Origin of the sequence: Vibrio sp. THAF64, assembly GCF_009363455.1 — a bacterium.
GTDB classification, from domain to species: domain Bacteria; phylum Pseudomonadota; class Gammaproteobacteria; order Enterobacterales; family Vibrionaceae; genus Vibrio; species Vibrio coralliilyticus.
In genome coordinates this window covers 1,550,649-1,665,991 of record NZ_CP045355.1, presented here as the reverse complement: position 1 = coordinate 1,665,991, position 115,343 = coordinate 1,550,649, and the positions used below count along the sequence as shown (strand labels likewise).

Here is a 115,343-nt window from a genome sequence, read left to right as displayed (position 1 = left end):
TTCAGCTGGCTGAGTAACACCATCCAGTTGGTAGCTGACACTGATCGGATTCGTTGTAAAGTCTGCTAACTCCGCAGATTGTCCTTCTATATTAAGTGCAAAGTTATAAGTCACATAACCATCGACAACATTCGACAGCGCAACATTAAACACAGCGGTGCTGCCTTCAACAACAGCTTCAGAGCTCACTGACAAGGATGGAGTATCCGCGTTGCCTCCTCCCTGTTGTTCATCACTGATCGTGCCTGACCCGGACTCACTCAGGTTAAAGCTTTCACCACCCACTGTGGCACTCGCATTAGCATCCAAAGTGAAGCTTTCACTTCCTTCGAAGATCTCATCATTTGCGGTTTCAACCGAGACTTGGATGTTGGTCGCGTTGCCAGGAATGGTATAACTGCCATCTTGGTTTGCGGTAGCAGTTTGAGTAACACCCGTTATCTGATAAGTGACACTGAAAGGGTTTTCGGCAAAGTCAGCAATCTCAGCAGTTTCACCATCAAGATTTATTGAAAAATTATAGGTAACATCACCATCGACATTGTTTGACAAAGCAATATCGAAGACGGCGGTGTTGTTTTCAAACACGGATTCATTGCTGACCGTTAGTTGCGGAAGATCGGACTCGTTGCCAGTGTTGTCCAAAATTGCCGTGCTTGCACTGTTGCTGCCAGCACCATCTCCCACAAGACCGAATACAGGCTCGACGTTGAGCTGGTATTCTTCTGAGCCTTCAAATGTTGTGTCCTGAGCAGTGTTGACGGTCACACGGAGTGATGTAACACCTGCTGGCACCTCAACCGTTCCATCATTTCCCACAACAAGAATGACGCGTTGCGATGAATCAGAATCACCAGAAGAACTTAATGCTTCTACACTCATCCCCGACAAATCTTCTCCTTCAGCAGAGCTCAAAGACAAAGTCAGTTTTAAATTAGTGGTTTGGTTTGACGCTTTGTCAAAGTTGATGGTGTAGCTCGCATTACTACCTTCATCTACCTGAGCATCTCCTGAAACAGATATAGCCGGAATCGGGGTCACATCAACATTAACGACTACAGTATCCGTTCCTCCATTTCCATCATCCACCGTTACTTCAAACGAATCAGAGCCATCATAATTTTCATTAGGCGTGTACTCCCACAGCCCAGTAACAGGATTGATCGTGACTACCCCGTTTTCCGGGGATGAGGAGATAGAAAAAGTAAGGGAGTCATCGGGGTTTGGATCAGTAGCACTAACCTGTCCGCTAATCGACGTATCTTCATTCGTTGTTACAGATACATCATCGGCAAGAGGGCTATTATTCAAAGTAGTAAAGGCTGGGGCTTGTTGAATGGCTTGATATTGGTCTAAAAGCGTTAGGCTCTGAGTTCGAGAAATACCCAAATTTTCAAAACCTTGAGTATTAAATTCAGTATTAGCAATGGTCTCATCACCTGTCCTGACGATGGAACCAATTGTGGTCAGACTAGAGCTTATTTGACCACCAGCAGCAGTCGAAAATTCATCACCTAGTTGAGTTGGATCTTGGCCTTCTTCCAGTGCTGCAATAATGTCATCTATTTCGCTTGTTATGTCTTGAAGTTCAGCGCTTTCATTAACAATACCAATGTTCACATCAGCGAAATCTGGATTGAGCTCTTCCAAGGACATAACAACATCGCCTGCTTTAGCAACTTCGTTATCATTCAATACACGAATACTTCCATTTTCATCTATTGCAATTGTTTGTCCTGCTGCTAGGTTACCAATTACTACGTATGTACCAAAACCCATGATAAGCCCCTAATCCTTTACAACGTTTTGTCTGTCAAAGTTGTGACAGGTGAAGTTAATTTACACATTCACTTAGTGCATAAATTAACACCGGCAACTTTCAAAACAAAAACATTTTTGTTTGGAGTGTTAACAATCTCTACTAAACAAATTACATAGTCGATCGCACATTCTTTGGATAAAGATCCTATTTTATTAGCCTTTATCTGCAATTTTCATTTTTCATCTCAATTTGAGTATTCATACTAGCCAAACAACATTTTATTAACGAACTATCATCCCAGTTTCTTAAATGATGTTAGTCTTCATATGCAGATAGTGTTATTTTATTGACGTCGCAGATTGATAATTCTCAAAAGTGAGACCTAATATTTGAGTAATATCTCTCGTTCAGGAGTACCCAAGGAGCCCCATCGTGAATTGGAATAGGATTAAGTTGTTGAGCATTGCTACCATGCTCTCTTTTCCAGCACAGAGCCAAACACTAGAACAAGCAGTAGCTTATACAATAACAAACAACCCTGATATTAAAGCTTCATACAACGAATATATGAGTAAGCTTTATGATGCAAAAGCATCATCAGGTGCCTACTTGCCTTCCATAGACCTTGATGCTGGTATTGGTTATGAGCAGGTTGATTTAGCTTCTGGGACAGAAGACGAGCTAACCAGAAAAGAAGCGACGCTGAGCCTAACTCAGTTAATTTGGGATGGCTCTGCTACTCTCAATGATATGGATAGAACGGCAGCCGATGCCGAGTCAGTTAGGCTTCAATTACTTGCGGACTCGCAAGATATTGCACTTGAAGTTACTGACATTTACCTCAACGCAACCAAAGCCTACGAAGTGTTAGCACTGTCGGAGAGCAACTTGGCTGTGCATAAAGAAATTTATAACGACATCAAGAAGCGAGTGGACTCGGGTATCGGTTCGACTGCTGATTTATCGCAAGTTGAAGCACGTCTTGCCAAGGCGCACAGTAATCTACTCGCAGCACAGAACAATCTTTATGATGTTCACACGCAGTTCAAACGAATCGTCGGTCAATCGCCACAAGCTTTGATTTTCCCACGAGCAGATGAAAATGCAGTCCCGTTTTCTGTAGATGAAGCGCTGGACTTTGCTTTTAAAAATCACCCAGTGATCAAAGTCGCTCAAGCGGATGTCGACTCGGCCCGATTCCAGTATGATCAAACTAAAGGCGTAAACTACCCAACACTATCTATCGAAGCCAACCAGATTTGGCGCGATGATGCAGGTGGTATACGTGGTAGCAGCAATGAGTCTTCGGCCATGCTGCGTATGCGCTACAACTTGTACAACGGTGGCTCTGATTCTGATCGAACTGAAAGTGCGGCTTATCAGCTAAATAAAGCGAAAGATTTTCGTGATCGCACATTCCGTAGTCTCGAAGAAGGCCTACGCCTATCATGGAGCGCATTGGATCTCACTTTGCAACAGAAGGAATTTTTAGCAGACCACGTAGACTCGGCATCTGAAACGGTTATCGCCTATGAAAAGCAATACAAGCTTGGAAAACGAACTTTACTTGATCTATTAAACACTGAGAACGAGTTGTTCGAAGCGCGTAAAGATTACCTAGATGCTAAATACGCTGAACAATACGCAAAATATCGAGTCATGAATGCGACAGGTGGTTTGCTGGCAGCGTTGCGCGTTGACACCCCAGAAGATTGGAATAAGGCGGTTGAGTACTAATATGAAGAAAGCATTTTTCACCCTCACTGCTGTCGCCTGCCTATTATCTTCTGCAACTCACGCTGAAGACGTGTATGACTATCGACAAACGCCTGTACCGAATCAGATAGCTGACTTACTTGATGATGACAAAGACGGTGTTATCAACGCACGCGATTTGTGCCCAGATACCCCACTAGGTGCCGACATTGATAACGATGGATGTGGGACATACGTTAAGTCGGAAGAAGAAATGGATCTTCACATTTTATTCGAGAATGACTCCAGCGACATCCAGCCTGTATTCCTGACTCAAATTCGCGAGATGGCCGATTTTCTTAAAATCTACCCTTCAACATCGATTGAGCTACAAGGCTACGCCAGTAAGGTCGGTAATCATGGCCATAACATGGCTTTGTCACAACGTCGTGCTGAAGAAGTCGAAAGTGCTCTGATTAATAACGGAGTCAGCCACACTAGGATCCGAATTGTGGGTTTTGGTGATACGAATCTCGCTGATACAGGCGATGATGAAATCACACATGCGAAAAACCGCAAAGTCGTGGCAACCGTCGTAGGCCACAAAGGCAGCATCAAGAAAGAGTGGACCATCTTCACTAAAAAAGCGAAGTAAGCGACCTTCTCTCCATTTAAATGGGCACTCAATGTGCCCATTTTTATTTAGCTTTCATAGCAACAGTGGTACCCTATCCGCGATTCTACTTATGAGATAAATCCTATGAGCAAATTAACTGCTGATATTCAGGCTAACCTAGAGCTATTCGTATCTGAAACCAAAGCAAATAGCTTGATTTGGGGTCTTCGCAATGAAGAAGGTTGGCTGTCTTGTGACTCAACGGAATTTGAAAACAGCGAAGTCATGCCATTCTGGTCTTCTAAAGAAGACGCACAAGCACACAACGTGGAAGAGTGGTCAGATTTTGAAGTTTTGGAGATTCCACTAGATATCTTCGTTGAAGACTGGCTACTAACACTAGCAGAAGATGGCGTTCTAGTTGGTACAAACTGGAATGCGCAGCTAGAAGGCAAAGAGCTTGAGCCATCTGAGCTTGCCAAAATGTATCTGGATTAATAACTCCTGATTAGAAAAACGCCCTCATTTGAGGGCGTTTTTGTATTAGCTATCTTAGAGAAACTTTACGCTTCACTACTTTGCTTACTGACTAACGATGCCATAACCGCTTCTCGATTGTCGATGTAATCATTCAAGCCCGCTTTTCTTAAGTCGCATGCTGGGCAATCACCACAGCCATCACCAATAATGCCGTTATAACACGTCAGTGTTTTTTCTCTCACCAATTGCAGTGCATCGTATTGGTCAGCCAAAGCCCAAGTTTCCGCCTTGTTTAGCCACATCAGCGGCGTAACAATGTCTAGATTACGGTCCATACCTTGAACTAAGGCACTGTTCATCGCTTTCACAAAGTCATTACGGCAATCAGGATAGCCTGAGAAGTCCGTCTCACACACGCCAGTAATCACAGCCTGAGCACCAATTTGATACGCGTAAATGCCCGCTAGGGTAAGAAAAAGAATGTTACGGCCAGGGACGAAAGAGTTAGGTAAGCCATTTTCCTGCAGCTCATGTGAAACCGGAATGTCATCACGAGTCAATGAGCTAATGGCGAGTTCGTTCAGCAAGCCAACATCCATCACTTTATGTGCTTTAACGCCTAGCTCTTTTGCGAGGTCTTGAGCCACTTCAATTTCCAGTTTATGGCGCTGACCATAATCGAAAGTGATTGCATGCACTTCATCATAATTCTTAAGTGCCTGAACGAGACATGTCGTGGAATCTTGACCACCACTAAATACTACAACTGCTTTTTTCATTTCGTTTCCCTTACGCAATACTTAGATACTTGTGTGTCTGGATAGAGAGTCTCCAGTTACGCGCAATACAAGTATCAATACATAGCTGAGTGGCGCGTGGTTTCTGACTGATCGGCTGTAAGGCAATAGTCGTGCTTTCAGGCACGCCAGCGCGCTCAATCAAAGCATCGAGCTGCTCAATGTCTTTATCGGTCGCCACTGGATGTTTAATCTCATTTGCTCGGAGTAAAGCACAGTCCAGAACGGGCAGTTTACCTTTCATTGCTACTTTTGGTGACACTGTCACCCAGGTATTTTCACTCGCAAGAATTGGTGATGTACCACTGGTTTCAATTTGGCAACGACATCCTATCGCTTCGAATGCTTCTGTCAGCGGACGCAAGTCATAGATGCATGGTTCGCCGCCAGTAATAACAATATGCTTAGCCTGATAACCTTGTTGACGATACTGCTCGATAATGTCACCTCCAGACACACTACACCATGTTGGTGAGTCTTCCGTTTTCGCGAGCACTTCCGCTAACGGGCGTTCGTCTTGAGGTGTCGCATCCCAGGTTTGTTTCGTATCGCACCAAGCACACCCTACCGGACATATCTGCAGACGAACAAACACCGAAGGAACGCCAGTAAAGACGCCTTCACCCTGAATGGTTTCGAACATTTCGTTTAATTTGTACAACTTTGTCTCAGCCTAACTCATCATCAATATTTAGCAGGAACGAGACCATAAATGACTGTACTGCGAAGGTCAACTAAATCAGAAATTGATCATTCCGATTCACTCATTTAATCTGCTTCTTTCTTTAGTGATAACTTTAAAACTTTTAGGTAAGTATATGTACAAGCTGATTGCTTTGGATATGGATGGCACTTTGCTAACCAGCGACAAGTCCATTTCAGAAAGAACAAAAACCGCCATAGAAAAAGCGCGAGCTCAGGGAGTCAAAATCGTTCTTGCTTCAGGCCGCCCTCTCGCAGGTATGCAAGAGAAACTGACAGAACTAGGCATAGACGGACACAATGAATTTGTGGTGTTCTACAACGGAAGTACAGTGAAAGAAATTGGCTCTGGAAAAGTCATTCATCAAGCCTACATTGATGGTCGACGTGCGAAACAAGTGGCGAAACTCGCTAAAGAGCTAGGATTGTACTGTCATGCATTCAGTACTGAGCACGGCTTAATTACGCCCGAGAATAACGAGTTTACTACCTTGGAATCGGACATTAACCAAGTGCCGATTACGGAAATGGCGTTCGATTCATTGGAGGACGACCACCCTATCATCAAAGCCATGATCGTCGGTGAACCATCAAAACTGACGCAAGCAGCGAAAGCTATTCCAGATGTACTTCATCAGGAATTCACCATTGTACAAAGCGCCCCGTTCTTTCTAGAATTTCTCAACCTTGAGAGTAATAAGGGCGTGGGGGTCAAAGCGATTGCAGACTACCTTGGTATCCACACTGACGAAGTTATTTGTATGGGAGACGCGGAAAACGATCACCATATGATTCGCTATGCGGGGCTTGGAGTCGCAATGGAAAATGCGATGGAACAAACCAAAGCGATTGCTGATTACATTACCACCAGCAATAATGATGACGGCGTTGCATTGGTCATCGAGCAGTATGTACTGAATCAATGATACTTATGCGTTAGCAATAAAAGCTGCCATTAGGCAGCTTTTGCAAATTTCCTAACGCTGACTACGAACAGAATCATAAGCACTGGGTAACGAACGGCGTCTAATCCGAATGACAAAACGCTACTTCTAGAAACAAACACTTCACTGTACTCAAACAACCAATATATCGCGACCATAGAGATGGTAATTGGAATAATCAGTTCTGCTGTAATTCTCTTTTCATTTTCGTCAGCTGTGTAAATCACGCCTAACGCCGTGCCGATTATCCCTAACCAAATACCAAATACCGGAATTGGCCACACAGAGACCATCACCAAGCCAGCAGCAATCAACACAAACCAAAGTGCTTTCGACTGTATCAATGTCATTAGCTCTACATCACGTTTGTTATCCAAACGGATCAGATGCCAGGCACACAGACCACCAATCAACAAACCACTTAGCATATCGACGATAAAGTGCGTCCCAGTGTAAAAACTAGAAATAGCTAGCCAAGTCATCAATCCCACGCTGGTACCTGCAAGATAGTCTACCCCATTTTCCCTCATTTTATTGATTAGTAAGGTGATCACGCACATCCATAATGCAAATGGTAAACTCGGTAAGCTGTAACCTGAGAATTGTGGCAAAGCCTTGTTCGCAAGATAGACCTGTGGTGGGGGGAGTTGAAATCCTTGTTTCGCAAGCAAAACAATCAATGACGTAATTGTTACGGCGAAAAACACTTTATAGCTAAAATCTCGCCCAAACCGCCAATAAAGATAAGGGAAGAGAACCAACAGAATAATGGGATGATTAAGTTGAAGGCTTAACTTAAACAGCTCTTCAATAATGGCTTCGGCATGAGTTGGTAGCTTATCTAGCAACAAACGGAACTCATTTAACCAAGCCAACTCCATTTGATTAAATGTAGGCGCAGATTCAACCAAGTTATCCACATATCGAACAGGTTGAGGAGTTGCTTGCTCAAAATACCCTGCAATCCGTTTGAGTTGTTCTGGGAATCGATATTCCTGAGCATTGATCATCTCTGGCGAAATTAACATTGCCGATGCAATTTCAACGCCATAATGCGGTGCAAACCATATTGGTAACTGGTGTGCATCAAATGAATCATCAATGTGAAACGCCACAATTTCAGAATCAGAGATACAATCGTAATAAATCGTGTTGTTTCTCTGACCCAGAACTTTATTGATTGAGACTACCAGCCCAGTTTCTTCCCAAGTTTCGCGCTGTGCGGCTGATTCTGGCTTTTCACCTCGTTTCACATTGCCTGCAGGCAACCATGACTTGCCAGTCAAAATTTCATTAACAAGCACCAGCTTATCATCCGCTCTGATAACACAGGCGGCGCCTTCTATTTCTGGCTGCTTTTGCTCAGCGAAAAGCAAAGATGAGAAAAATGTGAGTGTAAAAAATAGAAACACTCGATCCAACTGCTTAAAAATGGTCATTTATTACTTCTTGTTTAACCCACTGGTTTGCGGAGCCAATGGATGTGATGTTCGAAACCCAGTTCTTTATAAAAATCCAGCGCATTGCTGTTGAAATTCCACACTTCAACAAATATCTGCTTTACGCCATAGTCATCAAAACGCTGTTCAATCGACTTGCATAATTGTTTTGCAATGCCCGACTTACGACACTCTGGAAGGACATAAAGTTCATCAATACTTCCCATTTGCACAGGCTTACTCACACTGGAAATCAGTTCGCAAAAATGGCCAGATACAAAACCAACAATCCGTTGTTCTTCAAAAGCAATTAGTACAATACATTCTGGGTCATCTAAGTATCGGGCGATGCTCTTTTCCTGCTCTATATCTTCAGCCGTTTTAAAGTGCTCAGAGCATTGCTGATGATGTTCATCGTGCAGCCTGAACATCATGTCATTGAGCGATTCTAAGTCCTGCGCTTGAGCGACTCTAATTTCTAATCTGTGCATATTTATTTTGATGTCGCAAATAAACCACAGTGTGAGTCGAACATAAAAATTTATCAACAAAAAAGCCCCTTAAAAAAGGGGCTAATTAGTGATTATGGAACGCCGTCTCAACTATGATTCGAGGGCTTTCTGAATTTCTTCCAGACTCGTCGGATCATCGATGGTTGAAGGAACAGTATACTTTTCACCATCAGCTATTTGTCGAATGGTCTTGCGAAGGATTTTACCTGAACGCGTTTTCGGTAGACGCTCAACGACCAGCGCGTGCTTAAAGCAGGCAACTGCGCCTATTTCATCGCGTACCTTACCCACAAGCTCACCTTCAAGCTGCAAGTCATCAACTTTGACGCCGTCTTTTAGTACCACAAACCCTAATGGTAGCTGACCTTTTAAGTCATCATGCACACCAACAACCGCACATTCCGCGATAGCCGGATGGCCACCAACAATTTCTTCCATTTCGCCGGTCGACAATCGATGTCCGGCGACATTAATCACATCATCGATACGGCCCATAATAAACAGGTAGCCGTCTTCGTCTAGGTAACCACCATCACCTGACACATAGTAGCCTGGGAACTGGCTCAGATATCCCGATTCGAATCGGTCGTGGTTGCGCCACACGGTAGGTAAACAGCTGGGTGGTAATGGGCGTTTCAACGCAACAAAACCTTGCTTATTCGGTGCCACTGGCTCACCCAACTCATCCAATATTTCAACCTCATAACCGGGAATGGGTTTAGTCGCTGAGCCTGCTTTAACAGGCATCAACTCAATCCCTGTAGGGTTACCCGCAATTGCCCAGCCAGTTTCCGTTTGCCACCAATGGTCTACAACCGGTTTGTCGGTTTTACTTTCTACCCACTCCAAGGTTGGAGGGTCTAAACGTTCCCCCGCCATAAAGATGGTTTTTAGATTCGACAGGTCATATTGCTTGAGGTACTCACCTTCTGGGTCTTCTTTCTTGATGGCACGGAAAGCAGTTGGCGCGGAGAACAATACATCGACCTTGTACTCTTCACACACGCGCCAAAAGGCGCCTGGGTTTGGCGTTCTAACAGGCTTGCCTTCAAACAAAATCGTTGTGCAGCCATGAATAAGCGGCGCATAGACGATATAAGAATGCCCGACTACCCAGCCCACATCAGAAGCAGCCCAATAAACACCATCCTGAGGAACATCATAAATAGCACTCATTGAGTACTTCATCGCGACAGCGTGACCTCCGTTGTCACGCACGACTCCTTTCGGTTTTCCGGTTGTTCCTGAGGTGTAAAGAATATAGAGAGGGTCAGTGGCCAGAACCGGTACGCACGCGTGAGGTAAAGCATTGTTATACGCTTGCATCCAATCCACGTCTCGCGCCTGACTTAATTCAGCCTCACACTGTAGGCGTTGTAATACCAAAACCTTTTCTGGTTTCCAACGGCTATCCATCACTGCTTTATCAACCATAGGTTTATAAGGGATGACTTTATTGATCTCGATACCACAAGACGCTGTCATGATAACTTTTGGCTCAGCATCTTCTATCCGTACCGCAAGCTCGTTTGGGGCAAAGCCCCCAAATACCACAGAATGAATGGCCCCTAATCGTGCACATGCCAACATCGCCATTGCGGCTTCTGGAATCATTGGCATGTAGATAACAACTCGATCGCCTTTCTCCACCCCTTGCTCTGCTAACATCCCTGCGATCTTAGCGACCTGGTCTCTGAGCTCTTTGTATGTGTACTTTTGCTTGCTACCGGTGACAGGAGAGTCATAGATCAAAGCTGTTGTCTCCCCTCTTCCTTGTTCACAGTGGTAATCGAGTGCAAGCCAACAAGTGTTAAGCACACCATCAGGGAACCAACGTTCAATACCGTTTTCATCCTTTTGCAAAATGGTCTTAGGTTGCTCAAACCAGTCCAATCGCTCGGCTTGCGCTTTCCAAAATTGCTGTGGGTTTTCCTGTGCCCAAAGGTATTCTTTCTGATATGCAGACATAATGCTTCCTCCAGTATGTCCTGACATTACTTACATCGGGTTTGTTACCGACGAGATTTATTCTTCAAAGACATTGGAGGGAACACGCACAAAGCCCTCCATCAAAATACGAGCGCTTCGGCTCATTGCGGCTTTTTCTACTACCCAGCCTTGGTTTGAATGAGTGGCCCTAGCGCCTACTTTTAGCATTCCGGACGGATGCCCAAAAGTCACTGAATGCTTCTCACCACCTCCAGCGGCCAAATTGACTAGTGTCCCCGGCACACAAGAAGCTGAAGCAATGGCAACTGCGGCTGTTCCCATCATTGCGTGATGTAACTGGCCCATAGATAAAGCTCTCACCAGCAGATCTACGTCATTTTCATCAACCTGTTTTCCACTTGAGGCTTGATAACTCTTCGCTTTGCTGACAAAAGCCACCTTAGGGGTATGTTGGCGAGATTCAGCTTCTTCGACCTTATCGATAAGCCCCATTTTTAGTGCGCCGTAAGCTCGTATTTTTTCAAATCGTGCTAATGCCAACTCATCACTATTGATATCTTGTTGAAGCTCAGTACCAGAGTAACCAAGGGCATCGGCATCAATAAAAATTGTTGGGATACCAGCATTAATCAAAGTAGCGTTAAATGTACCAACCTCAGGTACTTCAAGATCATCGACTAAATTTCCCGTTGGGAACATACTTCCATCACCCGCAGCAGGGTGCATGAAGTCCACTTGAATTTCAGCCGCAGGAAAAGTCACCCCGTCTAGCTCAAAGTCTCCAGTTTCTTGAACAAGTCCATTGCGGATAGGTACGTGGATGACAATCGTTTTTCCGATATTGGCCTGCCACACTTTCACAGCAACCACACCATTTTCCGGTATACGCTCTGCAGGGATTAGCCCGGCATGAATCGCAAACGGGCCAACCGCCGCCGATAGGTTTCCACAATTTCCGCTCCAATCAACAAAAGGCTTATCAATAGAAACTTGTCCAAATAGGTAATCCACATCGTGCTCTGGCTGACTGCTTGGTGAAACAATGACGGTTTTGCTTGTACTCGAAGTTGCCCCTCCCATACCGTCGATTTGCTTGGCATAGGGATCTGGGCTACCAATGACTCTTAGCAGCAACGCATCGCGGGCCTTTCCCGGTTTTTGCGCCATCTCGGGTAAATCAGATAGATTAAAGAACACACCTTTACTCGTACCGCCTCGCATATAGGTCGCGGCGACTTTTATCTGGCTCGGTCTAATTTCACTCATAATCACTCCTTACTGAGCCAGAAAGTCTTGGGCGAAACGTTGCAATACACCACCCGCGTTGTAAACAGAGACTTCGTCGGCGGTATCAAGTCGACACGTGACTGGCACGTCCAGCTTTTCGCCGTTCTGACGCGTCACAACTAAGGCAAGGTCAGTCCCCGGTTTAATCTCACCAATCACGTCATAAAGTTCTGTGCCATCAAGCATCAGCGACTGACGATTAACTCCTTCTTTAAATTGCAAAGGAAGCACGCCCATCCCCACAAGATTGGTTCTGTGGATACGCTCAAAACCTTCGGCAACAATAGCTTCAACGCCTGCTAAGCGAACGCCTTTTGCCGCCCAATCACGAGATGAACCCTGACCATAATCGGCTCCTGCAACAACAATGAGGGGTTGTTTTCGGTTCATGTAGGTTTCGATAGCTTCCCACATACGCGTGACTTTTCCTTCAGGCTCAATACGAGCCAGAGAACCCTGTACAACTTCACCTTCGTCTCTAACCATTTCGTTAAACAACTTAGGATTCGCAAAGGTCGCACGCTGCGCGGTAAGGTGGTCTCCACGGTGAGTCGCGTAGGAGTTAAAGTCCTCTTCAGGAACTCCCATCTTCGCTAGATACTCCCCTGCTGCGCTGGATGCAAGAATGGCGTTAGAGGGAGACAAATGGTCGGTTGTAATGTTGTCACCGAGTATTGCTAGAGGCCTCATTGAAGACAGCGTTCTTTCACCCGCCAAAGCGCCTTCCCAATAAGGAGGTCTGCGAATGTATGTACTTTGCGGCCGCCAATCGTATAAAGGATTACTGTTGCTTTGTTCATCATCAAGTTTAAACATTTGAATATAAACTTGATTAAACTGCTCAGGTCTAACGTATTTGCCCACTACCGCGTCAATTTCTTCGTCAGTTGGCCAGAGGTCATTGAGGTAGATAGGCTTGCCGTCAGCGTCTGTACCCAACGCATCTCGCTCGATATCGAAGCGAATCGTTCCTGCCAACGCATAAGCTACAACCAAAGGCGGTGACGCCAAAAATGCTTGTTTCGCATAAGGATGGATACGCCCGTCGAAGTTGCGATTACCAGAAAGTACCGCAGTCGAATACAAATCTCGGTCGATGATTTCTTGTTGAATCTCAGGGTCTAACGCACCACTCATCCCGTTACATGTCGTACACGCATACGCGACGATACCAAAGCCTAGTTTTTCCATCTCTTCAAGCAAACCTGCTTCTTCAAGATACAACTTCGCGACTTTTGAACCCGGAGCGAAAGACGACTTCACCCATGGCTTGCGTACAAGGCTCAATTGATTGGCTTTCTTGGCAACCAAGCCTGCGGCGACAACGTTTCTTGGGTTACTGGTGTTCGTACAAGAGGTGATCGCTGCAATAATTACCGCACCATCTGGCAATTGACCTTCACTCTCTTGCCACTGGCCTGCAATACCTTGTGAAGCTAGCTCTGACGTTGGTAAGCGGCGATGTGGATTCGAAGGGCCGGCCATATTGCGTGTCACTGCAGACAAATCAAACTCAAGCACTCGTTCGTATTGCGCCGTATCTAAATCATCTGCCCAAAGGCCTGTTTGCTTGGCGTAGTTCTCAACCAGTTCAACTTGTTGGTCGTCTCGACCCGTCAATTTAAGGTAGGTAAGCGTTTGTTCATCAATGTAGAACATGCCTGCTGTCGCACCGTATTCAGGCGTCATATTGGAAATGGTTGCACGATCACCAATCGTTAGGTCACTGGCACCTTCACCGAAGAACTCAAGGTACGATGAGACAACACGCTCATTGCGTAAGAACTCAGTGATTGCCAAAACGATATCCGTTGCCGTAATACCGGGCTGGCGTTTACCAGTGAGCTTGACACCCACAATATCTGGTAGGCGCATCATTGATGGTCGGCCTAACATTACCGTTTCAGCTTCAAGCCCACCAACACCAATGGCAATAACACCTAATGCGTCCACATGTGGGGTGTGACTGTCAGTTCCGACACAGGTGTCTGGGTAAGCAATACCTTGCTTCGCTTGCACTACAGGTGACATTTTTTCCAGATTAATCTGATGCATAATGCCGTTACCTGCAGGAATAACGCTGACGTTTTCGAACGCCGTTTTACACCACTCGATAAAGTGAAAACGGTCTTCATTACGACGCTCTTCGATCGCGCGGTTTTTCTCAAACGCATCGGATTCAAATCCCGCATGCTCCACCGCCAGAGAGTGGTCAACGATCAGCTGTGTTTCCACTACAGGGTTCACTTTAGCCGGGTCACCTCCTTGGTCTGCAATTGCATCACGTAAACCGGCTAAATCAACTAAAGCGGTTTGCCCCAAAATATCGTGACAAACCACGCGTGCTGGGTACCACGGAAAGTCTAAATCGCGTTTGCGATCAATCAGTTGTTTAAGAGAGGCTGTTAGAGACTCAGGATCACATCGTCGCACTAATTGTTCAGCAAGAACTCGCGACGTGTAAGGGAGAGTCTCATAAGCTCCTGGCGTAATATCATTGACTGCTTCTCGGGCATCGAAAAAATCAAGATGAGATCCCGGAAGCGACTTACGATATTTTGAATTCACTGTACTACTCATATCATTGCTTCCATTCAGATAATATTCGGGTATCCGAGCCTCCCTACAAGCTGGCAAGGAGGCTCTTGGGTAACTGGGTGTTACCTCTTTTCGATAGGAACCCAATCCTGATGCTCAGGACCTGTGTAATCCGCACTTGGGCGAATAATACGGTTGTTGGCACGTTGCTCATAAACGTGCGCAGCCCAGCCAGTCAGACGGCTCATGACGAAGATAGGTGTAAACAACTTGGTTGGAATGTCCATGAAGTGGTACGCCGAAGCGTGGAAGAAATCTGCATTACAGAACAGCCCCTTTTCACGTTTCATCACCGATTCGACTCGCTCAGAGACTGCATAAAGGTGTGTATCGCCCACTTTATCTGAGAGCTCTTTCGACCAACGTTTGATTAATGCATTTCGAGGGTCACTTTCACGATAGATAGCATGGCCAAAGCCCATAATTTTGTCTTTATTGGCTAGCATCTGCATGATGTTGGTTTCTGCCTCATCAGGCGTCTGCCAGTTTTCGATCATTTCCATCGCAGCTTCGTTTGCCCCACCATGGAGTGGACCACGCAAAGTACCAATGGCAGCCGTAATACAAGAATGGATATCCGACAACGTCGAGGCACACACACGAGCCGCAAACGTTGAAGCGTTAAACTCATGCTCAGCATAGAGAATCAGCGAGCAATGCATGACCTGCTTATGCAGTTCACTCGGGTCTTTGTCCGTGAGCATTTTAAGAAAATAGCCACCAATACAATCTTGAGACTGATCTTCGGTATCAATTCGAACGCCATCATGACTGAAGCGGTACCAGTAACAAATGATTGCTGGGAATAGCGCCAACATTCGTTCCGTCGCACCTTGTTGCTCAGAAAAATCCATTTCCTGTTCAAGGTTGCCAAGAACCGAGCAACCTGTTCGCATCACATCCATAGGGTGAGCGCTTGCTGGAACCAGTTCCAAAGCTTGCTTTAGCTCAGCAGGTAAACCGCGTAAGCCAATCAGACGCGTTTTGTATGCATCCAGCTCCTGCTGCGTCGGTAAGTGACCACGTAACAGTAGATGGGCTACTTCTTCAAACTGCGCGTTATTAGCTAGATCAGTGATATCGTAACCTCGATACGTCAGACCTGTACCTGTTTTACCGACGGTGCATAATGCAGTGCTTCCGGCGCTTTGACCTCGTAGGCCTGCACCACCTATCTCTTTAGTAGGCATGTTGAACTCCTTTTCTGTCCGCTCTGCCCTCTGAATGGAGCATTTTCTGTTCGGACAAGTTTCACGTTATTGAATTAAAAGTTTTCCGATACTTTTCTTAGGCTTCCGTTTGTTTCTGTTGGCTATTTTCCTTCTGAAAACAGCTGATCTAATTTGTCTTCGTAATCGTGGTACTTGAGGTGCGCATAGAGCTCTTTACGCGTCTGCATCGAATCAAGCAGTGCTTCTTGATTTCCCTCTTTCAACAGGTGGGCGTACACCATCTCTGCGGCTTTATTCATCGCTCTGAAAGCACTCAATGGATACAGCACTATATCTACATTTGAGTTGGCTAACTCTTCACCACCGTACAATGGCGTTTGGCCAAATTCGGTAATGTTCGCCAATATAGGCACGTGTTTTCCGGTCGCTTGCTTTAGCGCTTCAGAGAACTGTGAATACTGCTCTAATTTGTTCATCGCCTCTGGGAAGATCATGTCCGCGCCAGCTTCGACACAAGCAATCGCTCGCTCAATGGCGCTATCCATTCCTTCAACTGCAAGCGCATCAGTCCGAGCCATGATGACGAAACTCTCGTCATTACGCGCATCTACCGCGGCTTTAACTCGATCAACCATTTCCTGTTGACTGACAATGGCTTTGTTTGGTCTGTGGCCACAACGTTTCTGAGCGACTTGATCTTCCATATGAACAGCGGCAGCACCGGCTTTTTCCATCGCTTTAATCGTGCGACCAATATTGAATGCGCCACCAAAACCAGTGTCGATATCCACCAATAAAGGCAGATCACATGCGTTAGTAATGCGGTCAACATCGACCAAGACGTCATTGAGGGTCGTAATTCCCAAATCAGGGAGACCGTAAGATGCGTTGGCAATGCCGCCACCTGATAAATAGATCGCTTGGTGGCCTATGTTTTTCGCCATCATGGCGCAGTATGGGTTAATCGTACCGACAATCTGCAAAGGATCATTTTGCTCTACGGCGGCTCTGAATTTCGCCCCTGGAGATAAACTCATGACAGTTTCCTTCTAGTCATTTTCAGCAAGTAAAATTTGTTGCTCTATTAACCGTCTGCTGCCTGAGATATGCCTTCTCATCAACATTTCGGCCAATTCCTCATCACGATTACGAATCGCCTGAAGGATAAATTTGTGTTCGTTCAGCGCTTCTTTTGGTCTGGATTGAGCCCGCGGCGATTGGTATCGATACATACGCAGCAAGTGATACAGCTCATCACATAAGAGCGCGATCAACTTACTATTGCGGCTCGCCTGAATAATGCGATAGTGAAAATCAAAGTCGCCTTCCTGATGAAAGTAAGAAGCGCCTGCAACTTCATCGATGTGCTTTGAGTGCTTGGCAAGCAATAGCTCCAAACTCAACAGCTCTTCCTGAGAGATATAACGTGCTGCCAAGCGCGCAGCCATACCTTCTAATGCCTCTCTAACTGCGTAGATTTCAACCAGCTTTTCAGGGGAAAAGGTAATCACTCGTGCTCCGACATGAGGAATGCGCTCAATCAACCCCAGCCCTTCAAGTCGCATAATGGCTTCTCGCAGTGGGCCTCGGCTTACCTCAAATCGTTTCGCCAACTCAGGCTCAGAGATCTTACTTCCGGGTTCTAAACTACCTTCTACAATTGCTTCAATCAGAATTTCGGTCAGGCTTTCTGATTTGGTGTTTTCTTTCTCTGTTGCTCTACTTTTCATACGAGTCGTGAGTTCATCATTCATACGTTTGCTCGCTTACCTGCTCAACCCAATGTGTCAACAGTTCTTATGCCATGCCTATAAAATAGCCGATCAAATTGTCGACAATCAAGATAATTGTCGACAATTTAGACTAAGGTATAAGTTAATTCGGTAAGGGTATCTGACTTTTAACGAAATACAGTACTCGTTTCTCATCTCTGTTTGTGAGCTCTATCGGCAAGAACAACACAAGAACAATGACTTAACTCTCATATGTAATTAGTATCGTTAGTATAGAAGTAACAATGGATATCTATGACAAGGATGCAGACTCCAATTGGTAAGACATCAATCGCTGTTGCTCTAGGTTTGAGCCTAACAGCGTGCTCAATGTTCTCAGAACCTAAGAGAGAACCCTATTACCCTGCACTTAGAGACACCGTTTATTCTGACGAAGACATTACTGTGATCGAATCAAACAATGTTCTCAAAACCGCTATTAAGTCCAATCAATATGTCAACGTTGCAGACCTCGATGAGGTTAATAACAACGCCGCCAAAATATTTGCTGAAGTGCTGAATAGCTCCTCTGTGACAGTCAAGGACATTCAGAATAAGCAATTCCATGAAGGCTTGAAAACCATCATTAAGCAGTTCACTTGCGAGCTGTATGCCAGCAAACAACCCGCTGATTCTGTGCAACTATGCCCACTAGATTCTAAGATTGTCGACAATAACCTAGATTACCTACCCTTCGAGGATGGGCTACGGTTTACTCAGAGGCTGAGCACTACACTGAATGACGATGAGGATAAATTACAGCTAGAGTTGTTTCTAAAAAGTACTCACGAGCGCTCACTCGATTCTCTTTGGGGAGCAGTACATGAATTGGGACGTTTTAAGAACAGCCAGCTCTCTGAGGACAGCTTAGTTCTTACTATCAATATGAAAGTGTATAAGAAGTCTGACTCAAACCTACGGTGGACGTACCTTCACCCAGAACCATTGGTCTTTTTTGTCGTGCTTCCTTCAGTCGATTTGATAATCAATCGTCCAAATGAAGTAGAAAGCATGGATTTCGCGTATAGAAGTGCAAAATTGTTAGTTGTTGATAGCCGTTAAGAGAATCCTGGATTCTGAGAGAGGCTCACACATTCAGCGATTCAACACACAATCAGCCTTTTATAATAAGTGGTAGGATTTATTTACGATCAGTTTACTGCTACTTTTTATAAATCCAACAAATTATATCTTACGTATCAGTATAATTTTTAAGGTCTTTTTTGTAACAGACTCATTATTTCAAGGATATTATATGGCTGATAAGTATTCAGCGTCGGCTAGCTTAATTTCGGCAAAGGACTATAAAAATCAAGAGCATACGGTAAGTGAATTTACCGTAACTCAAGCTTTGTCTACTCCTTTTGAGATTACCGCCATACTCGTTTCTTCTAGTTTCAGTGTTAAAGATCAATTAGGTCAGTTACTGACGATTAATCGTTATTCCAACGAGTCCGGCAGCAATAAGCTACAACGTTCTTTCAATGGCGTAATTGCTCGTATTGAACAAATGGGCCTAGACGCTAACCTGCAATTTATGCAGTACCGAATTACTCTCAAGCCTTGGTTTTGGCTACTAACGCATACTCACTCATTTCGCGTCTATCAAACTCAGTCAACTAAAGATATCGTCAGTGACATCTTCGACAACGCAGGCTTCAAAGGGAAGTACAAGCTCTCTAGTTTGCCTTCCACAAAAAGAGAATACTGCCTCCAGTACAATGAGTCTGACTTTGACTTTGTTACTCGGTTGCTTGCCGAAGAGGGCCTTCATTACTACTTCGAGCACGAATCCGGCGACCATACAATGGTCATTCAGGATGCTCAATCCCCCTTCGACAAAGCCGACGTCGCCAAATTCGATATGCAGGAAACCCCTTCTGGAAGCCTCCCACTGATAAAGTCTTGGGCACCTGTTATGTCTTTCCATGGCGCTAGCGTTGAATTAACCGCGTATGACTACTCACAATCTAAACTAGTAACAAGCAAAGCCAAAACAAGCAGCAATACGATTGCAAACAATACGAAACTGGCATCCGTCCACTATCCTGATTTGGGTATAAGTGGGGATATGACTGACTTATCTAGCAATCTGGCTAAAAGACGCATTGAGCAAATAGAACAAGATTATCAATCTGTTATTGCACAGGCTGAACACGATATGTTCGAGATTGCGACGTGGTTTTCCTTGTCCAGCCATTTAGACAAATCTCAGCTTGGTGATTTCTCGGTTGTCAAAACATCCACACACTACGCGGATGATGTTCGATGCGCTACTGAAGTAAAACTGATCCCGAAAGCCACACCGACTTACCCTAAGCCACGTTCCAAGCAAGTCGTCAATGGTTTGCAAAGTGCTACAGTTGCAGGCTCAACAGCAGGTGAAATCAACCAAGATGACCAAGGCAGAGTCCGTATTCAATTTCATTGGGACACTGAAGCCAGCGGAGACAAAACCAGTTGTTACGTGCGTGTCGCGCAAATGATGGCAGGTAGCGGCTATGGGACGCAGTTTATTCCACGAGTAGGTCAAGAAGTACTGGTTTCCTTTATTGACGGCGACCCTGATCAGCCAATCATTACAGGCAGTGTTTACAACAGTAAAAACGCGCCTCCTTATAAAGAAGCAAACGCGACCAAAACAGGTATAAAGACGAAGTTAACAGGTCAGACAAATGAGCTTTACTTCGACGACAAGAAAGATAACGAGCTAGTTTATCTTCATGCTGCCAAAGACATTACTCAGGAGGTTGAAAACAATCATACTGAAACCGTTAAAGGCGAATTGAGCCAGTCGGTGACGAAAGCGATGACAATTGCGACAGAAGACAATTACACCCTGAACGTCACAAAAGCAATGAGTGGTTCAGCGAAGTCCATCACGCTCGAAGCTGATGACTCCATCGACCTCAAAGTCGGCTCTAGCAAAATTTCGATATCTTCGTCATCTATTTCTATTGAAGCTACGAACATCGATATCAAAGCAAGCAGTGCGCTCAATCTAGAAGGAACCAATGTCACCAGCAAAGCGACATCTGCGAACAAAGTTTCCGGCACCACAACTGCACTTGAAGCAACCAGTTCAAACAGCATCAAGGGATTAAGTATTGCGATTAAAGCCAGCACAACATTAAGTGCCGAGGGTTCACTAAGTGCTGAATTCAAATCTGGCCTGAAAGGCACATTCGATGGTGGCGTACTAGGCGAACTGAAAGGCGCCATTGTGAAGGTAAACTAAAATTATGTATAAAAAGATTCCCTATCAGAGCAGCGCCCAGATCTTACCGAGATTTCAAGCCTCTGATGAAGCAAAAGAAGTCATTGGCGAAGAGCAACCCATCGACCAAGTTATTAAAAAGCTCCAAGAAGCAAAGCTCTATAACGATCTCATTCAGTTTCTCGCGCATGCACTGCCCGTCCGAGAAAGCATTTGGTGGGCTTTATGCTGCGTTTCGACTCGAAACGACGTATGGACAGATACACAGAAGATGTCACTTGATACAGTCAAGCAATGGGCTCAATCACCATCAGAGGAGCTTAGAAGACGTGCCGAACTGCTTGCCAATCGCTTGGAGTTGAATTGTGGCCCTTCTTGGTTAACTCAAGCTGTATTTTGGAATGGTTCAGGAAGCATCGTAGCACCAGACTTGCCAGCTGTGTTGCCTGATCCATTTTTATACGCGAAAGCAGTTGGTGGTGCGATCAATCATGCTGCATCACTTCCAGAATGGGATAAATCAGAACAGTATTACGAAAGTGCTATTCAAGCGGCACTAGACATCGCTTCCGGCGGTAATGGAGGTCTCAAATGACATTACCCGCAGCTCGGCTGACAGACATGCACGTCTGCCCTATGCAGACACCAGCGGTTCCACCTATCCCGCATGTGGGAGGCCCAATTACTGGCCCTGGTGCACCCACTGTTTTAGTTGGAAACATGCCTGCCGCTACACTTGGAGACATGTGTGTATGTGTCGGTCCACCAGATTCCATTATTAAGGGAAGTGCCACCGTGCTTATCAATAGCAAACCAGCAGCCAGAATGGGGGATACAACGGCACATGGTGGAACTATCGTTTTGGGGATGCCTACAGTACTCATAGGCGGATAAAAAGTAATATCTACGAATTGACGTAAATTTAGGCCAAAAGACACATTAGTGATAATTAACGTCCAAGAAAAGTAAAATATTCACCTATAAAACTGGCTTATTAAGTTGCAACACAATACCCGATAAATGGATGCGCTGAACAAAAAATGTCATTTTCTGGTCATAAAATAATCTAATTTATTTTTTGTAAACCACAGCAAAAACAAGGTATTGATAAAAAATATACGTCATCCGTCCAGTTTTCTAGAGACAGATCACTTTTCAAAGCAAATAATAAAAATGAACGAGCCTTTTCGAAAAATAAGCCTAGACTATGAAAGGTAAGTTTTTAGTTATTAATACGAATTAACAAAACAATTTATAAACCTTTTGGTGAAACACTAGCAACGGAAAATGTATGGTTGATATTGAAGCACTATTGGCACCTATCTCAGAAGAACACCCATCAGGTACATACCTGAAGTTAGATCGTAGTGCCTATCGTACTTTGAGAAACAACTACAACACGGCACAATCATCTTTCCGTCAACTTATCGAAACACCAGATGCGTCTAGCGATGAAGCGCTAATCGAAGCCAACCAAAGTAATTGGGATTTACTGCGCACCTCAACGTTTGAGGCGCTAACATCTCAGACCAAAGATATCGAGTTTTTAGGTTGGTACATTGCCAGCCAACCTTTCACAGCTTCACCGTATGAAAACCTAGCAAGTGCAACAAAAGTTCTAGCGGGTTTCATCGAATCGTTTTGGGGAACTCTAAACCCCCACCCTCCAGTCGAAAAGTTAAAAAGTAGCGATGAAGCTGGTCAGACAAAAGAACTAATCGAATTTCGTTTAAAGCCTCTGCTGCAACTTGTTGGTGAAAGCCAAGATTCCACTGCGCTTTATATGCCACTACAAATGATCTCTCTTATTGACGACGTGTCTTTTGGCGATTTTCTGCGTGCAGAGAGAAACGGCACAATGGCGGAGTTAAAAGATAGAGCGCAATCACTGTTTTCTCGCGATGTAGAAGAGACGCTCACAAAACTTTCTGAAAGTTATCAAAACTTTGATGCTGCTGAAAAACTGATTGCTAAAGAATGTCAGGCTGCTGGTGTAGCTCCTGCCAGCTTTAAATTCGTAAAAGCAAACTTAGCCGATTTGATCAATGCTATTCAATATCTTGTGGGAGACAAGTTTGCTCGATGGCCGTTAGATAGTGAGTTCAAACCTGTCACAGATGAACCTCAGCCAGAAGCGGCAGTAGCACCTCAAGCAACTGCACCTCTCGAAGCATCAAATGCTGAGCCAGCCTCTGCTGAAGCCACCAATGCAGATCCTGTCGCCCAAAACCAAGTTCAGCAAGCGCCTCAAGCTCCCGTCGTGCAGCAAGTTCCAGTAGCTGGTGTAATCACCAGCCGTGATCAAGCGTTTCATGAATTACGTAAGATTTCAGATTTTTTTCAGCAAACAGAACCACATAGCCCTATTCCATTTTTGCTAGAACGAGCAATTCGATGGGGTTACATGAGCCTACCTGAACTGCTAAATGAAATGACAGGTGGCAACTCAGGAGTAATTGCTCATATCAATCAAGTATCCGGTATGGACAACCTATCTCAAGCTGACCTTAGTAATAAACCATCAGCGTCAGCACAAACTTTATCCTCCGCATCTGGGCTCACTCAGCCAGATGTTCACGTTCCGCCTCCGCCGGCTTCAGCTCCTTCAGAGCCAGTCACAACGAGCGAACAACATACTCAAACTGAAGCGAACACTACTCAACCTGAAAGTGGTATTAGTAACTTCGAGTGGTAAAAACACTAAATGCTAATTAGCGAAGGAGATCAACATGGCTTCTATTTTCATGAGAATTGATGGCACTACACCTAAAGGTGCAGCAACTGTAGAAAAGATCGGTGGTAAAGATGGCTTCTTTGCTATTGACACCGTGACTTGGAATGCTGTTCGTGGCGTGGGTATTGATGTGGGTAACGCAAACAACGCTGACCAAGGTATGGTTGCGCTTGGCGAAATCAACGTAACTCGTGGTTGTGACGGTGCAACTCCGCATCTAACAACTTTCCTTTACGCACCAGGCGGTGAAGGTAAAACAGTTGAAATCGTAATGACTAAGCCAAACCGTGAAGGTTCTGGTGCAGATCCATACCTAATCGTAACTCTAAAAGCAGCTCGTATGTCTAGCTACAACATGGCTGGTTCTGACGGTACTCTGCCAAACGAATCTTTCTCTCTAACCTACACTGAAATTTCGAAAGCTTACTACATCGAAGGTGAAGGCGGTAAGATCGAGAAAGGTCCTGAAGTTGGCTTCGATGCAACAACTGCGAAAGTTACTTCGACTGCTGCTTAATTAGTTAAGGAGAACCATTGTGGCACTTAATTCCCAACACAAACGTGTAAGTAAAAACCGCGTAAGTATTACTTACGATGTGGAAACTAATGGCGCTGTAGAAACCAAAGAACTCCCATTTGTGGTTGGGGTAATTGGTGACTACTCTGGTCATAAACAAGACAAGGAAGACGTTGAAGATCGTACGTTCTACAACGTTGACAAAGACAACTTTGACACCGTGATGAAACGCGTTGGCCCAGAGTTGTCTTTGAAAGTCGACAATGTACTTGCAGACGATGATAGCCAGTTTGAAGCTGCTTTGAAGTTCAACTCAATGAAAGACTTTGAACCTGAAGCTATCGTCGAGCAAGTAGAACCTCTTAAAAAGCTTGTTGAAACCCGTAACCAGCTAAAAGTACTACTTTCAAAAGCAGATCGCTCTCGCGATCTCGAGAAGCTGCTGAAAGAAGTGCTCCAAAGTGCAGATACTATCAATGCATTATCGGAAGAGCTTGGTGTCAATAAGGAAGGAGGCGAAGAATGAGTACAGAAGCTGAAAATCAAACGCAAACTGAAGCAGCAGAAGGTTCGCTGAGTTTTCTAGACAGAGCGATTGAGGCCACCACTCAAACGCCTGCTGATACAACAAAAGAGCTGTTCTCAGTTCTAGCTGAACAAGCACTTTCCGGTACAGTAACGTGGGATAAAAACGTTACTAAAACCATCGAAAATGCAATTTCAGAAATTGACAAAAAACTGTCAAAGCAGCTTTCTGAAGTCATGCAACAAAAAGACCTTCAGAAACTTGAAGGCTCATGGCGCGGCTTGCAGAAGTTGGTGAAAGAAAGTGAATTAGGTCGTGATCTTAAAATCAAAATGGTTGATTTCTCTCAAGAAGAGCTTTTAGACCAATTTGAAGATGCACCAGCCATTGACCGTAGCCCACTATTCAACGCAGTTTACCAAGGCGAATTTGGTACTGCAGGTGGTGAGCCTTACGGTACATTCATTGGCGACTACGAATTCAGTGCAAAAGACGAAGATGTTGCCCTACTTCGCTATATGGGTGAAGTGGCTGCAGCGTGTCACGCACCATTTGTTGCCGCAGCGAACGCTCAAATGTTCGAATTCAACGACTTCACCACTTTTGATGAAGGCAAACCTGTTGCCGCTGGTTTTGATTCGCCGGCATACGCAGCTTGGAATGCATTCCGTGAAAGTGATGACGCGCGTTATGTAACTCTAACTCTACCAAGAACGCTTGCACGCCTACCATATGGTGCTAAGGGTCTTGGAACTGAGCTATTCGATTATGAAGAGCTTGGTACGGATATGGATGGTAATCCAAATCCAGAAAATAACGACCAACTTGTCTGGTCAAACGCAGCTTACGATCTTGGTCTGAAAATGACTCAAGCTTACACTGCGTCAGGCTGGTGTACTTCTATTCGTGGTCTGGACAACGGCGGTAAAGTTGAAAACCTCCCTAACCTGACTTACAAAACGGAAGCTGGCGATCTTGTTCAACAGTGTCCAACAGAAGTTAACCTAACGGATGAGCGTGAAAAAGAGCTAAGTGATTTAGGTTTCTTGCCTCTTGTTCACTACAAGAATTCAAACTACGGTGTATTCATTGGTGGTCAAACGACCCAAAAACCAAAGACATACACAGACCCAGACGCAACAGCTAATGCTGCTATCTCTGCTCGTCTTCCATACATCATGGCGAGTAGCCGTATTGCTCATTACCTGAAAGTAATGGGACGTGACAAACTAGGTTCAAACCTTGAAGCTCCGGATATTCAACGTGAACTTCAACTTTGGATTGATCAATACACCAACGCTGGTGCGATTGGCAACGAGCAACGTGCTAAAACGCCACTTTGCGAGTCTAGAATTGAAGTAGTCGAGCAGCCAGGTCGCCCTGGTTCTTATTCGGCGGTTGCACACCTACGACCGTGGCTACAACTGGAAGAGCTAACAACCTCTGTACGTATGGTTGCTAAAATTCCAGGTTAATCAAATTTAAGGCCGGAGCAATCCGGCCTTCCTTTCTTCTCGTTTACAATCTAAGGACAATATGAAATTGAATTTCGACGCAGATTGGCAGCAGAAGTTTGCCGCTTTAGACAGCAAAAAAAGCGACTTTCTAAGAGACGCGCTCTTTTTACTGTCTGAAGTTAACTCAGATGCGTTATCAAACAAACCATCGCTAGTTAACTTCGTATCTCGCCTTGTTGCGAGGTTAGATGACATCCTATCGAAACAACTAGATCAAATTATTCACGACAAAGCATTCGAACAGCTGCATAGCAGTTGGTTGGGGCTACAAGGCCTTGCCACCCTTCCAGTAAACAAGCAACGAACCAAACTCAAGCTTCTCGATATGGATTGGGAAGAAGTCTCAGCAGACGTTAATCAAGCATACAATATCAAAGCATCAAACTTGTTCAACAAGATTGGCAACCAAGAACTCAATACCCTTGGCGGTCACCCATTTGGATGTATTGTTTACACTCACCCAATAGCTATTGATATGGATTTTGATGCCGACTACGACGACCTGTTTACAGTTGAAATGTTAAGCAAATTGGGCGAGTCCACATTGTGCCCGATGATATTTACTCCCGATAAAAGTTTCTTTGTTGACCCGGGAGCAGATTGGCTGTCTGATATAAATAGGATAGAAAAAATCATCACAGGTCCAGATTATCAAGCATGGCAGTCGTTACGTGGCAAACCCAGTGCTCGATTTATCGGCTTTGTTATGCCTTCTGTTCGTATGCGTCATTGTTATAAGAACACCAAAGCAGGGTTCATCTACAACGAAGTCGGTACTGGTCTATGGGGTAACGCGGGTTTTGCATTTGCGGCAACGATTATGCGTGAATACCACCGCGTAAACTGGTTTGGTTTTCTTAAATCTCGCTGGAATGATAAATCCCAAGGCGCGATCGTCAATATTGACCAACATAGCAGCCTGTTTTTGAGAGAGCCACAAACAAACGTAGTGCTATTTGGCCAGATATCCACGTTTTACGCACAAAATGGGTTCGTACCACTTACCAAGAGCCCACTCAGTGACAAGTATTTTTTTAACGGTAACAATTCCATCTGGCAAAGTGGAACATCCGATAACGAAAAGATCCTGACACAAATTCAAACCAGTTTAATGTCTTGTCGTATCGCTCATTATTTGAAAGTTCAGGTTCGCGAGATGCTGGGTAGCTTCAACACAGCGGCCGAGTGTGAACTCTTTTTAACTCAGTGGGTAGAGAAGTTCGCTAGTAACGTAACATATGCGAATGAAGAAACGCTCGCTAAGTACCCTCTAAGCTTTGCCAAAATTAGTGTTTCAGAGTCTGAGAATCAGCCTGGTAGCTTTGTATGCACACTGAGAATTGTCCCTCAGTATCAATACGATCACTTCACTGGTGAAGTCGTTCTCACCACAGAACTGGATGAGGCTGCGTAATGGGATTCTGGAAAACGTTTATAGATCCTCGAAGCTCGATGCAGAGCGAAGAGATTGATGATATTAAATATCATCTCACCAAACTCTTAGAATCGGAGTCTTCTCTCGTTGATATCGACGACCGATTTACAGAACTTCAACGCTCTAACCTTCGCTTTGGCATTGAAGATGTGCAACTGCTCAGTGCCAGCTTAGACCAAACTCAGTTGGCTCTTAGGCTAGAAAGCTATATTCGAAACTTCGAGCCTCGTTTAACACAAGTCATGGTTGAATTACTTGAGCGAAAAGACAACGAAAATGCTTTGGTATTCAACATTATCGCGAAAGCGAAGACCTCGAAAGGAGAGCAAGAGCTGATTTTCGATTCAAAGATCTCTCTCAATGATTTAACAACAGTAATGACGGAGGATAGTTATGACTGATCCTTTAATGCGTTACTTCGAGCAAGAGCTTACTTTCGTAAGACGTGCACTAGGTCAATTTGGCCAACAACACTCAGAACATGCAGAGCGATTAAATATTCATCAGGGTCAGATTGAAGACCCAAGCCTCGCTCGATTACTGGATGGCGTTGCCCTCCTCAATGCGACGGTAGAAAAACAGTTATCGGAACAATTACCAGAAGTAGTCGAAGGCCTATTAGGTGTGCTCTACCCGAGCTATATTCAAACTATTCCGAGTGTCGCATACCTACAGTTGGCGCAAGAAGAAGATGTGCCGGAGTCAGTTTTAATACCTAAAGGCTCACACTTTACTTCAGAAGCTAAGGGCCGATTGTGTCAGTTTACGACTGTAGACGATCTCAAAACTGCGCCTTTTACATTGACCGATACAACAGCTTCCAGCGCACCGTTTAAATTCAATCGTCCCGCTGGTACCGAGCAGTCTACCGCAGTAATACAGCTGTCGTTTTCCACTGGGGATCCAGATACTCATTTTTCTCAGCTCGGTCACCAAGACCTAGATCTATTTGTTCAGGGTTTCGAGAATAATGCCGACTCTCTGGTGGAGCTCTTGTTGGGGCAAACCAAAGCGATTTCGATATCGGATGCCGGTTGCGAAAAACACGTTGTCTTGCTAGCTGAAAAACTTAAAAGTCGGATAAGTGACCTGAATTTCCTGTTCCTTCCTCAAAAAGGAAACCAATTTTCGGGCTTTCAACTTATTAGCGAATTTTTCTTCTTCAAAGAAAAGCGCCAGTTTTTCCGTCTAAAAGATTTCGGACAAGCAATAAAGCAGTTTGATTGCTCCGAAATCAAACTGAACCTATTTATGAATTCAATTCCTACAGAATTCATGCGCTTATTCGATAATCAAGTGTTTAAGCTAGATATCATTCCAGCGGTCAACTTGTTTGAGCAAACGGGAGAGCCTACAAATTATGACCAACGCTCTCTCACTATTCCTGTCAATGCTGATGCTCACAGCGAAAGTGACATCGAAGTTGTCGAAGTAAAAGAAGTCTTTGAGATCACCCCTCAAGGTGAAAAACCTCTGGTTCCACTATTCAGGGATAGCTATAAATCCAACCCAAATGCCGATTATTGGCAGAGTTCAAGGGATATTAATGGCCAATTCCAACTTGCCATCAGCCTAAAACCAAACCATGACTTAGAGTTCAACAAGCTCTATGGAACACACTTGCTTTGTACCAATGGAAAACAAGCATGTGGTATTAATGGAGAAATGGAGTGCCTTGAAAGCATTGACCTTCCTGGAGTATTTCGTGCTATTTACCCACCTACGGCTCCGATTGAACGAGAACAGAACCTCAATCTTCACTGGCAGTTTGTTGGCTTGTTGAATGGTAACTTTTCTTCACTGTTGCATGCGGATAACCCGACAGAGAAGCTAAAGCAAATGCTGCAGCTATGCAGCCGAGAGCAAGTATCCGCGGAAGAAATACAAACGATTCACAATGTATCCATCAAATCTCAGGTGTCTGCAATTCGAATCATGGGTAAAAACGTCTTTTCTCCAGGTACAGAGATTGAACTCACACTCGATACTCAAGGGGGCTTTCTGGTCTTTAGCGATGTTCTTAATCGTTTCTTCCAACAGTTTTGCAGTTTTGATCGCTATATCCAGCTGTCTATTAAGATATACGGGCGAGATGGCATCGCAAAACGCTACCCTAAAATCCATGGGAGCCAGCTAGCAATGTAGTTGCTGGCAGGAAAGCGATTATGTCATTCATTAACGACCTAACTCAGCACCCGCAGCAATACGACTTCGCTCAAGCGATGAGATTGTTGACGCATTGGATTAATCAGACTCCGAACCGAGTTAAGCTTGTGCTGAAAGCAGAAGCAATGCCAACAGGTGATGCCAGCGAAATTCAGTACTTCTCTCTGAAGAATAATCGACTCAAGTTGAGATTGGCAAAACAAGCTTTATCAGGTGTAAAAGGGGTTATACCTAACTACATATACGAAGAGCTGTTAGCGGCTTTGCACAACGATGACCATGCTTTAAAAGACTTTCTTGATGTCTTCAATCAGCGATATTTCGAAATTGTCAGCCAACTGGAAACGGGCTCCTGGCTTGTCGTACAAAATGAGCTCTACCCTGCAAAGACCGCGTTGTTGAACCATATCGCGACATTAAAAAAGAATCATGGCAAGTATTTCCAATATTCGATGTTGTTAAGCCAAGGGCAGCGCAGTTTAAGTACATTGAGCCAAATGCTAAATGACTATTTCCCTTTCGCTATTCAAGTTTCCACCAAAACACATGAAAGGCGCCAATTGCCTTCTGACTCTCTAACTCGCCTGGGGCAAAAAGAGCATTTTAATAGCCGAGTGGGTCAAGGCTTTTTAATCGGCAAAACATGTCTGACACATTTTAGTCACCTAATTGTCTCCATCACTCCAAAAACAGAAAACGAGTTGATAGCGATTCAATCAGATCCATTGTTGGCGAGCAATATGAAAGAACTCATCCAACATTACTTGAAGGACAACACCCCGACTTCCGTTTATCTAAATGTGAAACGGGAGTACCTAAATCGACCACGACTATCAAGCAATAAATATAACGCGGCGAAATTGGGCGAAGTCGATTGCCTTGCGCCGGAAAGGAAACCTCAACAAATCGTAAGTATTCTTCTGAAGTAATCTAACTTCAGGACCAAACAAAGAGTTAGGTATTAAAGACGTATTGATGCCTCTTGAGATACAAGGAAAACGGTATGACGCAAGTTACACTAACAAATTTAGTCGCTAAGCTGTCACCAGAGCTGAAACAAGCACTTGAAGTTTCAGCTGGTGCCGCAATGAATCAAAATGTGCCTTCTATAGAGACAGAACACTGGTTGCTTCAGCTTCTTTCTCAGCAAGACAAACATTTAAATAGCCTGATTCAATCACAGAACTTATCCCAAGATAACTTGGTCAACGAGCTGTCTTCAAAAATCGCACGTTTTCCTAAAGGTAATGAAGGCCAGCCAACATTAAGCCAAGCGCTTACCGAAATCGTCAAAGATGCTTGGATGATTGCCTCTGTGAACTATGGCCATGGCGAAGTGATCAGTCTCCACCTGATTCAAGCTATGTTGCAACAAAACGTGCTGGGTATGAATACTCTGCAGCTAGAAAGCTTACAAAGTGTTTCACTGGAATCTCTTCAAGGACTAATCAATAAAACAGCCGTTGCTAGAGCAAAAACTGGCGCAGTTGCCGCAGATGGCACTGGCGGTGCCCCTGTCGGCAATGACGCATTAAGTAAATACACAACGAATCTGACACAGCAGGCATTGGACGGCAATATTGATCCTATCTCTGGTCGGAATTCAGAAGTGCGTAAAGCCATCGATATTCTGTGTAGAAAACGCCAAAACAACCCGATCATGGTCGGTGAGCCTGGTGTAGGTAAAACAGCCGTTGTCGAGGGTCTAGCATTACGTATCGCGGCCAACGAAGTTCCTGGTGCCCTGCAAGGTGTACAGATCCATTCACTTGATCTTGGCTTACTTCAAGCAGGTGCAAGCGTCAAAGGTGAGTTTGAAAATCGTCTAAAAGACGTTATCAATGAAGTGAAAAACAGCGAAAAGCCTATTATTGTCTTCATTGATGAAGCCCATACCTTGATTGGCGCGGGCGGTGCAGCAGGTCAAAATGATGCAGCTAACCTTCTTAAGCCAGCTTTAGCACGCGGAGAGTTTAAAACCATCGCAGCGACTACTTGGGCTGAATACAAAAAATACTTCGAAAAAGATCCTGCTCTTACACGACGCTTCCAAGTTGTATCAATAGAAGAGCCAAACGCTGAAGATGCCAAGCAAATGTTGCGTGGTATCGCAGCATCGCTACAAAAACACCATGGTGCCTTCATTGCAGAATCAGCGATTGATGCCGCTGTTCATTTATCTATTCGTTACCTTCCAAGTCGCCAACTACCTGATAAAGCGATCAGCTTGCTTGATACTGCCAGTGCTCGTATTGCATTAACACAAGGCGCTAAGCCAGAAGTGATTGAGGCGCTTGAGCAAACCATTCGCTATCAACAAAACGAAAAATCAGCACTGGAAAAAGAGAACGCTCTGTTTGGTATTGCGGAAGATGAAATTGCGGAACTAACCACCGAAATTGCAGAAAACGAGAAGAAGCTGACAGACTATCAAGCTCGTTGGAAGCAAGAAGTTGATTTGGTTGACGAGATAAAAACACTCCAGCAAGAAATCAGCGATGGGCAGGCTGAAGAATCGGTAGATAAAGCCAAGCAAGACAAACTCAATGAGCTTATCGACCAACTTGGTGAATTGCAGGGTGAAGAGCCTCTAGTTAATGCAATGGTTGATGACAACACCATTGCTCAGGTCATTGCTAACTGGACTGGTATTCCTGTCGGCAACATGATGAGCGACGAAATTGCTCGCCTTCTTTCATTAGAAGAAGAATTGGATAAGCGTGTCATTGGTCAAAATGTTGCAAAGCAAGAGCTTGCCAAAGCGATTCGTATTTCGCGTGCAGGCTTAACTGACAGCCGTAAGCCGATTGGCGTGTTCCTAATGTGTGGTCCAAGTGGTGTTGGTAAAACTGAAACTGCGATGGCCCTTGCAGAGCAGCTGTACGGAGGTAGCAATGATCTGACGGTTATCAACATGACTGAGTTCAAAGAGGAGCATAAAATTTCTATGTTACTTGGCTCTCCTGCTGGTTACGTTGGTTTCGGTGAAGGTGGCGTATTAACAGAAGCAATCCGTCGCAACCCATACTCTGTGCTACTTTTGGATGAGATGGAAAAAGCGCATCCAGGTGTTCACGACTTGTTCTATCAGATTTTCGATAAGGGCCACATTAAAGACAGTGAAGGTAGAACGGTAGATTTCAAAAACACCATCATCATTATGACTTCAAATGCGGCGGATCAAGCCATCTGTGATGTCTGTGCGGACAACAGCGAACGATTGAGCAATGAAGAGTTACTTGAAGCCATTCGTCCTGATCTCCAACATTACTTTAAGCCAGCGTTTTTGGGTCGTACAACCATCGTACCTTACTACCCACTAAATGATGAAGAGTTAGCTAAAATCACGGAGATATCTCTCAACCGCATTAAGAAAAAACTGGCAGAGCAGTATCAAGCGTCGTTTACATGGGATGAAGGTTTTGTTGACTACGTGGTGGGCAAAAACACTGACCCGACTACAGGTGGTCGTGCTGTTGAGCAGATCATCAACCGTTCATTAATGCCAAAATTGGCAGAGGAATGTATCAGTAGATTGAGCTTGCAACAGCCAATCACCCAAGTATCTGTTACAGCCGCAAACAGTGAGGAAGGATTCGAGCTTACTATTCAGTAAGTTCGGATAAAACAGCAGGATGGATACCGCATATATGGATAAAACTAAGCGATTTATATCTTTGCGAGCCAAGCTTATCTTGGCTATCGTAGCTGTCCTGCTGTTCTCAAATGGCCTGAACACAACGCTTAACTATCTCAACTTCGACAAGCGCCTGACACAAACTAGCGATTCAACATATCAGGTCGTTTTGGATGAAACCGACAACGACATTCGCCAAGCGATGAGCTTGGGTTTACCTTTGTCATCAATTTCCAATATTCAATCACTCATTGAGAGACGCTCTGAGTTGGTTGATGGCATCAGCAAAATTCAAGTTGTAAACAGCGCAGATGAAGTCCTGTTTACGACTGGGGTAGCTAAGTTTGACACCGATCGGCTGCTCACCACCGATATCGTCAATACTTTTGATGTAAAAGAGGGTGAGCTGAGGCTCTATTACTCCCCACTCTATCTAGACCAAATTAAACAAGACCTACTGTCGCAGCAAATAATGGACACCTTCCTATGGGTGATGGTTGCTGCAGTCATTGGTTATTTGGCATTAAACTCTCTGATCGACTTTCTGCTTAAGAAAGTCAAATCCGCGACAAATGCAATCGATACTCAAGGGCTACCTGACAGTGAACTTCTGGCCGCAGCAAAAACACACATTATTGCAGACCGAAGTGGATCAAAGTGGGATAAGATTCGAGCGCGATATTTCCCGCTTTTGATCATTCTATTAGCGATCGTTCTGACCGTAACATCAAATTTAGGTAGCTCTTATCAGTCGTTAAGCAAATTCTCTGTCGTTTATGAAAATCAACTTGAGCAAAAGTCGAATCTGATTGGCGATACTCTTTCGCACATGATTGGCCGCTTAATTGACGAAGGAGTACCGCTAGATCGTCTCGCTGGCTTAGAAGAAGAGTTTTCAGCTTACATTGAGCATCATCCCGAATTATTGTCGATACGCCTCGAACGCGATACCGCTGCTATTTATCAGCATCCCAAGTTCTTTCCGGATTATGTTGAAGCTAGTGAGCTTTCTATCCCAATCGACGATACAGGTATTATCAAGCTACAGATGATGGCGGATACCAATATTATTCCGCAGATGATCAAAGACAGCATTATGGACATGATAACTGTCTTAGTCGCCTCTGGATTGTTTGTTATTGAGATAATTTTGTTTATTTGCAACTTCATGATCATCAAACCGTGGAAGCAAATAAAACAACTGATCGCCATGGGCGACCACAAACAAGTGCCCTACTTAGTCAATGTTCAATCCAATGACGAGTTCGGTACATTAATTGGGAAACTCAATAAGTTGGTGAAAAGCTCATTTGCCCATAAGGATTTGCCAACTCGAAATATTCAGGACTATCGCTTTGTTCGACTCCCTCTATTTATCCTGATCTTTTCAGAAGCAGCATCCCTTGCCTTTTTCCCGAATTTTGTGGCTAGCCTGCCAAGCACTCACAACTTAATTCCGGCAGACCTTGTCACCAGTTTGCCAATTTCTCTATTCATGCTGTGCTGGGCAATTTCTCTTCCGTTTGCTGGCTACTGGTCAGATAAAGTCGGGCGTAGAAAATCGCTGATAGCTGGGGGGCTGCTAACTTCTGTAGGCTTGGTTGCAACCGCGTTAAGCCCTAATTTAGAACTCCTACTCATTGCTCGAGCCGTTACCGCTGTTGGTTATGGTATCGTGTTTATCTCAGCTCAGGGTTATGTCACAGACACTACGAACTCTCATAACAGAACCAAAGGTATGTCGACATTCTTGTCTGCATTTTTCTCTGGTTCCTTATGTGGTGCAGCAATCGGAGGTGTTTTAGCAGATAAGCTGGGCTATTCTGTGACATTCTTGCTAGCCGCCGCATTTGCCATCGTGGGAGTCATGCTCGTTATTAGTTTCTTTGACCGGGGCGAAGCCAACAGTGAAAGTAAGCCAGTAAGACTCTCCGACTTTAAGGTTCTACTGAGCAACAAATATTTCGCGCTCATCACTTTCTTCAGTGCCATTCCTGCGAAAATCGTACTAACGGGCTTTCTGTACTACATCTGCCCTGTTTATTTGCAATCTCTTGGCGAAAGCAGTGCCGTTTCCGGCAGAGTAATGATGACCTATGGCCTAGCAATCATTGTCATTTCGCCGCTTGCAGCCATATTAATTGATAAATGGAACAACAAAATCGCCTTTATATTTATCGGCGGTATCTTGTCTGCAGGTGCATTGATTAATATCATGATGCTTCCTGGCACATTTGGGTTGCTATTAATAGTAATACTTGTTGGTATTGCACATGGTATTTGCGTTTCACCTCAGGTCCCTCTTATTATCGACCTCTTGTCAGATTCTGGCTTAGATAAAGGGAAAACTATAGGCATATTCAGACTGACTGAGAGAATTGGTAATATCGCCGGTCCTTTAGTCGCAGGTCTTGCTCTCAGTGTTTTAGGGTTCCAAGACACCATTATGTTATTCGGTGTAGCTCTTCTTATTAGTTCGATCGTGTTACTAAGCTTCTATAGCTTATTTACTCGTCGTGATAAAAACCAAATGGAGGTGGTTAAATGAGAGTTCTACTTTTATGTCTCCTGACTATCCTGCCGTTTGTGTCTTTGGCTGATACATCGGAATCAGAGAAACATGTTGTCATGGTATTGTGGCGAGGTGTGACTGATGCAGAACGCGGATTTATGGATTACTTATCCAACAAAATGAAGGTGCGTTATACCGTACTTGATGCAAAGCGTGATAAAGAAGCCCTAAAACAACACTTAGCGAGTGTCGAAGAAAGAAATCCCGACTTGATCTACACATTTGGCACAACCATCACTTTGAACCTACTCGGTACAGAACACAATCCAAGTCGCTTTAGAGAAAACAGTGATACACCCGTTGTGTTTAGTATTGTTACTGACCCTGTCGGCTCTAAAATCGTAGACTCTCTTGATGAAAAGGGTCGCAACTTCACAGGCGTAAGCCACATTGTTCCACACAATGTTCAGTTTAACGCGATTAGTCAATTGAGCGGAATAAAGACAATTGGGATCATTTTCAATCCACTAGAAAACAATGCGGTAGTAACAGCTCGCAGTATACAAACACTTTCGGCCAAGTATCAAAAGGATGTTTATCTTTATCCACTAAGAACATTGAATGACAAACCAGACTCTAGCTCTGTTGGAAAGGTTGTTGACCTAATGATTGAAGATGGTGTTCAGTTAGCTTATCTTCCACCGGATTCCTATATCATCAGTCAAGGGAAAGATATTGTTGATAACTTACACCAACAAGGCATCGCAACGTTTTCAGCAACTGAGTCGCCTATACGCAAACATGATGCTCTATTTGGTATTGTGAGCCGCTACTACAACGTGGGTCAATTTGCTGGTCATAAAGCAGAGCAAATATTAAGTGGTAAGTATCAGCCGAGTGACGTTCCAATCGAACCTTTAACCCAATATTCATATATAGTCAACGTCGGCGCTGCAAGAACACTAGACTATTATCCACCTGTTTCTATTTTAAAAATTTCCGAGCTTATTGGAGGAAATGAATGGTCAGAATGATGCCGTATTTTACTTTCTGCCTAACTATTTTGATTGGCTTATTCACCGTAGCCAACGCATCAGCACAATCAACATTTGGGCCTGCTCGTCTGCATTTGACGACTCAAGACTGGCCGCCCTATCAAGACTATAAGCATGGGCAGATGCAAGGTCTTGCTTTAGACAAAGTAAAATGCGCACTTAGCCATATGGGTCAACCTTACCAAATAACCATGACGGTCTGGTCAGATGCTCAGCTCAGAGTTCAAAGTGGTACTCAACACGGCTTCTTTGTAGCCACACAAACGGCAGAGCGAGACGAATACGCAACGCTGTCAGAACCTATCGCTCAGCAAGAGCTTCGTTGGTACTTTGGTCCGGGTGTAGAGCCTAAGATGGACGAGCTAACCAAAGTTAACCTCAAATTTTCTGCAAAATTTGGGTCCAACAAGTGGTTTTGGCTAAAGCGCAACGGATTCAACGTAGTCAAACAGCCGCGAGATGCTAAAGTATTACTAAAGCTTTTAAAACAAAGGGAAATTGACGTAGCACTGGAAGATGAAAAAGTGTTCAGCGGAGAGTTAAAAGAGGCATCTTTACCACATGACTTTTTCCAGTCTCAGTTAATGGACACCAAACCGATGGGCGTCTATTTCTCAAAACGTTTCCTTAAGAAGTACTCTGGTTTTTTATCTGCATTCAATGCAGCGATTTTAAAGTGTGAGGGATAACAAGTGACAATTAGTATTCATTTGATTTCTGTACCCTCTGATGAAGTCGTTACTTCTAGGGTTGTGTACTTACCTAAAACAGGTGGTGAATTTGGGCGGGCAACTTCTTGTGACATCTCTTTACCCGACCAAAGTAAACGTATATCAAGGGTACACGGCAGTATTCGCCTGACTGATAGCGGTTACTGTGTAAAGAGCACAGGCCAAAATAGCGCAGTGCTTAACGATAAAACGATGGCAAAGGGAAAAGAATACCCGCTCAATGACGGTGATATTCTCAAGGTCGAAAACTACACCATGTTGGTATCAACATTGATCACATCAGAACAGGCATCTGCTGAGGAAAAAGACGACGATTTGTTTTCTGAACCTTTTTCACTCCAACTTGAGAATGACGAAATCGACTTTTTGGAGGAAGATAAAGCTCCCGTGGAAAGTAAAAAAAGCAACCATTTCTCCCAAGACAACATTCTAAGTGATGACCCGTTTGCTGCGGATCCATTTGAAGATTTAGATGCGGATACAATTGCGAAACACGTTGAAGTGGATGATATCAACGCAAATGCAAAAGTGGTCCAAGATCCGGAAGATTCGGAGTTTCTACCTGTGCAATCAAAAGCGGATACCCCGATTGAGTCATCTCTGGAAAAACTGCTTTCGATGACAGAGAAAAACCAAAAGTACTTGAGAAACCCAACGTTACATCACGAAGCATTGTTTGATGCCCTTGAGAAAACCGTTGATCAGTTTCTTAACGAGTTCGCACCCTCTCAGCTAGAGAGACAGTTTAGCGACTATATTTCCGGTGGCATGTTCAGTAGTAAAGAAAAGAAATACTGGAGAATCTACCGTAAGCACTTTCAGCACCGACAAGAAAATGGAGATTTCCGACGCCAGTTTAAAGCTCTCTTTATGGAAAACATGCAAAAGCAAAGAGAGGAAAATTGATGGCTAAGTGGTGTTTTGTTTTGGCTCTGTTTCTGGTGGGTTGTTCATCCGATCCAGCGCCTGTTGTTACACAATACTCATTAGCAATTAAGTCAGACAAATCGGCCAACCCTTCGGAGTCTAACGATTCCAACCCTGTGGTTGTACGCCTTTACCAGCTGACTGATGCACAAATGTTTAAACAGCAGCCTTTTATCGACCTGTACAGCAATGACGTACAGTTACTTAGCGCTAACTTGATTTCCAAGCAAATTTTGCCTGTGGTCATTCCTGGGAGCGAGGAGAAAATAACTTTAGATATCAATAACCAAACACAATACGTCGGTGTTTTGGTGGAGTTTATTGACTATCAACAAAGTGAGCCAAAGTCGGTGTCAATGTTACCTAAAAATTCAGACGAGTATTTGCAACTTAGCATTTCAGGTGACAAAGCCAAGCTCGAAGTTATTACGCCAGATTCTCCCTGGTGGAAATTATTTTAATCATAAAATAGGGAAAGTACGTGGACGCATTCAAAAAAGTAGTATGGCAAGAAGGTATGTTCATTGCCCCACAACATTTTCAGCAGCAGGATCGATATGTCCAAAATTACGTTCGTCAAAATATCGAGACCTTGGCAGGATTTGCTCCCTTTTATGGTGTGACTGAATTAACCATCAATCACGATCTACTTAAAATTGGTAAACTCTCGGTAGCTTCATCAGCGGGTGTCTTCCCTGATGGAACTCAATTTGAGCTGAAAGAAGAGGTCGCCAGAGATATTCCTCAAGGAACAATAGAAACCATTGCTTATCTCGCCCTACCAATATCTTTGCAAGGCAACAATGACTATGGCAGTGATGAGTCAGAGCAGAGTCGCTATGTCACACAGTCCATCAGTGTTTTCGACACATCAACGTCAGAAAATGCAAGTGTCGAAATAGATGTTGCCCAGCTGAACATTTCTATCAAGCTTGAGGGTGAAGATACTTCCGGTTTTACCTTGATTCCTATTTCTAAAATTCTGGAAAGCAGCGAATCAGGAGATGTGGTACTGGATCGAGCATTTATTCCTGCCTGTCTTCACTACGGCGCTTCGACATTATTGGTTGAGCGCATGAAAGAGATCCACGCTCTTTCTTCCAACAGAGCAACAAATCTGCTCAAGCGAATCCAAGCTGGACAGGGACAGAAGAGCCCTCAGTCTATGATGCAAGATTACCTTTGGTTGCAGACTTTAAATACATGGCTGCCGTGGTTTGATCTCACCATCAATAACCCTAAGTTCCAGACGCATGATTTGTACCTCGAACTGCGAAAGTTTGAAGCCCAGGTAATGGCTCTGACGCCGGCAATCCCTGAGCCATGTAGCAATCTTCAGTATCACAGGCTGTATGATAGCTTTAATCCTCTGTTCTCTAGTTTGCGTAATATGCTTACTCTGGTCCAACAGGACTCTGTTATCGAGTTCAATTGGGACTCCTCTTTGTTCGAACGTCGTCGCTTGTTACGTACACTGATTAAGGATACGGCAAGCGTCTCTAATCGCCGATTCGTGCTTGCCGTTAAGTCAAATATAAGTAGTGCTGAACTTAATGAGCTGTTCCCCGTTTCTGCCAAGCTGGGTAACAACGCGCGCATTGTTGAGCTAGTGAGAAACAGTTTATCAGGTATAGCGCTCTCCCCGCTGCCTGTTGCGCCAAGTGAATTAAAGCCGATGCAAGGGGTTTCTTACTTCGAAGTGGATACCTCCGATAGGATGTGGCTTGAGATGCTTGAAAACCGTGATGCTATTGCAATGCATGTAGATACACGCATTAGTGAATTAGAAGTCATGTTGTACGCGTTGAGATAATGCCTATGGACTACTTAGACGAAGAAACACTGGTTTGGGACACAAACAAGTCTGACTTTACCGACAAGAACAACGATGAAAACACATCTCGCTGGGTGTCGGTTAATGCCAGTAAAAACCATCATGAGTTTCTGAATTACTTTGATAAAGCAGAAAACCAGTTAATTAATATCAGCAGTGAGTTACTGTCAACGACATTAAAAGTATCAACGCTGCCAGAACCAGAAGATGTCACAACACTTCGCCACCAGCTTGTAAGTAATATCAATGAAATCAAAGCCAAAGGTGCAGAGTTAACTTACCCTGTAGCGGTTATTGATAAACTCTGCTTCCTATATGCCGTTGTTTTAGATGAGCTAATTATCTACAGCGAATGGGGAGAAAAACGCGGCTGGGAAAATAAAACCCTGCTCAGCGAATTATTCGGTATGAGAAATGGCGGTGAATTGTTTTTCACCGTTGCGGAAAAAGCAACGAGACAGCCTCATAAATTGATCGATCTGCTTGAAGTCATATACATATTCCTCAACATCGGCTTCAAAGGTCAATATAGGGAATCAGGCAGTGAACAGTTAAAGAGCTTCATTCATCAGCTAGAGCAAGTCATCAGCCAATACCGCCAAAGCAACAGCATTCACTGCCGGACTCGAGTAAAGCAGCCTAAAGCACGTAAGCCAACACGCAGAAAACGCTATCTGCTAACGACACTATTTTTCAGTACTTTGATTGCGCTGAGTATAGGCTTAACTCACTTCTGGTATGAAAAAACAATGCCACAGCGCGCACGAGACTTTAACTTCTTACCGGACTTTAGCGAACGTTACGTCTTATCAGGTGAAGTTAACGATATCGTCTTCATCAGCAACGATGATGATTTGGTAAATACTCCGCAACGAGCTAGCAAAGTAGAGATGGTCGATGCAACTCCACCGCCTTCAATGCTGACCAGCAAGTCAGAATGGTTGGTACAATTGGCAACGTTCTCGTCACAAAAAAATGCAGACGCATTTATAAGCACACTGTCCCCATCCGCTTACACGCCTATCGTAGAACAGTTTCACTCCTTTTATCGGGTCATTGTTCGCAGCGAATCCTCTCAACAAGCCAGAGAGATTAAAGCTTGGTATTTAGAAAAAGACGCAATCAAAGCCATCATTGTGCAAAACAAAAAAACAATAAAAGAAACTAAGAAAACTTCAGAGGCTCCTTAGGAATGGCAGAATCAACTTCATCTAAATCTACAAACAACAGACGAAGCAGCATACTTTGGACTCTTCTGTTTGTGGTCATTACCTTTGCTGTTGGAGGTGTTCTGACCTGGAAGTATGCTTACCCAACACACACTTTAGTTGGTGTACTATCGACACTACTGGTCGCCATCCTTTTAGGCTCGCTATGTTATTGGTTACTTTCTCGTCGAAAGAACAAGCCACAAACATCTAATCAAGAAAAAGCGCTAATCAACAAGCGCTGTAAACTACTTGCACAACACTTTAAGTTGATGCTTTACGTGCAAAAGAGAAAGAAACGCCTCAGTAGCCGTTACGATCAACCAACTTATATTCTACTCAGCGACGATCCTCGTAAAGATAAGAGCATCATTACTCAAATGGGTTATGAAGCTTACAAAGTGGATGATTTTGGCAACGATATCGAGTTCCCTATTTTATTTTGGCTAAGTGAACACTCAATACTTATTTCGGTGAGCTTGGGAGAGGACCAAAACCCTGCTTACATCAAAACGCTCTGCCAGAGTTTAAACAAATGGCGTCCGCGTCAGGCAATTAATGGCTTGTTATTGACGACAGATGTGAAAGAGCTACTCAATTCCACGGAGACCCTAACGCAAAAAGCAGATCAGATAAAATCTGAGATTCAGGGGTTCAACCGAGCATTTGGCCTTAATCTACCAGTTTACAACGTCATTACTCAGATGGGGCAAATTAACGATTTTTGTCAGTTCTTCTCTGCTTTTGATGAAACAAAACGGAACGAGGTATTTGGTGCTACATCTCCGATTCAAAAGCATGGCGGAATTGATGGGGACTGGTTCAATGAAGAGTATGACAGCCTCATTAGCCAGTTAATCGCTAATATGAGTACCGCTCTAGCATCGCAACTAAATCAAGATTACCGCAATGCAATCTGTGCAGCCCCATACCAATTCGGTTTACTAAAACAAAGTCTGTGGCAGTTCCTTCATCGCTTATATCGCGGCGATCAGCTACAAGATGGGCTTAACTTCCGAGGCTTTTATTTCACACATAGTGGCACGAACCAAGCGCAACACGATGTTTTAGCTAACGTCGTAAACCAGTCTCTTGGACACGAGCAATTTCAGCAGCATCAACAAATCCCAGTGCAGCAAACCTTATTTGCTCAGCACCTGATGACTCACGCTGTACTTAACGAGCACGATCTTGTTGGAGTCAATCGTCGCAAAGAAAACTTACTGCTGACTATGCAAACAGCCTATACCCTATTCTGGCTAGGATTGTTTGCAAGTGTACTACTTGTCATAAAATTGGACTTCGACTATCAAAGCCAACGTGAAGCGCGTGCCGATAGCATGCTCGAACGCTACAAGGAGTCTATCGCAGCGCAGCCTTATGACATTGAAAACATGTCAGATAACATTCCAAATCTGTATTCTCTAAACCGGATTTATTCTCTGTATCTTGAGCCTAAGCCTTGGTACACGCTGTCAATCATGCCGAGCTCAAGTATCATGAAAGATGTTCAGGCAGCCTATTTCAGTGAACTACAGCGCGTATTGATCCCTTCTATGGAAAATACGTTAGAGAAAGATCTGTTTGTTTACGTCAACCTGGAAGACCAAGCAAAAACTTTGTCTTTGCTCAACAACTATCGCTTGCTGTTCAATCCTGAACGAACCAACATTACTGAACTCAAGAATTACTTTGTCACTACGCTAGAGGAGCAAGGCGAAGCAGACAGCGTCAATGTTGCACAACTTAGGGTCTTGCTTGATGACGTTTTTGCGCAGGATTTAGTTCCTATCAAGCCTAATTTTGATTTAGAAAGCCTAGCCAAAAAGGTCATTAACCAAACTGGTATAGAGACTCTTTTGTATGAGCATATCCTGAACTCGCCAACCTATTCGAAGCGCATTGATGTTCGTCAGGAGCTTGGGACCAACTTTAATCAGTTGCTGTCTTTCTCTCCAGACTACGTGGGTTACTTGGTTCCTTACCTATTTACACCATCAGGCTTCAACGAGTTGGACTTATCCGTCGACTCTCCAGTACTTAAAGACGCTCTGAAAGCGTACGAGGGAGTTGCTGGCACTTCACCAAGTGCGCTAGAAATGTATCGTATCAGCCGAGATCTCAAGCAAATGTATCAGGGCGATTACATTAATTACTGGCGAGACTTTGCTACTCATATCCAAGTTAAAAGCATTTCAAATGCTGATGAGCTAAAACAGACGCTTGCTGTACTAACAACCGCATCTAACAACCCTTTGGCTCAGCTGTATACGACTATCAGCAAATACACGTCTGTTGAGTTAATTCAGCCAGAAGCTAAGAAGGAAGGTGAACAACCACCCGAGCAGGATATCGATAAGAAAGAGTCTGCACGACAAATCTATATCGCGTTCAGCCAATACCACAAACAGGTTACCGCAGATGACCAAGGTAATAAGCCAATTGATGCGTTACTAGGGCAATTTACAGAAGCAGAAACCTGGCTAGGCAAATTCTACGAGGCGGAAGATCCGCAAAAAGTGGCCTATCAAGCACTGACAGCTGAAATAAAAACCAGTAACCCGATTTCACTTTTGGCACAGCAAGAGGCCTCTCAGCCTAGCATTTCAAAACAGATACTAGCTCAGATTACTAAGCAAACTAACGATCTTGTTATGAGCTTGGCACATGCCTATCTGAACAGCACATGGAAAACAGAGGTTTATCAGCCTTACGAAACAACCATTGCTGCTTACTATCCGTTTAACAAGACTGCAAGCCTAGATGCAAGCACGGCTGACGTTGCAGCCTTCTTTAAAGTTAACGGAATCTTAGACCAGTTCTACCAAACAAAACTGAAGAGTTTCTCCACCGAAGAACGCTCTCCATACTTGTATGGTTTGTTACCGAATACAGGGTTAGCGTTAGATCCAGCAGTGTGGCAAATGATAGACAAAGCTCGTGATATTCGAAATGCCCTATTCTTGGCGGATCCGCAAAATATGTCATTGCAATTCCAACTTAAAGCCAAAGAGATGAGTTCAGATGTCACCGAGTTTATTATCCGAGGTGAAAAGCCATTGTTTACTTATCAACACGGCCCGCGCCTATGGAGTAAACAAAGTTGGAACGCAACAGCAATTGAGCAAGATGCATTAGGCTTCCAGATAAAAGCACAAGCCAGCTCTATTGCTAACGAGAAATTCGAAGGTAACTGGGCTTGGTTTAAGCTGATTGAACCAAGAGTTGCATCTACGACCTCTCAGCAAACTGAAGTAGCCATTAAGTATGGAGAAAGTCAGGTTGAGTTGAGTATCAAGACGCAGGGACAAAACAATCCATTTGTGCCGAATTTCTTCTCTGCCTTCTCATTACCATCGAGTATCTAAATGTGAAGATAAACCGCGAAGCAGCTAGCAAAATAGAAACATGCTTTAGAGTACTGAAGGTTACTCAGTACTCGCTGCTTCGCAACGGTACTTATCTCGCGACTCACCCACATTTTGGACCCACGATTGTAAAGTTTGCTCATAGTGTAGCTGCAAAACAGCAACTCAAAACAGAAGCTGAATTCCTGCATCATCATTCCTCTCCTTACTGGCCCAAGTATCTGGACTATGGATCCGATATGGGGATGGATTGGCTGATGCTGGAGTTTTTTGAATCTCTGTCCATCGATTATTCTCAACTAGATCATTCTCTAAAAAAAGAAATTACCAGTAACGCTGAGCAGGCCCTCATTGCCTTACACGGCACTGGATACATTCATGGCGATATCAAGCCTTCCAACCTGATAGTAACGCCATGCTACCGAACCATATTGATCGATATGGGAAGCATACTCCCCATAGGGTCCAGTTACGAACAACAAACAAGCCCTTCTCTCTCTCCTCTGTTTTCTGCTCTAAACCCGAACCTACGCACTGGTGAAATTTCCCCTCAGAATGATTTCTTTTCACTCGCTATTTCGCTGCAAACTATGTGGGAACATCACCCTTTTTCAGAACAGTCGTTGATCAAGTTTATAAAGACAGAAAAGCTCCCAATATTAGGGAGCCTTTCAAGTTGTTATCAAATACTAGTAGCACAGCAAGTTAAACGTGCTAGGCAACTTGCTCTCGCGTCAGATACTGGGTGATATCAACTTTATCGTTCTGGCTTTCGGGCAAAAACTTATTGGCATATTCTAGATAAGCCCCACTTTGTAAAAACAATAAGAACAGCTCCATATCGACATGCTTATCCAACGCCATTTTATGGAGGATATCTACCGCGACACTCACTGGTTTGGCTTTTTTATACGGCCTGTCTGCTGCAGTAAGCGCTTCAAAAATATCCGCTATGACCAAAATTCGTTCTGGTACCGATAAGTCTTCCGCCTTTAATTTACGTGGATAACCCGTACCTTTTAAGGTTTCATGGTGCGTTGAAGCATAACGTGGTACTCGACTAAGTTCGGGCGGAAACGGTAAAGCTTCCAACATTTTGATGCCACTAATCATATGTTCATTAATTTTGAATCTGTCCTCTGCCGTTAATGTACCTCTTGATATAGATAAGTTATACAATTCCCCTAGATTGTACTGGTATTTCGGCACATCCATTTTGATGCCAAACTTAGGATCAAACTCCAACGGTCTAATTCGGTGCTGTATATGTTCTGGTTTGTCATCAAGTAACTTCTCTGTTGCCGGCAAAGTGCGTTGAGTGGCTGGCTTATTCAATTCTTCAAAAGGCGATAAACCCAATCGATCATCAAAATTTCGCTGCCATGTAATTTGGCTTATGGAATTAATTCGCTCAACCTGCTCTTTCCCCATAAACTCACCGCCGACATTCGATGTCGCGACAAACTCGAAATCCTCTTGTAGCTGGGCTTTCTTTGCACGCAATATCTGTAAGGCTTGCTCTTTGTCTACGTCTTCCGCTAACTGAGATTGTAGAAATTCGATTTCAGCATCTCTCCACAGTACTTCAAATCGCATTCTTACTTCATGAATACGGTTATAGTTAGCTTCGAGCTTAGTGCCTTTATCAACGATATGTTCAGGTGTGGTTATCTTACCGCAGTCGTGTAGCCAAGCTGCGATACGGAACTCCCTACGTTCCTGATTGTTGGCAAACGAAAAATCTTTCAGTGAGCCTGAGTCACATTTCTCAGCCGCTTCCGCAAGCAACATTCCAAGCTCAGGAACGCGATTACAGTGACCAGCCGTATAAGGAGATTTGTCATCGATGGCTTGAGCAATCAACTTAATAAATGACTCAACAAACACCTCTTGTTGCTTTTCATGTCGTTTTATTTCTCGTGCCATATCATGAATGGAATGTGATAACGCCCAGACTTCCTTAATATTGGAATTCACTATCTGTACATCATCAAACTTGCGACATTTAATTTTCTTCGTTTCTTCCTGAAGCTGGCGAATAGGTTTTACAATCGGATTACCAAATACCCAAGCTACAGGTAGCAACAAGCATAAGACTACCACCGTGCCACCAATCGAGGTATACAACCTGTCATATACCTGCGCCATCACCACATCTTCCGGCACGATAACAGCAAGGAACTCTTCGTTGTCTTGAGCATTTTTTCCTAATGCCTCTACATAAAAGAATTTGCTGCTACCGTTCACCTCACGTTTGTGGATTGTCCCTGTGCCCGCCAAAGAGTCTAATCCTTCATAAGGCACTCGATGCTCTTTGACTTGGCTAAACCACGCATCACTCAACGTTGTCAGCTCATCGGGTGTGATGCTGTCAATGGCACGAGTTAATAGTGACTCGAGCGCATGATGCTTTTCACTTAGTGTCAGGTAAAAAGGTGCAGATGCCTGAATCGGCAGGAATTGGAATTTAACATTGTTGTTTTGACCTAAATGTTCCAAAGTCCTCCTCGTGTCGCGTAAAAGCTGGATATCACCTTTCAGTAACGCCTGATACGCATCTTCGCCGTCACTGAATACTGTCGGGCTAACTTCTCCCATAACAGAACTAGCGTTAAAGCGATGCCCATCAATAACTCCAACCTTACTTGAGTACCAATCAGGTGCTGTCTCCCCCAAAAAAGCCATGGCTAAAGGTTCTTTAAACAGAAGTATCCGAGCGTGCTCAGCATCCACATCCATTTCTGGAAGCGAATGTGCAATATCCAGCTGGCTTTGTTTTAACTTACGAATTAGCTCATCACTCGAAAACCCATTAATAAACTCAAAATGGAGCCCCGTTTTCTTTGCCAATAAATTCAGTAACGCGATAGAGTAACCCTGCGGTTCACCGGCACGGGCGTAGTCATATGGCCTCCAGTTCAGTTGATTCGATACCAACAAAGATGGCGCCCTATCCACTAGTGCTTGTTCACTCGGGCTTAAAGTTAGCGGCTTGGTCACAGACTGAATCTCATCCGCTCCCTGTTGATTGGAAGCAATGATTTCACCAGTGCGATGAAAAACAAACGATTCTATGCCTGCGTCGGTTGGCAAGCCCATTGCGGCAGCGGTGATTCTTGAACTGATCGAAGACAGAACTATATCAATACCCAATACCGCTTCCCGTGTCTTCAGAGAATAAGTCTGCCCAGTAATTTTCAAGTGCTTAAAGAGATATGGTTCTGTCTTGTACACATCATCTGCTGAAGCAGCTTGGTACCAAGGACGCTGTGTGGGGAAATAATTACTTTGTTTGGTACGAACACCAGTTTGTTCAAAATCGGAGGTGTAATAAATCGTCTGGCGTATTCGATTATGTTCCGGACCATTAATTTTGATCACCACCCAACGGTCATCCGCACGGGCTTCAATGCGCTGCCGAACAATTGGCGAAGACTCTAGGTTGATAATCTGGTAGAAGTCCTCTTGGCCATTACCAAAATAAATACTGTAAAACAATGGATTATCTTTCAATACTTGAATCAGTATGGTACGGATTTCTTCTTCACTGAAATCATGATCGATCGTTCTTGAAATACTGCTCAGAATCCGCGCACTGCTTTTCGCGTTCAGATCGACCTCTTGGATATACTCACTGACGTCGGTTGTCGCCTTGGTCAGTTTGCTTACTACGTGCTCTTCAGACATCTGACGAGTAAAAATATACTGCAGGCTAATTGCGAACATCGATGTAACGATCGTTGCAATAATGAACATCGTTCCCACTGTAAAGCGTATCGAGTATGTGTGCTTATGCTTCTTCAATTCGTCCAACTACACGCCCTCCATGGCCATAACTTCTAGACTTTGAGATGAACTAAAGTACCAATTAAATAGTGTAGTAATTGCATAGAAAGCAGAGACATATCTGGAAGGAAAATTTCGATTATTCGCAGCGCGTCAACAATTTAGCTGCAGAACAATGCCGATTAGGGTAATTGTTCAGGTCAAAAATTTTACCGTGAACTTTATGAACAAAATCCTCACAATGCTCAATATTGTTTTTATCAACGTATTAACGACAATTATTTAACACACCATTAACCTTAAACGCATCTATTGACGAGTTTCCCTCCCTTGTTAATGGAAAACTGATAACGATAAGTGCAATCTCAATGAAGATGCACCTGAACATAAGGAACGTGAATCATGTTTAAGGTACTCAAGCCAACACTGGCAGCTTCAATCATCGCTGCGTCTTTTTCTTTCAACACTTTTGCAGCCGATCTTGAAAAAATACACTTCTTAATCCCTGGCGGTGCTGGTGGTGGCTGGGATATGACGGCTCGTGGAACGGGTGATGTCCTCGTTAAGTCAGATATCGTCGACAACGTCTCATTCCAAAACCTATCCGGCGGTGGCGGCGGTAAAGCCATTGCTCACCTGATCGAAACCGCTCAGCGCCAAGAAGATACGCTGATGGTGAACTCTACTCCAATCGTCGTGCGCTCACTGACAGGCATTTTCCCTCAGTCATTCCGTGACCTGACACCGGTCGCAGCCACCATTGCAGACTATGGCGCAATCGTGACTTCTGTCGATTCCAAGTACAACACTTGGGAAGACGTAGTTAAAGACTTTGAATCTAACCCTCGCAAAGTCAAAATTGCTGGCGGCTCAGCTCGTGGCAGTATGGACCACCTAGTTGTAGCGGCAGCGTTCAAGGGTGAAGGTTTCGATGCACGTAAAGTGCGCTACATCGCTTACGATGCAGGCGGTAAAGCCATGGCTGCTCTACTCTCTGGCGAAACACAACTGCTTTCCACCGGCCTAGGTGAAGTACTTGAGATGTCAAAATCTGGACAAGTTAAGATCCTAGCGGTCACAGCACCTAAACGCCTAGATGCAGCACCGGAAATTCCAACTCTAACGGAATACGGAAACGAAACTGTCTTTGCTAACTGGCGTGGATTCTTCGCCGCTCCAGGTACCAGCCAAGAAAAGCTGGATGAGTGGAACACCGCGCTGCAGAAAATGTATAACACCGACGAGTGGCAGGTCGTTCGAGATCGCAATGGCTGGATCGATAACTATAAGGCAGATAAAGATTTTTACGCTTTCCTTGAAGATCAAGAAAAGCAAATGGGCGACCTAATGCGCGAGCTGGGTTTCCTTAAGTAATCCTGTCGAGGGCAAACTTGCACTTGCCCTCTTTCCTTTTTGCCGTACCTGAGATAACGACACAATCTCCTCTGTTTAGAAATAAACAGCTAAGCCTCTTTGACTAGCAGCAAATGGCTTATTGGTTAGTGATACATGCTCATTAATCCCTCTTGTACGGCTTTTTTCTTCCCTCAATGTGAATGCAAATGGAGTTGGATATGTCGGACTTGCCAACGAATTCTTTCAACAAAGGTCAGTTTTTCTCAAAAGAGAATTTGCTTTGTCGCGATCGCGTCGGTGCCATGATCTTTCTTATCGTATGCCTTTGTTACGGCTATCAAACATCACAAATTCCTCTTTTTCCCGGTGACGAATATGAACCCTTCACGGCTCGCACCTTACCCACACTTCTGACCTTTATCGGTATCGGTCTTTCTCTGATACTGCTTGTGACAGGCCAAGCGGATAAGCAAAGTGGCGCGGTAATGGATTTTAACTGGAAACTGCTGATCGCTTTTTTAGCGTTGATGGCATTTTATGGTTTAGGGCTGACTTACATTGGATTTGTGCTCGCAACGGGACTATTCCTGCTCGCAGGTTTCTACCTACTGGGTGAACGACGGAAAAAGGTCCTGTTCGGAGCCTCTTTCCCTTTTGTCATCGCATTTTATCTGCTGCTCACTCAGGGACTGGATATTTACCTGGAACCGGGCGTCATCTTCACCATGTGGTCGTAAACAGTAAGGAATAACAAATGTTAGATGGAATCTTACAAGGTCTTTCGACCGCAGTTATGCCGATGAACATCATGATGGTGATCGTCGGATGTTTCGTTGGTACCTTCATCGGTATGCTTCCAGGCCTTGGCCCTATTTCAGCTATCGCTCTGATGATCCCCATTACGTATGGATTAGATCCTTCATCAGGCCTAATCTTAATGGCAGGTGTGTATTACGGTGCGGTATTTGGTGGCTCAACCTCCTCAATTCTAATCAACGCTCCGGGCTGTTCTTCTACCGTTGTGACCGCTTTTGATGGCTACCCAATGGCGCAGAAAGGTCAAGCTGGTAAAGCACTAGCATTAGCTGCCTACTCGTCATTCACGGGTGGTACCCTATCCGCGATTATGCTGCTCGTAGCAGCTCCTGCTCTGGCAAGTGTGTCACTTAGCTTCCAGTCTTCTGACTACTTCGCACTGATGCTATTGGGCCTATCAGCCGTTGCTGCCTTCGCTGGTAAAGGTCAGGTAATCAAAGCTTGGATGATGACCATTCTAGGCCTGATGCTGTCCACGGTAGGTATCGACAAAGGCGTGGGTGTTGAGCGCTTCACATTTGGACTGACAGACTTAATGGATGGATTCAGCTTCCTGCTGTTAGCGATGGCGACTTTTGCATTAGGGGAGACCTTAATGGGCATCCTTAAGCCAGAAAAAGACACTCGCAACGAAGAACAAAGCAAAATGAGTGACATTGGCAGCATGAAAGTTACCAAAGAGGAAGTCAAAGAGGTCGCGCCTGTTTCGATCCGTTCTTCCATTTTGGGTTTCTTTACTGGCGTGTTGCCAGGCGCTGGTGCAACTATCGCAGCCTTCCTGAGCTATGGTATGGAACGTAACCTAGCACCTAAAGATAAAAAAGAAGAATTTGGTAAAGGCAGCATCCGCGGGTTAGTTGCTCCAGAGTCAGCAAACAACGCGGCATCAAGTGGCTCTTTTGTACCACTTTTAACTTTGGGTATTCCGGGTTCAGGCACAACAGCAATCATGTTAGGCGCACTAATTGCTTATGGCATCCAACCAGGCCCACGTCTGTTTGTCGAACACCCTGACGTCTTCTGGTCAGTCATCATCTCGATGTACTTCGGCAACATTGTTTTGGTTATCCTCAACTTGCCACTGATTCCTTACATTTCCAAACTGTTAGCAGTTCCTAGGACAGTGCTGTTACCGATGATTCTGTTCTTCTCTATCACTGGTGTTTACCTAGTGTCATTCAACACTATGGATGTCTTCATCATGTTGTTGATTGCGATGGGTGCCATTGCGTTGAGGCTGGCTAATTTCCCTCTCGCACCATTACTGCTTGGTTTTATCCTTGGCGGATTGATGGAAGAGAACTTGCGTCGGGCGTTAATGATCACTGATGGAGAACTCAGCTTCCTATGGGAAAGACCTATCACAATGACCTTTACCGTGTTAGCCGTATTGGTGTTGTTTAGCCCTATTATCGTTAAGCTGTTTCAAAAACTAAAACCTAGTCCCGTTAAAGCGGAACAATAAACACCCATTTCAAGGAGGCGATTTAGCCTCCTTTGTTACCTCTATTTGCCAACAATATCAGTTAGAGTTTATACTCTAATTTTTACAAATAGAGTTCATTGTATGTCGCTGCGTCCTATTGCCTTGTTAGTTGGCTGTCTTAGTTCATTCCCATTTGCAGCCCATTCCGCGGCCATCAGTTTTAGTGAAGCTTGGCAGCTATTGCAAAACGAAAACAATTCGTTGGCTGCGCAAAGAGCGAATGTTGACCGATATCAACACTTGGAAAATGCGACTGATAACCTGAACCTGCCATCTGTGACGATTGGGGCAAACTACACGCGCTTGGATACCGATGTCACCCTGTCAGGCAATCAGTTGATTGAAAGTACCAATGGTACTTTACCCAGCGTCGGCAGTATCTCTCTTCCTCCTTCATTACTCTCAGGGCTCGGTCAACTGTTTACCGATCTAGGTAATACGACCTCGACGATTACCGAGCGGGATATTTTTATATCTTCTATCAGAGCTATTTGGCCTATTTTTACTGGCGGTCGAATCACCGCAGCACAATCAGCAGCAGAAGGGAAATCAGAGGAAGCGCAAAGCCAACTCGCGATGGAGACTCAGGCGCGATACGAAGACTTAAGCAAATACTATTTTAGTGTCTTGCTAGCAAAAGAAGTGGTCGAGACGCGTCAACTGGTAGAAAGCGGCTTAAAAACGCACAGAGACAACGCACTTAAATTAGAGCAGCAGGGACAAATCGCTCGAGTTGAACGTCTCCAAGCGGAATCCGCACTCGATCAAGCGACCATTGAGCGCAAGAAGGCACAAAAGAATCTTGATATCGCACAGACAGCGCTCACTCAGATACTCAGCCAATCTTCGACGGTTGAGCCACGCGATCATCTATTTATCAACGACACTCTTCCCCCAATGGACGCATTCATTAACCAAACTCTAATCACCTACCCGGGGTTGTCGTTGCTTGATGCAAAAGAGAAGCAGGCCCGAAGTCTGATCAAAGCAGAAAAAGGCAAATATTACCCTGAGGTCTACCTGTATGGTGATTACAGCTTGCATGAAGATGACTCACTCGCCAGTCAGATGAAACCAGACTGGCTCGTTGGAGTTGGCGTCAGTATTCCGCTCATTGAATCAACAGGTCGCTCGGATCAAGTTAAAGCGGCTCATAGTGCGGTGTCTCAAGTGCAATACCTCAAAGCACAAGCCAAGCAAGATTTAACAGTGCTTGTTCAAAAAACCTATTTAGAGGCGCAGCAAGCTCAGGAAGAAGTGCTCGGACTTAACTCCAGCATTGAGCTAGCTAAAGAGAACATCAAACTGCGAGAGAAGGCCTTTTCTCAAGGCCTTTCTACTTCGACGGACGTCGTTGACGCTCAGCTTTACTTAGCCAGTGTCCAGACACAGAAATCAGCCGCCAGCTTTAACTACTTAATATCGCTATCAAAGCTTCTCGCTTTATCGAGCGAAATGAACACATTTCAGCAATATCAGCAAACCTCTATCAACACTTCAAACCTTTAGGATACCGAGATGAAAAAAGCCAAACCGATTGTACTGACTGCTGCCGCTTTAGCCATATCATCTTGGATTGGGTATAGCTTCTATCAAGCCTATCAACCAAAGCCAGTGCGTCTGCAGGGGCAAATTGAATCGCAACAATACAGCATTTCTTCCAAGGTACCGGGCCGTATCGATCAGGTGCTGGTTCGCAAAGGTGACAAAGTAGAAAAAGGCGAGTTGATTTTCACTCTTCATAGCCCAGAAATAGAGGCTAAACTGGAGCAGGCTATTGCAGGACAGAAGGCCGCTGGCGCGCTCGCACAGGAAGCAGAAAAAGGCGCAAGAATACAACAAATCCAAGCGGCAAAAGACCAATGGCAGAAAGCTAAAGCCGCCTCTCAATTAATGGAGAAAACCTACCTTCGGGTTAACAACCTCTACAAAGATGGCGTTGTCGCTGAACAAAAGCGCGATGAAGCCAAAACCCAATGGGACGCGGCAAAATACACAGAAAGTGCCGCTTATCAAATGTACCAGATGGCTCATGAAGGCGCCCGCGACGAGACCAAGGTTGCTGCTGCAGAGAAAGCTCGCATGGCAGCAGGCGCGGTTGCCGAAGTTGAGGCTTATGCAAAAGACACACAAATCGAAAGCTGGTTTGACGGCGAAGTGTCACAAGTGCTGCTGCAAAGCGGTGAGCTTGCCCCTCAAGGTTTTCCTGTGGTGACCGTCATTGATACAGATGATTCTTGGGCGGTACTAAATGTCCGCGAGGATCAACTTAGTCATTTCGCCAAAGGCCAAAGATTCAGTGCTTATTTGCCTGCCCTTGGTCATTCACTTGAATTTGAGGTCACTCATATCGCAGTCATGGGTGATTTTGCCACTTGGCGTTCAACCGATGCGTCACAAGGCTTCGACTTACGCACCTTCGAGGTCGAAGCCCGCCCATTGGCTCACAAAGATACCCTTCGCATGGGTATGAGCTTAGTTGTTGAGTTGTAAAATGTCCGATTTATTCGCCACGCAGTGGCGCATACTGCAACGAGACCGATGGCTGCTCTCGTGTCTGACATGGATACCGCTTATATTGGTTGTCTCTATCTGGGCGATATTTTCTCAGGGTATTGCAAGAGACCTCCCCATTGGCGTTGTCGATCTATCCCACAGTCAGCTTTCAAGGCAGCTTAGTCGCAACTACGATGCAACCGCCACACTGTCTGTCACCCATCACTTTTCTGACGTTGCGGAGGCAAAACAAGCGTTGGTTTCAAGCCAAGTGTATGCGTACGTTGTTATTCCGGATAATTTTGATAAAGACATTTATCGCGGTTTACCTCCCGAAGTAAGTGCGTTCTACAACAGCCAAACAATATTAATTGGAAAGCTTATCGGCTCAGCACTAGTACAAGCTCAAGCAACATTCAATGCGCACATTGATGCCTCAAAAGCACTCGCCAAAGGGAACAGCACCGTTGGCTCTGCCGTAGGTACTGCTCTTCCAGTGCAAACACAGATCACTCCTCTGTTTAACAAGAACGCTAACTATGCTCAATTTCTGGTCTCTGCCATTGTTCCAGCCTTGTGGCAAATCATCATCGTGGTTTCAACCATATTGGTGTTGACGGCTAACCACAGGGATAGAGGTTTGACTCAGTGGTTCAAAAGTGCGCCAACCATGCAGTGGACTCGTACATTGCTGCCTTATTTCCCTGTATTCATGGTCCAAGGTTTCACTTTTCTATGTTGGTTTTACTTGGGCTTTGACTGGCCGATGAATGGTAGTTTACTGGTGCTGATGTTTGCTCAGGGGCTGACAGTTATGGCCTGTATGATCATGGGCAGTTTTTTCTTCTTTTTGACACTCGACCCTGCGCGCGCCATGAGTTTCGCTGGAGCATTTACTGCGCCCAGTTTTGCTTTTATGGGCATCACTTTTCCAGTTACCGACATGAACCCACTCGCACAATTCTGGCGAAGTTTACTGCCTATCAGTCACTATATTGAAGCTCAGGTAAGCCAAGTCAGCTACGGACAGTTTTGGGTGAATACAGCGCTAGGTCTGTTGCCGATGTCAGGGTACTTACTGCCTGCGTTAATATCGGTACTTTTGATCAAAAAGCATCTATCTCGCCATAACAGCCTATATTCACAGGAGGCCAAATGACATTCAGACAAGTATTCTATGCTGAACTCAAAGCGCTTCTAACAAACCCTGTGGTGATGCTGACTGTTTTTGGAGGCGTTGTATTCTATTCGTTCCTCTACCCGCTTCCCTACAGCCACCAAACTCCAAGAGAGCAAAAGATCAGTATCGTTAACCTCGATCAAAGCCAGATAAGCTACCAGTTGGAGCGAATGGTAGACGCAACGCCACAAGCCAAGGTTGTTCAGCGAGATTACACCATTGAGGCAGCTCACCAAGCCTTTCTCAACGGTGAAGTGAGCGGCTTTCTAGTCATTCCAGAGCATTTCTATAAAGGCTTGTTACTCGGTAAAAGCCCAACGCTCTCCTTTGCCGGTGATGCTTCCTATTTTCTGGTTTACGGCACCATAGTAGAAGGGTTGGCACAAGCAGGAGGCACATTGGCGGCGCAAACTAAAGTATCCAGATTAATATTGGACGGCGTTCCTCTCTCTTTAGCCAGCGAGCAGTTCGCCTCAACCAAACTCAATTTAAAACCAACCTTTAACCCACGTATGGGCTATATAGATTACGTCGTGCCTGCCGTATTCGTTTTAATACTCCAGCAAACACTTGTGATGGCAGCAGGCCTAATGACCGGGAGTCAGAAGAATGGCACAGGGTATTGGAGCAAAACCTCACCGACAACGCTTTTGTTGGTAAGGCTTTGTGTACTCACCACTGTTTATTATCTTTTGAGTATGTATTACTTCGGGCACAGTTTTACGACGCATGGGGTGAGCCAGCTTGCCAGTAGCACTCAGCTTCTTACCCTACTGTTACCTTTCTTACTGGCGTCCTGCGCGATTGGAATCTGGCTTGGCGCTATCGTTCCTAGACGTGAGTTAGTGACTTTGGTGGTGCTGATAAGCTCAATGCCGCTGGTATTCAGTGCTGGATTTATCTGGCCATTGGAAAGCATCCCGGCACCAATAACCTGGTTATCGCAGCTATTTCCTAGCACACCTGCTATTCAGGGTTTTCTTGCCTTGAATCAAATGGGCGCAGAGTGGAATCAAGTATCTTCCCAGTGGAGCCTATTGTGGTTACAAAGTCTGTTTTGGGGAGTCATCGTAATATACAGCTATCGCCGATACTGTTATTAAAAAGGCTAATTTTGTGTCAGGTATTTTTAAATTCTTCAAAAAATTAAGTGAGAATTTGGGAGGAAAGTAGAACTCTAGGTCAAGATTCGGTCAGCAGTTAATTTAGTTACTGCGATTATTTTGCGAACGATGTAACATTTTTGCTCATAATATATACTATTGTTCAATTAGTCATCGGATATTCCATAAGTCAAATGAACAGATCTTTGCCAACACCAACGTTGACGCTAGAAGTTAAATCACTGCTCGCTTACGCCTTAATTCCAATCCTCATTGTTTTTCCAGCTTCACTGTACGTCGCTTACCAAGGCATTAATGACAGCCTAAGAAATATCGCTGTTACATTTCAAGAAAGAATCGAAGATGTCATCACTGAACTAAAAGACGAGAACGCTCAAGCTATGAAATACCCAGAGCGCTGTGAAGCCATTCAAGAAGACCTCCTATTTGAGAGCTACTTGAGAGAATTAATCATTGTTCAGGATGGTGTCGCTATATGCTCCTCTAAACGTGGCGAGCTTCATTTAGATTTAACAGGTGTATTTAAGCGAAACGAAGCTAAATCCGGCGTTTTTCTATTCGATATTAAAGGTGACCCGCGCCAAAGAACAATGGTCGTTGTAACTGCACAAGAAGACAGAGCTAACAGTGGTGCTTTTGCTATTGTAGACAAGAACTATCTAGTCGAAAGACTAGGTAAGGTAGAGGATGATAAGCTCAGTTTTATTACTGCCCGATTTGGCCAAAAGGTTTACCCAGCGGATAGAACTTTTGTGTCAGACACACTTCACTACACATCAACATCATCTCTATATGGCTTTTCTCTTTTGGTGGAAGCAAGTCCAGCATTCATCAAAAGGCGGGCGATTTTTTATGGACTGAGTAGTCTACCTCTTTCACTACTCATTTCAATCACTCTATTTGCGGTAATGTCTCATATAAGAAATAGAGACAGTCTGGTCGATGATTTAAAAAAAGGTTTAAAAAGAAAAGAGCTGTTTCTCGCATATCAGCCTATTGTAGACAGTCAAACAGAAACTCTGGCTGGCCTTGAAGCACTGATTCGATGGCAGCATCCTACATTAGGATTAATCAGACCCGATGTTTTTATACCACTAGCCGAACGCCAACAGCTCATAAACACTATCACTGACTATGTACTGAAACGAACGTTAGCTGATCTTCAGAGCATAGCGAATTTCAACGGCATACATTTAGGAATTAATGTTCCACCTTCATATCTGCATGATGAGAGCCATCTCATCAATCTACATAGTTATGCTAGACAATTCAGACATATTGGAATTCAGTTAACAGTAGAAGTTACAGAACGTGAAATACTTGACGACAAAGGTCGAACAGCGCTCGCTGACCTTCGTAAGAGTGGTATTTTGGTTTCTATTGACGACTTTGGTACCGGACACACCGCTCTCTCTGTCATTCAGAAAACACAATTTGATTATCTGAAAATAGATAAGTGTTTTGTGGATACCATAGGTTTGGAAACCGTTAATTCTACCGTGCTCAATACTATCATTGACCTTGGCCACCGCTTGGGAGTAAAAATGATTGCGGAGGGAGTGGAAGAACAAAACCAAGTCGAATATCTGGCCAAAATGAATGTATCATACCTGCAGGGCTACCATTTCTCCAAGCCCCTAGAATTAGACGATCTCAAAGAATCTTGGTTGTAAATAAAAGCCCGTGTCACTATAACGGGCTTTTATTAGAACCCTCTTCTTTTCCAGAATTCACCTTCATCTCGACTGTATATTTCGAAGGTTTTTTCGGCAATGACTTTCCCATTCATTTCGATAGTCATCCGCCACTTTCCAATATTGGAGTCGAATCCATTAATCGGGTCGAGCAACTGGATTGTATCACCTAGATAGAAATTCCAGTCGTTGTTTCCAATGTGAAGATCACCTGTAAAAGGGTCCAGCACTTGGCCTTTTTTACCTAATACGCCCGGATGTTCAATACAATATTCAATAACTTGCCCTTTGGCTTTTTTAATATTCACAATGAAACCAAATTCGATATCCTGATCGGCAGGCACTTTGGTTGTAAATTCTTGTATCTTCGGTAGATGTTTTGACTTGGAATCCCATTGACTATAGATGCCGTAAGACGTCATTTCTACTATGGCTGATCTTTTCGCCATTCTTGCCACCGTTTCTTCATTTGCTGGATGGTGCTCGTTGTTACACCGTGAATATTGCCAAAGTTCTCTTTACATTCAATGATTTCAAACTCAGCACCGTACCGCTTTGCCATCTGATAGTAAGGCGCTATTTCCCATCTCATCACAAACGTGTTCGAAACCACTACGCTTTGTCTTTTCATCAGGCTGTCCCGTGTCATGTTCTTACACCAATCATGGGCCTTTGCGATATGTTCTGGCCTGAAGTCATATTCACCTTTTGCATCAACGAAATACATGTCCGCTTCGTAATGATTCACATCCAGTGTCTTAGCCAGCGTACTTTTCCCTGAACCAGGCAATCCGCGAATAATGGTCAGTTTTAACGTCATGAAAATGAATAAATCGAATAATGAGGCGGTGATATTACCGTAAATAAGCATAAAAATGCTATCGACATCTCATTCCGTTTGAGTTAACTTTGGATGTATAGACGTCTAAAAACAAAGCTTAGGGAGAAAGCTGTGCCGATTAAGATCCCCGACCAATTACCTGCTAGTGATGTATTACGTCAGGAAAACATATTCGTAATGCCTGAATCCCGAGCCTCTACCCAGGAGATTCGTCCACTTAAGGTATTGATCCTCAATCTTATGCCGAAAAAGATCGAGACTGAAACGCAGTTCCTTCGTTTGCTTTCCAACAGCCCACTTCAGGTTGATATTGAACTGCTTCGTATCGATGACAGGCCAAGTAAAAACACGCCGACTGAGCATCTTGATAACTTCTATCGTCAATTTGAGATGGTGAAAGGGCGCAACTTCGATGGACTGATTATTACCGGCGCTCCGCTGGGCTTGGTTCAATTTGAAGATGTGATCTACTGGGAACATCTAGAGGCGATCATGAATTGGGCGAAGCAACATGTCACCTCAACCCTGTATGTCTGTTGGGCTGCGCAGGCCGGTTTAAAACTGCTTTATGATTTGCCAAAACGCACACGTAAAGAAAAGCTGTCTGGTGTTTATCATCATCAAATTCATCAGCCATATCACCCTGTTTTGCGTGGCTTCGATGATACGTTTCTTGCTCCTCACTCGCGATACGCTGATTTCTCTCCAGAGTATCTAGCTGAACATACCGATTTGGATGTACTGGCAACTTCAGATGTTGCTGGCGTTTATTTGGCTGCGACAAAAGACAAGCGAAACGTATTTGTCACAGGCCACCCAGAATATGATGCCTTCACACTTCACAACGAATACATTCGTGATCTGGGAGAAGGAATGGAGCCCGCAATTCCTGTGAACTATTACCCGAACAATAACCCTGATAACAAGCCTGTTGCGAGCTGGCGAAGCCATGGCCATTTATTGTTCTCAAACTGGCTCAATTACTGCGTTTACCAGCAAACACCTTACGACTTGGATCATTTCAGTGAAGCCAACTTTACTACGGACGATTGAGGTCAGCGATACTGATTAGTTGTTTGATCTCATTAATTACCTTCGGGGTATTTTGCCAAAGGATAAAATGCCCCTCTCCTTTCACTTCTACAAGTTTTTTCTCTTTCCCTGTTAAGCGCTGAATCGCAAATGCAGAGTTTTCTGGATCGGCAATATTGTCTTCATCACCATGAATCAAAGTCACAGGTACTGAGTCCAGTAAGCCCCAGTCTTTATTGCTCAACTTGGAAAGCTCATCAGCCAGCGGCATCATTTCTCCGTTCGACTTTTTCCAGTTATCAGACAAAAACACACTGACCAACCAAGTATCTGCGAGCTCGTTATACCATTTTGGCTCCTCTAGTTTGGGATCAAACGCAGGCGCCACCAGCACCATCCCCTGAACAAGATTTGGAAACATTAATGCAAGGTTCAGAGCAATTGGACCACCAAGGGAATGGCCAATGAGAATGTTAACTTTGTCTTTAGCAAGTAGTGATTCTATCGACTTTGACTGCGAATCCAAATCGGCTGCAAGCTCTTCTGGAGACTGGCCATATCCAACACGGTCCACGGAGATGAGCTCTGCATTTTCGAGCAGCCACGTATCTTTAAGATATGCTTCATACCCCTCTTTGTTACCCGGTGAGCCATGTATGAAGATCAACCGATAGTTACTGGCTGCATTACCCCGCTCGACATAAGCAACACCACTGTCAGCAAAACGAGTGGTAGCATCCAGTTCTGAAGCAATGGACGATTTTATCGATAACCCAGCTAGGAAGCTTAGAACGGTTGCACCAACGACTTGTTTTCTCACACTTCGTCTCCTTTATTTACTAGTATTGTTGCCAAATCAGCCGCATGATTGGGCTCATTTTTACCAGACCGGACAGACCACGTTATACATTCAAGATCCTTAAAATTTTCTACATCTATCTTATGCGCTTTTTTTGCCTCATCGCCACAATGCTTTTGTCCTCATGTGTCACAATTGACACTCAAACTGTCACTGCAGGCACAAAAGACAAGGCCGACGCGCGAATAGCATTGGGCTTGAGTTATTTGCAACGTGATAACAGGGTAAAAGCAAGAGAAAATATCCAAAAGGCACTTGAGCACGCACCAGAGTACTATCGCGCTCAGTTAGCAATGGCACATTATCTAGAACAGGTTTCTGAGTTCACCCACGCGGAGCACTGGTTTCAACAAGCCATTTCACAACACCCTAACAACGGACAGTTACTCAACGATTATGGTAGCTTTCTATGTAAGCAATCTCGATTTCAGGAAGCCAACGTACTGTTCGAAAGAGCGGTAATTCAACCCAATTACTACTATGTTGCCGACAGTTATGAGAATGCGGCATTTTGCGCTTTGAAAGCAGGCCAACAAGCTAGAGCAGCCCGTTACTTTGAGCGGGCAATTGCTCATGACTCAAACCTCCCTCAGGCTATTCTAAATTTGGCACAACTGGAAATGAATCAAGGAAGGTATGAAGCAGCACAAGGCCATTTAACGCTTTTTCATCAACAGTTTGGCATGCAAGAGATATCACTGAGACTTATGGTCGAGCTGGAGACCCGAAAGCATCATCGTCCTTCTCCAAAGCCTTAAATCACTCGAAAGGTTAACGTTTTTTGCGTTGGGAATGAGGGAGCTTACGGCGCTCGCGGACCCGCGAAGCGCGCTGAATTTTTACGTATTCTCTATAAACAATATATATAAACCCGAACAGGCCAGAGACAAACAAAAGCGCAAAAAGTAGCAGTAAACTATCACACACCCATTCAGGCTCACAGGGCATATAAATTTCAATTTCCATATGCCCTCCTTCATGCTTATGCTTTTGCGTCGTACCACGCCTGCCTTTCAGTCGCAGTTTTAAATGTCCAAGCGATAAAGCGGCTAACCTTTTGTCCTTGGCTCATTTCAACAACCTGAACTTCTTTCGCACCAGCTTTTTCTAGGTTCTTTCGCATCCAACGGACATTCTCTTTCTTTGAGATAAGCGTAGAAAACCACAATACCTGATGAGCAAAATCACGGCTTTCAAACGCCAGATTCTTGATAAAAGCCGCTTCACCACCAGGACACCAAAGCTCCGCATTTTGGCCACCAAAGTTAAGTATAGGCGATGCTTTAACCTTACCTCTCTCACTCGCCTGACCGCGTTGTTGCTTACTGCGGTTTAGTTTTTTAAGTTTACGTTCAGTGCCTTGCTGCGCTTCCTGCACAGATCTATGAAATGGCGGATTGCAGGTCGTCACGTCAAAGTACTCGTTTTCCTTAATCACTCCCTTGAAGAAATAGCGACTCTGGGTTTGTAAGCGGCACTCCACGTGACCTTTAAGTACAGGGTTTTCTTCTGCTATTTGATTAGAGTTCTTTACTGAAACTGGATCTATGTCTGACCCCACATAATCCCAACCATATTGGGTAGCCCCGACAATAGGGTAGATGCAGTTGGCACCGACACCGACGTCAAACGCGTTTACCGATTCATGCTTCACTTGCTTCCCATCTTTTGACAGTAACTCTGCTAAACGGTGAATGTAATCGGCGCGCCCCGGAATCGGTGGGCATAAGTAACCCTTAGGAATATCCCAAGATATGACACCATAATGATGTGCAAGCAGCGCTTTATTGAGTAACTTAACAGCCTGTGGATCGGAAAAGTTAATAGAGGCTTCGCCTTTAGGGTTCTTCACGACATACTGTTTAAGTTCAGGTGTTGCATTTACCAATTGATTGAAATTATAACGACCATGGTGAAGGTTTCGCTTATGGAGACCTGCTTTGCCTTTTAGCACCGTCACTTTCATTTTCGAGCGAACAGTATCATTTGTCGTTTTTAAATGGGTGGCTTTTTTCTGCTTAGTCATAAGTTACTTATTTGCTTTCTCAACCATCTCGGTATAAATCATGAACAGGCGAGCATCCAGCTCTAATTGATGATAGTCAGGTTCCATATGACAACAGAGTTGATAAAACGCTTTATTGTGTTCTTTCTCTTTCAAGTGAGCTAGTTCGTGCACCACAAGCATACGGAGTAAAGGCTCAGGAGCATTTTTAAATACGCTCGCAATACGAATTTCATTCTTCGCTTTAATTTTACCGCCATGCACTTTCGCAACGTAGGTATGCAAGCCTAGCGCGTTATTGATCAAGTGAATTTTATTGTCGTAAATGACTTTGCTGATCGGCGCCGTTTTCTTCATATAGCGATTTTTGATCGCAATGGTGTATTCAAACAGCGCTTTTTCACTCTTAATAGTATGATTATCAGGGTAACGCTGTTTAAACCAGTTTTGTAAGCGACCAGACTCCACCATCTGAGTCACAGGCGTCACAATATGTTCAGGGTAACCTTGGATGTAACGAAGAACTGGGTTCATAGGATAAGTTTCGGTCCGCCAAATTGAAGACGCGTAAGTCTACCTGAATCACACTTGCCATTCACTGTCTTTTCATTACACTCTGCTGCATAGCAAGATGTAGGAAATTACGATGAAAAGACTTGTTCTGTATGTGAAGGATAAATGCCCTCACTGTAAAGATGCTCAGCGATACTTAGATGAAAAGGGCTATGCGTACAGATTAACCAACGCAAAAATGCAGCGTGGCAGAAAAGAACTGGATGCTATTGGAGCACGCTCTTTACCCGTGCTCAAAATTGGTGATCGCTACATGATTGGCTGGAACCCAAAAAACTTCGAGAAAATGTACAACTCGAAATGATCAAGCCTCACGCATCGCATTAGCTTCTAGAGGTTTTAGCGTTGCGTGAAATACTTCATCCAGCTTATCGGAGCTGATAGGCTTTGTGATCACATCCGTACACCCTTCCGAAATCATTCTTTCTCTCGTCTGTTCAAACGCGTCAGCCGTACAGCCAATAATCACAGGAGGATTAGGTAAATCGAGCTTCATAATCGCCCTTGTTGCCTTCATGCCATCCATCACTGGCATGTGGTTATCCATTAAGACACAATCAAAGTGTTGATGCTGTACTCTTTCAACTGCCAGTTCGCCATTCTCAACCACTTCATATTCGAAGCCTTTGTTTTTAAGAAACTTACCTAAGACCAGTGCATTCACGCGAGTATCTTCAGCAATTAACACGCTCAGTCCGGTGCCGTCAAATGCAGATAGTCGTTCTTGTTTATCACTGCCCTGACGAACCTTTTTCAACCCGACAGGAACCACAATTGTAAACTGGCTGCCTTTACCAACCTCACTGCTAAGGTCGACAGTCCCGTTCATGGCTTTAACCAGATCCCGAGTAATCGATAACCCTAAGCCGGTACCACCGAACCTTCTCGTTGTGTCGCTTTCAGCTTGTGAGAATGGGTCAAAAATTGCGGACTGTTTCTCTGGGCTGATACCAATTCCGGTATCGGAAACGTCAATATGAAGCTCAATACGATGGCTTTGTTCTACCACATCCAGCGACAACGTAATACCGCCTTCCGACGTAAACTTGAGAGCATTGCTTAATAGGTTTTGTAGAATCTGAAGAATGCGTGTCTCATCGGCCACTAACGCACGGTCACACGATTGAGAGTACTCACACTTAAACTCTAGGTGTTTATCCGCACACAGTGGCTCATAAAGTCGGGTAAGCCTTGCCACCACGTCTTTCAGTAAGAACTCAACTTTTTCAAGTTCCAACTTGCCCGCTTCAATTTTAGAGAAATCAAGTATGTCATTAAGCACATTTAACATGTGTTTTCCCGACCCAAGAAATGTATCAACATACTCCTGTTGCTCTTCGTTGAGCGTCGTATTTTTGAGAAGGTCCCCGACACCCAGAATACCATTCATTGGCGTTCGTAATTCATGGCTCATTGCTGCCAAAAACTGGGATTTTGCGATGTTTGCCGCTTCTGCTTCAACTGCCTTTATCTTCAGCGATTCTTCCAACTCTACTCGCTGAGTGATGTCCCTTTCTACAGCCATAAAACCTTCTATCTGTCCGTGGGTTGAATACAACGGCGTCAAGGCAATTTCAATCCAGTATGACTCTCCTTCCTTGTTGTAATTGAGTAACTCAAAGAACCCTGGCTCTCGACGATCTATCAGTTCTCGAATCTTTCGTGTCGTTCGCTTATCGGTATCCACTCCCTGAAGCACATCACCCGGCTTTTTGCCGATCATTTCTGATAGCGAATACCCTGTCAGCCGCTCAAATGCTCCATTCACCCAAGTCACTTTGGAATCTAAATCCGTAAACACAACCGCATCACGCATATGTTTAACCACTCGAGCTAAGCGGGCAGACTCCGCCTCCCTTATCTTTAGCGATTCAGATTGCTCATAAAGCTGCTGCTCAGACTCAGCTAACTTACGAAATGGGGATACCAAAATTCTTCGTCCAAAAATGAACATGACAACCAACGTCATACTAGTCGCAATTAACATCCCGACGAGCAGGCTTCCCGTCAAATTAGCTTCCGCATCAATGACCAATTGGGGGGAGACCGAATACAACAAGGAAAGATCAGTGCCCTCAATTGGAAACATGTCCATCTTCCAATTATTAGGAGCTTGCATATTCCAGTTAAGTCTATTTTGGGCGATACCAAACCAGTGCATACTGTCGGTGCCCAGGCTTTCGAAAAACTCACTTTCATCAAGTGGCGTTACATATACTCCTAGCCCTTCAGCATAACCGTTGTACAAGATTGGAGCGCTAAGAAGGAGGTAGTCCCTACCGTCATTTTTATAGAGCGAGTACGAAGGCTTTTCCATTAGGGACTCGTTTTCTATACCAGTCGTAATAAAGGTATAAACAACATCGGGCAATGTAATTTCTTGATAAACGTTACCGCCAGAAAAATCATATATGTTGACGTCAGCCGTCGCTCCAGAAGATTTGAGAAGCTCAAGCTGATCTTTAAACGCACTCTGATCATCCACTCCTTCTAAGACTGCACCTTTCGTGACAGGGTGAGAAGTCACGCGCTCAAGCCTCTGTTCATGCAATTTTAGAAACTCAAATACGTATCTCTCAATAGCGACGAACTTTCCTTTCAAGCTTTCACTTATCAAGACCTGAGCGGTTTCTCTAGCTTGATGTTGAACAAAGGCAAAGCTCGCAAGCATAAAAACGCAGGCCCCAACGATGAGAAACAACGAAAACAGATGCATTCCATTTTTCTTATCAAACTTCAACATAGACCTGCGTTACCTCTGTGCTCTAGATGGATTTAGGAATTAGTTTCACGGCATCTTTATCGTCATAAATAGCCATACAGAAATCGTCTGCACCTAACGCCTCATGCGCGTCAAAATCATCTTCAGTGAAAGGGGCGAATGGAGCACGATACTCTTTAATCAGCCCCTGTACTGGCTTATCCATCGACTCCAGTGCTTTCTTTAATGCAGTTCGGTTCGACTCCGCATCATCCGTTAGCTCTACCGAACTCGCTGCCTCAATGAATACCTTTGCCAAATCGTAACCATGGACAAAACCAGCTGGTGCCTCAATATTGCTGTCTTCAAAGTAAGCTGGGAACATGGTCTTTGCGTCCTTGAACACATTCTGATTAAAGCTGTTTTGTTCCGAGCTGTAGAAATTGAAACAAGACTGAATGAAATGAAGGTTGGCTTTTTCACGAATAGGGAAAGGCACGTTCTGAGCAAACTTACCGCCAGTAATGCCCCAGTGGCTGTATATAGGCATTTTAATACCAACGTCTGCAACACTTTCAACGATGAGTTTACCTTCACGACTATTAGCCACCAGCAGAACACAATCTCCTCCACTGGATTGGGCTTCACGAATCAAGATTCGCGCATCAACATCTTTTATGCCCCAATCAAACCAGCTGGTTTTCACGCGCTCGGCCAGGTCTTCAGGTAAAGCAGACATCATTGCTTTGTAATTTGATTTGCCCCACCCCGTATTTTCTAACATCAAGTGAGGTTGATTGCACTGTTGCTCTAACGCGTAGTTAACCAGTATCTTTCCTACCTTAGAATCATCAACCGAAAGACGAAATACGTAGTTATCCTCAGTAGAAGGATATCGAGTTATAGGCGTACCCGCAGCCCAAGGAACCAAAGTCAACATCTTGGATTTGTTAATGTATTCTCGGTACTTGATCAATGGAGGAGAATGCAAGCCACCAATGTAAACCAATCCATTGCTGTCCTTAAGAAAACGCTCCATGTTTTTCTTACTACGTAGGACGTTCCCTCTATGGTCAGTGGTAACAAACTCTACTGGTATGCCTGATATTTGGTTACCTTTCTGGGAGAAGGCAACCTTAATTCCATGCTCAATGGAGAGTGCCGATTCCAGATGCCCCGTTCTATCAGCATCAAGATAGATCTTAAGTACATCAGGTTTTTCAGCCTGCACGACGCTGGCAAACAGCGCCAACACTAAAATTAGAAATTTCCTAGCCATACTTGTCACCAACGTAGTCGTTATTATTTATTTCTATAGTTAGCCTAGGAAAGCATGAAGTTTTTTCCAGTAATTTGTTGACTTTACAAAACAAAAAACAGGTTGCGTCTATTCTTCAAGACACCAACCCGCTTTATTTATGTTCAAGATTGCTACAACTGACGAATGGTCGATTTGTAGCACGCCTCCACTTCATCGAAACAAAATTCCAGCTCATTCTTAATACTCTCTAATTTGTCGTCATGATAGTGAGAGACATAAAGCAACTGGCTCAAATTCTCTTTAGCAATAAGCTCCAATGTGTTCTTGACTAGTCTTCTGCCTAAATAGTCTAGGCCCTGATAAGGTTCATCCAGAATCAAAATTGCTGGCTGCTTTACAATTGCTCTGGCGATAAGAAGTAAACGTTGCTGGCCGTATTCCAACTGTTTGAATGATGTCTTTGCGTACTCCGTCATATGCAGAATTTCTAACCACTCTTGAGCAATTTGAATTTCTTTCTTTGCCGGTTGCTGATATAAGCCAATGGAGTCATAGAAGCCAGATAAAATGACTTCCAAAGCACTGCAACTCACGCGATATTGAAGGTGCAGAGAAGAGGAAACCATCCCAATGTGCTTTTTAATATCCCAGATAGACTCACCCGAGCCTCGCTGGTTACCCAAGATATGAATATCGTTAGAGTAACATTGGGGGTGATCACCGAAGATTAACCCAAGGAGCGTACTTTTCCCGCACCCATTCGGTCCTTTAACCTGCCAATGCTGGCCTTTATCAATTCTCCAGTTAACCTCAGAGAAAATGGTTTTCTCTGTATATTCTACTTTGCCATTTTTAAGCTCAAAAATCGGATTGCTAAACTCTGTTTTGTGTTGATGGCTTCGAATGAGCTCCATCATCTGCTCGCTTTGCTGCTTTGACTGAGCTTTGATTTGGTTAATGACCGGATGCTGGTGCCATGACTGAATATCCATCACGCTGTCTAACTTACCATGACTAAACAAAGCAACTTTCTCAATCCATGAAGGGACATCTTCCTCCCGATTAAATGTCACCACCATCTGCAACGACTGCGATAACTCAGTCAAATAATTGGTAAGTGAAGCGCGATGAGCCACATCTAAGCCTGTGTAAGGGTTATCAAGTACAATCAGATCTGGCTTGGTTGCCAAAGCGCGAGCTAACATTACCCGTCTGGTTTCTCCGGTCGACAGAACTCGAAATCCACTATCACTCAAATGTTCCAGATCCAAATCATCAAGTAATTGAGCAGTCAATTGCGCATCTTCGCACTGTTCATAAATCAGAGAGTAAACTGAGCTGCCTTTATCTATTCGGTCTAGAAAATCAGTGTCATCTTTAGCCAGTTCTTCTTCAAGCAACCTTTGCTGTTCAACCAATGAAACTTGTGAAACCTTGCCATCGGAGAGTTCCATATAGCCTTGCTTAATTTCTGACTCGCCACAAAGCAAGCAGCCAAGAGCAGACCCAATATCACCTTCGGTACTGAAAACGCCCCAAGACTGGCCTTTCTCGATAGCCCAGTCTTTTATCTCTAACGTACTCGAACCTGTTTCAACCACCAGATCTGTCATCTTCAACTGCATTTAACCAAATCTCTCTTTTCCAAATTGTATGCAATTAAATTACGTTATTTAGAACAATGTTGCGATCACCTTGAAAAGAAATGTGAACTACACATATTGCTTAACAAATTCAATGAATGTTCTATCCGCAATTGATAAATAGGCGTTCTTTCGCCACGCAAGAGATAAAGTCAGATTGACCGGTTCATCAAAGGGAATGGCAACCACATCTTTTTCATGCTCGGTCACCAGCTTCAAAAGCGCAGTGATCGCAAACTCATGTTTCACAATACTGAGTATCATTGGCAATAGATTCGTTTCAAATGAAAACTTCATTTCTTTGTCGTACAAGCGCGCCTTTTTCTCGACAAAGTCACGGTGAAAATAACCGGGCTTAAACATGACTAGTTCATGTTTGAAAAACTCTTCAAAACTAATGCTTTTGTTCTGTGCCAAAGCATGTTCCGGCCCAACAACTGCAACCATTTCTACATTCAATAAATGGTCTGTTTCAAGATCTTCCGGGACGTTTTCATCATCAATCACGCCAATGTCGAGTTCACCATCCAAAAGCATCTTTCGAATAGACCGGGTACCTGCGTCAATTAGCGTGAGCTTGAGATTGGGATAATGCGACTTGAACGCCATAAGTACTTGGGGGAAAAAGTAAGACCCCATCATACTTGGCGCACCAAGTCGAACCTCTCCCTTTTCAAGGCCTCTCAGTTCATCTATTGCTAACTTGGCATCATCGATTTGCTGCAAAACCCGCTTGGCGTGTTCATATAGCACTTTGCCTTCATCGGTAAGCGTTATGCGTCGTTCTTCTCGTCGAAATAACTCAACACCCAACTGCTGTTCAAACTTCTTGATTGAAATACTCAACGCAGGCTGAGCAATATGTAGTGCTTTCGCCGCCATGGTGAAGTGGCCATGGTCAGCGACGGCCACAAAGTGTTTTAAGTGTCGGGAGTCCATCAGATGCTCATATCAAAAATATATCAACTCTATATTTTTAATATATTTTATTAATCCAATTATCACTGATATTTTGATCACAATAACTGACTGAATAACTAGAGTAGCCAACACCAATGATCGAACTTGGAAGCCAAGATTACCGACGAGTAACACTGAGTCTCGCTCTCGGCTCATTCATCGTGTTCTGTAACCTGTACTTGTTTCAACCGATGCTGCCGTACATGGCTCAGCACTTTTCCGTATCCGAGACTCAAATTAACTGGCTGTTTGCAGCAACGACGCTGGCGCTCTCATTTAGCCTCGTGCCATGGGCAGTTGCATCTGAGTCCGTAGGGAGAAAACGAGTGATGTTGTATGGCCTTTTAGCTATGCCTGTAATCGGTATCGGGATGCTTCTATCACCCTCACTTCTTAGCTTAGTTGTATTGCGTGCGCTAATGGGAGTCGCATTAGCCGCTTTTGCTTCTGTGGCAGTCGCTTACATGGTAGAAGAGTTATCCCCCAAGGCCTTTGGTCAAGCAATTGGAGGCTATATAGCGGCTAACTCACTCGGTGGCATCACCGGGCGAATCGTCGGTGGTACACTCACTGATGCTTTCGGCTGGCAACAAGCAGTGATTACCATGGCGGTGTTTACCTTGATTGGAGCTATAGCGGTATGCGCGATGTTACCAAAGCAGAAATACTTCTCTCCCCAAAGAGGCATGCTTAGATACCACAACCGAGCGTTGGTTAAGCACCTAAAAAACAAAGCTATTTGGTTAGCTATGCTGATTGGTGGGGTGAATTTTGCTCTGTTTGTTAACTTGTATTCGGTTATGGGTTTTCGTCTTGTTGAGGCTCCACATTCACTACCTATTGGCCTAGCCTCGTTGATTTTCCTCTGCTACTTACCCGGCACATTAAGCTCTAAGCTTACTTCAGTGTGGAACCGAAACCGTCAGCCTATTTCAGGTATGGTCTGCGGGACTATAATAAGCCTACTCGGTATGTTGGTCGCATATCTGGATCGTATTCCATTCATGATCCTCGGATTAGCTCTTATTAGTTTTGGCGCCTTCTTCACGCATACGCTGGCCTACGCCTGGGTTAGCCAAAAAGCCACCCAAGCTAAAGCGACTGCCACAGCTCTTTATCTTGTTCACTACTATGTTGGTGGCAGCTTAGGAGGCTTCTTCTTAATTTATTGCTGGCAACATGGCGGTTGGGGTTATGTCATTGCTGGTGGTATGTTGCTTTATCTGATGATTTTTGTGTTGTGCTATAAACTGAATGTAATTCATCAAAGTTCAGCAGAACTGGAGAACGAAGCTAACACCAGTCCAACTTCTGAGCTAAAGGCAACGCCCTCATCTCACTAGACTCATCTCGACGCTTACGACCACAAAACGAATCTGTTATTCTTGCTTCCAAACTATAAATTGGAAGTAAGATGACAACCCCAAGCTCAAAAGAGACTATCGCAGAGCAAGTCAATCAATGGCTTAATGACGTGGTAATTGGCCTTAATTTATGTCCATTCGCTGCAAAGCCACAGCGCAATAAACAAATAAAAATATTTGTCAGTGAAGCACAGCAAGAAGAGGCATTGCTAGAGGACATACTCACCCAGCTAATGGAATTAGAATCAAAGACAGCTGAAGAGTTAGAAACTACATTGGTCGTTGTACCAAACATGCTGGAAGATTTTTATGACTACAACTTGTTTATAGACTGGGTCGAGGCATTAATCCGCCAGCAAGGCTGGGAAGGAACCTACCAGTTGGCGACGTTCCATCCTGAGTATTGCTTTGGTGGAGCAGAACCAGAAGATGCGGAGAATCTAACTAACCGCTCTCCCTACCCAGTGTTCCATTTGATTCGTGAAGAGAGCATGGAGAAAGTACTCAAACATTATCCAGATCCTGAATCAATTCCTGAGACCAACATAGCTCGTGTGGAATCCCTGGCTCAGCCTGAGCTAGTGAAGCTTTTCCCCTACTTGTTTAAATAATTATATTGATAGGAGTGGAGCTCAGTCTCCACTCATCATTTCAGTCACTGGTTCTTCTGATAGTGGACGAACAACTACTCTATTTCGCCCCTGATTCTTTGCCTGATACAACGCTTCGTCAGCCACTAAGATGATTTGGTCAAGTGCACCTTTCTTGTTATCTATTTCTGATTCGTTACCAAAATCAAATTCACATACACCGATCGACACGGTGACGGGTTCACCATCTAGAAGAATCTCATTGGCAGATTGGTGAAGTTCTTCGATAAGTTGACGCCTTTCAAGTTCGGTTCTCTCGGGCAGCCAAACGACAAACTCCTCTCCCCCGAACCGTGCAATAAAGTCCCTTTCAGATAAACATGCCTGAAGTTGTTGCGCGGTTTTCTTTAAAACGTCATCACCGATTTGATGACCGTAAACATCGTTGACCCTCTTGAAGTTATCAATATCAATCACGGCCAGTGAACCTTTGCCGGATGCGAGTTTCATACGTTCGATATCAAGGTGGATGGTTTTGAACATACAACGGCGGTTGGCAACATTGGTCAACGCATCGTGATAGGCTTGATATTCCAGTTGGCTATTTAACTTTCTAAGACGCTCTTCCTGTTTACGGCGGATTAATTCTACTTCAATCCAAGACGCCATCAGTTTGAGCGCATCTACATCTATATCTTTGAATTTTCGAGGGTAAGGTGACGCAGAAGAAAAATTAAGTGTGCCAAAAACTTCATCATCAACAAAAATTGGAATGCCAATGTACGACTCTAAGCCAAACGCTTCATAGGCAGGATGTTTAGCATACTCATCGCTTTCTCCCATATGCTCAATGGATACTGGGCCAAATGAACTACAGGTGATTTGGCAATAAGTTGACTCATAATTAAACGTATCGCCAGGTTTTAACTCTACGCCTTCAGAAGTAACGCAATACAAGACTGTATATAGCTCGCCATCAATGCGGGATAAAATACCAATATCCAGATTGAAACGCTCCAAGCCCATCATGATGAGTTGGGTAATCTGAATATCAAACCCTTTCTGATAATCGTTTGTGATCTGATAGAGTCTCCGTATGACCTTTTCACTTTCACTTGCTACAACCATATACTGTCCTGATAGCTAAAATTTCTTATACGTAAGATAGACTTATCCCAATAATCACATCAATAGCCTTGCACATAAAACTCTGAATACTTTGCCCTTGTCCCCATTTATTTTCGTGCTGTAATGGCGCGTTTCATAAGGCTTTGTTAGTATGACGCGATAATTACCAAATGCAGGTTAAGTGAATGCACCTTTCCAAACTTACTCAAGAAATTTTTGACCACCTTTACCGCGACATTACTGAGTTTCGTACTACTTTCGACTTACCTGTTGCCTCTCCTGAAAGCTTAGACGAGAAAGCTGATACGCTGCATACCTCTTTAGCGGTAGAAGAGCTCACTGAACTGGCAGAAGCTGATAACAAGACGGAACAAGCTGACGCTATCATCGACAGCGTTTACGTTTTAATGGGTCGTCTAGTTCATTTGGGTGATGACAAGGTTGAGTCGAACCTTGCTATCAGTTATCTGATTGACCTACTACTCAATGTTGCCGTTAATCGTGGCATCAACTTTATCCCTTGTTGGGACGAGGTCCACTCAAGCAACATGAGCAAGGTTTGCCGCAATGAGAAAGAATACGCTGAGACAGAAGCGCATTACGCTGAGCAGGGAATCAAACTAATGGCAGTACAAAAAGGTGATTACATCATCGCAAAATGTGCTGAAGATTTCGTTTCAGAAGCAAAAACGATTCGCCAAGGAAAGGTATTGAAGTCTGTTTACTACCGCCCTGCTGACCTTGCTCCGCTAACAGCATAAACTCCCAGATAAAAAGCCGCCACCTTCGGAAAACCTTAGGTGGCGGAAGCTGCCATAGTCATAAAAATGGGCTTATATTTGTCAGCTTTCCAGTTTCCCTTCAAATTGACTAAGCCTAACAAGAACGAGAATGTATCGTTTTTATTAAAGCCAAACTTATGCCAAGTTTCTAGAAACAGTAACTTATTGATTTTTATAGGAATGGCATTTTCAGCGATTTCTGTGAGCATGAGGCGTGCTCAAATGTAGTGCATAGCGCACTAATTTGAGAATTGGGAAATGGGGCTATTGCCTGATTAATCAAAGATTAATACAGGTTCTCCGTTAAACTCCGTTCTTTGAACTCGAGTTTTGAATACTCTAGAAAGCTCACTCGGCTCGAATACCTGATCTACGGAGCCTGCTTGCTGAATCACACCTTTATCCAATAATAAAGCCTTATCGGCATGTTTAAGTGTGCGATTGAGGTCATGATTAGACATCACCACAGTGATTCCCATATCAGCGACTTTACGAATCAGTTTATACAGTAGGGCTTCCTGACCAATATCCAGCGGCGCAGCAGGCTCATCCAATATAAGGAGCTTCGCATAAGGATTTAAAGACGGCCAGATTTGCAGGCATATCGCGCATAACCTCACTCGCTGCCACTCGCCGCCAGACAACTGGTGAATCGAACGATGAAGCTTATCCTCTAGCTCAAGTACATCCACCAACTCTTTAACGGCTAGCTCCACAGCTTCATCCAAGCCTTGGACGGAGCTTGGGAGTGACAAGGAAAGATATTGCGAAACCTCAAGATTGAAAGCGGGACGATCACTCTGACTCAAAAACCCTCGATAGCTTGCAAGGCTCTCAACAGAGCTACTTTTGACGTCTAAGTCAAAAATCACGGCGTCACCCTCAAAGTCTAACAAGCCAGCAATCGCTGTCAGCAAGGTACTTTTACCACTGCCATTTGGACCAACGACATGAAGTACTTCACCTTTCTCAACAGAGAACGAGAGCGGCAATAAACGTGAGCCAACCGATAAGCTATTAACGTGAATCATGATGTTTCACCAGCATCCAGATAAAGACAGGGGCCCCGATTGTCGTAGTGACCACTCCAAGTGGTAGCTCAGCAGATTCTAGGGCGACTCGAGCAATGATATCGGCAAACACCAACAGCATCGCACCGGACAATGCGGAGATAGGCAGCAAATAACGATTCTCACTACCCAATGCAAGCCTGAGAAGATGAGGAACGATCAAGCCAATGAATCCTATCACACCACCAAGTGCAACGGCGCCGCCAACCAAAATCGAAACGGCTAAGATTAACTTCCAGCGGACCGCTTCCACATCAACACCGAGTTGCTTAGCATGCAACTCCCCCATCATTAGCTTGTCTAGTGTCTTACCTTTCATACATAGCCAAGCAAGTACAGGGACAAGAGTCAGCGTCAATAAGTGATGATACCAACTTGCACCACCAATGCTGCCCATTAGCCAATACATTAACTGCCTTAAGCTAAGATCGTCGCTGAAATAGAATGCCCAGGTGACAATAGCGCCTGTCAAAATGCCTAACGCCACCCCAACTAACAAGAGTCTAGTAGTAGTTAAACGCATGATTTTCGCCATTGAAACAAGCAACAGAGTAAACACCAATGCGCCAATGACCGCGGCGATCATAAACCCGATGGGTGTTGCAAGCGCGGGAAGGAAAAACAACACAATAACCATCATGACACTGGCGCCACCAGAAATACCAAGCACACCGGGCTCTGCCAGAACATTGCCAAGCAAAACTTGCAGCACGGCACCAGAAACGGCCAGTGAGGCTCCTATGGCAATCGCGGCAAGCAACCTTGGTAAACGAAGTTGAGTAATCAGCTGCTGTTGAAGACTCGACAGCTCAGAAAAAGGAGAAATAAAGACTTCACCAACCATCAGATGCGTCGCTGAGAACAGAACAAGCGCAGATAGGATCACGATAAAGTAGCGCTTCCAGCGTTGATGCCTACGGCTTAATAATTCACTCAGTTCCATGCAGCTTAGATTGGCCTTAAACGGCTAAAGTTATAGGTACAATAAAATAATGGCTTAACGATACCGTTAAGCCATTAAAATAGAAAGCTTCTCAGATGAGTTTAGGCCGCAAACGCTTTAATCGTAGACAAGTTGACCTTCTTCGTAACGCGTTTTCACCGGGCACACCATGAGTGCTGCACGCTGGCCAACTGCCACATGACGGTTAGGGAACACAACCGCTTCTCCCTCATTTTTCGCCATGAGCGGTTTGTCACCATCATGACCAAACACTTCACCGTGCTTAAACGAGGTAAAGTTTTCAACGTCGTCATCAAACATGAAATCAAAGTCATCATGCAAACGCACGATAGTCCGACTGACACGGTACATTACAGGGGCACGCGGCAAATGCTCAGCTTCGCTGGAAGCAATCAAATCTCGCATTGCCAAATCAAAGGCGACCAGTTTATCGAGATCATTTTCTCCAATACGAGCCACTCGTCCCAACTCAACTGTCAACGCCTGCGCTGCAAAGTTTTCGGCACTGAACCAGCTAAATGTGCTGGAAGGCGCGTTAGAGAACATCACCGCATCGATATGACCACTCGCGACAAACTCCATCAACGCTTTACTGCGTACAGGGTGGCGCGTTTTCGGGCTCACGACAAAGGTGTAGTGTTTGGACAAACGGATCGCACAGTGTAGATCTAGGTGCCAGCGTTTATCAGACGGCGTGTCTTGATAGAAATCAGCAACAATACGTTTCAGGTTCTGCGCAATGGCCAGCTCTTTCGTTGGCTCATATTCTTTATCATCAAACAAACGGTTAAGGTTCATTTCAAGGAAACGTGTATGAGCGTTCGTTGACTCAGGGTGAGCAATGATAAACAACAAACGTTCTGTTACAGGCTGGAATCCAGACTGGATATCGGAAATGATTTTATCCACTAACTCCATCGGTGCGGTTTCATTACCGTGAACACCACAGGAAAGAATGATGTGTTTGCTGTTTTCGTCCAACGTTGATGGGATGACTTCCAGAACTCCGCGTTCATGAAGTTTGAACACAGTGCCGTTCGCAACAGTAATTTCCCCTGCAGGCATCTCTTGTTCTAAGTTCAGGCTGTCAAAAAGAAAAGATTGGCGAAAGAGGTTTTTCGTCATGCGCTACTCCTTTATTGCACAGCGGGTATGTTAATGAATTGTTCAGGCAATTTATGTAGCCACGATCTCACTTATCAAGAGAAAACCCGTGCTTCATCGTAAAAAACTCAATTGCCACGCCCGATACCATTTTCCGTTCGGGATAGAATGCTTTCGCTGTACATAAAACAACCGGGCAGACTCCCTGCCCGGCTTGCTGATTATCATATCATATTTGTGGTGAATTTATTCTTGATCCAGCAGAGATTCAAACTCATCAATCTTGCTTTTCACCATATCGACGCTTTGTTGCCAAAATGCTTCGCTATCCAAAGCCATACCTAAGTGCTTCTGAACCACTTCTTCAGCCATCATCGAACCAGTATCGCGTAGGAGGTTAACGTAATCTGAGTAGAAACGGTCACCTTTCGCTTCGCGTTGCGCATACACGCCTTTGCTAAACAGGTAGCCAAATAAATACGGATAGTTGTAGAAACTAACTTCCGAGATGGAAAAATGCAGTTTACTTGCCCAGAAATAAGGATCCGCTTCCGTCATGGATTCGCCGTACCACTCTTTCCAAGTTTGGCTCATCAAGTCACACAATTGCTCGGCGCTGAGCTCACCTGACATCCGCTGCTGATAGAACTCTTTTTCAAATTCGAAACGAACAGGAATGTTAATCATCAAGGCATAGCAACTAGAGAGCTCTTCCCACAGCATCTCGAGTTTTTCTTCACGACTATCGACTTGTTCAAGAAGATAATCACGCACAATATTCTCGGCGAAAATAGACGCTGTTTCTGCGAGCGTCATTGGGTAGCGTGTTTGGCACAGCGGCATATCTCGCATCACCCAGTTATGGAAAGCGTGCCCTAGCTCGTGAGCGAGAGTCAGCAGGTCAGAACGACTTCCACCCCAAGTCATAAAGACCAATGGTGAACGTGTAGCTGCAAACTTAGTACAATAAGCCCCAAGCCTTCTGCTAGCAGAAGGCGCGGCATCAATCCATCCATTTTCCACCATCATGGCGACAAATTCCGCCATTTCACCATCCACTCGTGCAAAGGCCTTAGTGATGATGTCAATGCCCTCATCGAAGCTGTACACCTTAGGCTCGCCGTCTGTCAGGCTCGGCATCCCAGCTAAGTGGTTCCAAGGTTTCATTTCATTCAAGCCATGAACCCGAGCCATGAGTAGGCCAGCTTTCTGCCCCACATGACGATTGTCTTTGGCGACTTGCATCATAGCGCTCAGCGTATCTGATTGAATGCGGCTGTCGTGGAGACTGGTATCTAGGAAGTGGACATCTTTAAGGTGAGAGCGTTTTTGGTTTTCTGTGTGGCGCCAGCCAGCTAACGCATTTAGGATCCCAGCAAAGCTTTCCTGATGAGTCTGCATCGCTTTTTGAATGCCGCGCCAAGCGGGTTCTTGATTATCGAAATCTGTGCCATACAAAATACTGGCAGCCTGGGAGAAACCAATACGGCTCTCTTCCCCCTCTTTCAGCTCTACCTGAAGCGCACCTGTGATATTGTCGTACATTCGCCCCCAAGCATCACGGCCATCCACCTGCATGGCTGACAGTAGCTGCTCTTCCGCGACACTCAACTTAGTATCTGCCAGCTTTCGTGTGCATTCGATCTGGAATGCCTGACCAAATACTTCGCCGTTTTCATGGTTCAACACTTCAGAGATAAATTCTTGAGGCGCATTGGTTAGAGTGTCTTCATAAGGGGTAAATGCTTGCGATAACTCTGAGCTCAATTTGGCAACGCGGCCAATCATGGCTTTAGCATCACTGTTCATCGCATCAACCGACGCGTGACAACTTGCAAAGGTATTGATCGTCGCAAGCAGTTTACCCGCGGCTTCACTGGTCAATATTGCGTTTTGCATTACCGTGACCGAGCTGCGCTGATCGACATTCAATCCCAGTACCTGAATGCATTGCTGAACCAGCGCTACATCTTGCTCTATTTTACTATCGTCCAATCCTTGGTAAGCAATAGACAAATTCCAGCTTGGTGTCGTCATGTTTTAATCCTTTATGTGAAGTGGTGTGCCAATAGAACACACGCGCTGATATAGACTGTCCGTTTTGGTAAGTTGAATATGAGTCAGGCTCTGATTGCCTATCTGTAACACGGAGTAAAGTGCGGGGTTTCGCCAGTCTAAGTTTAATAGTGAGGCCAATATCATACGTATGGTACCACCATGGCAGATGATTAATGTGTCCTCTTCGACACTCTCTATCAGTGAGGCCCATTGTCTGCTAACGCGCTGATGAAACGCTTGCAGTGTTTCAGCTTGAGGTAACTCGACCGCCGCAGGGTCATTCCAAAATCGTTCGAGTAGTGACCACTCTGTTTTAATAGAATCAAATGGCTTTCCATCAACCTCGCCAAAATCCATTTCTCTAAGCTCACCTTCTATCGATAAAGAAAGCTGGGAATTCTTTGCAACCAATAAATCAGCTAAATCAGCGCAACGGCGAAGAGGTGAAGTGATGATATGTTCAAAACGGATTGAAGTGCCTAACAAACTTTGGCAAATCGCTTGCTGTGTGCTGCGAGCGACTAAGACATTGGTCGCTCCGTTGAGCGCCGGTTCGCCTAACGTTTTTCCATGTCGCAATAGGTATATATTAACTGTCTTCACGCGACTTCCCTTTCAGCACCATAGGCAACCCCGCCGAAACAAACGTTACTTTATCTGCTACCTTCGCGATGGCTTGATTCATCCAACCCGCATGATCAACGAATAGGCGAGTGACTTCTCCCATTGGAATCACGCCTAACCCTACTTCGTTAGAAACAACCACCAGATTAGCCTCACTGGCAGCCAGCGTTTTTACCAAACGCCCCACCCTCTCGGTTATCTGGTGTGACTCAATAGGTTGGCCTTGATTGTAAATGACGTTATTTATCCAAAGGGTTAAACAATCAATCAACACGATATCTTGAGAAGTGAAGCGTTCGATCTGATCTTCGAGAGCATTCGGGCACTCATGCCCTACCCACCCTCTGCCTCTGCTGATTTTATGATGAGAAATTCTTGCCGCCATTTCATCATCAAAAGCCGTTGCAGTCGCAACATAGTGACGTGTATATACAGAGTGGCTATCGACCACCAGTGATTCTGCAAAGCTGGATTTTCCTGATCGAGCTCCGCCCAATATCAGATGTACACTCATTCACTCACCTTAAAGACCAGCCAAGAACAATCATGTAAATCAGCAGTTCCATAATTTGCTGAGCGCCGCCTAAGCAATCCCCCGTAAAACCACCTATTCGTTTCATCAACCAGTGTTTAAACATAATACGGAAGATAACGGTTATACCGACGATCACAGCGACCAATTCAAAATCAAACCACAATAAAGGTACCAACGCCGATATTGCCAGTATGGCTAGCTCACTTTTAGATTGTTGATTCGCAAGTGGCTTACTTTTGCTGGCATCAGGGTCACTCACATAAGGCATGTCATAAATGAGCGATGCAGCCACGGCGCGGCTTAGCGTGTAAGCAGCAACGATAACCAATAAAACATTCGTCAATGATGCAAGCTCAGTTAGCAGGACATACTTACCCAGTAACGCCATCAACAGCGCGCTAGCACCATAAGTACCAATACGGCTGTCTTTCATAATGGTTAAACGCTTTTCCAGCGTCATCCCACCACCAATGCCATCTGCCATGTCCGTCAGACCATCTTCATGAAACGCCCCAGTAAGCAATAAACTGAACACCATCATGACAACAACCGCCATGTTCGGGCCAAGTACACTTTCAGCCAACCAATACACGGCCGCACATAATGCACCTAAACACAGTCCGACTAACGCGAAATAGCGGCCCGCCTGATTCATACGTGATTCAGAATAAGGCGTAGACTGAGGTATTGGTAGACGAGAAAAAAAGCCCAAAGCCAGCCAGAACAATTCAAGTTGATACTTGAGGGTACTGATCACACTGTCACTCCAGCATCTTCAAAACTTGCCATTGAGTTATAAAACTCAGCTGCTGCACGAACCAAAGGAACAGCAAGCGCTGCGCCCGTGCCTTCACCGAGACGCATCGACAAATCCAACAAAGGTTTAGCACCTAATTCTTCAAGCAGAAGTTGGTGCGCCAACTCCTCTGACTTATGGGCAAAGATCATAAATTCGCGGCATTCAGGTTGAATCAAACTCGCGGCATAAGCGGCCGTCGTGACAATAAAACCGTCAACAAGAACCGGCGTCTTATTTTCACAAGCAGCTAAGAAGGCCCCAACCATCTGAACGATTTCAAAACCACCCACTTCGGATAGAACTTGGTAAACATCCCGACCTTGGCATCGGGAGACTCCCTTATCGACTAGAGCCACCTTTTTCGCTAACTGCTCAGGAGTAATTCCTGTGCCTAGACCAACACATGACTGGGCATCCTGACCGGTCAAAGCTGCAACTATAGCAGCGGCACTTGAAGTGTTCCCAATCCCCATTTCACCAAACATGACAAGGTTGCAGCCTTCATTGACCGTTCGCTTAACCAGCTCCCGACCAAACTCAATCCCCTGTTTGACTTGCTTGCTAGACATCGCTGCTTCATTGGCAAAATTGGCGGTTCTGTCACCCAGCCTTTGCACTACAAAGTTAGGCGCTGACGCCTCTACAGGAATCAATATTCCCGTATCAACCACTTTAAGCTCAATCTGGTTTATCCGACAAAAACAATTGATTGCCGCCCCACCAGCAAGAAAATTTAACACCATTTGTTGAGTTACTGCGCTTGGCGCGATGCTCACGCCTTCGTCCGCAATGCCATGGTCACCAGCAAAGACGATTGCTGTAGGCTTTACAACGTTCACATTGGTGACAGCGTCACCTTTCAAATTACTCTGAATCAGTGCGAGCTGGTGGGCAATTGACTCTAACTGCCCAAGAGCACCCAGTGGTTTAGTTTTTTGATTGATTCGATGCCAAATAGCATCTGAATAAGATTGATCTAACATATGACTTTATTTCGGTCTGGCGACAGTAAAGGTTTGGTCTAGGTTGGCGTATTGACTGCCACCTAAACGAGAAAGAGGATTCACTTTTAGTGCATCAACAACTAAACGTTCTTGGTTATCTCCAATCACTTCCGGCGCAATGTATATGTCTTCAATTTGAGCAAAGATTAGGCTTTGAGGTGTTTCCCCAATTTCTTTAACTTCAAACAGCTTGCACCCGAAAGCAATTGGGCAATCTTTGATTCGGGGTAATTCAAACCCTTCAAAACCGATGAGCTCTAGACCCGCTAAAGCGACTTCAGATTCTCCGTGCGGCAATGTTGCCGAAGTCTGCGTCACTTGTTCCGCCAAGTCAGCATTCGCGATATGCACCACCATTCGACCTGTCTCAAGAACATTGCGGGTTGTATCTTTGATTTCTCCGGTCGGTTTCTTACCTACAGAGAACATCAACAGAGGCGGATTACTAGAGACAGGCGTGAAGTAGGAAAATGGAGCCAAGTTGTAATCAGTTTCACCAGACTCCGTCAAAACCCACGCTATTGGCCTTGGAATAACAGTTTGAGTCATTAAGTGGTATATCTGAGTGGGAGCGAGAGTGCTAGCGTCGATATTCATCTTGTTCATCCTTTTTGGTATCGCGAGTCCCCTGTGAACCTCAGAGTGTAACGTGAAATCAGCCAGTTAACACCCCTATCAATCGGCGGACAAACACTATTCCCGTGTCATTTTTGCAATCAAATTGATACCAAAAATGAAACTTTTCCCATTTATCACCTATCTTATTAAATGGGTACAACCTAATCGAACGCTAACTTATTGAATTGTAACAACCTGAATTTTAGACGGCACAAAGACTGCATTAAATACTGCCGTGATGAGGTTAACCCAACTTTGATAGTGCAAGGAGGTTTGTATGTTTGCCAATCAAAAATCAAAGAAACAGAAGCAACACAAGTCGAATCAAAAGACTCAAAAACGAGTCCCTCTCTCTCTTACTTGACCACTCCACCATCAGAATTGGCCTCGTTAAACGGGGCCAAACGTAATCCAATTTTACTCGCAACCTAAAAGATTGATCACAGACTTTCTGTGTTTGTTGTTAGATGCTCTGATCGTCACGATTAGCTAAAGGTAAGAAATTTGTCTGAGTCTAGAGATCTGGTCGTTATGGTCGCCGGTGCTACAGGGTTAATAGGAACCGAGCTCATCAAACAAATGTTAGAAGAAGATCCTGTCACACGTATCTATGCGCTTAGCAGACGTGAACTCCCTTTTTTCCACCCTAAGTTGGAAGTCCTTCAAAATAAGCAGCTTCAAGTTCAAGAGTGGGACACAGATAAGCCTTCGCCTAAATATGGATTCATCTGCCTAGGCACAACCATTAAACAGGCAGGATCCAAGCAAGAGCTAGAGCGTGTTGATTATGAACTGGTGTGTGATGTCGCCCAGACTATGAAAGTACTTGGTGTCACTCATCTGGCTGTCGTTTCAAGTTACGGTGCCTCCGTACGTTCTCTTTCTCACTACCTTCGCTGTAAAGGGAAGATGGAAATGGCGATTGAACGTATGGGTTTTGAACATATCACCTTCGTTAGGCCTGGACCTTTAGTGGGTTTAAGAGACACACCGCGCACTGACGAAGCCATCGTACAAGTCGTCCTAAAATCTTTGCGCCCTCTGATGTTTGGCAAACTCGCAAAACTCATACCGATCCAGGCAAGCGAAGTAGCGAAAGCAATGCAATATGGAATTCTTACAAAGACTGACCGAAAGCTTCAGACATTGGACAGTATTCAGATGCGAAACTTGATTAATAAATATCAATAATTCGATGATTTCTGCTGACTTTTGAGCAAATTAGACTCAGCTCGCATCTTTTAATAACTTAAATACATATCAAATATCTTTTTTTCATTTCAATCATACATTTCAAATCATTATCGTTTGTTACAGAATTTAATCCTGTAATTAATTTACTCAATAAATACGTTACAAACACTCAATAAGGACTATCAATTATGTCAGTAGCGGCTATCGCTTCATTAGTGGCATTTGTCGGCATTCTCTTTTTCCTCTACGGACAGCAACGAAAAGAGAATACGCTATCCCGACTCGTGCTATTGGGCTTGGTACTCGGCAGCTCATTTGGCTTAGTACTGCAGCTTGTTTTTGGCGAAGGTAACCCTGCCATCGCTCAAACCTTAGAATGGGTTAACGTCGTTGGCCGTGGCTATGTTGGCCTGCTTAAAATGGTCATCATGCCACTCGTTCTTGTTTCTATGATCGCAGCCGTCGTCAAACTTGAGAAAGGCGGTTCACTGGGCAAGATTTCAGGCCTTACCATTTCTGTGTTGCTTGCTACTACAGCGATTTCAGCAATTGTGGGCATTGTAATTACCCAAACGTTTGGCCTATCAGCAGAAGGGCTGACAGAGGGCGCGCGTGAAACCGCTCGTATCGCAGTGCTAGAAGATCGCGTAGGTACTGTCGCTGATCTCACTATCCCACAGATGCTGGTAAGCTTTATCCCTACCAACCCATTCGCTGATCTGACAGGTTCTCGTTCTACTTCCATTATTGCTGTCGTGATCTTTGGTGTCCTGACTGGTATTGCTGCACGTAAGGTGATGGCGGAAAAGGAAGAGTTGGAAGCGCCAATTCGCACTTTTGTTGAAGCAACTCAATCTGTTGTGATGCGACTAGTGAAAATGATTATGGCGCTCACGCCATATGGTATTGCGGCGTTGATGGCGAAAGTTGTCGCGACATCCAGTGCAGGTGACATCCTGAATCTATTGGGCTTTATCGTTGCCTCTTATGTTGCAATCGCTCTAATGTTTGTGGTTCACGGTATTTTGGTGTCGTTCGTTGGTGTGAGCCCGAAAGAGTACTTCCAGAAGATTTGGCCAGTACTGACATTCGCATTTACCTCACGCAGCTCAGCAGCAACTATCCCACTTAACGTGGAAGCGCAAATCAACAAGCTACGCGTGCCGCCTGCTATCGCAAACCTTTCTGCGTCATTTGGCGCAACCATAGGACAAAATGGCTGTGCGGGCATCTACCCTGCAATGTTAGCCGTAATGGTTGCCCCAACAGTGGGTATCGACCCAATGGATATCAACTTCATCCTATCCCTAGTCGCAATTATCGTAGTAAGCTCATTCGGTATCGCAGGCGTAGGTGGCGGTGCGACTTTCGCTGCACTAATCGTACTCCCAGCAATGGGATTACCAGTAACCATCGCTGCGCTACTTATCTCAATCGAGCCTTTGATCGATATGGCGCGAACCGCGCTCAACGTTTCCGGCGCTATGACGGCGGGCACCATAACCAGCCGTATCCTTGGCGATAAAGTCTCAGACGAAGAGCTTGAAGCTCAACAAGCCTAAAATGACCAAGCCCTGAGTGAACAGCTCGGGGCTTTTTCTATCCGCACAATTTTCTAGCAATCAAGCGCTTCCCGTTTGCCTTGTCACGATCTCAATGGTCTAATACTCGAGTGAATTTCAAAGACTTGGTAAAGAGATAATGCAACAAGCGCATCAACCTACGTTTTTCTTCTTCGATTATGAAACGTGGGGAACCAGCCCAGCAAAAGACAGACCGTCCCAGTTTGCGGGTGTACGCACCGACATGGATTTCAATATCATCGGTGAGCCTCTTGTTATCTACTGCCAACCGCCTTCAGATTATCTTCCATCACCCGAAGCCGCGCTTATCACTGGTATCACACCTCAGAAGGCGGCAAGTAAAGGGTTACCTGAGCCGGAATTTATTACCAAAATTCATGAGCAGTTGTCCACGCCAAACACCATCAACTTGGGTTACAATAGCATTCGATTTGATGACGAAGTGACGCGATATACCTGTTACCGAAATTTCATCGATCCGTATGCGTGGAGCTGGCAAAACGGCAACTCTCGCTGGGACTTACTCGATGTCATGCGCGCCTGTCACGCCCTTCGCCCAGAAGGTATTAATTGGCCAGAGAATGAAGAAGGTTTTATCAGCTTTAAGCTAGAGCACTTGTCCGTTGCCAATGGCATTGAGCACGAGAATGCACACGATGCGATGGCTGACGTTATAGCAACGATTGAAATGGCTAAAAAGGTGAAAGCCGCTCAGCCTAAGCTCTTTGATTATTTCCTTAGCATGCGCCACAAGCGCAAACTGAACGAACTCGTCGATATCGTGAATATGACACCGCTTATGCACGTATCGGGTATGCTGGGGCGCGAATGCAATTACACTAGCTGGGTGGTTCCGGTCGCTTGGCATCCAACCAACCAGAATGCGGTGATTGTTGTCGATTTAGCGAAAGACCCGCAGCCGTTGTTGGATTTAGATGTAGAACAACTTAATGAGCGTCTCTACACCAAACATTCTGAACTTGGCCCAGACGAACTGCCTGTACCAATCAAACTTGTCCATCTCAACAAGTGCCCTATTTTAGCTCCAGCCAAAACATTAACTGCTGAGAATGCAGCTAACATAGGCATTGACAGAGAAAAATGCTTACAAAACCTTGAGCGACTAAGACAGCACCCTGAGATTAGAGAAAAACTCAATTCGCTATACAGTATCGAGAGAGAATACGAAAAGAGCGATGATGTTGATACTATGCTTTACGATGGTTTCTTCTCTCCTGCGGCAAAGCAATCAATGGATATCATACGAGAAACTGAACCAAAGAATCTTTCCGCCCTTGATATCTCATTCAGTGACGACAGAATTGCTCCGCTTCTGTTCCGCTATCGCGCCAGACATTTTCCGTGGACATTGGATGAGAGTGAACAACAAAAATGGGCAGCACACAGCCGCGAATACTTCGAAAGTCGAATAGAAGACTACATGTTGAATTTGGAAAACTTAGTTCACGAGCATGAGAGTGACGAAAAAAAGATAGCTATCTTAAAATCTGTTTACCAATACGTTCAAAAGCTAGTATCTTAACAACTTATTGCCTGCACCCTATAACACTCAGGCCTCATCAAACAATAAAAAAACACTACGTTGATCGAGGCTAGTGAGCAAACTGAACCCACAGTTCAGGGCTTACACATACGCAAAAGTTGATAAAATTTGGACGACACTACCTATGGCGAAAACCTTGCTTAAATACGTCGTATCTATGGGGCTGATTTTCCTCTGCCTCATGGCAGGCATTAACATTCAAAACCTTCTAGATATATCTATTCCGGGTAGCATTATCGGCATGCTTATCCTATTCGCTCTGCTTGCAAGTGGCTTAGTACCTGTAGAATGGGTACGCCCAAGTGCCACTCTGTTTATTCGCTATATGGTGCTGCTCTTTGTTCCGATCAGCGTTGGGCTTATGGAACACTTCGATCTGCTATATAACAATGCCCTACCAATCCTCGCTAGTGCCGTCGGTGGCACATTCATTGTACTAGTCTTGTTAGGGCTGATGTTGGATAGAATGTTGAAGCGAGGTGAGCAATAATGTGGCTGCTAGTAACGATTATCGTATTTCTCTCTGCACGCTGGCTTTGCCAGAAGATCAGCAGCCCTTTTATGAACCCTCTGTTAATCAGTTTAGCAGTGATGATTCCGCTACTTACGCACCTCAAGGTTCCGTTCGAAACTTATTACAATGACAATGAATGGATTAACTTTCTACTGCAACCCGCCGTGGTTGCGCTCGCTTACCCTTTGTATGAGCAACTTCCACAAATAAGAGCTAACTGGCGAATCATTATGCTGGCGTGTGGTGTCGGTAGTGTCATGTCGATGCTGACAGCCACGGTTATCGCCTCATATATGCAAACAGATCTCTCCTTAATCGCTAGTCTACTAGGTAAATCTGTCACGACTCCGATTGCGATGGAAGTGTCCAGCCACCTAGGTGGAGAACCTGCCATTGCGGCTATCCTAGTTTTACTGGTTGGTCTGTTTGGCGCCATCTTGGCTTATCCAATTTACAACTTACTTAACATCACACATCCTATTGCAAAAGGGCTGACCATGGGCACAGTTTCTCATGCTCTAGGAACCGCGACTTGTGCAGAAAAAGATGCTCAAGATGCCGCTTTCAGCTCTTTGGCACTTGTAGTCTGTGGGGTGATTACCTCAATCCTTGCCCCTTCATTCTTTGCACTGGCTGTCTGGCTAGCTACATAAGATCCTTTGCGTCGGGTTGCTTATCTCCGCATTCCGACGCACATCACTCTATTGAATTCTGCAATCGTTATCATGTGTGAGCTCACTCTAATTGTGAAACAACAAATCTCATTACATCAACTTATGTGATCAATATCTCAGCAAAGTTCTCTGTGTTACATAAAATGAAATACCAGTATCAGGGTAAGCCACTCTAAACAGGTAACTCAGGCAGACCCGAAGATATCTACTATTGCTTAAACAAGGATTCAATATGAGAAGCCGCATTGAACAAGCGCTGTCTGAAGCGCCAGCTAAAGTCGCAGAGTTCCTTTCTCCTATTTTGTTAGCGGACGATTTTGACGCAACGCTCTCTCCAGCACAATTTGCAGAGCTATTAACCATTTCAGGATTGGAAGATGATGAGCTACGTGTAGCCCTGCTTCCTTTCGCAGCAGCTTACTCTTATGCGCCTATCTCGAAATTCTACGTGGGTGCCATTGTTCGCGGACTCACCGGGCGTCTTTACTTTGGAGCAAACGTAGAGATCTTAGGCGCTCAACTTGGCCAGACGGTACATGCAGAACAATCAGCAATCAGCCATGCTTGGATGAAGGGCGAGCAAGGCATCTCAGATATCACAATCAACTTCAGCCCTTGTGGCCACTGTCGTCAGTTTATGAACGAACTAACGACCGCAGACGAGTTGGTGGTACAACTACCTCAACGTGATGAGAAAACGCTGCAAGAATATCTACCAGAATCCTTTGGTCCATCGGATCTTGGTATCAAATCTGGCTTAATGGCATCCATCGATCATGGCAAAAAGTGTGAAGAGTCCGATGAGATGGTGTTGAAAGCACTCGATGCGCTTAATAAGAGCCATGCACCGTATACTCACAATTTGAGCGGTGTGAGCATTAAGCTAAAAAATGGCAAAGTATACCAAGGCGCTTATGCTGAAAACGCAGCATTCAACCCTAGCCTTCCACCTTTACAGGTTGCACTTATCCAGCTCTTGCTTGATGGTGAATCATTTGATGACATTGAAACAACAGCACTTGTAGAAATGTCTGAAGGTACGATTAGTCACCTTGCAGATACGCAGTCTACTCTGGAAGCAATTAACCCAGATATTCCTGTTGCATATCTAGCCATCTAATCGGGTAAATGAAAAAGGCGCTGTAAATAGCGCCTTTTTTGTACATTAAAAAAATCAAACATCAAAGAAAGGGGTAGGATCGACCTCAAGGTTACATGGTGCAATCGCTTTTTCGATTTTATATTGGCTATTTTTAATATCGACAAAGCTGACGTCGACAAAGCGCTTATATTTACGCGAATAAAAACACTTCACTTCAGGTTTTAAGGGCTCATCGGCATTCGATGTCCATACAATACCTACTCTTCCATCATTTAGCTCGACCAATGCCCCAACAGGATAAACACCAATACAGTTGATGAACTTATAAACCAAGTCTCGATCGAGGTGAAACGGCGTTAAGCTCAATATTATCTTGAACGCCTCTGCTGAACTCATACCTTTTTTATAACAACGGTCCGCCGTCAATGCATCGTAAATATCAACAATGCAACTCATTCGGCCATGGAGCGGAATTTCATCCCCTTTCAACCCTTTTGGATAACCATTCCCATCCAACTTTTCATGGTGCATCAAGCAGACGTCTCGGCTAATGTCTCCCAATCCATCAACAGTAAAGATGATCTCTTCGGCAAACACCTGATGCAGCTTCATATGATCAAACTCTTCAGGAGTGAGTTTACCTGGCTTATGGAGGACTTTATCATCGACTTTTATTTTGCCGACATCATGAATGATGCCACCAATCGCTAACTGCTTAAGCGTATCTTTTGGCAACTCAAGATGTTTACCAAATGTAACTAGTAAAGTTGCAACATTGACTGAATGCTCAAGCAGATACTCGTCTTTACTGCGAAGTGCAGAAACACAATGTAACGCATCCGAATCAATTAAGACTGCTTCAATAAGATCATCGGCCCAACCTTCTAAGTCATCGACATGAATCGACTTGTCATCAAATGTTTGGTTAAGAATCTTTTGAGCAAGGCCTTTAGCTTCACGAATAATCTTCGACGCTTTCTTCTGCTTGGAAAAGCGGCTCATAGATTTGCGTTTTACTGGAGTGGCAGACACGTCTTCTTCAGGTGGTTCCTCTTCCACTACAGGTTTGAAAACACTCCCTTTCGCGGAGAGGCTTTGGTCCACCCACGCAAATTTGATCCCATTTTTAACAAGTTGCTGAATAGCCTGCTGGGAGGAAACCCTACCTGCATTGGCTAAATTGACGCGTTTGTTATCTTCGATTGCGGTAACAAACATCCCAACCATTAACGTATCAATCGGAACCTTTATTGAGTTGCTTGGATCGTACTTCATCTATGGACTATGGCTGCTATTGTTATTTCTATAGTTTTAATGAATTATAAGCTCAAACTCATCACTTTACTTAAGCATTTGCTCTATTGATACGTCACATATTTAAGAATTTTTATGATACGTGGCAAGCAGGTTGTCTTAGATGCCCTTATTCCCCCAGTACACTCTTTAACAAAGACGAAATCATCGCTCACAAAACTAATTGTCCAGATTGTGTACTAGAGCAGATTTTGAGTTGCTAGACTAAAACCACCCATCCTACGCAAACGTTTGCTTTTTGCATTTATATCCGTATGATTCGTGTCAATTTCATCTCCGCTTATTTAAAAAGGTTATCTATGTTTGGTACTGCAACTCGTAAGAACGCGACCCGTGTTTTACTGCTCGGCTCCGGAGAACTAGGGAAAGAAGTCGCTATAGAATGTCAACGCCTAGGATTGGAAGTCATCGCTTGCGACCGATATGAAAACGCACCAGCCATGCAGGTTGCACACCGAAGCTACACACTGGATATGCTTGATGGTGATGCACTAGAGCAGATCATCGCCAAAGAACAACCTGATTACGTAGTGCCTGAAATCGAAGCTATTGCCACAGACAAGCTTGTTGAGCTTGAAGCTAATGGGCTCAATGTTGTGCCAACAGCCAATGCAACTCGCCTAACAATGAATCGCGAAGGCATTCGTCGGCTGGCGGCAGAAGAGCTTGGCCTCACCACTTCGCCCTACCATTTTGCAAGCACCTATCAAGAGTTCACTCAAGCCATTGAATCCGTTGGCATCCCATGCGTATGTAAACCAATTATGAGCTCTTCTGGGAAAGGTCAAAGTGTTATTAAATCGGCAGAAGATGTAGAAACAGCGTGGCAGTACGCCCAAGAAGGTGGCCGCACTGGTGCTGGACGCGTCATTGTTGAAGGTTTCATCGATTTTGATTACGAAATTACCTTACTGACAGTCAAAGCTGTGGATGGTATCCACTTCTGCGCTCCGATTGGACATCGCCAAGAAGACGGTGATTATCGCGAGTCATGGCAACCTCAAGCGATGTCCGATGCGGCGCTATCTGCCGCCCAAGACGCCGCCGGCAAGGTTGTAAACGCATTGGGAGGCCGTGGTATCTTCGGCGTAGAACTATTCGTTAAGGGCGACACCGTTATTTTCAATGAAGTTTCCCCTCGCCCGCACGACACCGGATTGGTCACTCTCATGTCTCAAGACAGTTCTGAATTCGCACTTCATGTACGCGCATTCACTGGCCTCCCTATTTCAGGTATCACCCAATATGGACCTACCGCTTCAGCGGTGATTTTAGGGCAAGGCCAATCCGATAACCTTCAGTTTGAAGGAATGGCAGACGCTCTAGCAGCCCCACAAACTCAGCTACGTCTATTTGGCAAACCTGATATCAATGGACGCAGACGCCTAGGAGTGAGCATTGCTCGTAGAGAGACCATTGAGCAAGCAATAGAAAGCGCCGTTTCCAGCGCAGATAAGATAAAAATCGTTTATTAAAACAAAAGCCCCTGAGCTTATTCAGGGGCTTTCATCATTAACTTTCAATCAAATACACTTCTTCGGCGAAGCTGGATAAACCTTTCTTCGCTATCTTAGGATGATTTTCATCTGCGTCATCACGATACAGTTTTGAAATTTTATATTCTGAGAACAGCTGGCGAACTTCACTTTCGGTGACTGAAAACGGTGGGCCCGCCATTTCAGCTTGGGGATAATCTAACGTAACTAACAGAATTCTTCCGCCCGGCTTCAGCAGCGATTTAACGCGTTGGACGTAATCTGCGCGCATTTCTTCCGGTAAAGCGACCAGAGCGGCACGGTCATACACAATTTCTACTGGTTGAACGGGCGCGGTAAAGATGTCGCCAGTATAAATAGATAGCTCATCAAACTGATACAATTCATGCTGACCGTTTACAGGGATCACCGTAGGCGTATAAAAATGTTCAGAAAAAAATGAGCGCACCGCGATTTTGCTTAGTTCGACACCCTGAACGTCCTCGTGTTTGGTCGCTAGCCAAACAAGATCTTCTGTTTTGCCACATAGTGGGACAAACACTTTATCTTCTCTACTTGGCTTGGTTTCGGACCAATACTCAACCAGCAGCGGGTTTACGTCTTCTAAGTGAAAACCAATTTGGTTTGATGCCCATTTACTGTGCCAAAATTCTGGATCTTTCATTTCAATTCCCTACCTGACGTGACTGCTTCATAGCCTATACGAAAGCGTTTCTTAGTGGTATCCCTCAAGCTGTATAAACCGTTCAGATTAGGTTCAGGTAAGGTGTTTATACTTATTTACAACTTGAGAATGAACCATAAGGAAATCGGGCACTCAAACAAATTGAGAGTTAGCTCAAACAATTACACCATAGGGTAATTCCTACATTGTAATTCGCCAGCTAGCCCCCATATAGATATTAGAGATTGGTACGTTTTGGTTGTTGAGCCTTTTCTTACACCGTTTACACAAGACGCTACGAATCTAAGGAGAGTGAATGAGCCTATTTTTGCGAACTACGGCCCTGATGCTTTTAATGCTCAGCCGCGCGCCAGCTTTCGCCGCTATTCCAACAGCACCCGGTAGTGAGGAAAATCGTTCGACTAACCAGAACGAAGTCTGTTCCAAAGCATTCAAACACAACCTGAGTGGCCTGTATGGCATCCAATCCACACCAACAACTCCACTTCAACCCTACTCTGACTTCGACATTCTATACAGCAAAGCACACCAAGCTCAGGCTGAACTGGAAATGATCTGTAAGAGCACTGCAATGCTAACTTCAACAGACGCCCACTTTGCAGGTGTGAAATCTGCAGAGCGAGCAAAGCAAAAGATCGCCTATGAACTTGATGGTGATGCTGAGCGTATTACTGACCTTGCCCGTGCGACGATTGTTGCTGATGACATCGAAGGCTTGATGTCAGCTTACGAAGTGTTGAATCGTGAAACCACTGTGGTAAAAGTAAAAAACCGCTTTAAGAAACCTGGGGCTTCAGGCTATCGTGACCTAAATCTATTGGTCCAGCTTCCAAAGACCAACTTGATTGCTGAAGTCCAGCTACACCTTAAAGCCATTGCTGATGTAAAAAGTGGTCCAGAGCATGACTTGTACGAACGTATTCAGAAAATCGAACGTCAAGCGGCTTCAGAAAGCCGAGATATCAGTGAGTTTGAATTCGCCCAGATTAAGTCAATGCGAGCTCAGTCGAAAGCGCTTTACCAAGAAGCATGGCAGCCTTATATTACTACCCATCTAAGTGCCGCCTAGGCCTAACTAAATGCTAACAGCCCCTTCTCATGAAGGGGTTGTTTTTCAAGGAAGATGATGACCCCACAGCAGCAAGCGTATCTAAACGAATACCTTACCACACTCACACCTCAACAGCGGGAATCAATACCAGACACCATCGCTGAATATTTTTGTGCTGACGAGTTTAATGCCAACGAATGTGCAAGGTTGATTAATCAAGGTACAAAGAGAGCGTCTTGCAGCCTTAAACAAGGCTACGACATTGAGCAAGAGCCTCTTCCTCAGGTAGGTCGCATTACAGTGGTGCTTAACTGGCAGCAAGAGCCGGTTTGTATCATTCGCCTAACAGAAGTTTCTATCTGCCCTTTCGATCAAGTAACTGAAGAGTTTGCCCGCTCAGAAGGAGAAGGTGACCTGAGCTATGAATGGTGGCGTGAGGCGCACATTAAATTCTTTACTCAGTACGCTGGTGAGATTGGCGCCAAATTCGATTTACAGTCCGAATTGGTACTAGAACGATTCGAAAAAGTGTATCCACTGTAAAGCTTACCCAGCCCGACTGCTGAGGGTTAGCCAGACGTCCCTCAGCACATATCCGATCATAAATTCGGCACGCGATAAAATCATAAACTATCATTTTATCAGTGACATAAGAATAAGAAATGAATCTATGATCCTTTGCAGGCAGTTTTTCCTCTCTCTCATTACTCTGGTAATCGTTAACGCTGCGTGGGCACAAATCGACTACGGACCTGTACAAAGCTATACACAATCGCCCTTCCATACCAACAGTTTGTCACCTCAGCTCCGCTCTGGATTCTCAATGGATGAAGACGATATCGAGGTCTATGGTACGGGTACCATTTCAAGTATTTGGGCCGTCACTCCAGACTACGAGTTAGACTACTACCAAAATCAAATCGCTGTTGGTGGGAAATGGCAATTCTCTTCAGAATGGCAACTAGAGCTTAGCTATCGCTGGAATTACGCTGGTAATAACCACCTAGATCGATTAACCATTGCGTTTCACGATTGGGTTGGCATTGACCAAAATGGCCGAGAGGATGTGGACAACGATCGCTTTGTGATCAATATGCCTGACTATGGCATAGAGTTGGAAAACTTCCGTGGAGAAAGCCTAAGTCACGCGATCACCAGTTACATGCAATACCAATTTATCAATAAAAAGCATCACGGGCTTTCAGTCGGAGCATCTCTTTACTACAACGACACCAAACATGGCATTTTCAGTTCTTCAGAATTCGAACAAGGTATTCAGCTAAACTACGGCTATCGCCGCGATAAACACTCTCTAGACACCCTACTTGCTATCACTTTTCGCAATACGCCAACAGTATTCAAAGATATGCCCTATCGCTCTAGCACCTGGACAGTTGGAGCTAGTTATCGCTACCAGCTATTGGAAAGGCACCATCTTATTGGGCAAATCGCTTTTCATGAGGGCGTATCAGATGGGGAGGATGAATTTTCCAAGCCATCGACCGAATTCACCTTTGGCTATCGTTACCAGATGGAAAACTCAGCCATTGAATTGACTGCAGTGGAAAACATGTTTAACGCAGATAACAGCACCGATATCGCCTTTGGAATAGGATACCGGTACCGCTTTGGAGGTTCAGATAACCAAGCTTAAACTGAAAGCACTCGGCTAACCGCAGAGCTGATTTCAGCATCGCTGGCATTAAGGCTCAGAGAGAAAGAAACGTACTGGTCACCTCGCATGCTAAGCGAACGGTCAACTTCCGCTAAACAATGCATAACACTGCCATCAAGTATGAATGACAACTCTATTTCTTTCTTGTTAATGAAGCCATTGTTGCGAAATTCTATCTCCTGATAGCAACCAGATTTAGATGAGAAGTTGCTGCCTCGCAAATATCCTTTTTCCACATCTGCTTTGACCATTCCAAAGCCCACTTGCTCTATAGCTGAAATTACTTTGGAAGCGACAGGCAATGCTTTCACTTCAACGAAATCACGATCTTTAGGGTCAATCGCGAAATCGATATCTAGCGTGGTTTCTACCCATACGTGGCACTGATTCTTCATTGCATTCAGTGCCGTAATTGGGGTCTCATCATCTAACTTTAATTCGAACGGAACCTGTTTATGTTCCTGAGGCTGAATGGTGAAAGGCTGAACCGCTTGAAGGCTACCAATGGTGAAATTCTGATAGCTGGCACCGTTATCACTCTCCACTTTAACTTCAGTGCAAAGCTTGAGATTAATGGCGTCAATTTGCTGCTCAACATCGCCACCCTGAATGTGAACCACGCCCTTCAGAGTTTCTCCCTGATACACAGACATACTCTCTAGAACCGTATCCACTTTTGCAGCTCCAATTCCCAGTGACGCCTTTAACTTACCAAACATAAGGTTTCCTTTTACTTTCTATGTCGTTATTGTTTCTGATTAACATGCGGCGTTATCGAGTCGCAAGACATTTATCTGAATAATGTGTAAACCATCGTTTAGACTGCTTAATCCGCAACCAGAGTTGCAATTTCATGACAAATGAACCACCATTTGTATAGTCAAATAAATAATTATTAAATCATCATGAGCCAATCGCCATTATATCTCCAAATAAAACAATACATTACTGACAAAATTGATTCTGGACATTGGCCTGTGGGCCATCGTATATCGACTGAACTGGAGCTAACAGAACAATTCAAGGTTAGCCGAATGACTGTCAATAAGGCGATTCGTGATTTGGTCGCCGAAGGAAAGCTTCAAAGACGACCTAGAGTAGGCACTTTTGTCTGCGCTCCCGATGATAAAGCGGAATCTCCATTACTGGATATCCAAAACATTGCTGAAGAAGTGAAATTACGGGGTAAAACATACTCTAGTAAGGTAATTAAACAAGCCTCGATGCTCGCCGATGAAACTGTAGCAATAAAGTTAGGGGTGATGTTGAACAGCCCGATTTTCTATAGTGAAATCATTCACTTTGAAGATAATTCTCCTATTCAATATGAACTTCGCTGGGTCAACAGTGCCTACGCGCCTGACTATCTTGAACAAGACTTTACCCAAATCACCCCAAATCAATATCTGTCTGAGAACTGCCCACTGAGTGCTATCGAACATACCGTTGAAGCCATCGTTGCAGATGATGAGGTGCGTACCGCCTTGAGACTCGGGGCTAACGAACCTTGCCTGCTACTAAACAGAAGGACATGGAGCCAAGATAAGCTCGTGAGTTCTGCATTGCTTTACCACCCGGGCACTCGCTACAAATTAAGCTCTAAAATATTACTCGGTTAAAGCATTTCATACTTTTTACTGATCACATTTTTGCAACAAGCCACTTGATCAATTGTTATACCTGAACAATTATTTGTATATACATTTGAACTTATGGACTCAATTACATGCTTGGAAGCGCTTCTTCATCCTTAAACACCGACAGCCAAGAATTGCTGCTAACCAATGCACGGCTGGTCTCTATGGTCGCTGGGTCGCAAGGGTATTCCGTTTCTGAGCCAAGTAGCCTTCTGATTAAGGGTGGAAAGATTGCACAAATCGGTGGCTCCGAGCTTTCTTGCGCCAACTCTTATGATTGTAAAAACCAGTTGGTCACACCTGGATTTGTTGATTGCCACACTCACCTAGTCTATGCAGGTAATCGCGCCAATGAGTTTGAAATGCGTCTTAATGGTGTCCCATACCCAGAGATTGCCAAGCAAGGTGGCGGAATTCTATCAACCGTTCGTGCAACGCGAGAAGCAAGTGCAGAAGCTTTAATTAACCTCGCCCTTCCACGATTGGACGGTTTGATTCGAACTGGTGTCATATCAGTAGAAGTAAAGTCGGGTTACGGTCTGACTGTAAAAGACGAGATCAAAATGCTACGTGCAGCAAAAGCACTAGAAGATCACCGTAAGATTCGAATCACCACAACGTTACTCGCCGCACATGCCCTTCCTCCAGAGTATGCGGGTAAAGCAGATGACTACATTAAACTGGTATGCGAAGAGATGATTCCTCTTGTCGCTGAGGAGAAGCTAGCAACCAGCGTCGATGTGTTCTGTGAATCGATTGGCTTCAACTTGGAACAAACCGAAAAAGTCTTCGCCGCAGCCAAGCAATATGGTCTGCATGTAAAAGGTCACACTGAGCAGCTTTCTAACTTAGGTGGCACAGCCCTAACCGCTCGCTACCAAGGGCTGTCAGCGGATCATATCGAATATCTCGATGAAGAAGGCGTAAAAGCACTAGCCCAATCTGGAACGGTTGCCACGCTGCTGCCTGGGGCGTTTTACTTCTTACGAGAAACCCAATTACCGCCTATTGAGCTACTTCGTCAACACAATATTCCAATGGCAATTGCAACGGATCTTAACCCAGGCACCTCGCCTTTCTCAGATTTGACTATGATGATGAATATGGGCTGTACACTTTTCGGCCTAACACCTGAAGAAACATTGCGTGGCGTGACTTGCAATGCTGCTCAAGCGCTAGGCTTCGGTGACAGCCGAGGGCAAATTCAGCCGGGATATGATGCTGATCTTGCTATTTGGGACGTGAGCCACCCTGCCGATTTCAGTTATCAGCAGGGTTTGTCACGCTTATCTGCTCGCGTGGTAAACGGAGAACTGGAATATGTCTAACCTACCAACGACTAACCAGGATTTTCACTGGCAAGGACGCCATGACGCTGAAGATGGTGCGATGGGCAAACGCGTCCATCACGTTATCAAACAGTTGCAAGTGCAGGGTCTTGAACCTTATCGAAATGCCGTGAGCATCTTGGGTTTTGCGTGCGATGCTGGTGTTGCGCGAAACAAAGGTCGCGTTGGCGCCAAAAAAGCGCCTGATTTGATTAGACGCGCACTTGCCAACATGGCTTGGCACAAAGAAAGCGCGCTTATCGATTTGGGTAATGTCGTCTGTGAAGATGATTTGCTGGAACAGTACCAATCAGAATGTGCTGATGTCATCGCTGCAGCGCTTCGCTCTACTCCAGTTATCACGCTCGGCGGCGGTCATGAAGTGGCGTGGGCTTCCTTTCAAGGACTTGCGCGCTATTTCGAGTACTTAAACCCAGTAACGCCTCCTAAGATTGGTATCATCAATTTTGATGCTCACTTTGATTTACGTGCATTTGAAAGCAGTAACGCCGATGTAAAACCCAGCTCTGGTACACCATTCAACCAAATTTATGATTACTGCCAAAAGCAAGACTGGCCATTCCATTACGCCTGCCTAGGTGTCAGCAGAGCCAGTAACACGCAAGCCTTGTTTGAGCGAGCCAAAGAGCTCAACGTGTGGTTCGTTGAAGACAAAGATCTCGCACACCTAAACCACATCTATCATCTGACCCAGTTGCAGCATTTCATCGATAATTGCGATTACATCTACCTCACCATCGATCTTGATGTTTTCCCAGCTGCGACAGCTCCGGGCGTCAGCGCTCCTGCCGCCAGAGGCGTCAGTATGGATACGCTGGCACTCTTTTTGGACCGAATTTTACACTACAAACAGAAGTTGGTTATTGCCGACATCGCTGAGTACAACCCTACCTATGACGTTGACAGTCAGACGGCGCGGTTAGCTGCAAGGCTTTGTTGGGATATTGCTAACGCCTTTTCCGAAAAATAGAAAAAACAGAAAGGAAAGCGACTAGATTGCGTGAGAGCTTCTCTCTTGCGCAGACCGCTTTCAACCTGAAAACGTGAAATACAAGGAGTCTTACCATGACGGAACGCCAAGTAGAAGATATGCGTCTCGATACAACCCGCACTATTCGTGCCCCACATGGCACGGATCTGAGAGCAAAATCTTGGCTGACTGAAGCACCGCTTCGCATGTTAATGAACAATCTGGATCCTGACGTCGCAGAACACCCTCATTCGCTGGTTGTGTACGGTGGTATTGGCCGTGCAGCGCGCAATTGGGAATGTTTTGACAAGATTGTTGAAGTTTTAGAGCGTTTGGAAGACGACCAAACCTTGCTGGTTCAGTCTGGTAAACCTGTTGGTGTATTCCCAACACACAAAAATGCGCCACGTGTTCTTATCGCAAACTCAAACCTTGTGCCGCATTGGGCAAACTGGGAACACTTCAATGAGTTGGATAAAGAAGGACTGATGATGTACGGTCAGATGACCGCCGGCAGCTGGATCTACATTGGTTCACAGGGCATTGTTCAAGGTACTTATGAAACGTTTGTTTCTGTTGCGAAAAAGCACTTTGATGGTAAAGCAAACGGACGTTGGATTCTAACCGGTGGCCTTGGCGGCATGGGCGGCGCTCAGCCTCTGGCTGGCACCATGGCGGGCTTCTCTATGATCGCGGTTGAGTGTGACGAGTCTCGTATCGATTACCGTCTACGTACAGGATACGTTGACAAGAAGGCCACCAGCTTAGATGAAGCACTGGCAATCATTTATGAATCTGAAGAGCCTGTTTCTGTCGGCCTACTAGCAAACGCCGCAGATGTATTCCCTGAGTTAGTTGAACGTAACATCACTCCAGATGTAGTGACAGACCAAACGTCAGCACACGACCCACTCAACGGTTACCTTCCAATTGGTTGGTCGATGGAACACGCAGCCGACATGCGTAAGCAAGATGAAGCAGCTGTTGTCAAAGCAGCCAAAGAATCGATGGCGATTCAAGTTAAAGCGATGCTTGAGCTTCAAGAACGCGGTGCAGCGACACTGGATTACGGCAATAACATCCGCCAGATGGCCCTAGAAGAAGGCGTTGATAACGCGTTTGACTTCCCGGGTTTCGTTCCAGCTTATATTCGCCCACTCTTCTGTGAAGGTATTGGTCCATTCCGCTGGGCTGCACTATCCGGTGACCCAGAAGATATCTACAAAACCGATCAGAAAGTCAAAGAGTTAATCCCTGACAACCTACACTTGCACAACTGGCTAGACATGGCTCGCGAGCGCATTCAGTTCCAAGGTTTACCTGCTCGTATTTGTTGGGTTGGACTGAAAGATCGTGAACGCCTAGGCCAAGCATTCAATGAAATGGTCAAAAATGGCGAGCTTAAGGCGCCGGTTGTTATTGGCCGTGACCACCTAGATTCTGGTTCAGTTGCCAGCCCTAATCGTGAAACAGAAGGCATGATGGACGGTTCTGATGCCGTGTCAGATTGGCCTCTGCTGAATGCTCTGCTAAACACAGCAGGCGGTGCTACTTGGGTTTCACTCCACCACGGTGGCGGTGTAGGAATGGGCTTCTCTCAGCACTCTGGCATGGTTATTTGTTGTGATGGCAGTGATGATGCGTCTGAGCGAATTGCTCGCGTTCTTCATAATGACCCAGGTACAGGCGTGATGCGTCACGCAGACGCTGGCTATGACATTGCCAAGCAGTGCGCAGCAGAACAAGGGCTCGACCTACCTATGCTCAACGAAGAGCTGAAGAAGCTTAAGTAAGCACACCTGAAGAAAGGAAAGACAAAGATGTTAAATTTAACGCTAAAGCCGGGAAATATTAGCTTAAAAGAACTCCGTCAGGTGAGCCGCTCTCCTGCAAGATTGACTCTGGATCCGGAAGCCATTCCTGCTATCGATGAAAGCACTAAAGTGGTTGAACAAGTGATTGCCGAAGACCGCACTGTCTATGGCATCAACACAGGCTTTGGTCTGCTTGCTAACACTCGTATTGCACCAGAAGATCTAGAGACACTGCAAAAAAGTATCGTGTTGTCGCATGCGGCAGGTATCGGCGAGTTCATGTCAGATGAAACCGTTCGCCTGATGATGGTACTCAAGATTAACAGCCTTGCTCGTGGCTTCTCAGGTATTCGACTTAAAGTCATTCAAGCGCTGATCGACCTAGTCAACTCTCAGGTCTATCCATGTGTGCCACAAAAAGGCTCTGTCGGCGCTTCTGGTGACCTTGCGCCACTGGCGCACATGAGTACCGTATTACTCGGTGAAGGTCAGGCACGCCACAACGGTAAGATCATCTCAGGTCTGGAAGCAATGAAAATCGCTGGCCTTGAACCAATCACACTCGCGCCTAAAGAAGGCCTTGCGCTGCTTAACGGCACTCAGGCATCAACTGCCTTTGCGCTTGAAGGATTGTTTGCGGCTGAAGATCTGTTTGCTTCAGCAACAACCTGTGGCGCAATGTCTGTAGAAGCGGCACTAGGAAGCCGTCGTCCATTCGACCCTCGTATTCACCGCGTGCGTGGTCATCGAGGCCAGATGGACGCAGCACTGGCTTATCGTCATGTACTGGACACCAATAGTGAAATTGGCGACTCACACACAGGTTGCGAGAAAGTTCAGGATCCATACTCTCTGCGTTGTCAGCCTCAAGTTATGGGCGCGTGTTTACAACAAATCCGTAACGCCGCTGACATTCTGGAAGTGGAAGCTAACTCTGTCTCTGACAACCCACTGGTTTTTGCCGAAGACGGTGACATCATCTCTGGTGGTAACTTCCATGCTGAGCCTGTAGCTATGGCAGCGGATAACCTAGCTTTAGCCATTGCTGAGATTGGCAGCCTTTCTGAACGTCGTATGGCACTGTTGATCGACAGCGCACTGAGTAAACTACCACCTTTCTTAGTCGACAACGGCGGTGTTAACTCAGGCTTTATGATTGCTCAGGTCACCTCCGCTGCATTAGCAAGTGAAAATAAAACGCTGGCTCACCCTGCGTCTGTTGATAGCTTGCCAACATCGGCAAACCAAGAAGATCACGTCTCTATGGCAACGTTTGCTGGGCGCCGTCTTCGTGACATGGCGGAGAACACTCGTGGCATTTTGGCGGTTGAGTATCTTGCGGCCGCTCAGGGGATAGACTTCCGCGCTCCAAACAAGTCGTCTACCAAAGTCGAAGAAGCAAAACAAATTCTGCGCGAGAAAGTACCGTTCTACGATAAAGATCGCTACTTTGCACCGGACATAGAGCAAGCAAACAGTTTGCTTAAGCTTGCAGTACACAACCATCTGATGCCAGACTCGATTCTACCTAGTATCTAAACACCAATATAAGGGCTCCGATTCGGAGCCCTTTCTTCTTCTCAATGTCATAATTCAGTAATAACTCCACTGGATGGACCATTCAAAAAGAATCGTCATATATAATCCATCTCAGTTTTGGCTATTTACCGTAAATTATGTTTTTAAAACCATATTTTTCTAACAACGACAAGCAGTTCCAGTTTACTCGTCAGCAAGCAAGCCATTTTGCAAAGATGGTTGCGGGCGACTTCAACCCAATTCACGATGAAGACAACAAGCGCTTCTGCGTTCCGGGCGACCTGCTTTTCGCTGTATTGCTACAGAAAGAAGGCGTTAGCCAGAAAATGCGTTTTGATTTCTCAGGTATGGTCAGTGACGGTGTTGCTCTGCACATTGAAAACAAGTGTGACAAAGAAGCCGCTGTTGTTGACGAAAGCGGTAAAGAATACCTGCACATGAATCGCGAAGGCGAAGTGAATCGTGATGCCGCATTCATTGAGCATGTCGTAACAAATTACGTTCAGTTCTCAGGCATGAACTTTCCACACATCATGGTTCCATTAATGGAAGAACAGCAGATGATGATCAACTGCCAGCGCCCATTAGTGATTTACGAGAGCATGGAAGTGGAATTCACTCGCTTAAACCTATCTCACCCAGAAGTCGAGTTTGCAGGCGCAACGTTTGATGTTGAAGGCAAACGTGGTGTCGTCACATTGAATTTCGACTTTAAAGAAGGTGACGAGGTTGTCGGTAAAGGCGTTAAGCGTATGGTTGCGAGTGGTTTGAAGCCATACAACCAAGAAGACATTGACGGCTTAGTGACTCGCTTTAACGAGCGCAAAGAGGAATTCTTAGCGCAGTTCAACAAAGCGGCATAGCCTACTCAGATTTCTAAAAAGAACCCCGCTCAAATGAGCGGGGTTCTTTTATATCCAGCGTCTGACACGTTGCTTGTAGTCTAAATAAGCGGCCCCAAAAAGTTCTTCAAGAGCGCGCTCCTCTGGACTAATTTGAAAACGATTCATGTACAGCACAAACACGAAAGCCAGCGCAATGCACAACAAGTTCTGCTGCCAGTACGCAAACCCAAGCAACAGTAAGAACATACCCAAATACATTGGGTTTCGCGAGTAGGCAAACACCCCACTATCCACCACTTGAGACGCATCCTTCACCTTGACTGGATTCACGGTTGTGTTCGCTTTGCGAAACTCGTAGACCCCAGCTAAACCAACAACAACAGAAATCGCAAAGCACGCCAATAAAACTGCCCAAGGTATCGGTAAACTAACCGAGAAAGTGTGGAACTCGTGCCCCACATGGTTCATCACCACACCGAGAACAATAAACAGGGCAACAGGAGGAATTTTTCTTTCTAATTTTTCCATAGTGTTCAATAGCTTTGCTGACGTTACTAAAAAATAGCCCAGCTTTGAAAGCTGGGCTAGGTTTAATCACACAATTTGCAGTAGCGCCTGTAAAGGGTGTTTCACTTTGATGTCCTCAAAGCGCTTCACCTGACTTCGACAGGAATAGCCAGTGATCAAGCATCGCTCCTTCGGCAACTGCTCTAGTTGAGGTTTCCAGCTCAGCCCGTAAATGTCTCTCGACATCTGCAACTTATCGACTTCGTGACCGAACGTTCCTGCCATACCACAACAGCCCACAGGCACCGTATTCAGGCGGGAACCAAAGTGCGAGAATATTGCTCCCCACTCTTTCTCTGCGTTTGGCATTTTGGTTTTCTCTGTACAGTGAGCCAGAAGATACCAAGGTTCTTCTGCACTCGTACCAGAGGCCTCGAACTCACCCAACCTAGGTTGCAGCCATTCATGAACCGTCAGCACTTCGAAATCACCACGCTTGTCGCCAAGTACTTCGTTATACTCATCGCGATAACAGAGCACCAACGCCGGGTCGACGCCAACCATAGACACTTCCAGATCGGCGACTTGCTGTAAGAACATCGCAGTGCTCTTAGCACTTTTGGCAAAACGCTGTAAGAAACCTTTCACGTGCTGAGCCTTACCATTAGGTTTGAAAGGCAGCAAAACAGGCGTTTTACCAAGTTTAGTCAACAACTTAGCAAAGTCTTCCACCACTTCAGCATCGTAGTAGCTGGTAAATGGGTCTTGCACAATCACCACATGGTTCGCTTTATCTTCTTTAGACAAAGCCGCCAGGTATTGCAGATCAAAAGGTTGATGATGCTGTAATCGCGACTTGAGTGTTGGCACTGACATGAATGGCGCATCGGTATAACCTACCGCAGCAGTCGTGAGATTTTGGACCCATTTTTGGCTGAGAACGCCATTCACTAACTTCGGCGCTTTCGCCATGACAGGTAAAACTGATTCTATATTCGCAACCAAATAGTCCTTTGCAGGACGCTGATAGCGCGAATAATAAATATTGAGAAATCTTGAGCGGAAGCTTGGTACGTCTACCTTAATTGGGCATTGGCTGGCACAAGCTTTACAGGCTAGACAGCCATTCATCGCTTCGTAAACTTCATGAGAAAAGTCATACTCATGGCGCTTATTTAACGAATTACGCACTCTGTCCAACATCGATTTGATGGATGACGTTTCTTCTAAAGCCTGTTTCTCCAAATCGAGAATATCCACGCCCTGCTCTGTAAGCTGACGCAACCACTCCCGAACCAAGCCAGCACGTCCTTTAGGAGAATGGCGACGATCTGCCGTCACTTTCATCGAAGGGCACATTGGCGAAGATGTATCGTAGTTAAAGCAAAGACCGTTACCGTTACATTCCATCGCCTGCTTAAAACTGTCTCGCACTTCAACGTCGATCTGGCGATCAAAGTAGCCACGTTTTGTATCTGTGACTTTGACTAGTTCTTCTTGGCTTTCTAATGGTGTGCAGATCTTACCTGGGTTCATCTTGTTGTGAGGGTCAAACGCCGCTTTTACTCGTCTCAACTCAGTAAAAAGCTCTTCACCAAAGAACTCTGGTCCATATTCTGAACGGTAGCCTTTGCCATGCTCTCCCCACATCAAACCACCGTATTTGGCGACTAGCTTAACGACTTCGTCAGACACTTCATGCATCAAGGCCTCTTGCTTAGGATCGCACAAATCTAACGCGGGTCGAACATGGAGAACGCCTGCATCAACGTGACCAAACATACCGTAGCTGAGAGATTTGGAATCCAGTAGCTCTCGGAACTCAACAATAAAGTCAGCAAGGTTTTCAGGCGGGACACAAGTATCTTCAGCGAATGCGACAGGTTTCGCTCTTCCTTTCGCTGCGCCAAGTAAGCCCACCGCTTTCTTACGCATGTTGTAGATACGGCCAATGCTAGCCACATCACTGCACACCTGATAACCGATAATGCCCGCTTGCTCGGCTTCCATCATTTGATCCAAACGTTTGGTCAGCGCATCGACCTGCTGCTCGACTTCCTCAACATCTTGGCCTGCATACTCCACCATGTTGATGCCTTGCATATCTTTACCTGGAACGTCAGTCAGCAAATCACTGACGGTATGCCAGACAATATCCTGCTTAGCCAGATTGAGTACTTTTGAGTCGATGGTTTCTACTGAAAGCGCATTGGCTTCAACCATAAATGGGGCGTTACGCAGTGCGGAATCAAAGCTGTTGTATTTCACGTTCACTAACGTGCGAGCTTTAGGGATTGGAGTGAGGTTAAGCTTAGCCTCTGTAATAAATGCCAAAGAGCCTTCCGCGCCACATAAGACTCGAGTTAAATCGAAGCTCTGTGTCTCTTCATCAAGTGCATTCTTTAAGTCATAACCCGTTAGAAAGCGATTGAGAGGGGGAAATTTCGCGTTGATTTGCTCACGCTTGCTACGACAAACTTGCTCTGTAACCTGTAATGCTTGGTATGCGTACTCGCCATCCTTGGGTTCCCCTTGAGACATATCCGACTCAAGCACCGAGCCATCAGCGAAAACCGCTTGCAAAGACAATACGTGATCAGACGTTTTTCCGTATTTCAGAGAGCCTTGTCCGGAAGCATCGGTATTGATCATACCGCCCAGAGTCGCACGGTTGCTGGTCGAAAGATCAGGCGAGAAGAAATAGCCATAGGGTCTGATAGCATCGTTTAACTGGTCCTTCACCACACCAGTCTGAACACGAGCCCAGCCTTCCTTTTCGTTGATTTCCAGTACCTTGTTCATATGGCGTGACAAATCAACCACAATACCCTTAGTCAGCGACTGACCGTTGGTCCCTGTACCACCTCCGCGTGGGGAAAAAGTGATACGTTCATATTGAGGTTGGATACTGAGTTTGCCGATTAAAGCAACGTCTTGAGTGGATTTAGGGTGGACAACCGACTGGGGTAATTGCTGATAAACACTGTTGTCAGTGGCAACAGCCAGACGGCTTGAGTATTGGCTTTCGATGTCTCCGGAAAATCCCGATTGTCGGAGTTCTTCCAGAAAACTGAGTACGACGGGATCCACATCAGATTGAGAGTGTAATCTTGGTAACATTTGCTTCCTGCCCCTACTACGCTGATCCTATTCAGCATTGGGTTCAATACAATAAGTAATATTTTTTTGATTTTCGTCACTTTACAACATTTGAAAGGGTGAATAAAACAGAATTGCAATGTCAGAATGGCACTAATCGCAATTCTTACCCACACTTAGTAATTATACCTAGATTAGTAAGTGCCTTTTTATGAGCGAATCATCAATGAAAAAAAATAAAATTATCACCACAGAAGATATTCTATTAAAGCTTTGCCAATCTGTGTCTGGCGTGCTGACTTCAGCAACAAGCTCCGATATTAGCTATTCAGCGATGGTGCAAAAAATCACTAAGACCAGCCTGAAACCTGATTTTGGCTGCTTTGTATTGTTTGACGGTGGCTTTTCAGGACTGGTTGTTATCAACTTCACATCAAAAGCTGCTTTAGAGATTTATACGAACTACATGCGTAATATGGGCATGCCGGAAGAGGAATTAGCCGTCCTACACACTTCAGATGAGGTGGGTGATGTTCTTGGTGAGCTAATGAACCAGCTAGTTGGTGACTTTACCAACCAAGTTAGAAAAGATCTTCAAACGCACATCACTCAGAATCAGCCGAAGATGTTAACGCTGAACAAACAAGTGATCTTGTCGGTAGACACCAACTTAGATCGCCCACAGGCACGTCGAGTTACCTTCTCAACAGAGAACGGCAATATTTTCTACCTTGAGCTAGCAATGGACAAAACTGAGTTTATTCAGTTAGAGGAATTCGAATCACACGAAGATGAGAGCCCAGATTCAATTCTTGAACAAGCTCAGAAAAAGCTGACGTCAAAGAAAGAATCGCCTAAAGAAGAAGCGGATCCAAATGGCAGCGATCTACTCGATGAACTAGGTATCTAAGCCAGTTCTCTCCTATTCAATAAGCCGCTGAATAACAGCGGCTTTTTTACGTTTGTTAATGCTTTGTTTCGAAACAAATCTTCCAAGCGGACCAGTCAAGAGTTTCGTTTTAATGTCAGAAGCGTTAAAATGGTCGACTTCGTAAAAATCAGTGAGATTTTCTGTTGTCGATGGATAAACAAAAAGCCCTCAAAAAAATTGCTAAGTGTCTAGAACTTGGTAACTCAGCCAACGTTAATGAAGCGGCGAATGCGATCAAAATGGCGCACCGCCTCATGCTTAAGTACGGCTTAGACAAAGATGATATTGAATTCATCAAAATGGGCAAAACTAAATCGACACACTTACTGCCATCTAACGTCAGCTCGACCTTGCTTCGCATCATTCGGGGTATCAACACTAAGTTTGGTGTTGAGGCTGTGCTGACCAACCACAAAGGCTTGAAACGCGCCGAGTTCATCGGTGAGGCGGATCGTGCAATTTTCGCAGCGTTCGCATTCGATATCATTTATCGTGAACTGAATGAGCAAACAGGTAAATTCCGCAATAGCTTTGCGGGGACGGGGACTTCGACGGGTGAAGTTTCTCGGCGGGTCAATTCGTTTGTTTCTGGTTGGGTTGAGGGTGCATTGGAAAAACTGCCCATCATTAGCCCAGATGACGATTCAAACAAGAAAATCGACGACTACATCGATAAAGAGTTTAAGAATATTGACCGTGAAACGTTCAAGAAGCAACTGAGAGAAGCGATGAAAAACCTGACTGAAGATTACGAAGTCGGTCTTAAAAAAGGCCGCTCAGTATCAGTAAGCCGCCCTATTGATGGCGCACAAGCCCCTAAAATGCTCCGCTAATTTCTTATCCCACTTCCCATAACCTGGCTGAATTTCCATCACTTACGTTCAGCCAGCGTTAATATTCAGTCAATTAATATCTCCTCAATTGACATAAGTAACAACAAATAGTTAATTCTGTTCCCGCAAAAGTTCGCTTCTTTGCTTCATTCCTTGCGAACAAACGAATACTAAGAATACATGGAGATGTTTTCGTGAAAAAAATGACTTTAGCGCTAGCCGTCGCTATTGCCCTTTCCGGCTGTCAGGCAACTCAACGCCAAAATGCAACTACTGGTGAATCAGAAACAAACTCAGTAACCAAAGGTGCCTTACTCGGTGCTCTAGCAGGTGCAGCGGTGGGATTAGCAACAGGCGATGATGCAACTGAGCGTCGTCAACACGCTTTAATAGGTGCAGCTGGCGGTGCCGCTGTTGGAGGCGGCGTAGGTTACTACTTCGATCAACAAGAGGCTGCGCTAAGAAAAGAGTTGTTAGACTCTGGCGTGCAAGTGGAGCGTGTTGGTGAAAATCAGCTAATGCTTCGTATGGAAAATGGCATTGGCTTTCAAACCGGCTCATACAACTTAGACCCAAGCATTCATAACACCTTGCGTGGCGTGGCGAAAATTCTGGTCGAATACCCTGATACTAGCTTGGTCATTGAAGGACATACAGACAGCACTGGCAGTGATACCACTAATCAAGTGTTATCTGAACGTAGAGCCGAGTCCGTGCGCTCCTATCTTATCTCTCAGGGTGTTGCTTCCGGACGCGCCATCGCACGTGGTAATGGCGAACGTTTCCCTCTGTGCACGAACAACACCTCAGAAGGTCGTGCTTGCAACCGAAGAGTCGAGATCAAGATACTACCTCTCAAATAACATCCGTAATTTTCTCGATGAAAATGGCTTCTCAGGAAGCCATTTTTTATTTATCAGATAATACATTACACTATAGTGCAGGTAAGCCAGTTTTAATGGACTAAGGAATATCTTGAAATTTATCAGCCTTTTATTGTTGTTATTGTCCCCTCTCAGTTTGGCAGAGTCGATTGAAGCTTTAACCGCTAAAGCTCAGAATGACGACATAGAAGCACAGGTCCAACTAGCCAATCAATACCTCAATGGTGAAGAAACACCACCTTCACGAGGTGACGCTATTTACTGGTTCGAGCAAGCCGCTAACAATGGCAGTACTGAAGCCATCACCCAATTAGCCTCTCTTCACCTTCAGGGTGACAATAAGAACACTAAAGAAGCGATTTACTGGCTGACGCAACTCGCGGTAGCAGGTAACGTACAGGCTCAGTTAAATCTTGGCAAAGTGTATGAAAGCATGCCTCACTCACCAGAAACACTAGATTTGGCAGAAGTCTGGTATCGCACAGCTTCGCCACAAAGTGAAGAAGCAGAGCAAGCTTATGCAAGAGTGTTGGAGAAGAAGTTCAACGCTCAGAGAGCGAAGCAAGTATCCTCAATTGGTCAGTTAGAAGTCGCTTTTGATGATTCCAGTATTCAACTAAGTCCAATCGCTAAGAGCAAATCCAGCTCTAGCAAGCGCAGTAACGACATCATCTATTCTTTGATTGGGGTTTCGACAATACTTTTTATTTTAGCGATCTGGTTAGGCCGAAAAGTGAGTAAGCTGAAAGCACATTCAACACTCTCGCATAAAGGTCTATCTTCAGAAAAGCGTCAATTGGAGTCTCAGCTAAAAGACAAAAATAACTTGTTGAAGCAACAGAAAAAGCAACTGGAAACATTGTACAAACAGTTTAAGAAAATTCAGTCTGCTCAAAGCCCTAGCCCTCAAAGACGTCATGCTGAACCTTCAGCATCAGAACAAAAGCTTTCTCTGGCTTGTGCTCTATTTGGATTCAAAGTCGGCGCAATTCCTGCTGAAAAAGAAATAAAAGTCAGATATAAGCAGTTGTGTAAGATTTACCATCCAGATTTAAAAGGCAGTGATGAAGAAATGAAACGCCTTAATAGTGCGTTAAAGATCATCCTTACCAGTGTTAATAGATAGTTACAAATTAAAACACATTGAGTTTAAAACGCTCAAAGGTCTTATTTTTACTCACTTGCGCAATCGATCTCTCTCCCAGTTCACGTAACAAATAGTTAACTTACATTCCGCATGTATGTCATAATCTGCGCCGAAAATAACACCTGGTAAAACAAGGTGAGGAGAAATCTATGTTTACTATCGAAGGTATTTGCGACTGGTGCAAAAAACCTAGCCTGGTTACCAAACATGAGTATATTGATGGCCTCTGCCACCACTCTTGCAAAGAGTGTAACGACCTAGCAAAACTGGACGTTCGCCAATTCAATATCGCAGAGAGCCAGCAACGTGAGCGCCGCTCTCAGTCATAGCAGCCGCAATTTGCTTTCTAGATGAGAAGAAACAGCCACCGTTTGACGGTGGCTTTGTTGTTTTAAGAGGCGCTGATATTAGTTGATCACAGCGTCGGGTTGATTTTCAGGGGATGCAGCCTTAAAAGCAGGGTGCTGCCTTAGTGACATTGTCACTTTATGAATAATTGGGTAACGACTCAGATCTACATTGAATCGCTCTGCGTTGTACACTTGCGGAACCAAACATACATCGACCAAACTAATTTCATCCCCTACACAATAGGCACCATGAGTCTCAGCCAGCTTCTTTTCTAAGCTATGAAATCCGACTTCAATCCAGTGGCGATACCATTGTGATTTTTCTGCCTCTTCCACCGATAGCTCGTTGGTTAAATATTGCAGTACACGCAAATTGTTGATGGGATGAATATCAACCGCTATATCCTGCGCCAGAGCTTTAACCACATACCGCTTTTGTTTATCCAAAGGCGTGAGCAAAAGACTAGGATATTGCTCATCAAGATAATCAATAATGGCAAGTGACTGATTAAGGCGTACGTTCCCATCCACAAGAACTGGAACGAGTTCACTGGCGTTAAGAGACTGGAATTGGGCGGAGTGTTGCTCTCCGCCATTTTTGACCAAATGGATTGACTTCTGCGCATAGGGCAACTGTTTCAAGTTGAGCGCAATTCTAACTCTATAAGCCGCAGATGAGCGCCAGTATCCATACAACGTCATTTCCGACATCAGTATTTCACCACTTTCTGGTCAATAGAGCCAAAAATAGAATCACCAGTTGCGTCTTTCATTTCCATTTTGATTCGGTCGCCAAACTTCATAAAGCTGGTTGAAGGCTTACCATCTCGAATAGTTTCAATCATGCGCACTTCTGCAATACACGAATAACCCACGCCGCCTTCAGTAATAGATGTGCCGTATTCCGTACCTTGCTTATTTGAGACCGTACCCGAGCCCACGATAGCGCCAGCTGATAATGGGCGGGTTTTCGCAGCATGCGCCACCAGCTCAGGAAACTCGAACGTCATATCCACGCCTGCATTGGGGCAGCCAAATGCTTCGCCGTTGTAGAAAGACAGCAGAGGCAGAGTGACTTTACCACCATCCCATGCATCACCTAATTCGTCTGGTGTCACTGCCACCGGAGAGAATACAGAAGATGGTTTAGATTGGAAGAAACCGAAACCTTTTGCCAACTCATTCGGGATCAGCCCACGCAGTGAAACATCATTCACCAACATCAGTAGGCGAATCGAACCCGCTGCTTCTTCCGCAGTCGCCCCCATAGGTACATCGTCGGTGATCACAGCCACTTCACCTTCAAAATCGATGCCCCACTCCTCACTGCCTACAGGAATATCATCTCTAGGCCCGATAAACGCATCGGAACCCCCTTGATACATAAGTGGGTCAGTCCAGAAACTCGGTGGCATTTCGGCACCTCGGGCCTTACGCACCAGCTCAACGTGATTAACGTAAGCACTGCCATCGGCCCACTGATAAGCGCGCGGTAATGGGGATTCACACTGATTTTGTTCAAACGGTATCTCGGCAACCAGTTTACCTTCATTTAATGCTTTATAGACCTCAGCGAGTTGAGGCTCTACTTTCGACCATTGGTCAAGCGCCGACTGCAAAGTGGTGGCAATATCAGGCACAGCCGTACATTTAGTCAGATCTTTACTGACGACGACCAATTGTCCGTCTCGAGTGTCATTTTTCAGGGTCGCTAACTTCATCATTGTTCCCTTTTATTCTTCTGGATGTGATTTCCAACTGTAAACGTATTCTGGGTTCTCTACTGCATGAGCCTCATCGCTAAAGTTTAAAGCGTGTCGGGTATCGATCATCACAGCAACTTCATCAGTAAATTTCTTCTTGTATTGCTGACCCGCTTTAAATGCTTTCGGGTGTGGGCCGTGTGTAAAGCCTGCTGGGTGGAAAGTCACCATGCCGGCTTCAATATTGTCCCTGCTGAAAAAGTCACCCGCATGATAGAAAAGCACTTCATCGTAGTCATCGTTGTTGTGATAGAACGGTACCTTCAGCGCACCAGGGTCACTTTCAATCGGTCTTGGTACGAAGGTACAAACGACAAAACCTGCTCCTACAAACGTCGTATGTGCTGAAGGTGGTAAGTGGTATCGGTGAGACATTAACGGACGAATATCACGCCAGTTAAGCTTCACAACAGAGAGATCACCGTGCCACCCGATCGCATCAAGCGGGTTAAACGGATAAGTAATCACGCTCACTTGCTCGTGTCTTTTCACCTGCACTTGAGTTTGGTTTTCCGAATACTGCGCTTTGAAATGATCATCAATTGAAGGAATTTCCAACACGGCAGGATCAAACACCGCATGATTACCAACCATACCTTTTTCAGGCAATGAGTAAGCAGCATCGGTATTCTCGACCATAAGAATGAACATTGGCTCAGATGGCTCTAGGCGCCAGTTGGTCGAGCGAGGAATCATCACATAATCCCCTTCGCCGACCTCTAGATGACCGTAGTCGCAATACAGATCCGCTTTACCCTGATGGATAAACAGCAGTTCATCCCCATCGGCGTTTCGTACAAGAAAATCCATCTTGTCTTCCATACGCCAGATACGAATTTTACAGTCATTGTTATGCAAAAGGTTAGGCACCACCCATGGTGAAACCTGTGCCGCTTTCTCAACCAGATTAAAATTGAACGCGCGAGGTCTTAACTCCCCTTCCCATTCCGTCCAACCTGTTGGTGCATGTTGGTGATGGAAGTGTGCCGCTGGGCCGAAGAATCCGCTTCGGCCTGCTTCGCGCTCATAAATTGCGTCTTCCGGGAAGTCGGCGTGTGCCTGCTTGGAGCACACTCCCTCCCGGTGAGGGAATGTAATCCATTTATGCATCGCTCAATACTCCTCGACGAATCTGATCTTCTTCAATCGATTCAAACAGCGCTTTGAAGTTACCTTCACCGAAACCTTCGTTACCTTTACGCTGAATAATTTCAAAGAAAACTGGGCCAATTACCGTTTGAGTAAAGATTTGCAGTAAGA

103 protein-coding genes (2 of these 103 cut by a window edge) are annotated in these 115,343 nt (G+C 44.8%); 61 read left to right on the top strand and 42 right to left on the bottom strand.

All coding sequences use genetic code 11. The features are described from left to right. Window positions 1-1,779: the 5' end (the start) of an Ig-like domain-containing protein gene (locus FIU99_RS07755; RefSeq protein WP_152472160.1), read on the bottom strand. The gene continues 16,968 nt to the left of window position 1, outside the view; only the first 1,779 of its 18,747 coding nucleotides appear in the window; the start codon lies at window positions 1,777-1,779; the stop codon falls past the left edge of the window. 415 nt (window positions 1,780-2,194) lie between these two features. Between FIU99_RS07755 and FIU99_RS07750 the strand changes: the two genes are divergently transcribed. The 3 genes from FIU99_RS07750 to FIU99_RS07740 all read left to right on the top strand — a co-directional run bounded on the left by FIU99_RS07750 (window position 2,195) and on the right by FIU99_RS07740 (window position 4,571). Next, window positions 2,195-3,499 (top strand): TolC family outer membrane protein, encoded by a 1,305-nt coding sequence (locus FIU99_RS07750; protein ID WP_038511632.1) that lies wholly within the window; start codon window positions 2,195-2,197, stop codon window positions 3,497-3,499. Between the two features lies 1 nt (window position 3,500). Then, window positions 3,501-4,112 carry an OmpA family protein gene (locus FIU99_RS07745; protein WP_006962111.1) on the top strand — a complete coding sequence of 204 codons (612 nt, stop codon included), beginning with the start codon at window positions 3,501-3,503 and terminating at the stop codon, window positions 4,110-4,112. Between the two features lie 105 nt (window positions 4,113-4,217). Continuing rightward, window positions 4,218-4,571 (top strand): DUF2750 domain-containing protein, encoded by a 354-nt coding sequence (locus FIU99_RS07740; protein WP_006962110.1) that lies wholly within the window; start codon window positions 4,218-4,220, stop codon window positions 4,569-4,571. A 65-nt stretch (window positions 4,572-4,636) separates the two neighbouring features. On the opposite strand, the gene queC is transcribed toward FIU99_RS07740, so the two are convergent. Both queC and queE read right to left on the bottom strand, forming a co-directional pair. Then, window positions 4,637-5,332, bottom strand: coding sequence for a 7-cyano-7-deazaguanine synthase QueC (queC, locus tag FIU99_RS07735; protein WP_006962109.1), 696 nt, complete (start codon window positions 5,330-5,332; stop codon window positions 4,637-4,639). Window positions 5,333-5,342: 10 nt separating this feature from the next. Then, the gene (gene queE, locus FIU99_RS07730) at window positions 5,343-5,993 is read right to left on the bottom strand and encodes a 7-carboxy-7-deazaguanine synthase QueE (protein WP_006962108.1); all 651 of its coding nucleotides are present in this window, start codon (window positions 5,991-5,993) and stop codon (window positions 5,343-5,345) included. 175 nt (window positions 5,994-6,168) lie between these two features. Between queE and FIU99_RS07725 the strand changes: the two genes are divergently transcribed. After that, a complete protein-coding gene (locus FIU99_RS07725) occupies window positions 6,169-6,978 on the top strand; it encodes a Cof-type HAD-IIB family hydrolase (protein WP_006962107.1) in 810 nt (269 codons plus the stop codon). A 29-nt stretch (window positions 6,979-7,007) separates the two neighbouring features. Here the strand turns inward: FIU99_RS07725 and FIU99_RS07720 are convergent, their stop codons facing one another. From FIU99_RS07720 to FIU99_RS07685, 8 genes are all read right to left on the bottom strand, one after another. Continuing rightward, on the bottom strand, window positions 7,008-8,435 hold the full coding sequence (locus tag FIU99_RS07720; protein WP_006962106.1) for a bifunctional NUDIX hydrolase/phosphatase PAP2 family protein: 1,428 nt from the start codon (window positions 8,433-8,435) through the stop codon (window positions 7,008-7,010). A 14-nt stretch (window positions 8,436-8,449) separates the two neighbouring features. Then, window positions 8,450-8,926 carry a GNAT family N-acetyltransferase gene (locus FIU99_RS07715; RefSeq protein ID WP_039952365.1) on the bottom strand — a complete coding sequence of 159 codons (477 nt, stop codon included), beginning with the start codon at window positions 8,924-8,926 and terminating at the stop codon, window positions 8,450-8,452. A 111-nt stretch (window positions 8,927-9,037) separates the two neighbouring features. Next, entirely contained in the window at window positions 9,038-10,915 is a 1,878-nt protein-coding gene (locus FIU99_RS07710; protein ID WP_006962104.1) for a propionyl-CoA synthetase, read from the bottom strand. Window positions 10,916-10,972: 57 nt separating this feature from the next. Further along, the gene (gene prpF / locus FIU99_RS07705) at window positions 10,973-12,163 is read right to left on the bottom strand and encodes a 2-methylaconitate cis-trans isomerase PrpF (RefSeq protein ID WP_006962103.1); all 1,191 of its coding nucleotides are present in this window, start codon (window positions 12,161-12,163) and stop codon (window positions 10,973-10,975) included. 9 nt (window positions 12,164-12,172) lie between these two features. Further along, complete coding sequence (gene acnD / locus FIU99_RS07700) at window positions 12,173-14,764, bottom strand: Fe/S-dependent 2-methylisocitrate dehydratase AcnD (protein ID WP_006962102.1); 2,592 nt, start codon at window positions 14,762-14,764, stop codon at window positions 12,173-12,175. Between the two features lie 80 nt (window positions 14,765-14,844). Further along, window positions 14,845-15,972, bottom strand: a complete 1,128-nt coding sequence (prpC, locus tag FIU99_RS07695) for a 2-methylcitrate synthase (RefSeq protein ID WP_006962101.1) — start codon at window positions 15,970-15,972, stop codon at window positions 14,845-14,847. A gap of 122 nt (window positions 15,973-16,094) precedes the next feature. Next, a complete protein-coding gene (gene prpB / locus FIU99_RS07690) occupies window positions 16,095-16,991 on the bottom strand; it encodes a methylisocitrate lyase (RefSeq protein WP_006962100.1) in 897 nt (298 codons plus the stop codon). 12 nt (window positions 16,992-17,003) lie between these two features. Next, a complete protein-coding gene (locus tag FIU99_RS07685; protein WP_006962098.1) occupies window positions 17,004-17,708 on the bottom strand; it encodes a GntR family transcriptional regulator in 705 nt (234 codons plus the stop codon). 273 nt (window positions 17,709-17,981) lie between these two features. On the opposite strand from FIU99_RS07685, the gene FIU99_RS07680 reads away from it, so the two are divergent. The 22 genes from FIU99_RS07680 (at window position 17,982) to FIU99_RS07575 (ending at window position 45,859) form a co-directional block, all read left to right on the top strand. Beyond that, entirely contained in the window at window positions 17,982-18,788 is an 807-nt protein-coding gene (locus FIU99_RS07680) for a hypothetical protein (protein WP_006962096.1), read from the top strand. 193 nt (window positions 18,789-18,981) lie between these two features. Beyond that, window positions 18,982-20,964, top strand: a complete 1,983-nt coding sequence (locus FIU99_RS07675; RefSeq protein ID WP_006962095.1) for a type VI secretion system Vgr family protein — start codon at window positions 18,982-18,984, stop codon at window positions 20,962-20,964. Window position 20,965: 1 nt separating this feature from the next. Next, window positions 20,966-21,538 (top strand): hypothetical protein, encoded by a 573-nt coding sequence (locus FIU99_RS07670; protein WP_029236348.1) that lies wholly within the window; start codon window positions 20,966-20,968, stop codon window positions 21,536-21,538. After that, on the top strand, window positions 21,535-21,837 hold the full coding sequence (locus FIU99_RS07665) for a PAAR domain-containing protein (RefSeq protein WP_019278072.1): 303 nt from the start codon (window positions 21,535-21,537) through the stop codon (window positions 21,835-21,837). Before FIU99_RS07670 ends, FIU99_RS07665 begins: the two co-directional genes overlap by 4 nt. A gap of 397 nt (window positions 21,838-22,234) precedes the next feature. Beyond that, window positions 22,235-23,638, top strand: coding sequence for an ImpA family type VI secretion system protein (locus FIU99_RS07660; protein WP_006962091.1), 1,404 nt, complete (start codon window positions 22,235-22,237; stop codon window positions 23,636-23,638). 34 nt (window positions 23,639-23,672) lie between these two features. Continuing rightward, window positions 23,673-24,194, top strand: coding sequence for a type VI secretion system tube protein Hcp (locus FIU99_RS07655; RefSeq protein WP_006962090.1), 522 nt, complete (start codon window positions 23,673-23,675; stop codon window positions 24,192-24,194). A gap of 19 nt (window positions 24,195-24,213) precedes the next feature. After that, a complete protein-coding gene (gene tssB, locus FIU99_RS07650) occupies window positions 24,214-24,720 on the top strand; it encodes a type VI secretion system contractile sheath small subunit (RefSeq protein ID WP_006962089.1) in 507 nt (168 codons plus the stop codon). Next, window positions 24,717-26,195 (top strand): type VI secretion system contractile sheath large subunit, encoded by a 1,479-nt coding sequence (gene tssC, locus FIU99_RS07645; RefSeq protein ID WP_006962088.1) that lies wholly within the window; start codon window positions 24,717-24,719, stop codon window positions 26,193-26,195. Before tssB ends, tssC begins: the two co-directional genes overlap by 4 nt. 61 nt (window positions 26,196-26,256) lie before the next feature. Beyond that, the gene (locus FIU99_RS07640) at window positions 26,257-27,651 is read left to right on the top strand and encodes a type VI secretion system contractile sheath large subunit (protein WP_006962087.1); all 1,395 of its coding nucleotides are present in this window, start codon (window positions 26,257-26,259) and stop codon (window positions 27,649-27,651) included. Next, window positions 27,651-28,073, top strand: a complete 423-nt coding sequence (tssE, locus tag FIU99_RS07635; protein WP_038158808.1) for a type VI secretion system baseplate subunit TssE — start codon at window positions 27,651-27,653, stop codon at window positions 28,071-28,073. The genes FIU99_RS07640 and tssE overlap by 1 nt, the downstream gene beginning before the upstream one ends. Further along, on the top strand, window positions 28,066-29,817 hold the full coding sequence (gene tssF / locus FIU99_RS07630) for a type VI secretion system baseplate subunit TssF (protein WP_006962085.1): 1,752 nt from the start codon (window positions 28,066-28,068) through the stop codon (window positions 29,815-29,817). Before tssE ends, tssF begins: the two co-directional genes overlap by 8 nt. 20 nt (window positions 29,818-29,837) lie before the next feature. Then, window positions 29,838-30,767, top strand: a complete 930-nt coding sequence (locus FIU99_RS07625; RefSeq protein WP_006962084.1) for a type VI secretion system baseplate subunit TssG — start codon at window positions 29,838-29,840, stop codon at window positions 30,765-30,767. 74 nt (window positions 30,768-30,841) lie between these two features. Beyond that, window positions 30,842-33,454: a type VI secretion system ATPase TssH gene (gene tssH, locus FIU99_RS07620; protein WP_152472159.1), complete on the top strand. Its 2,613-nt coding sequence runs from the start codon at window positions 30,842-30,844 to the stop codon at window positions 33,452-33,454. A 34-nt stretch (window positions 33,455-33,488) separates the two neighbouring features. Beyond that, a complete protein-coding gene (locus FIU99_RS07615) occupies window positions 33,489-36,023 on the top strand; it encodes an MFS transporter (RefSeq protein ID WP_253899453.1) in 2,535 nt (844 codons plus the stop codon). Then, window positions 36,020-37,021 carry an ABC transporter substrate-binding protein gene (locus FIU99_RS07610; RefSeq protein ID WP_006962081.1) on the top strand — a complete coding sequence of 334 codons (1,002 nt, stop codon included), beginning with the start codon at window positions 36,020-36,022 and terminating at the stop codon, window positions 37,019-37,021. The genes FIU99_RS07615 and FIU99_RS07610 overlap by 4 nt, the downstream gene beginning before the upstream one ends. Then, window positions 37,018-37,731 carry an ABC transporter substrate-binding protein gene (locus tag FIU99_RS07605; protein ID WP_038158866.1) on the top strand — a complete coding sequence of 238 codons (714 nt, stop codon included), beginning with the start codon at window positions 37,018-37,020 and terminating at the stop codon, window positions 37,729-37,731. Before FIU99_RS07610 ends, FIU99_RS07605 begins: the two co-directional genes overlap by 4 nt. A 3-nt stretch (window positions 37,732-37,734) precedes the next feature. Then, window positions 37,735-38,679, top strand: a complete 945-nt coding sequence (locus tag FIU99_RS07600) for a type VI secretion system-associated FHA domain protein (protein WP_039952361.1) — start codon at window positions 37,735-37,737, stop codon at window positions 38,677-38,679. Beyond that, complete coding sequence (gene tssJ / locus FIU99_RS07595; RefSeq protein ID WP_006962078.1) at window positions 38,679-39,161, top strand: type VI secretion system lipoprotein TssJ; 483 nt, start codon at window positions 38,679-38,681, stop codon at window positions 39,159-39,161. Before FIU99_RS07600 ends, tssJ begins: the two co-directional genes overlap by 1 nt. A gap of 20 nt (window positions 39,162-39,181) precedes the next feature. Then, window positions 39,182-40,513, top strand: a complete 1,332-nt coding sequence (gene tssK, locus FIU99_RS07590; protein ID WP_006962077.1) for a type VI secretion system baseplate subunit TssK — start codon at window positions 39,182-39,184, stop codon at window positions 40,511-40,513. 5 nt (window positions 40,514-40,518) lie between these two features. After that, window positions 40,519-41,724, top strand: coding sequence for a type IVB secretion system protein IcmH/DotU (gene icmH, locus FIU99_RS07585; protein ID WP_006962076.1), 1,206 nt, complete (start codon window positions 40,519-40,521; stop codon window positions 41,722-41,724). A 2-nt stretch (window positions 41,725-41,726) separates the two neighbouring features. Further along, complete coding sequence (tssM, locus tag FIU99_RS07580) at window positions 41,727-45,110, top strand: type VI secretion system membrane subunit TssM (protein ID WP_039952359.1); 3,384 nt, start codon at window positions 41,727-41,729, stop codon at window positions 45,108-45,110. Window positions 45,111-45,112: 2 nt separating this feature from the next. Beyond that, window positions 45,113-45,859: a hypothetical protein gene (locus tag FIU99_RS07575; RefSeq protein ID WP_006962074.1), complete on the top strand. Its 747-nt coding sequence runs from the start codon at window positions 45,113-45,115 to the stop codon at window positions 45,857-45,859. On the opposite strand, the gene FIU99_RS07570 is transcribed toward FIU99_RS07575, so the two are convergent. After that, complete coding sequence (locus FIU99_RS07570) at window positions 45,825-48,866, bottom strand: HD domain-containing phosphohydrolase (protein ID WP_006962073.1); 3,042 nt, start codon at window positions 48,864-48,866, stop codon at window positions 45,825-45,827. The two genes, FIU99_RS07575 and FIU99_RS07570, sit on opposite strands and share 35 nt — an antisense overlap. Window positions 48,867-49,298: 432 nt before the next feature. On the opposite strand from FIU99_RS07570, the gene FIU99_RS07565 reads away from it, so the two are divergent. The 8 genes from FIU99_RS07565 to FIU99_RS07530 all read left to right on the top strand — a co-directional run bounded on the left by FIU99_RS07565 (window position 49,299) and on the right by FIU99_RS07530 (window position 59,027). Beyond that, window positions 49,299-50,270 carry a tripartite tricarboxylate transporter substrate binding protein gene (locus tag FIU99_RS07565; protein WP_006962072.1) on the top strand — a complete coding sequence of 324 codons (972 nt, stop codon included), beginning with the start codon at window positions 49,299-49,301 and terminating at the stop codon, window positions 50,268-50,270. A gap of 200 nt (window positions 50,271-50,470) precedes the next feature. Beyond that, on the top strand, window positions 50,471-50,989 hold the full coding sequence (locus FIU99_RS07560; protein WP_006962071.1) for a tripartite tricarboxylate transporter TctB family protein: 519 nt from the start codon (window positions 50,471-50,473) through the stop codon (window positions 50,987-50,989). Between the two features lie 17 nt (window positions 50,990-51,006). Beyond that, complete coding sequence (locus FIU99_RS07555) at window positions 51,007-52,533, top strand: tripartite tricarboxylate transporter permease (RefSeq protein ID WP_039952354.1); 1,527 nt, start codon at window positions 51,007-51,009, stop codon at window positions 52,531-52,533. A 102-nt stretch (window positions 52,534-52,635) separates the two neighbouring features. Further along, the gene (locus FIU99_RS07550; RefSeq protein ID WP_006962070.1) at window positions 52,636-54,063 is read left to right on the top strand and encodes a TolC family protein; all 1,428 of its coding nucleotides are present in this window, start codon (window positions 52,636-52,638) and stop codon (window positions 54,061-54,063) included. A gap of 9 nt (window positions 54,064-54,072) precedes the next feature. Further along, window positions 54,073-55,047 carry an HlyD family secretion protein gene (locus FIU99_RS07545; RefSeq protein WP_006962069.1) on the top strand — a complete coding sequence of 325 codons (975 nt, stop codon included), beginning with the start codon at window positions 54,073-54,075 and terminating at the stop codon, window positions 55,045-55,047. Between the two features lies 1 nt (window position 55,048). Continuing rightward, on the top strand, window positions 55,049-56,209 hold the full coding sequence (locus FIU99_RS07540) for an ABC transporter permease (RefSeq protein WP_006962068.1): 1,161 nt from the start codon (window positions 55,049-55,051) through the stop codon (window positions 56,207-56,209). Further along, complete coding sequence (locus tag FIU99_RS07535) at window positions 56,206-57,333, top strand: ABC transporter permease (RefSeq protein WP_152472157.1); 1,128 nt, start codon at window positions 56,206-56,208, stop codon at window positions 57,331-57,333. The genes FIU99_RS07540 and FIU99_RS07535 overlap by 4 nt, the downstream gene beginning before the upstream one ends. A 206-nt stretch (window positions 57,334-57,539) precedes the next feature. After that, window positions 57,540-59,027 carry an EAL domain-containing protein gene (locus tag FIU99_RS07530; protein ID WP_236612197.1) on the top strand — a complete coding sequence of 496 codons (1,488 nt, stop codon included), beginning with the start codon at window positions 57,540-57,542 and terminating at the stop codon, window positions 59,025-59,027. A gap of 32 nt (window positions 59,028-59,059) precedes the next feature. Here the strand turns inward: FIU99_RS07530 and FIU99_RS07525 are convergent, their stop codons facing one another. Then, window positions 59,060-59,497, bottom strand: a complete 438-nt coding sequence (locus FIU99_RS07525) for a DUF3859 domain-containing protein (protein ID WP_038158760.1) — start codon at window positions 59,495-59,497, stop codon at window positions 59,060-59,062. Next, window positions 59,476-59,919 carry an ATP-binding protein gene (locus tag FIU99_RS07520; protein ID WP_006962064.1) on the bottom strand — a complete coding sequence of 148 codons (444 nt, stop codon included), beginning with the start codon at window positions 59,917-59,919 and terminating at the stop codon, window positions 59,476-59,478. Before FIU99_RS07520 ends, FIU99_RS07525 begins: the two co-directional genes overlap by 22 nt. 81 nt (window positions 59,920-60,000) lie before the next feature. Between FIU99_RS07520 and metA the strand changes: the two genes are divergently transcribed. Further along, window positions 60,001-60,942: a homoserine O-succinyltransferase gene (gene metA / locus FIU99_RS07515; protein WP_006962063.1), complete on the top strand. Its 942-nt coding sequence runs from the start codon at window positions 60,001-60,003 to the stop codon at window positions 60,940-60,942. Here metA and FIU99_RS07510 read toward each other — a convergent pair. Continuing rightward, complete coding sequence (locus FIU99_RS07510) at window positions 60,929-61,741, bottom strand: alpha/beta fold hydrolase (RefSeq protein WP_006962062.1); 813 nt, start codon at window positions 61,739-61,741, stop codon at window positions 60,929-60,931. The two genes, metA and FIU99_RS07510, sit on opposite strands and share 14 nt — an antisense overlap. A gap of 122 nt (window positions 61,742-61,863) precedes the next feature. Here FIU99_RS07510 and pilW point away from each other — a divergent pair, with 122 nt between their 5' ends. Continuing rightward, a complete protein-coding gene (pilW, locus tag FIU99_RS07505; protein ID WP_172974061.1) occupies window positions 61,864-62,538 on the top strand; it encodes a type IV pilus biogenesis/stability protein PilW in 675 nt (224 codons plus the stop codon). A 13-nt stretch (window positions 62,539-62,551) separates the two neighbouring features. On the opposite strand, the gene FIU99_RS07500 is transcribed toward pilW, so the two are convergent. The 3 genes from FIU99_RS07500 to FIU99_RS07490 are packed head-to-tail and all read right to left on the bottom strand — an operon-like array spanning window position 62,552 to window position 64,319. Then, window positions 62,552-62,746 (bottom strand): hypothetical protein, encoded by a 195-nt coding sequence (locus FIU99_RS07500; RefSeq protein ID WP_019275846.1) that lies wholly within the window; start codon window positions 62,744-62,746, stop codon window positions 62,552-62,554. A gap of 16 nt (window positions 62,747-62,762) precedes the next feature. Beyond that, complete coding sequence (gene rlmF, locus FIU99_RS07495; protein ID WP_006962060.1) at window positions 62,763-63,806, bottom strand: 23S rRNA (adenine(1618)-N(6))-methyltransferase RlmF; 1,044 nt, start codon at window positions 63,804-63,806, stop codon at window positions 62,763-62,765. Between the two features lie 3 nt (window positions 63,807-63,809). Further along, window positions 63,810-64,319, bottom strand: a complete 510-nt coding sequence (locus FIU99_RS07490; RefSeq protein WP_006962059.1) for a M48 family metallopeptidase — start codon at window positions 64,317-64,319, stop codon at window positions 63,810-63,812. Window positions 64,320-64,431: 112 nt separating this feature from the next. Here FIU99_RS07490 and FIU99_RS07485 point away from each other — a divergent pair, with 112 nt between their 5' ends. Next, on the top strand, window positions 64,432-64,662 hold the full coding sequence (locus FIU99_RS07485; protein WP_006962058.1) for a glutaredoxin family protein: 231 nt from the start codon (window positions 64,432-64,434) through the stop codon (window positions 64,660-64,662). Here FIU99_RS07485 and FIU99_RS07480 read toward each other — a convergent pair whose 3' ends face one another. The 4 genes from FIU99_RS07480 to FIU99_RS07465 form a co-directional block, all read right to left on the bottom strand. Then, a complete protein-coding gene (locus FIU99_RS07480) occupies window positions 64,663-67,101 on the bottom strand; it encodes an ATP-binding protein (protein WP_006962057.1) in 2,439 nt (812 codons plus the stop codon). A 22-nt stretch (window positions 67,102-67,123) separates the two neighbouring features. After that, a complete protein-coding gene (locus tag FIU99_RS07475) occupies window positions 67,124-68,338 on the bottom strand; it encodes an ABC transporter substrate-binding protein (protein WP_039952353.1) in 1,215 nt (404 codons plus the stop codon). Window positions 68,339-68,490: 152 nt separating this feature from the next. Continuing rightward, on the bottom strand, window positions 68,491-69,945 hold the full coding sequence (modF, locus tag FIU99_RS07470; RefSeq protein ID WP_006962055.1) for a molybdate ABC transporter ATP-binding protein ModF: 1,455 nt from the start codon (window positions 69,943-69,945) through the stop codon (window positions 68,491-68,493). A gap of 87 nt (window positions 69,946-70,032) precedes the next feature. After that, entirely contained in the window at window positions 70,033-70,902 is an 870-nt protein-coding gene (locus FIU99_RS07465) for a LysR family transcriptional regulator (protein WP_006962054.1), read from the bottom strand. 116 nt (window positions 70,903-71,018) lie between these two features. On the opposite strand from FIU99_RS07465, the gene FIU99_RS07460 reads away from it, so the two are divergent. Next, window positions 71,019-72,266: an MFS transporter gene (locus FIU99_RS07460; RefSeq protein ID WP_006962053.1), complete on the top strand. Its 1,248-nt coding sequence runs from the start codon at window positions 71,019-71,021 to the stop codon at window positions 72,264-72,266. Between the two features lie 71 nt (window positions 72,267-72,337). Then, entirely contained in the window at window positions 72,338-72,898 is a 561-nt protein-coding gene (locus FIU99_RS07455) for a DUF1415 domain-containing protein (RefSeq protein WP_006962052.1), read from the top strand. 21 nt (window positions 72,899-72,919) lie between these two features. Here FIU99_RS07455 and FIU99_RS07450 read toward each other — a convergent pair whose 3' ends face one another. Next, window positions 72,920-74,005, bottom strand: coding sequence for a sensor domain-containing diguanylate cyclase (locus tag FIU99_RS07450; RefSeq protein ID WP_006962051.1), 1,086 nt, complete (start codon window positions 74,003-74,005; stop codon window positions 72,920-72,922). A 185-nt stretch (window positions 74,006-74,190) separates the two neighbouring features. Between FIU99_RS07450 and FIU99_RS07445 the strand changes: the two genes are divergently transcribed. Then, entirely contained in the window at window positions 74,191-74,766 is a 576-nt protein-coding gene (locus FIU99_RS07445) for a nucleoside triphosphate pyrophosphohydrolase family protein (protein WP_006962050.1), read from the top strand. 35 nt (window positions 74,767-74,801) lie between these two features. Here the strand turns inward: FIU99_RS07445 and FIU99_RS07440 are convergent, their stop codons facing one another. The 10 genes from FIU99_RS07440 to FIU99_RS07395 all read right to left on the bottom strand — a co-directional run bounded on the left by FIU99_RS07440 (window position 74,802) and on the right by FIU99_RS07395 (window position 83,542). Further along, window positions 74,802-74,996, bottom strand: coding sequence for a hypothetical protein (locus tag FIU99_RS07440; RefSeq protein ID WP_006962049.1), 195 nt, complete (start codon window positions 74,994-74,996; stop codon window positions 74,802-74,804). A gap of 66 nt (window positions 74,997-75,062) precedes the next feature. Then, window positions 75,063-75,818, bottom strand: a complete 756-nt coding sequence (gene btuD / locus FIU99_RS07435; protein WP_006962048.1) for a vitamin B12 ABC transporter ATP-binding protein BtuD — start codon at window positions 75,816-75,818, stop codon at window positions 75,063-75,065. Beyond that, window positions 75,805-76,800, bottom strand: a complete 996-nt coding sequence (gene btuC / locus FIU99_RS07430; protein ID WP_006962047.1) for a vitamin B12 ABC transporter permease BtuC — start codon at window positions 76,798-76,800, stop codon at window positions 75,805-75,807. Before btuC ends, btuD begins: the two co-directional genes overlap by 14 nt. Before the next feature lie 117 nt (window positions 76,801-76,917). Continuing rightward, window positions 76,918-77,946, bottom strand: a complete 1,029-nt coding sequence (locus FIU99_RS07425) for a succinylglutamate desuccinylase (RefSeq protein WP_006962046.1) — start codon at window positions 77,944-77,946, stop codon at window positions 76,918-76,920. Window positions 77,947-78,171: 225 nt separating this feature from the next. Next, window positions 78,172-79,962, bottom strand: coding sequence for a M3 family oligoendopeptidase (locus FIU99_RS07420; protein WP_006962045.1), 1,791 nt, complete (start codon window positions 79,960-79,962; stop codon window positions 78,172-78,174). Window positions 79,963-79,965: 3 nt separating this feature from the next. Next, complete coding sequence (locus FIU99_RS07415) at window positions 79,966-80,586, bottom strand: histidine phosphatase family protein (protein ID WP_006962044.1); 621 nt, start codon at window positions 80,584-80,586, stop codon at window positions 79,966-79,968. Beyond that, a complete protein-coding gene (gene cobU / locus FIU99_RS07410; RefSeq protein ID WP_006962043.1) occupies window positions 80,573-81,121 on the bottom strand; it encodes a bifunctional adenosylcobinamide kinase/adenosylcobinamide-phosphate guanylyltransferase in 549 nt (182 codons plus the stop codon). The genes FIU99_RS07415 and cobU overlap by 14 nt, the downstream gene beginning before the upstream one ends. 4 nt (window positions 81,122-81,125) lie before the next feature. Beyond that, window positions 81,126-81,899, bottom strand: coding sequence for an adenosylcobinamide-GDP ribazoletransferase (locus tag FIU99_RS07405; RefSeq protein ID WP_172974060.1), 774 nt, complete (start codon window positions 81,897-81,899; stop codon window positions 81,126-81,128). Further along, entirely contained in the window at window positions 81,896-82,924 is a 1,029-nt protein-coding gene (cobT, locus tag FIU99_RS07400) for a nicotinate-nucleotide--dimethylbenzimidazole phosphoribosyltransferase (protein ID WP_006962041.1), read from the bottom strand. The genes FIU99_RS07405 and cobT overlap by 4 nt, the downstream gene beginning before the upstream one ends. A gap of 6 nt (window positions 82,925-82,930) precedes the next feature. After that, window positions 82,931-83,542, bottom strand: a complete 612-nt coding sequence (locus FIU99_RS07395) for a flavin reductase family protein (RefSeq protein WP_039952349.1) — start codon at window positions 83,540-83,542, stop codon at window positions 82,931-82,933. 525 nt (window positions 83,543-84,067) lie between these two features. Between FIU99_RS07395 and FIU99_RS07390 the strand changes: the two genes are divergently transcribed. The 6 genes from FIU99_RS07390 to cdd all read left to right on the top strand — a co-directional run bounded on the left by FIU99_RS07390 (window position 84,068) and on the right by cdd (window position 90,212). After that, a complete protein-coding gene (locus FIU99_RS07390; RefSeq protein WP_006962039.1) occupies window positions 84,068-84,754 on the top strand; it encodes an NAD(P)H-binding protein in 687 nt (228 codons plus the stop codon). A 191-nt stretch (window positions 84,755-84,945) separates the two neighbouring features. Then, window positions 84,946-86,319, top strand: coding sequence for an L-cystine transporter (locus FIU99_RS07385; RefSeq protein ID WP_006962038.1), 1,374 nt, complete (start codon window positions 84,946-84,948; stop codon window positions 86,317-86,319). A gap of 139 nt (window positions 86,320-86,458) precedes the next feature. After that, window positions 86,459-87,883: an exodeoxyribonuclease I gene (gene sbcB / locus FIU99_RS07380; RefSeq protein WP_006962037.1), complete on the top strand. Its 1,425-nt coding sequence runs from the start codon at window positions 86,459-86,461 to the stop codon at window positions 87,881-87,883. A 145-nt stretch (window positions 87,884-88,028) separates the two neighbouring features. Further along, window positions 88,029-88,394 carry a CidA/LrgA family protein gene (locus FIU99_RS07375; RefSeq protein WP_006962035.1) on the top strand — a complete coding sequence of 122 codons (366 nt, stop codon included), beginning with the start codon at window positions 88,029-88,031 and terminating at the stop codon, window positions 88,392-88,394. Next, on the top strand, window positions 88,394-89,071 hold the full coding sequence (locus tag FIU99_RS07370) for a CidB/LrgB family autolysis modulator (RefSeq protein WP_006962033.1): 678 nt from the start codon (window positions 88,394-88,396) through the stop codon (window positions 89,069-89,071). The genes FIU99_RS07375 and FIU99_RS07370 overlap by 1 nt, the downstream gene beginning before the upstream one ends. A 253-nt stretch (window positions 89,072-89,324) precedes the next feature. Continuing rightward, window positions 89,325-90,212 carry a cytidine deaminase gene (gene cdd / locus FIU99_RS07365; protein ID WP_043007793.1) on the top strand — a complete coding sequence of 296 codons (888 nt, stop codon included), beginning with the start codon at window positions 89,325-89,327 and terminating at the stop codon, window positions 90,210-90,212. 54 nt (window positions 90,213-90,266) lie between these two features. Here the strand turns inward: cdd and FIU99_RS07360 are convergent, their stop codons facing one another. Next, a complete protein-coding gene (locus FIU99_RS07360) occupies window positions 90,267-91,469 on the bottom strand; it encodes an HD-GYP domain-containing protein (protein ID WP_031343039.1) in 1,203 nt (400 codons plus the stop codon). Window positions 91,470-91,807: 338 nt separating this feature from the next. Here FIU99_RS07360 and purT point away from each other — a divergent pair, with 338 nt between their 5' ends. Beyond that, window positions 91,808-92,983 carry a formate-dependent phosphoribosylglycinamide formyltransferase gene (purT, locus tag FIU99_RS07355; RefSeq protein WP_006962025.1) on the top strand — a complete coding sequence of 392 codons (1,176 nt, stop codon included), beginning with the start codon at window positions 91,808-91,810 and terminating at the stop codon, window positions 92,981-92,983. A gap of 37 nt (window positions 92,984-93,020) precedes the next feature. On the opposite strand, the gene FIU99_RS07350 is transcribed toward purT, so the two are convergent. Beyond that, entirely contained in the window at window positions 93,021-93,668 is a 648-nt protein-coding gene (locus FIU99_RS07350) for a thiopurine S-methyltransferase (protein WP_006962023.1), read from the bottom strand. Window positions 93,669-93,984: 316 nt separating this feature from the next. Between FIU99_RS07350 and FIU99_RS07345 the strand changes: the two genes are divergently transcribed. From FIU99_RS07345 to FIU99_RS07335, 3 genes are all read left to right on the top strand, one after another. Beyond that, complete coding sequence (locus FIU99_RS07345; protein WP_006962022.1) at window positions 93,985-94,758, top strand: phosphoribosylglycinamide formyltransferase; 774 nt, start codon at window positions 93,985-93,987, stop codon at window positions 94,756-94,758. A 57-nt stretch (window positions 94,759-94,815) separates the two neighbouring features. Further along, the gene (locus FIU99_RS07340; RefSeq protein ID WP_006962021.1) at window positions 94,816-95,283 is read left to right on the top strand and encodes an ASCH domain-containing protein; all 468 of its coding nucleotides are present in this window, start codon (window positions 94,816-94,818) and stop codon (window positions 95,281-95,283) included. Between the two features lie 127 nt (window positions 95,284-95,410). After that, window positions 95,411-96,394: a DUF3187 family protein gene (locus tag FIU99_RS07335; RefSeq protein WP_006962020.1), complete on the top strand. Its 984-nt coding sequence runs from the start codon at window positions 95,411-95,413 to the stop codon at window positions 96,392-96,394. Here the strand turns inward: FIU99_RS07335 and FIU99_RS07330 are convergent. Then, entirely contained in the window at window positions 96,391-97,134 is a 744-nt protein-coding gene (locus FIU99_RS07330) for a sporulation protein (RefSeq protein WP_006962019.1), read from the bottom strand. The two genes, FIU99_RS07335 and FIU99_RS07330, sit on opposite strands and share 4 nt — an antisense overlap. A 186-nt stretch (window positions 97,135-97,320) precedes the next feature. Here FIU99_RS07330 and hutC point away from each other — a divergent pair, with 186 nt between their 5' ends. From hutC to FIU99_RS07300, 6 genes are all read left to right on the top strand, one after another. Further along, on the top strand, window positions 97,321-98,034 hold the full coding sequence (gene hutC / locus FIU99_RS07325; protein WP_029236085.1) for a histidine utilization repressor: 714 nt from the start codon (window positions 97,321-97,323) through the stop codon (window positions 98,032-98,034). A gap of 107 nt (window positions 98,035-98,141) precedes the next feature. Beyond that, complete coding sequence (gene hutI / locus FIU99_RS07320) at window positions 98,142-99,380, top strand: imidazolonepropionase (protein ID WP_006962018.1); 1,239 nt, start codon at window positions 98,142-98,144, stop codon at window positions 99,378-99,380. After that, on the top strand, window positions 99,373-100,371 hold the full coding sequence (gene hutG, locus FIU99_RS07315; RefSeq protein ID WP_006962017.1) for a formimidoylglutamase: 999 nt from the start codon (window positions 99,373-99,375) through the stop codon (window positions 100,369-100,371). The genes hutI and hutG overlap by 8 nt, the downstream gene beginning before the upstream one ends. 95 nt (window positions 100,372-100,466) lie before the next feature. After that, complete coding sequence (hutU, locus tag FIU99_RS07310; protein ID WP_006962016.1) at window positions 100,467-102,164, top strand: urocanate hydratase; 1,698 nt, start codon at window positions 100,467-100,469, stop codon at window positions 102,162-102,164. Between the two features lie 27 nt (window positions 102,165-102,191). After that, on the top strand, window positions 102,192-103,724 hold the full coding sequence (hutH, locus tag FIU99_RS07305; RefSeq protein WP_006962015.1) for a histidine ammonia-lyase: 1,533 nt from the start codon (window positions 102,192-102,194) through the stop codon (window positions 103,722-103,724). 137 nt (window positions 103,725-103,861) lie between these two features. Beyond that, window positions 103,862-104,587, top strand: coding sequence for a DUF3581 domain-containing protein (locus FIU99_RS07300; protein WP_006962014.1), 726 nt, complete (start codon window positions 103,862-103,864; stop codon window positions 104,585-104,587). A 48-nt stretch (window positions 104,588-104,635) separates the two neighbouring features. On the opposite strand, the gene FIU99_RS07295 is transcribed toward FIU99_RS07300, so the two are convergent. Then, the gene (locus tag FIU99_RS07295; protein ID WP_006962013.1) at window positions 104,636-105,097 is read right to left on the bottom strand and encodes an isoprenylcysteine carboxylmethyltransferase family protein; all 462 of its coding nucleotides are present in this window, start codon (window positions 105,095-105,097) and stop codon (window positions 104,636-104,638) included. Between the two features lie 66 nt (window positions 105,098-105,163). Then, window positions 105,164-108,196 carry an FAD-binding and (Fe-S)-binding domain-containing protein gene (locus FIU99_RS07290; RefSeq protein WP_006962012.1) on the bottom strand — a complete coding sequence of 1,011 codons (3,033 nt, stop codon included), beginning with the start codon at window positions 108,194-108,196 and terminating at the stop codon, window positions 105,164-105,166. Between the two features lie 205 nt (window positions 108,197-108,401). Here FIU99_RS07290 and FIU99_RS07285 point away from each other — a divergent pair, with 205 nt between their 5' ends. From FIU99_RS07285 to FIU99_RS07265, 5 genes are all read left to right on the top strand, one after another. Beyond that, the gene (locus FIU99_RS07285) at window positions 108,402-109,085 is read left to right on the top strand and encodes a DUF3334 family protein (RefSeq protein WP_039952345.1); all 684 of its coding nucleotides are present in this window, start codon (window positions 108,402-108,404) and stop codon (window positions 109,083-109,085) included. A gap of 170 nt (window positions 109,086-109,255) precedes the next feature. Continuing rightward, entirely contained in the window at window positions 109,256-109,939 is a 684-nt protein-coding gene (locus FIU99_RS07280) for a DUF2786 domain-containing protein (protein ID WP_006962010.1), read from the top strand. Between the two features lie 194 nt (window positions 109,940-110,133). After that, a complete protein-coding gene (locus FIU99_RS07275) occupies window positions 110,134-110,802 on the top strand; it encodes an OmpA family protein (protein WP_006962009.1) in 669 nt (222 codons plus the stop codon). A 112-nt stretch (window positions 110,803-110,914) separates the two neighbouring features. Further along, window positions 110,915-111,949 carry a tetratricopeptide repeat protein gene (locus FIU99_RS07270; RefSeq protein WP_006962008.1) on the top strand — a complete coding sequence of 345 codons (1,035 nt, stop codon included), beginning with the start codon at window positions 110,915-110,917 and terminating at the stop codon, window positions 111,947-111,949. A 170-nt stretch (window positions 111,950-112,119) separates the two neighbouring features. Beyond that, window positions 112,120-112,299, top strand: a complete 180-nt coding sequence (locus FIU99_RS07265) for a hypothetical protein (RefSeq protein ID WP_006962007.1) — start codon at window positions 112,120-112,122, stop codon at window positions 112,297-112,299. Window positions 112,300-112,377: 78 nt separating this feature from the next. Here the strand turns inward: FIU99_RS07265 and maiA are convergent, their stop codons facing one another. The 4 genes in view from maiA to hppD are tightly spaced (at most 12 nt apart) and all read right to left on the bottom strand, a layout consistent with a single transcriptional unit that may run on beyond the window. Then, window positions 112,378-113,031 carry a maleylacetoacetate isomerase gene (gene maiA / locus FIU99_RS07260; protein WP_006962006.1) on the bottom strand — a complete coding sequence of 218 codons (654 nt, stop codon included), beginning with the start codon at window positions 113,029-113,031 and terminating at the stop codon, window positions 112,378-112,380. Further along, a complete protein-coding gene (locus FIU99_RS07255; protein WP_006962005.1) occupies window positions 113,031-114,041 on the bottom strand; it encodes a fumarylacetoacetate hydrolase family protein in 1,011 nt (336 codons plus the stop codon). The genes maiA and FIU99_RS07255 overlap by 1 nt, the downstream gene beginning before the upstream one ends. Window positions 114,042-114,053: 12 nt before the next feature. Next, window positions 114,054-115,193 carry a homogentisate 1,2-dioxygenase gene (locus FIU99_RS07250; RefSeq protein ID WP_019275648.1) on the bottom strand — a complete coding sequence of 380 codons (1,140 nt, stop codon included), beginning with the start codon at window positions 115,191-115,193 and terminating at the stop codon, window positions 114,054-114,056. Then, a protein-coding gene (gene hppD / locus FIU99_RS07245; RefSeq protein WP_152472155.1) for a 4-hydroxyphenylpyruvate dioxygenase crosses the window boundary here: on the bottom strand, window positions 115,186-115,343 show its 3' portion. Its footprint extends 916 nt past the window's final position; only the last 158 of its 1,074 coding nucleotides appear in the window; its start codon lies off the right edge, out of view; the stop codon is at window positions 115,186-115,188. Before hppD ends, FIU99_RS07250 begins: the two co-directional genes overlap by 8 nt.

Coding starts and splice junctions, on each gene's coding strand:
- FIU99_RS07375 (WP_006962035.1), top strand. CDS start 88,029: ATGGCGAAAACCTTGCTTAAATACGTCGTATCTATGGGGCTGATTTTC.
- FIU99_RS07710 (WP_006962104.1), bottom strand. CDS start 10,915: ATGTCTGCATATCAGAAAGAATACCTTTGGGCACAGGAAAACCCACAG.
- prpF (WP_006962103.1), bottom strand. CDS start 12,163: ATGAGTGAAATTAGACCGAGCCAGATAAAAGTCGCCGCGACCTATATG.
- FIU99_RS07480 (WP_006962057.1), bottom strand. CDS start 67,101: ATGTTGAAGTTTGATAAGAAAAATGGAATGCATCTGTTTTCGTTGTTT.
- FIU99_RS07745 (WP_006962111.1), top strand. CDS start 3,501: ATGAAGAAAGCATTTTTCACCCTCACTGCTGTCGCCTGCCTATTATCT.
- tssM (WP_039952359.1), top strand. CDS start 41,727: ATGGCAGAATCAACTTCATCTAAATCTACAAACAACAGACGAAGCAGC.
- FIU99_RS07265 (WP_006962007.1), top strand. CDS start 112,120: ATGTTTACTATCGAAGGTATTTGCGACTGGTGCAAAAAACCTAGCCTG.
- FIU99_RS07605 (WP_038158866.1), top strand. CDS start 37,018: ATGATGCCGTATTTTACTTTCTGCCTAACTATTTTGATTGGCTTATTC.
- cobU (WP_006962043.1), bottom strand. CDS start 81,121: ATGAGTGTACATCTGATATTGGGCGGAGCTCGATCAGGAAAATCCAGC.
- FIU99_RS07680 (WP_006962096.1), top strand. CDS start 17,982: ATGACAAGGATGCAGACTCCAATTGGTAAGACATCAATCGCTGTTGCT.
- FIU99_RS07340 (WP_006962021.1), top strand. CDS start 94,816: ATGACCCCACAGCAGCAAGCGTATCTAAACGAATACCTTACCACACTC.
- FIU99_RS07565 (WP_006962072.1), top strand. CDS start 49,299: ATGTTTAAGGTACTCAAGCCAACACTGGCAGCTTCAATCATCGCTGCG.
- FIU99_RS07345 (WP_006962022.1), top strand. CDS start 93,985: ATGAGCCTATTTTTGCGAACTACGGCCCTGATGCTTTTAATGCTCAGC.
- tssC (WP_006962088.1), top strand. CDS start 24,717: ATGAGTACAGAAGCTGAAAATCAAACGCAAACTGAAGCAGCAGAAGGT.
- FIU99_RS07560 (WP_006962071.1), top strand. CDS start 50,471: ATGTCGGACTTGCCAACGAATTCTTTCAACAAAGGTCAGTTTTTCTCA.
- queE (WP_006962108.1), bottom strand. CDS start 5,993: ATGTTCGAAACCATTCAGGGTGAAGGCGTCTTTACTGGCGTTCCTTCG.
- FIU99_RS07420 (WP_006962045.1), bottom strand. CDS start 79,962: ATGACGACACCAAGCTGGAATTTGTCTATTGCTTACCAAGGATTGGAC.
- FIU99_RS07655 (WP_006962090.1), top strand. CDS start 23,673: ATGGCTTCTATTTTCATGAGAATTGATGGCACTACACCTAAAGGTGCA.
- FIU99_RS07570 (WP_006962073.1), bottom strand. CDS start 48,866: ATGTTCATTATTGCAACGATCGTTACATCGATGTTCGCAATTAGCCTG.
- prpC (WP_006962101.1), bottom strand. CDS start 15,972: ATGCCTACTAAAGAGATAGGTGGTGCAGGCCTACGAGGTCAAAGCGCC.
- FIU99_RS07460 (WP_006962053.1), top strand. CDS start 71,019: ATGATCGAACTTGGAAGCCAAGATTACCGACGAGTAACACTGAGTCTC.
- FIU99_RS07450 (WP_006962051.1), bottom strand. CDS start 74,005: ATGGTTGTAGCAAGTGAAAGTGAAAAGGTCATACGGAGACTCTATCAG.
- FIU99_RS07335 (WP_006962020.1), top strand. CDS start 95,411: ATGATCCTTTGCAGGCAGTTTTTCCTCTCTCTCATTACTCTGGTAATC.
- FIU99_RS07295 (WP_006962013.1), bottom strand. CDS start 105,097: ATGGAAAAATTAGAAAGAAAAATTCCTCCTGTTGCCCTGTTTATTGTT.
- FIU99_RS07440 (WP_006962049.1), bottom strand. CDS start 74,996: ATGCTCACAGAAATCGCTGAAAATGCCATTCCTATAAAAATCAATAAG.
- FIU99_RS07300 (WP_006962014.1), top strand. CDS start 103,862: ATGTTTTTAAAACCATATTTTTCTAACAACGACAAGCAGTTCCAGTTT.
- btuD (WP_006962048.1), bottom strand. CDS start 75,818: ATGATTCACGTTAATAGCTTATCGGTTGGCTCACGTTTATTGCCGCTC.
- cdd (WP_043007793.1), top strand. CDS start 89,325: ATGAGAAGCCGCATTGAACAAGCGCTGTCTGAAGCGCCAGCTAAAGTC.
- tssF (WP_006962085.1), top strand. CDS start 28,066: ATGACTGATCCTTTAATGCGTTACTTCGAGCAAGAGCTTACTTTCGTA.
- pilW (WP_172974061.1), top strand. CDS start 61,864: ATGCGCTTTTTTTGCCTCATCGCCACAATGCTTTTGTCCTCATGTGTC.
- FIU99_RS07555 (WP_039952354.1), top strand. CDS start 51,007: ATGTTAGATGGAATCTTACAAGGTCTTTCGACCGCAGTTATGCCGATG.
- FIU99_RS07280 (WP_006962010.1), top strand. CDS start 109,256: ATGGATAAACAAAAAGCCCTCAAAAAAATTGCTAAGTGTCTAGAACTT.
- FIU99_RS07550 (WP_006962070.1), top strand. CDS start 52,636: ATGTCGCTGCGTCCTATTGCCTTGTTAGTTGGCTGTCTTAGTTCATTC.
- FIU99_RS07665 (WP_019278072.1), top strand. CDS start 21,535: ATGACATTACCCGCAGCTCGGCTGACAGACATGCACGTCTGCCCTATG.
- FIU99_RS07490 (WP_006962059.1), bottom strand. CDS start 64,319: ATGAACCCAGTTCTTCGTTACATCCAAGGTTACCCTGAACATATTGTG.
- FIU99_RS07350 (WP_006962023.1), bottom strand. CDS start 93,668: ATGAAAGATCCAGAATTTTGGCACAGTAAATGGGCATCAAACCAAATT.
- FIU99_RS07500 (WP_019275846.1), bottom strand. CDS start 62,746: ATGGAAATTGAAATTTATATGCCCTGTGAGCCTGAATGGGTGTGTGAT.
- FIU99_RS07740 (WP_006962110.1), top strand. CDS start 4,218: ATGAGCAAATTAACTGCTGATATTCAGGCTAACCTAGAGCTATTCGTA.
- sbcB (WP_006962037.1), top strand. CDS start 86,459: ATGCAACAAGCGCATCAACCTACGTTTTTCTTCTTCGATTATGAAACG.
- tssE (WP_038158808.1), top strand. CDS start 27,651: ATGGGATTCTGGAAAACGTTTATAGATCCTCGAAGCTCGATGCAGAGC.
- FIU99_RS07255 (WP_006962005.1), bottom strand. CDS start 114,041: ATGAAGTTAGCGACCCTGAAAAATGACACTCGAGACGGACAATTGGTC.
- FIU99_RS07465 (WP_006962054.1), bottom strand. CDS start 70,902: ATGGACTCCCGACACTTAAAACACTTTGTGGCCGTCGCTGACCATGGC.
- FIU99_RS07725 (WP_006962107.1), top strand. CDS start 6,169: ATGTACAAGCTGATTGCTTTGGATATGGATGGCACTTTGCTAACCAGC.
- cobT (WP_006962041.1), bottom strand. CDS start 82,924: ATGTTAGATCAATCTTATTCAGATGCTATTTGGCATCGAATCAATCAA.
- FIU99_RS07685 (WP_006962098.1), bottom strand. CDS start 17,708: ATGAATGATGAACTCACGACTCGTATGAAAAGTAGAGCAACAGAGAAA.
- maiA (WP_006962006.1), bottom strand. CDS start 113,031: ATGTCGGAAATGACGTTGTATGGATACTGGCGCTCATCTGCGGCTTAT.
- rlmF (WP_006962060.1), bottom strand. CDS start 63,806: ATGACTAAGCAGAAAAAAGCCACCCATTTAAAAACGACAAATGATACT.
- FIU99_RS07360 (WP_031343039.1), bottom strand. CDS start 91,469: ATGAAGTACGATCCAAGCAACTCAATAAAGGTTCCGATTGATACGTTA.
- tssJ (WP_006962078.1), top strand. CDS start 38,679: ATGGCTAAGTGGTGTTTTGTTTTGGCTCTGTTTCTGGTGGGTTGTTCA.
- btuC (WP_006962047.1), bottom strand. CDS start 76,800: ATGGAACTGAGTGAATTATTAAGCCGTAGGCATCAACGCTGGAAGCGC.
- hutU (WP_006962016.1), top strand. CDS start 100,467: ATGACGGAACGCCAAGTAGAAGATATGCGTCTCGATACAACCCGCACT.
- hutG (WP_006962017.1), top strand. CDS start 99,373: ATGTCTAACCTACCAACGACTAACCAGGATTTTCACTGGCAAGGACGC.
- hutI (WP_006962018.1), top strand. CDS start 98,142: ATGCTTGGAAGCGCTTCTTCATCCTTAAACACCGACAGCCAAGAATTG.
- FIU99_RS07250 (WP_019275648.1), bottom strand. CDS start 115,193: ATGCATAAATGGATTACATTCCCTCACCGGGAGGGAGTGTGCTCCAAG.
- FIU99_RS07625 (WP_006962084.1), top strand. CDS start 29,838: ATGTCATTCATTAACGACCTAACTCAGCACCCGCAGCAATACGACTTC.
- FIU99_RS07675 (WP_006962095.1), top strand. CDS start 18,982: ATGGCTGATAAGTATTCAGCGTCGGCTAGCTTAATTTCGGCAAAGGAC.
- queC (WP_006962109.1), bottom strand. CDS start 5,332: ATGAAAAAAGCAGTTGTAGTATTTAGTGGTGGTCAAGATTCCACGACA.
- FIU99_RS07445 (WP_006962050.1), top strand. CDS start 74,191: ATGCACCTTTCCAAACTTACTCAAGAAATTTTTGACCACCTTTACCGC.
- FIU99_RS07610 (WP_006962081.1), top strand. CDS start 36,020: ATGAGAGTTCTACTTTTATGTCTCCTGACTATCCTGCCGTTTGTGTCT.
- icmH (WP_006962076.1), top strand. CDS start 40,519: ATGGACTACTTAGACGAAGAAACACTGGTTTGGGACACAAACAAGTCT.
- FIU99_RS07330 (WP_006962019.1), bottom strand. CDS start 97,134: ATGTTTGGTAAGTTAAAGGCGTCACTGGGAATTGGAGCTGCAAAAGTG.
- FIU99_RS07525 (WP_038158760.1), bottom strand. CDS start 59,497: ATGGCGAAAAGATCAGCCATAGTAGAAATGACGTCTTACGGCATCTAT.
- FIU99_RS07640 (WP_006962087.1), top strand. CDS start 26,257: ATGAAATTGAATTTCGACGCAGATTGGCAGCAGAAGTTTGCCGCTTTA.
- FIU99_RS07540 (WP_006962068.1), top strand. CDS start 55,049: ATGTCCGATTTATTCGCCACGCAGTGGCGCATACTGCAACGAGACCGA.
- FIU99_RS07720 (WP_006962106.1), bottom strand. CDS start 8,435: ATGACCATTTTTAAGCAGTTGGATCGAGTGTTTCTATTTTTTACACTC.
- FIU99_RS07475 (WP_039952353.1), bottom strand. CDS start 68,338: ATGGCTAGGAAATTTCTAATTTTAGTGTTGGCGCTGTTTGCCAGCGTC.
- purT (WP_006962025.1), top strand. CDS start 91,808: ATGTTTGGTACTGCAACTCGTAAGAACGCGACCCGTGTTTTACTGCTC.
- FIU99_RS07535 (WP_152472157.1), top strand. CDS start 56,206: ATGACATTCAGACAAGTATTCTATGCTGAACTCAAAGCGCTTCTAACA.
- FIU99_RS07455 (WP_006962052.1), top strand. CDS start 72,338: ATGACAACCCCAAGCTCAAAAGAGACTATCGCAGAGCAAGTCAATCAA.
- modF (WP_006962055.1), bottom strand. CDS start 69,945: ATGCAGTTGAAGATGACAGATCTGGTGGTTGAAACAGGTTCGAGTACG.
- prpB (WP_006962100.1), bottom strand. CDS start 16,991: ATGAGTTTATCTCCAGGGGCGAAATTCAGAGCCGCCGTAGAGCAAAAT.
- FIU99_RS07285 (WP_039952345.1), top strand. CDS start 108,402: ATGAAAAAAAATAAAATTATCACCACAGAAGATATTCTATTAAAGCTT.
- FIU99_RS07395 (WP_039952349.1), bottom strand. CDS start 83,542: ATGAATATCGACGCTAGCACTCTCGCTCCCACTCAGATATACCACTTA.
- FIU99_RS07425 (WP_006962046.1), bottom strand. CDS start 77,946: ATGACGAAAAACCTCTTTCGCCAATCTTTTCTTTTTGACAGCCTGAAC.
- hutC (WP_029236085.1), top strand. CDS start 97,321: ATGAGCCAATCGCCATTATATCTCCAAATAAAACAATACATTACTGAC.
- FIU99_RS07485 (WP_006962058.1), top strand. CDS start 64,432: ATGAAAAGACTTGTTCTGTATGTGAAGGATAAATGCCCTCACTGTAAA.
- hutH (WP_006962015.1), top strand. CDS start 102,192: ATGTTAAATTTAACGCTAAAGCCGGGAAATATTAGCTTAAAAGAACTC.
- FIU99_RS07520 (WP_006962064.1), bottom strand. CDS start 59,919: ATGCTTATTTACGGTAATATCACCGCCTCATTATTCGATTTATTCATT.
- acnD (WP_006962102.1), bottom strand. CDS start 14,764: ATGAGTAGTACAGTGAATTCAAAATATCGTAAGTCGCTTCCGGGATCT.
- FIU99_RS07545 (WP_006962069.1), top strand. CDS start 54,073: ATGAAAAAAGCCAAACCGATTGTACTGACTGCTGCCGCTTTAGCCATA.
- FIU99_RS07715 (WP_039952365.1), bottom strand. CDS start 8,926: ATGCACAGATTAGAAATTAGAGTCGCTCAAGCGCAGGACTTAGAATCG.
- FIU99_RS07370 (WP_006962033.1), top strand. CDS start 88,394: ATGTGGCTGCTAGTAACGATTATCGTATTTCTCTCTGCACGCTGGCTT.
- FIU99_RS07290 (WP_006962012.1), bottom strand. CDS start 108,196: ATGTTACCAAGATTACACTCTCAATCTGATGTGGATCCCGTCGTACTC.
- tssH (WP_152472159.1), top strand. CDS start 30,842: ATGACGCAAGTTACACTAACAAATTTAGTCGCTAAGCTGTCACCAGAG.
- FIU99_RS07660 (WP_006962091.1), top strand. CDS start 22,235: ATGGTTGATATTGAAGCACTATTGGCACCTATCTCAGAAGAACACCCA.
- FIU99_RS07615 (WP_253899453.1), top strand. CDS start 33,489: ATGGATAAAACTAAGCGATTTATATCTTTGCGAGCCAAGCTTATCTTG.
- FIU99_RS07385 (WP_006962038.1), top strand. CDS start 84,946: ATGTCAGTAGCGGCTATCGCTTCATTAGTGGCATTTGTCGGCATTCTC.